This window comes from Sporolactobacillus laevolacticus DSM 442 (assembly GCF_000497245.1).
GTDB classification, from domain to species: Bacteria; Bacillota; Bacilli; order Bacillales; family Sporolactobacillaceae; genus Sporolactobacillus; species Sporolactobacillus laevolacticus.
On sequence record NZ_AWTC01000004.1, the window covers coordinates 173,014 to 283,787 of the forward strand.

Genomic DNA, 110,774 nt, shown 5'->3' on the forward strand with positions numbered 1-110,774 from the left:
TTTAGAGACAACCGCCGAGCGTACCCATAAACCACCAATTCAAAAAAGTGTGTCATATAATCTGACACAAAAAAGCGAAAAAAATTTCAGAAGATTATAATTTAAAATATCAACTGGTCATACCGGTATGTCCAATGATAGATAAACAGGTGAGGGGAAGCCAAGGATATGATGAATTTCAACCATCGCTATGATGATGGTAAACATGTGCCGGTTTATGGCAAAAGGGGGATGGTTGCCACCTCACAGCCGCTCGGCGCGCAAGCCGGCCTCGAGATTTTAAAAAAGGGCGGTAACGCAATTGACGCTGCGATCGCAACCGCAGCGTGTATGACCGTTCTTGAACCAACGTCGAACGGAATCGGCAGCGATGCATTCGCCATCATTTGGACCAAAGGCAAGTTGCACGGCTTGAATGCGAGCGGCAATGCACCCGAGCTGATGTCAGTTGAGGCCCTGCACAAACGCGGCAGGAGCAAGGTGCCTAAATACGGTTTGGAACCGGTGATGGTGCCAGGCGCCCCGGCAGCATGGGCGGAGTGCATCAGGCGTTTCGGAAAGCTTTCGCTAAAAGAGGTCATGCAGCCGGCGATCGACTATGCCCAATCCGGTTATCCGGTTTCCGAGGTTGTTGCAAAGAACTGGAAAACAGCCTTTGAGATGTACACAGCATTGAAGGGGCCGGAGTTTGAGAACTGGTTCAAGACCTTCGCTCCAGAAGGAAGGACGCCGCGGGCAGGTGAGCTTTGGAAATCCGAAGAAATGGCAGACAGCTTGCGGAAAATTGCCGACTCCAATGCCGAGGCCTTTTACCGGGGAGAACTGGCGGAGAAAATCGATCGCTTTTCACGGAAGTTTGATGGCTTTATTCGCAAGGAAGATCTGCAAAAATATCGCGCAGAATGGGTTGAACCGATATCGGTCAATTATCGCGGCTATGACGTTTGGGAGCTGCCGCCGAATGGTCAGGGATTAGTCACACTCATTGCTCTGAAAATTTTGAATCAATTGGAATTGCCTTATAAGGAATTGCCGGATACCTATCACAAGCTCATTGAATCATTGAAGCTCGCGTTTACTGATGGGAAAAAGTATATTACGGACCCGAGTTACATGCATGATGAAGTCACGCAGCTTTTGTCGGAGGCGCACAGCCTTGAACGCGCGCAGCTCATAGGCGAGAAGGCGATTCAACCGAAGGCCGGTTCCTTGCCGAAGGGCGGAACGGTTTATCTTGCCACTGCCGATGAAGAAGGGAATATGGTGTCCTACATTCAAAGCAATTTTAAAGGCTTCGGTTCGGGTATCGTCATTCCCGGAACAGGCATATCACTGCAGAATCGCGGATTTGATTTTTCACTGAACAAGGAGGATACCAACTGTCTCTATCCGGGCAAGAAGTCGTATCACACAATTATCCCAGGATTTGTGACAAAAAACGGACAGCCTGTCGGACCGTTCGGTGTGATGGGCGAATACATGCAGCCGCAGGGCCAGCTTCAGGTCATCACCAACTCGATTGACTTTCATATGAATCCACAAGCCGCGCTCGACGCGCCGAGATGGCAATGGATCAGTGATAAAAAAGTAATGGTCGAGCCGGATTTTCCAATCGATATTGCGCATGAGCTGGCCGGACGAGGGCACGAGATAACAATTGCTCTGGACATGAACTCCTTCGGACGAGGGCAGATCATCTGGCGCGATCAAGAAACAGGAGTACTGGTCGGAGGCACAGAATCACGGGCGGACGGCATTATTGCCGCATGGTAATCAACTTATAATTAGCGGAGGGATCGCAGATGAACCATACGAAGAAAAACTACATTCTGATTACTGTTTTATTTTCACTTGGATGGGCTTTTATGTACGCAGACCGCAACATTCTTTCACCAATTATGAGCGTGATCGGCGAAGATTGGAATCTCTCAAAGAGCGAACTTGGACTCATGTCCACGGTGTTTTTTACAACCTATGCACTGATGCAGATTCCGGCAGGATTTCTCGCTGACCGATTTGGACGGGTTAAAGTGCTGGTTGGCGGCTATTTGCTGTTCGCGGTGGGAACCTTTTTCAGCGGAATTGTTTCCGGACTTGGTCTGTTCCTCGTCGTTCGCGCAATCACTGGTTTTGGCGAAGGGACATACTATGGTCCTCAGTACGCGATCTCCTCAGCAACGCTGCCGAAGAAGTACCGAGGCTTCTCGTCTGCAATCATTAACAGCGGGATGGCACTTGGAATTTCCGCAGGCTTCATTGCGTCGAGCTACCTGACGTTTACGCTCCATAAAAGCTGGCAAACCTCATTCTTCGTCTTTGGTATATTGACAGCTGTTGTCGCAATTTTAATCGGCGTCTTCATAAAGGACGATGTAAAAAAGCCGATCCCGGCCAAGAAAGAGCCGGTGCAGAAAGCAAATCTGAAAATCTTGTTAAGCCGCAATCATATTTTTACCTACATTCTTATTTTCTGCTCACTGTACGGCTTTTTCGGGATGCTGACCTGGCTGCCGTATTACCTGCAGACCGTCCGCGGCGTCGACGGGTCGCAAACCGGGATCATCTCGTCCCTAGTGCCGTGGGCATCGATTCCAGGCGCGCTCTTATTCGGCTATCTTTCCGATCATATTAAAAATAAGAAACCGCTCGTCTTGTTCCTTGCCTTGCTCGGCGCTATCTGCCAAATCGTCATTCCGTACACGCAGAATTACTCGCTGATGATCACAGGACTTGTCATTTATGGAATGGTTGGGAAACTCGCATTGGATCCGATCCTTGTTTCGTACGTGGCTGAAAACACACCGACAGTGATGTACTCAAGAGCGTACTCCATCTTCAACTTTGCCGGTATGGTTTCGTCCATTTTCGCACCGTACATTACCGGGTACTTTGCCGATCTGACCGGCCATCTTGAAATTGGCTTTTATATTTCCGGTGCACTGCTCTTTATCGGCGGGCTGCTCTTCATGTTTACCAATAAAGAACCGAACGCCGTCGCTGCTCTGGAAACGGCAGATACCGACTTTGGCTCTATTGCTGTCCCGAATCACCGATAATTAATGCAGCTCTTAACTAAATGCTTTTGAAAAAGGGGCATTCTTGACCCCTTTTTTTCGTGAAAAACATCTGAAAGGTTGGATTTGATGCAAGCTCAAGAAAAAGAGAAACCGCGCTATGGCGACATTTTTGCAGCTTTTTTCCGCTCCGGCATCCTTAGCTTTGGCGGAGGACCATCGGGTATTCCCTTGATTGAGGCGGAGGTTGTCAAAAAATATCAATGGATGACGATTGAGGAGTTCGGTGACGTCGTGGCCATCGCCAACGCATTGCCTGGGCCGATTAATACGAAGCTGTCCGGTTATATTGGCTGGAAAGTCAAAGGATTGCCGGGTCTGCTGATCGCATTGGCAGCAACAGTTCTGCCCACCGTGGTTTTGCTGATCATTCTGCTCGGCTTCCTCGCAGCGTTTCAGAATCAGCGATGGGTACGTGGCATGACCCAGGCTGTGCTGCCGGTTGTTGGCGTAATGATGGCTCAGCTCACCTGGCGCTTCATGTCGAGTGCCAAAAAAGGGCTTGGCTGGACGATCAGCTTGATCCTGGTCGGACTCAGTTTTGTTTTAATGGAAATACTCAATGTCCAAGCGCCGATTCTGATCGCACTTGTCCTGATTGTTGCCCTGATCATACCCGTTAAAAAAAGAGTAAAGGAAGGTGAGGGATAATAATGCTTTTATTGCAGATGTTTCTCGCATTCTTTATTCCTGGGATCCTCGGCTACGGCGGTGGCCCGGCATCCATTCCGCTGATCGAAAATGAAGTCGTCGGTCACTACCATTGGATGAATGTCACCGAGTTCAGTAACGTACTCGCACTCGGCAACGCGCTGCCTGGCCCGATCGCAACAAAAATGGCCGGCTACATCGGCTACCAAGTCGGCGGTACAGCCGGAGCGTTTGTCGCTTTGTTCGCAACCATCGCGCCGTCGCTGATTCTACTGATCGTACTATTGCAGATTCTGTACCGCTTCAAGGACTCACCGAAAGTCAGACGATTGACATTGATGATCCGCCCAATCATCGTGGTCATGCTCGGCATGATGGCCTGGAACTTCTTTACCGCCTCAAACAAGGCATCCGGCTGGCTTCCGCTGATCCTGATCGGTGCTGCCAGCTTCGTGCTTATGCAGCGCCTGAAAATTCACCCGGCATTTGTCGTCGCCGGCGCACTAATCATCGGCGCCGCATTCATGGGATGAGACTGAATTCAGTCTCATCTCATTTTGCCGTTCCAGCAGATCTTCCGAATAGAAGCGTAACTTTGTACCAAGCTTTTTTGGCATGAGCATCAAAATCCCGTATAATTTAAGCAGACAGAGGAGACCAAGCATAGTCTCACTGAACGGATGGAGGCGGACATATGAGCTGGGATTACGTCATCAAGAATGGAACACTAGTCACATCGAATGAGAGCTTTAAAGCCAATATTTATATTAAAGACGGAAAAATTGCCGCGATCTCTGATCAACCGCTCGAAGGTGAAGCGAAAACAGAGACGGACGCCACCGGTCAGTATGTGCTGCCTGGACTGATCGACGTCCATGTGCATTCGCGTGATCCAGGCCCGACCTATAAGGAAGATTTCTTCACATCAACACAGGCGGCAGCGGCCGGCGGGATCACGACGATCTTCGACATGCCGAACACAACGCCGCCGACGCGCGACGCGGCCAGCTTTAAGGCGCAGGTCGCCAATCTGACACCAAAGGCGCATGTCGATTTCGGGATCTGGGGTATCGCCCTTGGACCAATGAACAACGCCAACTTGCCAGAGCTGCATGAGGCCGGCGTCATCGGCTTCAAGTATTTCTGGGGCTACGCGGTCAACAAGAACACGTTCCAGCTTACCTACAACTATAAACCGGGTATGACCGACGTTCTGCCGCCGCTGTCCGACGGCGAAGTGTACGAGATCTTCCAGAACGTGGCGAAAACCGGTAATGTGGTTGCGATCCACGGCGAGGATAGCAGCCTGATCCAGACACTTACTGAGCAGGTGAAAAAGTCAGGCCGGACCGATTACGATGCACTGGTGGAGAGCCGACCGAATCTTGCTGAGGAAGTGACCGTTCAGATGGGGGCCGCCTTCTCACGGGCATCCGGCGCGCGCCTGCATGTACTCCATGTGACGACTGCAGAAGCTGCTGATGCCATCCGACGCGCCAAGGCACAGGGTGCCCCGATCAGCGCGGAGACATGCCCGCATTACCTGTTCCTAAGCAACGAGGACTATCCAAAAGTTGGACCAGTAATGAAAATCTATCCGCTGGTCAAATACGAAAAGGATAAGAAAAAGCTCTGGGAAGCCATCAACGACGGTACAATCACGATCGTGTCTTCGGACCATGCACCGCACACACCTGAAGAGAAGGCGGGCAGCCTATGGGAGATTCCCGCCGGCATGCCGGGCATCGAAACGATGGCACCGCTCATGCTGAACGCCGTCAACGAAGGAAAGTTGACCCTGCAGAAACTAACCGCACTAATGGCTGAGAATCCGGCCAAGCGCTTCGGCATCTACCCGCAAAAAGGTTCGCTCGAAGTCGGTACCGACGCCGACATTACTATCGTCGACATGGACAAGGAAACGGTGATCAAAGCCGAGAATCTGCACAGCAAAAGCAAAGTCACCGCCTATGACGGTTGGGCCATCAAAGGCGTACCGGTCGAAACGATCGTCCGCGGCGAAACAGTTATGAAGAACGGCGAAATCGTGCACGCCCCACTGGGCAAGGTCGTAAAACCGAATAAATAAGGAAAAGGGCAAAAGCCGGAACAAGGGCTTTTGCTCTTTTTTTATCATCCGGCACGCTTTGAACCATTTGGATACAGCCAAAAACTCTCAATAAAAAGATGGTGATTTTCATGGAATGGAAAGAAATCAAAGATAGCAAGGATATTGAAAACATCTTATACTTATTTGGGGGATTTCATGATAGTTGCTTAAAAGAGTTATATATGTGGACTGAAAGTTATGTTGATGAAAATTTATCGATGCGTATGCCAACAGAACTGGATACCCATGCAAGAATCCTTTTCCAAAGACAGGTTCATAACCCTTCTGCTTCTCCTATAAAGGATGGACAAAAACACATAAACTGTCCCTCGAATGAAGAACACCTTACGAAAGTTATGTATAGTCAAACAATTGTCCCGAATTTACCTTATGTGAATGAAGTCTGATGTCAAACCATCCCACACAGGCAACTTATATCATTAATCTGCTAAGAGAAATGATTCACGCCCTTCTAACTTGTACCTTTAAAATACTTTCTGACAAAATTCGAGATTATGAACAATACAGGACAAGTGGCGCTGGCCGCTTATCGAGTGGCAAGAACTGCAAGCTCAGCCCATAGATTAAAGACAGACTACTTCAACCAAATGACAAAGACCACGCAAATGGGACAAAGTTCATCTTCGTACAAGAATGCAAGTCTGCAAGGAATTCTGCATAGAAAGAGAGAAGACATTCCTGCAAACAGACAGAAAAATAAGGAGACAAGAGACCATGAATCCATATACATTTTATTACGAATCCGAAGGCAAGCGGACGAACCCGGATGCATATAACAAACCATTGACGACGATTCAAGCAGAAGACATTCGATCGGCGGCAGAGAAGTTTGCCGAGAAATACACACTGAAACTGATTGACTGTGAATCATTGATGTATGGAAATTACCGCATCTACACCGAATCGAGGCGATCATTCTGGCGTAAAGAGGAACAAGTTTATTACGTCATGTCCGAGGAATGAATGTACACGCGTTTAATACTAAATCAAAGCAAAAATCGCTTAAAATAGTTAATAGATGACAAAAGAAGACATTTTAAACACTAAATAGTGAAACATAATTGTAATAGAAACGTAAATAGAGAGCAACAAAGTGTAACAAAAGCCTATACTATTCATTCCCGTGACTTTCTTCCCATAACTTCCTCTTTTCAATAAGAATAAATATGCTATAATGCTTATAGCTTGACGAACCTAAATTTGTCGAGAAATAGCACTTACTATTGTTTTAGAATAGTGTATAATGAGAGAATCTTGAATTCGCTCAATCCTTTCCATTAATCCGATTTTAATAAATATAGAATAGGATTTCCTCAATACCAGTCGAGACATCATCCCAGAACTTTTCACGACGAACTAGATATGAGTCTCCATTTCTCAGGGGGTTTTTTGATGAAAAAAGTCAGAAAAGCAGTTATTCCGGCTGCTGGGTTAGGCACACGATTCCTTCCTGCAACAAAAGCATTGCCAAAGGAAATGCTGCCAATTGTTAATAAGCCGACGATTCAATATATTGTTGAAGAAGCCGTTCAAGCCGGAATCGAAGATATTATCATCGTCACCGGCAAGGGCAAACGAGCGATCGAAGATCATTTCGATATTGCATACGAACTGGAACAGAATTTGATTCAAAAAAATAAAATGGATTTGCTTGAAAAGGTAAGAGAACCTTCTAAAATCGATATTCACTACATTAGGCAAAAATCTCCGAAGGGTTTGGGCCACGCTGTTTGGTGTGCCCGTAAATTCATCGGTGATGAGCCTTTTGCTGTCCTTTTAGGCGATGACATCGTCCAGGCAGAGACACCATGCATTGGTCAGCTCATTAATCAGTATGAAAAAACTGGCTGCTCTTGCATCGGTGTTAAAGAAGTGCCGGAAAATCAGACACACCGCTATGGGATCATTGATCCAAAAGCACAAGATGGCAGACTATTTAATGTCAGCAAGTTTGTTGAAAAGCCTAAAGATAATCCGCCTTCCAATCTTGCGATTATTGGCCGCTACGTGCTGACTCCGGAAATCTTTGACTTCCTGGATAAGAAGGAAATCGGTGCAGGTGGAGAAATTCAATTAACCGATGCCATTCAGAAGTTGAATGAGCTTCAAGGTGTATATGCCTATCAGTTTGAAGGCAAACGCTTTGACGTTGGTGAGACACTAGGCTTTGTTCTAACAAACATTGAAATGGCATTGCAGGATAAAGAAATACAAAAAGATGTACTTAAAGGAATTGAAAAAATCTTACGCGACAATAAATTACCACTTGAATGATGGAGGATAAGACGATGGCCATGCCGAAATCAGAAATCAACGCACGCTACATCGAAGAAACGCAGCGAACCGTTTTGACTCGCAAACTTGGAAATGACAGTACAACCTATTTGTTCTTAAAAAGGGTGCTGGATCTCTTTGGCGCAGTTGTTGGTCTTGTACTAAGCTCACCATTGTTCTTCGTCATTTCATTACTATATCTTTTTGGAGATAATAAGGGTCCTGTTTTTTTTAAACAAAAAAGAGTTGGGCAGGGCGGCAAGGAATTTTATATTTATAAATTCCGCTCTATGATTGTAAATGCCGAAGAATTATTAAAATCAAATAAAGTACTTTATAAGAAATATATAGATAATAATTATAAATTAGAGCCGGACGAAGATCCGAGAATAACAAAAATTGGACGTCTTTTACGAAAAACGAGTCTTGATGAATTACCTCAGTTCATCAATGTTTTAAAAGGTGAAATGAGTTTAGTTGGACCTCGGCCTGTTATTGCTGAGGAATTAATGGAATATGGTGAGAAAAAGGATCTGTTTTTATCAGCGAGACCTGGTCTTACTGGATATTGGGCAGCTAGTGGCCGTAGTGATATAGAATACCCGGAACGTTGTAATGTCGAGTTATATTATATTGAAAATAGATCTATAGCTCTTGATATAAAGATTATACTCCAAACGATTTATTCAGTTATAGCTCGAAAGGGCGCTTATTAATAAACAATGGATTTAACATTCGGGCACCAAACTTATTGGCGTATAAATTGCTTGTATAAAGCCGCCAATCAGAAGAGGTGTCCATCTTTATATTTTTGTGATTTTTAGGAAGACTACAATACAATGTGTTGTCAACATTTTAAAACACATCTAATTTGTGAGGTATGGGACGTGCAGACTTTTATAATCATTTTAAATTGGAATGGATGGAAAGATACAAGGGAATGTGTTAAAAGCATATTATTAAATGACAACGAAAACTATCAAATCATAATTGTGGATAATAAATCAACTGATGATTCTGTATCTCAATTGAAGCATTTTATTATGAACGAAATTGAAGGAGTTTCAATTGAAGAGTATATTGCAGACTCTGAGAGAAACTTTAAAAGAATTAATCATGAAAACTCTCCAAACAAAAAATCCATCGTGTTCATTCAGTCCTATAAAAACCTGGGCTACGCCGGAGGAAATAATCTCGGGTTACTGTTTGCGTCCAAAAGCAACATGAATTCGGCAAAGTTGATTTTGAATAATGATACCACGGTCAATAGTGATTTTATTAGCAATGTTGAACAAACGATCTCAAAAAACATTCAAATTTCACTATTAGGATTCCCCGCTCTTGATTATAACAACCATCAATCAGTGGAAGTATATTACGTTAAGGACAGACAATTATGGGGAGTTCAGAAGGTTACAGAATTAGATGGAAAAAAGGATCAACATTTAATAGAATGTGAAAGTTTAGGTGGGCATGCGATGTTAATCACCCCACTATCGCCAGAGCAGTTCTTACCTGAAGAGTTCTTTCTATATTGTGAAGAAAGTGAATTCTGCCAGCGGGTCAATAAAAAGGGAGGAAAAATATATTTAAGCCTTGAAACACCGGTCTTTCATAAACACTCTGGAACGGTGGGGTTAAATTCTCCTCTACAGGTTTACTATTATAACAGGAATATACTTTATTATATGAGAGCAAATAGACAATGGTATGTATTTTTGCTTTTCTACTTACTAAAATTAAGTAAGTCCTGTATTGTCATTCTTAAGTATTTGATAAAAGGTAATTATATACACGCAAAGGCCTTATTAAAGGCAAACATTGATTTTATTGCCGGTAAAAGAGGGAAACAGTGGGTAAATTAATCAAGGTATACTGTGAGGTAAAAAAATTCATTATGTTGGAGGGCTAAAATGCTAAAAATAAGAAAGATGCTAACCATAGCGAACTTGAAACAATTTAATGCTGTACTTCTTTTGGCTATGCTTCTGCTAACATTAATTACAGCATTGCTACCTCAAATACAGATTGCTCTTTTTAACAAGAACGTATTAATACCCAATATTTCGATAAAGGCTATGATTCTTCTCCTAATTGCTCTTTCCTTCTTATGGATTTGTGGGTCAAAAAACAGAGAGTACATAAAAGATAACAAATCTGTGTTTGGATTATTTATACTTTATTTTATATATATAGCATGTGTTAGCGTATTGTTTGTAAGGTTTGGTTTGTCGTCAGGATTCGTTGTATTTAGTATGAATTCATATTACTTTTTTTTACTTATTATTCCATTTGTGCTTTTGATGAATGTAAATGTTTCAAGTGTTAAAATCATGTGGATCTTTCTCGCGTTCGCTATTCCATTATCTATGATAGGGATTGTGCAACACTTGACGAATCAACCGCTCTTACCACTTGCATCTGCTGATGGACAATTTTCAATTAATTCGTGGCAATTCGGAAATCATGTGCGTGCTTTTTCATTATTTGATTCTGGTCTGGACTTCGGACATTACCTAAGTATATGTGCTGCCTTTGTAGTATCCATGATTACGATAAAGCGGAAAAAAATGATTACTATGAATAGCATCATGCTTATCTTATTTTCGATCACCATATACACAACATTGACAAGAAATATTTATATTGAATATCTGTTTTCAATTATCTGTGTTTTAATTGTTTATCTATTTATTAATAAGAAGTATTTGGCTGTGCTGCCAATAGTATTGTATCTGTTTGGGTTATTGATAAATAATATTGCACCATTGATGGCAAAAATTTATCATCAGCATAGCATTTTTAACTTGGAGACGTATATAACGAGGCAAAATGAATGGATTACAGTAAGAAATGTCTGGCTAGGTCAAGGTTATATAAAAGCTCTATTTGGAACCGGGTTCATTCAAAGTGACAAGTATGAATTGACGCGAAATTTGCTTATTGATAATTCAGTATTAGCTGTTGGTCTTCACACAGGAATTGTGGGTTTAATATTCTATCTCTTAATTATGTGGCTCTGCTGGATGTATTGCGTGAAGGTTACCACGTCTAAACAGAATGTGTTTAACATCGCCTTAACGGGATTTTTCTCGACATGGGCTTTAACGGGGATTTTTAATATTAACTTTTCTACTTATGCAGTTGTATTTATTCTGTTCTTGCTAGGAAATTCAGAGCGAATGAAATTTATAGATAAAAACCAATATATTTTATGGAAAAACGAGTGAAAACTTTGACTAGTAGCAGTACTCATGCCGATGGAGGTATAACAAATGCGAAAAAATATTACCATTGATACAAGAATGATCCATGCCTCAGGCATCGGCACTTACATAATTAATGTGGTCCCGAGACTTATTCAACAAATGAGTGATTGTGATTTCTATTTATTAGGCAATACAGATGACTTACATGATTTAGGAAGAGAAATTAATGTACATGTGATTGAATGTTCAGCAAATATCTACTCGGTCAAAGAGCAAATTGAATTGATTAAAAAGATTCCTAAAGAAACGGATTTATTTTGGGCTCCCCATTATAATATACCTGTAAGGTATAAAGGTAATCTGCTCGTTACCGTACATGATGTATTTCATCTAGCAATGAAACAATTTGTTAAGGGTATTTCAAAGAGAGTATATGCGAAATGCATGTTTGATATGGTAAAAAAACATGCAGATCAGGTGATCACTGTTTCAGAATTTACTAGGTCCGAACTAATTAAATATGTGGGATGCTCAGACAAAAAGATAAGTGTGGTTTATAATGGTGTCGATGCTTCTTGGTTTAACGAAGTGAGTCAAGAGAGAGTCATAAATCATCCTTATATCTTGTATGTGGGTAATGTAAAACCACATAAAAATCTCATTAATCTTATTAGGGCTTTTAATCAGGTGAAAGAAAAATTTCCTTATGATTTGGTCATCGTTGGGAAAAAAGATGGATTTATCACAAATGATGATGAACTTAATTCTTTCTTTGAGACGAGTGAGCGAATTCAATTTACGGGTTTTGTTGATGACGATGAGTTAAAAAAATTGGTGCATCAAGCAGAATTCTCGGTTTTTCCATCACTGTATGAAGGATTTGGATTGCCGCCACTCGAAGCAATGGCGAGTGGCACTGCGGTTGCAGTTTCGAATATCCCGGTTCTAAAAGAAATTTGCGGCGATGCTGTAGTGTACTTTGACCCTAAGGATCATCAGGATATTGCAGAGACGATCTGTAAGATGGAGAATAAAGAAATCAGAAATGAACTAATAGATAAGGGAAACCAAAAAGCAAAACAATTTACATGGGAACATTGTGCGGACAGTACTGAGAAAATAATTCGTAATATGTTAAGCAGTAATTAATGATAATTATTCACGAAAAAAGTTAAGATGGTAGGTTGTTAAAATGAAAATAGCAATTGTACATGAATGGTTTGTTTCACATGCAGGCTCAGAGAAAGTTGTTGAACAGATTTTAAAGATATTTCCAGAAGCCGATCTATTCAGTGTCGTAGACTTTCTACCTGCTGAAAAACGTGGTTTTATTTTAAATAAACAGGTGACAACAACTTTTATTCAAAAGCTTCCTTTTGCAAAGAAAAAGTATCGTAATTACTTACCACTGATGCCAGTAGCAATTGAGCAGCTAGATTTATCTGCCTACGATATAATCATTTCAAGTTCACATGCTGTGGCTAAAGGAATTATTACGGGTCCTGATCAGCTACATATTTCATATATACACTCACCTATAAGATATGCATGGGATCTGCAGCATCAATACCTACGTGAATCTGGGTTGTCAAAGGGACTAAAAAGCTGTTTAGTCAGATATATGTTGCACAAAATTCGCATGTGGGATTATCGAACGGCTAATGGTGTGGATTATTTTATTGCAAATTCTAAGTTCATTAGCAAAAGAATATGGAAAGTGTACCGTAGAGAGAGCGAAGTAATCTATCCACCGGTTGATGTAGACAGCTTTACATATCATGAAAACAAAAACGATTATTATGTTACGGCTTCTCGGATGGTTCCTTATAAGAAAATTGATTTGATTGTCGAAGCATTCTCAAAAATGCCAGATAAGAAATTAATCGTTATTGGGGATGGACCAGATTTCAAGAAGATTGAAAAGATAGCTGGCCCAAATGTAAAATTATTGGGTTATCAAAATTTTGAGATACTGAAGAAGTATATGCAAAGTGCAAAAGCATTTGTTTTTGCTGCTGAAGAAGATTTTGGAATTGTTCCGGTAGAAGCCCAAGCATGTGGCACCCCAGTAGTCGCGTTTGGCAAGGGTGGAGCCCTAGAAACTGTACGAGGATTGGATGAAAGTAATCCTACAGGTGTATTTTTTCAAGAACAAACTGTAGATTCAATAAAACATGCAATTCATCAACTAGAAGCGAATTATCAAAAGTTTAAACCGCAAAACTGTAGATCAAACTCGGAGAAATTTGCGACTGAAATGTTTATTAACCATTTCAGGGATTTTGTTAATGAAAAAAGATCTGAATCTTTAAGCAAGAACTGAAACGCAATAATTTAAGTAAATGGTCTGGAGTTTTTTTATGAAATTAGCGAATAAATCACACTCTTTTATTTACAACTTATTTTATGCTTTTGCTGCACAAGCTATCTCTTTATTTGTGAGTTTTTTGATGTCCCTAATTGTTCCGAAGCTTTTAGGGATAACGGAATTTGGCTACTGGCAGTTGTTTATATTTTATAGTGGTTATGTGGGCTTCTTTCATTTTGGTTTAAATGATGGCGTTTATTTAAAGTATGGGGGCAATTCATATAAAGACTTAGACAATAAGCTTCTAGGATCTCAATTTTGGGCATCCATGTTATTGCAAACAGTGATTGCTGTCGGAGTGATCATGTATGCGTTCATTTACACGAATAATGATGCTCGTATATTTGTTCTCATTTCTGCCGCTGTTTGTTTAATCCTTGTGAATGCTAGTGGATTTATTGGGTATATTTTCCAAGCGGTTAACTTAACTCGGATCTATTCACTTTCTGTGATCATTGATAAAGTTTTTTTTATAGCGGCTGTATTCATTCTGCTTTTCATAAGAGAAACGGATTTTAGACCTTTTGTTTTATTGTATCTTCTGAGCAAGTTTGCTTCATTAATTTACTGTATTTATAAAGGAAAAGAAATTATATTTGTACATATACAGAATTTAAAAACCACATTCGTTGAAATTAGTAAAAATATAGCCATCGGAATTAATTTAATGGCAGCTAATATTGCAAGTATGTTAATACTCGGAGCAGGACAATTATTTATTGATCAGCGCTGGGGAATAAATGCATTTGGAAAGATTTCATTTTCCCTTTCTCTAACGAATTTGTTTTTAGTTTTTCTTGCTCAATTCAGCATGGTGCTCTTTCCTGCTTTGCGACAATCCGGTTCCGACAATCTAAATCATCTTTATCAAAAAATACGAAGTAATTTTGCACTTATCTTTTTGGCAATCCCATTGTTTTATTTTCCAATGACATATGTTTTAATATTGTGGTTACCACAATATCTGGAAAGTTTACGTTACATGATCTTTCTGCTTCCACTTTGTATTTTTGAAGGGAAGATGCAGGTTTTGTGTAACACATACCTTAAAGTTTTGCGGAAAGAAAGGGTATTGCTAGGGGTAAATTTAATCGCAATGCTAATTAGCTTTGCGTTAATTTGGATAAGTGTTTATGTTATTCAGAGCATTGTTGCTGTAGTTGTATCAATGGTGTTTTCAGTGATTGTAAGAAGCATTATTGCAGAAAATTATCTCTCAAAACTCATGAATATTTCTACATTGAAATTTCTCGTTCAGGAAATTAGCCTTTCGTTAATATTTATGGTTGCAACTTGGTTCTTGCCATCATTTATGGCGTTTATCATTTATTTACTTGCCTATATTGTTTATCTATTCATTAATAAAAGTCTAATAAAAGAATTTGGCTCGACTTTATCAAGAAAAATCAGAATTCGAAAACAGCATTAATTTACGAGAGGGTGAACATTTTGAAAGGAATAATTTTGGCAGGTGGAAGCGGAACGCGTCTTTATCCGATTACCAGATCAATATCAAAACAACTGGTGCCAATTTATGATAAGCCAATGATTTACTATCCATTATCAGTCTTAATGCTGGCAGGGATTAAAGATATTTTGATTATATCAACGTCAAAGGACACGCCAAGATTTCAGGAACTGCTTGGTGATGGATCAGATTGGGGCATTCATTTAGAATACACGGTTCAACCAAGTCCTGATGGCTTAGCACAGGCTTTTATTTTAGGAGAAGATTTTATTGGCAATGATAGTGTTGCACTTATTTTAGGTGATAACATTTTTTATGGTCATGGATTCACTAAGATTCTTGAAAAAGCAGCCTCTCAAGAAACGGGTGCAACTGTGTTTGGCTATAATGTCAAAGATCCGGAACGATTTGGAGTCGTAGCTTTTGATGAAACTGGTAAAGTGACTTCAATTGAAGAAAAACCGAAGGTGCCCAAATCAACTTATGCCGTGACAGGCCTCTACTTCTATGACAACCAAGTTATCGATATTGCAAAAGATATTAAACCTTCTGCTCGCGGTGAACTCGAAATCACGTCAGTAAATGGGGCTTACTTAAAGAAGGGAACATTGAATGTTGAGTTGCTTGGCCGCGGCTTTGCATGGCTGGATACGGGAACGCATGAGTCATTGCTTGATGCTTCACTATTTATTCAAACCGTTGAAAAGAGACAGAGTCTTAAGGTTGCGTGTCTCGAAGAAATTGCCTTTCGAAAAAGATATATTGACGCAGAAAAATTGTATGAATTGGCGCAACCATTAAAGAAAAATGGCTATGGCCAATATTTGCTTGGACTACTAAAAGATTGATTATAAAAATATTGGTAGGTGTAAAAATTGGCAAAGATTAAAGTTACCGACACTTTTTTAAAAGGTGTCAAGATTATCGAACCAAAAGCTTTTGGCGATAACCGTGGCTATTTTATGGAGAGCTTCAATGCGGAGGAATTGGCAGAATATGGAATACATACAAAGTTTATTCAAGACAATCAATCGCTGTCGAGTGAACCGGGAATCATTCGCGGTCTGCATTATCAGTTGAATCCGAAGTGTCAAACAAAGCTACTTCGCGCATTGACGGGTGCCATCCTTGACGTGGTCGTAGATATTCGCAAGGGATCTCCAACATTTGGTCAATGGGGAGGATTTATACTCAGTGAATATAACAAACGTCAATTGCTGATTCCTAAGGGGTTTGCACATGGGTTCTGCACATTGACGCCGAATGTCAATATTTTCTACAAAGTGGATGAATATTATGCACCGGAGTATGATCGCGGTATTATGTGGAATGATCCAGCAATCGGCATTGATTGGCCGGTGAGCGATCCGATTCTCTCGGAGAAGGACAAGCATCATCCTTTACTAAATGATGCGGAAATCAATTTTGAAGTGGGGGTCGATGACTAATGAAACTGCTTGTTACTGGCGGTGCCGGATTTATCGGCAGTAATTTTGTTCATCATATGATTAAATTTCATCCTGAAGATACCGTTGTCAATTATGACTTATTGACTTATGCAGGTAACCTTGAAAATTTGAAGGATGTAGAGAATCATCCAAATTACCACTTTGTCCGTGGCAATATCTGTAATCGTGAACTTATCGAATATGTTATTGATCAATTTGACATTGATACGGTAGTGAACTTTGCGGCTGAGTCTCATGTTGACCGTAGTATTACGGAACCAGATATCTTTGTGAAGTCTAATGTACTTGGAACGCAAACGCTTCTTGATGTTGCAAAAAGCAAGAAAATTAATAAATACCTCCAAATTTCAACGGATGAAGTATATGGCACACTTGGTCCTGATGGTTATTTTACTGAAACAACACCTCTAGCACCAAATAGCCCATACTCTGCGAGCAAAGCCTCAGCTGACTTAATGGTGCGTGCTTATTATGAAACCTTTGGTATGAATGTAAATATTACACGTTGCTCGAACAACTACGGCCCATATCATTTTCCAGAAAAGTTGATCCCATTAGTTGTTACCAATGCTTTGGAAGGTAAGGAGTTGCCTGTCTACGGTGATGGCAAGAATATTCGTGACTGGCTTTATGTCGAAGATCACTGTGCTGCTATTGATCTTGTGCTCCATAAAGGCAAACCTGGAGAAATCTATAACGTTGGTGGCCACAATGAAAAGTGTAACATCGACATCGTTGAACTTATTGTTGATACATTGGGCAAATCACGTGACCTGATTAAACATGTATCAGACCGTCTTGGTCACGATCGTCGTTATGCGATCGATCCAACAAAAATAGAGACTGAACTCGGATGGAAACCGCAGTATAACTTCGATTCCGGTATTAAAGAAACGATTCAATGGTATCTTGATCATGAAGACTGGTGGCGTAAGATTAAGTCCGGCGAATACATGGACTACTACAAGAAACAATACGGAGCGAAGAGCTATGTCAAATAAGATCCTTGTTACCGGTGGTCATGGGCAACTAGGTACTGAATTAACGCTAATGCTCCAAGAAAAAGGATTTGAAACCTACGGGCTTGGTCATCAAGAATTGGACATTACTGATCTGGATCATGTTCGTAAAGTATTTCGTGAGATAAAGCCGGATGTTGTTTGTCACACAGCTGCTTACACAGCAGTAGATAAAGCTGAGTCCGATCGGGACGGTGCTTTTTTGATCAATGCCTATGGCACCCGTAATGTGGCGATTGCTGCTGAAGAAATTGATGCAAAGCTCGTCTATGTGAGTACAGATTATGTGTTCAATGGCGAGAAAGAGGGGGCTTACAGCGAGTTTGATACTCCGTCACCTCTTGGTGTTTATGGCCAATCGAAGTACGCAGGTGAGCAATTTATTCATGATTTCCATTCGAAGTTCTTTATTACGAGAACTTCCTGGGTGTTTGGTCAGTACGGTGGCAACTTTGTGAAAACGATGTTGAATTTAGCTGAAAACAATGACCAAATTAAGGTCGTTAATGATCAAAGAGGCTGCCCAACTTATACTGAGGACCTTGCAGAGAAGATCATAGAGATCTTTCAAACCAATAAATATGGGGTCTATCATCTTTCAAACTCAGGAAGCTGTACGTGGTATAAATTTGCGAAAGAGATCTTTAAACTTAGAGGAATTAACGTTAAGGTGGTTCCATGTACAACCGAAGAATTTCCACGGCCAGCGAAGCGCCCCAAGAATTCAGAGTTTGAACATATGGCGCTGAAATTAAATGCGTTTCAAGAGTTGAGAAATTGGCGGGAAGCATTAGAAAGTTTATTAAATAAAGTTTAAGTTTAGTACTCCAAATGTAAAGGACACTTAACCTAGGGTGGCGTTTATAAAAAAAATTCCATTTTTTATTTATTATGATATTGCTTTTTTCCTAATATTGATGATTATTCGCGGTTCAGCGAGTCTGCAAATTATGCATTGGATGGATGTCCATATTTATGGCTGACTCCATCTAGATATTATTCCAAAGATTACTATAAAGGTAGATTTTTCTATTATTAACAAAAGGTGAATATGGTGCTGCACATAAAGATTTCTTTCAAGGGAGCTATAGAGATTATTGAACAAATAATATATAGTTTTTAAGAATAACTACAATAAGTTTAACAATTGAAATTATACAAGAATAATTAATTTGAATTGCTTCAAAATGTGCATTTTACCTTGATAATAATATCATTATTAAATAAAGGATGATTATATTATTGAGACGATATGAGGAATTGGATGCTTTGAGAGGAATAGCCTCACTTGAGGTTGTACTTAGTCATTGCCTGCTCGTTTACCCAATCTTTTTAGCAATATTTTACCACGCTCCCTTGAAAGAAAATTGGCAAATAATATTGCTAGCAAAAACGCCTTTGCATTCTCTATTCGGAGGAAATGAGGCGGTGATTTTATTTTTTGTTCTGAGCGGGTTTGTGTTGTCGCTTCTGTACTTAAAAAAATCACCAAATTATATAGAGTACATTGTAAGAAGGATATGCAGAATCTATCTTCCATACATTTTTTCAATTGTACTTTCTCTTTTTCTTCTTGAGTCTTTCAATTGGACGGCAAAACCGAATTTAAGTGAATGGTTCAATCAGATGTGGCACTATGTTCCGAGTGTTAAACGTGCATTTTCTTATGTAATTATGCTCGGGATTGATACACAAAATGTTAACACGGTTACATGGAGTCTTGTTCATGAAATGCGAATATCATTTGTTTTTCCTCTTATTATGTTACTTGTAAAAAAATACAACTGGAAAAAGTCTCTTGTCATTGGTTTAGCAATTTCTTTATCTGGATGGCAAATAATTGATAAGTTTTCCAATTTAACTACTGGAAATTTGTTGTTTACTATGCAAAATATTGCATTAACATTTTATTATGTTTCATTTTTTATCATGGGAGCAATTCTTGCTAAATACAGAACATCTTTAGCGCTTATTTACTATAAAATGAATATATTTGTTAAGTGGCTAGTTGTCATTTTTGCGGTTATTTTCTATAACCTTGAATGGATGCTTCCGAAGATAGGGTATCTAAAATATTATTCTTCATTTCTTGTTGAATCCTTGGCTAAGTCTGTTATTGATTTTTCAATTACAGTAGCTGTATGTACTTTAATTATATTCGCGTTAAATTCAAAGCGTCTCAGAGCAATTCTTAAAATAAAGCCATTATTATTTCTTGGAAAGATATCATATAGTTTATATCTTATTCACCCAATAGTGTTGTTGCTGTTTGTTCATTTACTATATGGTCTGATACCTTTACCATTAATATTAATTTCGATACCAATAACAGCAATTAGTATAGCCACAATAATGCATCGTTTGATTGAAGTGCCATCCATACAACTAGGGAAACTTCTAAGCAGGAAAAAAATAAATTCCGTTGGTAATGAAATATAAGGAGTAATTTTTGTTCTCTTTAGATGAGTTAATGTTTATAATTTTATCAAATACAATAGCGTTATTAATTGAGAACACAATATATGGGGTAATACCCAAACTTACTTGACTATCATGAAAGTTTTGATTCAACGGAATTTACATTGACGGGTTTAACGAGTCGCGTTAACATGGAACCATGTCATTTGGAAATTTGTAGGAGTGTAAAATTTGAAGAAGATTGAAATAAGTATGATTGTCTGCTTATGTTTTATGATTGCTTTCGCATGGGATATCCCGTCGGCAAAGGGAAAGGTGAAAACGCCGGAAAGTGGTATCTTTTCGTTATAACGAAGGGATATAATCAAAAGGTAGATGGTTTCCCATCGGACAACACGTATTTGCTTGGCTATGTTTCGGATAATCAAACCGGTCCTTATAAACCTCTGAACCAAACCGGTTTGGTTCTTGTAGGTTTAACAGCCGAACGTACACGTATGCTTATTACGGTTTGCGGACAGCGTCAGATTCAAATGATCTCTTGATTACGAGCTATATGACTAATCGCAACATTTCATCAACAAATCATTCAACCTTTGCACCTAGTTTTTTACTCCAAGTTAATGGTGACCAAACTCAGGTAATTAAAAATAGTGTACTCGAACAGGGGCAATTGACTAAAGATAATCAACATCAATCATACTAAAAGTAATGAAAATCTAGGAGATGGGTTTATCCCTGCTTGATCCGAACCCCAAAAGTTGGACATTTTTATTAAGCTACTTGCTCGGTGGTTGAAAGCCGATACTCAATCGGACTTAGACCACCGAGTTTTTTTTGATCCGAGGCGTATTGTAATACTCAATCCAGTCTCGCATAACTGTTTCCAGATCTTTTCGTGTCTTGATAATGATGGTTCCTTACCGTTTCAGCTTTCATGATGTGAAAGAAGCTTTCCATTTGGGTATTATCCAAGCAGTTCGCTTTACGGGACATACTCTGACGGACATGATGTACTTTTAACTCTTTGCGCCAAGCAGAACTCTGATATTGAAATCCCTGATTCGTATGAATATACGTGAGATAGTGATGTTCCGGTATCTTTTCCAAAGCTTCATGAAGCGGTTTAAGCACAAATTCAATCGTCGGATGATCACTTATATTGAATGCCAAAATCTCATCAGAGTAAAGATCCATAACCGGTGAGAGATAGATCCGTTCATGAAGGTCTGATGGCCCCAGCGAAATTCGGATACATCCGTCACGATCTTCTGATAAGGGCGATCCGTCATGAACCTACGGTTCAGATTCTTAGCTAAGTAACCAACGATCCCCTTATTACGAAGGACAACAACACTTTCCGGTGCCTCATTGAGAATAAGTGCCAATGCAAAGACCAGAAATCGGTAAGCAGAGCAAGAGCCAGAGGCAGTCCGCTAGACAACCGAATAAGTTTATGAATGACCTCCTGTTCAATAGCTCCGTAAGATTCTACATAATCCACGGTTTCTTTATATGTGAATGCCGCTAGCGGAAGTTCGACAATCTTCTGTCCCAGTTCGGACAAGGTTTGCCACTCGCGAGGAAGCGGCAGTCTCGAAGCGAGAATTACAGCGACACCACTATCGGGAAGACGGGGCAAAAAATCATTAATAAATAATCGCTCAATTAGCTTCAGCTGTTCAAAATGATCAATGGTGAGAATGATACGATGATCGGCGTCTGCATGATACAACGGTTCGACTGGATTGGCATATTCCCTCGAATCCAAATAAGCAAAATGAAAAGTGGCCGAAAGATACTCAAAGAAACCTGTAGGTGTTTTTAAGCAAGCAGAACCATCCAGTGTAACGACACATGTATGATTATTCTGGGCAATTTGTGCCATTTCTGTGAGCAGAGCACTCTTTCCTATTCCGCGGAACCGCAAACGTAAAATAAGCGGAAAGGTGCATTTGGGTTATGGACCCATTTCTTAATGTTTTCCAATTCCTTCTTCCTACCGGCAAAGTGATGATAGTGATTCAACCGGCTACTTAATTCTTCACTTTTCACACAAATCCTCCTCCCACCAAAAAAAGTTCCTAAAAAAAGTATATAAAATTAAGAATAGATTGATAAGAATACGAGACTATATTGAGACAATATTGATAATGAAAGAATATTGTCACATGGTATTCTATTAGTGTGAATATTGTCATATCATTATATGCTTGATTTCTAGAGAGAAGAAAGGAGCGAGTAATGAATACGTATCAATTCTATATCGAATACGACGGTCGTAGGACCGTATCAAGTGCTTATGAAACACCAATTGAAACAGTAATCGCCGATACGATTGATCAGGCGGCAGGTAAATTTGCTGAAAAAAATAAATTGAAAAACGTGAAAGTTGATCATCTTGATGAGGGGGACTATCGCGTTTTTTTAGAAAAGAAGAATCTGCTTGGCAAAACTCGTGAACTTGTTTATTTCGTTCGTGAAGGCTAATAACATTAAATTTTACAATTATGTAAAAACCGCATAGTTGATTAAAAAGTGCTATAATAATTTTTGCTGTTTTTGATCCTGATGCCATGGTTCAATAGATACAGTTTTTACGAAATCGATGAACATGATAATTTCTCCCATTATAACATTAACAGAGACTTCTATACTATTTCTGAACCCTTTTTACAAAAAAATGGTTATTACAGACGTTACCACAACAATTTGCGACATGTTGCCTCGCGACGAGCACTATTTTCCACATTTGCTAATAAACTGTTACATTGGCAAATTAAATTCTATGGTATAATTTATTAGAATTTATCGGAAATTGTTGATTAAGCAACTAATCTACTTTGCGAGGGATATTATGGAAGAGACTATTAGCCTTAAAGAGATTTTTGCCACATTAAGGAAACATGTGCTACTAATTGTAACGATTACACTCTTAGGAGTGATGATAAGCGCCGGGGTTACGTTCTTTCTGATGACACCAAAATATGACGCTTCGACACAGATTCTTGTTAACCAGGCAAATGCGAATAGCAACAGCCTTTATCAGCAGGCAAACACAGTTCAGACGAATGTGCAGTTGGTCAATACGTACAGTGTCATCATCAATAACCCAGCCGTATTGAATCAAGTGATCAAGAAACTGAATCTGAACCTGACAACGGATGAATTGAAAAATATGCTGACCGTAAGTACAGCACAAAATTCCCAAGTATTCACCCTTACAGCAGAGACAGACAGTCCTGCTCAATCGGTAAGAATCGTTAATGGTGTGGCGGCAGCGTTCAAATCGCAAGTGCAAAAAGTGATGAATGTCGATAATGTCAGCATTCTATCGCCGGCAAATGTTGCTTCTAGCTTAGAGCCTGTAAAACCAAAGGCTACTATAAATTTAGCAATCGCATTTGTTGTTAGTTTAATGGTGTCTGTCGGTTTAGCATTCTTGCTCGAATATATGGACAACACAATCAAGACTGAAGAAGATATTGAAAAAATTCTCGATCTACCTGTACTTGGTTTTATATCTGAGATCAAAGATGGCCGTGAACCGAGTAACGGAAAGTCTAGGTCGACCGCACATACCGCCGGACGGCATCAATTGAGAGGAGCTGGCCACGTTGAGACGAAATAAGCAGAGCTTGTCCAAACAACGTCATTTAATTGCTTTCTATAAACCAAAATCGACAACTGCAGAACAGTTCCGAACGATCCGAAGCAACGTCGATTTCTCACAAGTCGATACGGATTTAAAAACGATTATGTTGACTTCATCTGGTCCTGGCGAAGGAAAGTCGACATCAACTGCTAATCTCGCTGTAGTAATGGCTCAACAAGGCAAAAAAGTGTTATTGATTGATGCGGATCTCCGGAAACCGACGATGCATTACACGTTCCGTCTCTCAAATACAGAAGGTTTGACGACAATGCTACGGAAGCTGACCACTTTTGATGAGTCGGTTAAGAAAACGGAAGTCGACAATTTGTTCGTTTTAACAAGCGGTCCGATCCCACCTAATCCGGCTGAACTTTTAAGCTCTGTCGGCATGGCAAGCTTCATTACCCATGCACTAACACTGTTTGACAATGTCATTATTGACACGCCGCCTATCCTTGCGGTTACTGATGCTCAGGTGTTGGCAAACCTCTGTGATGGAACCATCTTGGTTGTCCGAAGCGGTGTTGCTGAAAAAGAAGCAGCAGCCAAAGCGAAAGATTTGCTGATGAAAGCAAAGGCACGGATCCTCGGAGTTATTCTTAATGGCAAGCCGATCAGTAAGGGAAATGACTATTATTACTACAATTATTATGGTAATGACTAACACAAACGTAGTACATTCTAAGGATGGGAGGGTCTGTACCATTGATTGATATCCATTGCCATATATTGCCGGGAATAGACGATGGTGCACAAGATGAAAAGGTTTCGCTGGCAATGGCTGAACAAGCGGTTGCCCAAGGGATCACTCAGATTGTGGCGACGCCTCATCATAAGAATCGTCATTGGGATAATCCCGGAACCGAAATACGAGCACAAGTTCAAGCACTTAATCAATTATTCAAACAGAATCAGATTGGGCTGCAGGTTCTTCCTGGGCAAGAACCGAGAATTTTTGGGGAAATGGCCCAAGATGGTATGGATCAAGAACTGATGACCATTAATGATAACAAGAAATACATCCTCATTGAATTTCCTACGCATCATGTACCGAGATACGCTCAGCAACTGTTCTTTGATTTGCAAGTTAAAGGCTTGACTCCGGTAATTGTTCATCCGGAACGCAACGAGGAAATCGTCAATCATCCGAACATTCTCTACGGATTTATAACCGATGGTGCGCTGTCACAAGTCACAGCAGATAGTTTAATTGGAAAGAACGGCAGAACGACAAAGAAGCGAACGCTCCAGTTTATTGAACATAATCTTTCACAGTTTGTCGCCTCAGATGCACACAATGTCACCACACGCCCTTTCTACATGCAAGAAGCATTTCTTGAGTTGAAAAAACAATTTGGAAGAGACTTGGCTAATCAATTTAGAAAAAATGCGGAAATGTTAATTAACGGCGAACTCATTAACCGAGATGCGCCGGTTGAGATAAAAGAGAAAAAGTTCTTTGGAATCTTTTAATTCACTCAGGGGGATTTGAAATAAAAAAGTTCTATTACGTGTCATGGTACTTATTTATAATGGAACTCATAACAAAATAGTTAATATTTTTGAAAAAATTATTTTTAAGGTATTGGACAAAATTCTAAACAATATTACGAGTTTGATGGAGTGATAAATATGGCAATATCTAAATATCAAACTAACCCAGAATATTCATCGAAGATAGAACTGGTGAATTCAACTGATTCTAATAATTCTCCCACGTACTTCTTTATTAAAAGAACTATGGATTTAATTGGAGCAATAATTGGTCTAATACTAAGTTCTCCCATTTTTTTCATTATAGCGATATTCTATTTGTTTGGTAATCAAAGAGGCCCAATGTTTTTTAAACAAAAAAGAACGGGCCTTCATGGAAAAATGTTCTATATCTACAAGTTTCGATCAATGGTTGTTAATGCTGAAGAAAAGTTAAAAATGAATGAAAATTTATATCATAAATACATTGAAAATAATTATAAACTTGAACCTGGTGAAGATCCAAGAATAACAAAGATAGGTCATTTTTTAAGAAAAACTAGTTTAGATGAGTTGCCACAGCTGATCAATATTATTAAGGGTGAGATGAGTTTAATAGGACCAAGGCCTATTGTAAAAGAAGAATTAGATGAATATGGGGAAAAGAAAGATATATTTTTGTCAGTAAAACCTGGACTAACAGGATACTGGCAAGCAAGTGGGAGAAGCAATGTAGGGTATCCTGAACGAGTAAATATTGAATTATATTATGTTTATCACAAATCATTTATCTTTGATATTAAAATCTTTTTTATGACTATTAAATCGGTCATTTTAGGAAATGGAGCATTTTGATTTTACGTCGTCTAATTCATATATAAACAAACTACTTTAAATGAGTGATTACTGTGAAAATATCATTTGTTATTCCAGTTTATAATCCTGGACAATGCATAAAAAAATTAATCAGTTGCATTAAACGTTTTTCGTTAACCCATGATATCGAAATAATTGTGATTGATTCTTCATCTAATGATGGTTCAACTGATTTTTTGGTGAAAGATGATTCTATTAATTACCTAAAAATAAAGAAGATAGAATTTAACCACGGTGGAACTAGAAATATGGGACTTAATGTCTCATCAGGTGAATTTATTTTTTTTATTACGCAGGACATCGTTATTCCTGATGTGCAAAATTTGGGAAACTTATTAAAACCATTACTTAATAATTCAAAAGTGGGAGTTGCGTATGGTAGACAACTTCCCAAAAAGAATGCAGATTTTTTCGGTGTCTCTGCTAGAAAAATTAATTATCCTTCTGTTAGTAGAATTAAATCTATAAAAAGTGTTGATAAATTAGGAATTAAGACCATCTTTGTTTCAGATTCTTTTGCGGCATACAGAAGATCTGCTCTCATCGAAATTGGAGGATTTCCGACTGATATAATAATGAATGAAGATCAGTATGTGGGTGCAAAATTAATTAAAAATGAATGGCTAATTGCCTATGAAGCAGACGCTTGTGTTTATCATTCTCATAATTATACTCATAGTCAGGAATTTAAAAGGTATTTTGATATTGGTGTTTTCTTTGGCCATAATGATTGGATACTAAAAGATTTTTCTAAGGCTGAAAAAGAAGGCGCAAAATTTGTTTTAAATCAATTAAAATATCTAATAAGAAAAAAAAAGTTTAGAATTATCCCAAATTTGTTTGTGAGAAATTTCATGAAATATTTTGGATTGCTAGATGCAATAATAAATTAGCCACCCGGACATCCGGCGGTACCACTAGGTTTGTTCCTGCCGCCTAGGCGGCAGGAACAAAAAGCAACTCAGCTCACTAGTTTCTGTAATTCCCTTTTGAATGCTTCAGCAGGTGTCCGGTAGTTCAGAATCTTCCTTGGGAGATGGTCAATAGCTCGAATCATTTGGCAGATGAACGTCCGAGAATAATTTTCGATCGGCCGACCCTTCGGAATGAACCTACGGATCATCCAATTGTGACGTTCATTCGTCGGCCGTTCCCAGGCGGCCGTACGGATGTGTGTAGTAGACGTGCGTGGCCTGATCCTTCAGGCTGTTCGTCAAGCTTGAGAACTCGCTGCCATTGTCGGCCGTGATCGTCCGAAAGACGCGACCGAACAATGGACCAAATCGATCGATTAACCGCTTGATGGCATAGTCTACTGAATCCGGATCTTTGCCGTCAATCTTTTGGGAGATCGTGTCACGGGTCTTGCGTTCCACCAGTGTCAGGAGCACATCGTCTCCACCGGATTTTTTACCGACCACGGTATCGATCTCCCAGTGCCCAAACTGCTCTCGCTTCTGAACTTCCGCAGGCCGGTCGTCGATACTGTCCCCCAGATGCTTGATGTTGGGTCGATGCCCGGATTTTTTGGAACGGTAACGGAGTTTGTTGGGCAGATCCAGGTTCTTTGCTTTCAGGAATCCGCGATCGATATAGCGGTATAACGTCCGCGTGCATACCCTGACCTTGTTTTTCCACTTCGGATCCCGATTGGCGGCACCACAGACCGCATCAGGAGACCATTTGTCTGGGGACAGGATCTTATTCTTCTTATTCTCGGCATAGGCGATGAAATCTGCATCGTGTTCAACTGATCCGGACGTTTTATTGGAGAATTTTGAAAACGCTATAATAGGATTTCTGCTCGGTATTGAATCGGGGGAGGTCCTTTTCCTATCCAACTTCCACCGGATCAATGTACAAAAAATTGAGCAGGCATCTCTTCATAGGGATGGCTGCTCAATTAAATTGTTGAACCATTTGACCGAGATGTTTACGAAAATGTTTTGTATCGGAAATCTAAAAAATGAGGTGGTTTTGCATGGTTGTGCACCTGTGATTGACGTGGAAGTAGTAGGTTCCGGATCCTGCTCATCTCCTGATCCAGCGAGTTGAGCGTTTTGCGGTGGCATATGCTTATAATGATCGAACTTGCTTTAAGCTTCTTATTTCGCCTTCTTGGGTAATTGACCGCATTGAAAGTGTAGTAAGGATCGTCGCTTGTTCATCAACTTTTACATTCAGTCCGGTTATGGCTTCTGAATTTTTAACAACTTGCTTTTGAATGACATCAACTTTCTTCTCGATGCGGTCCAAGCGATTATCAATACCATCGAATCTTTGGTCAATTGCAGTAAATCTTTGATCAATTGCATCGAACCTTTGATCAATTGCAGTAAATCTTTGATCAATCGCATCGAACCTTTGATCAACTGCATCGAGCCTTTGGTTTACTTCTTTAAATCCTTGTCTCATTTCTGTGAGAATTAACTTGAGTTCTTCGGTCATCTTGTGCACTCCTCTCTTATCATGGATGGTCGTTGTCTAACATATATAATTATATATGGAAATGCAGAGATTCGTATATATTTTTTGTCGATTAACTTTTTTCGATTTTGGGCTAGAGCTTATGTAATCCCGCTCATGTCATCGATTATACATGATCCATTGATCATTGCATGATCACGTGAGCGGCTACTTGTAAAAAGGGTTAACCAAAGGCAAAATGGCTAACCGTTTCAAGATTTTCGGGATCCTTTTGTCATCAATTCTTCTTTTAAAGGGGCTAACTTTTTTCGTAAACTTTTTTTCCAGGAGCGAACGGTGTGTTCGGAGACTTGGGCGGCTTCGGCAATTTGTTTGGTGTCCCAATCGCCGAATAAGGTGAGATTGAGGTACTGCGTTTCGCGGGGGCTTAGGTACGGGAGGTGATCTTCGAGGAGGCGGAGCATTTGCACTCTTTGTGGTTCGGGGGATTCATCGGGGATGTCATATGCGTCGTCGGTGCTGCTGTACGCTTCACGACTAGCATTTTTGTAGTGCTTTCTGAGGTAATCGGAGAGTCTGCCGTTCATGGTTCTTGATGCGAAGGCGATAAAGACATTTTCCGGATTTTTCTCGGTATCGACTTTGGTGATGTCGAACTTCTCATTTGCTTCCCAGAATGCGTAACGCGCAATTTGCAGTAAATCGTCGCGATCGGAGGGGCTGTACAGATAGTTGCCATACATATGGCCGTTTTGGCTAACGATTTTTAAGATCTTCGGTTCGTACTTCTTCATCAGTCTGTCAAAGGCGTCGTGCTTAGGCTCGAACGGGGCGGCAAAATAGTCGGTAAACGGCATAATTGTGGAGCTCCTTTCGGGGATTCGTTTTTTGGTGAAGTTGAAGGTTGTGGAACGAGGATAAAGAATAGTGACGGAGAATGAAACAGTTAATCTAGTGAATAGCTCTTTGATTTATATATAGGAGGAACAGTAAAAAAGTGGTGAGAAAAATCAGAAATTATGTATGAAGTACTTTCCTTCAAATAAGATGAAACAGAAAATGAGCAGCCATCTCAAAAATAGGGACGGCTGCTCTTTAGTAATCTTGGATCAGTCGAACGAGATGTTCGGGAAAAGCTGGTAAGTCTTAACTGAGAAATTAGGAAACTGAGAAGTTCAATGGTGCAGATGGCCTTGCGATGTATGACTGACTTGTTGTAACGGAGATCCGGATATACTTTTTTCTCCCTGTCCGGTAGGGTACCACTTGACGATTTCGCGAAGAGCGAATTGGGGATCAGCAGCTCGGTGCGGCTGATTCGTGTTGCGAGGACTTTCATGGTCAAGCGGAGAAATGCTTGTGTCTTTCGTGGACGTTGGGCAAATCAATCATCGAGATTCGCCGAGGATTCATCGCGACTTTATCACGGCAATACTGTAATCCCTCCTTGAGTTCATCATACCTAATATTTACTAGAATAGAAATACAAATTTTGAATTATTTGTCATTTGTCACCTATCTGTTCACACAATCGACAATTTATTACTAATATCACGAGTCTAAAGTAACGAATTATGGATATATATGGGATTAAATTGAAAAAATAAGTGGTTTATGAGTTTGATATGTCTATTATGATAAAATATGTATTTATTGAAATAAAATTCAAAAATAGTTTTTGTTCATAAGATTAAATAACCCTCATCTGTTGAATAGATAAGGGCTATTTGAGTTTGTCACATTAATTTTGTAAGCGCTTTTATTTACTGTGATGAAGTCTAAGAGGCTATCTCCTATAATTAGATGTGTAAGAGAGGTGAGGTCGTTGGAGCTAGAGGAAAAAGAATTGATTAAATTGATCCTTATCCAGAAAAAACCGAGCTTATATGAAATTGAGAAGAATTTAGAAATGAGTCATGAACAAATAGTGCAACTGATTCATTCCATTAATCATCAGCTTATTTCTAATTCAGTTGAAGTCGTTGATGATGCATTGGTGGTCTCGGTCAAGTGCGCGGATGAATTGTATGGATTGCTAATAGGGACGCAGAATGCCGTTTCTTATGACGATATGAATTTCCGTAAAAGTTTGATTGAGATGGAACTCATGACGCAGAAAATGCATCATTCGCTGCAAACTCTATCTGAGCGCTTTTATGTTAGCAGAAATACCATTTATTTGGACATGAAGCATATTAAGAAAGATATAAAAGCGCAGCAATTGGAGCTTGGCTATTCAAGGAAGATGGGTTATCAAATTTTAGGTACGGAGTATCTGCTGCGAAATCATTTGGCTCAGCTCACGCGAAATTTGCTTAAATCTTTTTATGGGAAATCGTGTTTGAGTGTTCTCCATTTTGTTCATGAAGCTGATTACGCTAAGCTGAAAAAATGTTTGTCGCAGATTGAACAACTGACTCAAATTCAGTTGACAGATGAGCAAATGGAAGAACTTCCGTACATTCTGGCGGTTATTTTATGCCGTATTCGTTGTTATCCGCTATCGTGGTCGTTCAAAATTGAGAAATATGATATCCGTAATACGATCGAATTTCCAATTATTAAGGATTGTCTGAGCGATTTTACGTTCTTGAAGGATGTCGACATTCTGTACCTGTCGCTGCATATTCTTTCTTCAAATCGAATAGAGTCGGCTTTTGACTTTATAAATAGTGAGGAAATCCTGTCAGCAATTGATCAGTTTGTTGAGACCATTAAAAACAAATTGGCTTTACAATTTGTTAAGGAAACAGAATTTAAAGAGAAGCTTCTGCTTCATGTACAACCGGCGATTTTCAGAAATCTATTCGGTTTCCGGATTAATAATCCGCTGACTGATCGTTTCATAAAAGAGCATAGAGAAATCTATCTTTCTGTAACAGATGCAGTGGAGCCTTTTGAACAAATTGTCGGCCATCCGCTTTCGGACGAAGAAATTGTCTATCTGTCAATGATTGTTCTGGGGTGGATCTATCAGTCGGAAGAGAGCAGAACGTGTTCGATAAAAGCGGTGGTGCTTTGCCCAAACGGTACATCAGTTTCTAAACTCTTATTAGAAAATCTGAGAGGTATGTTCCCGGAGATTGAGTTTGCTGGTGCTTATTCATTCCGGCAATTTGAACAGATGGATTTAGATCTCGATTTCATTTTTACAACGAAACCGATAGAAAGCAAAGCACAAACGATTATCGTACCGCCATTTCTTGAACCGGAAAGCAGAAAACAGCTTCGGGAGTTGGTGGCCAAACTTTTGTATACGGATGCTTCTATTCAAGCAAAAAGTGCGGTAAGTACCATAAAGGACTTGTTGCCGAAAGATAAGCTTTATGCTGCCGAAGCCTTGCTCAAAGTCTTTTTTGAAGAAAATAAAGAAATCTCATCCACTGTCACTTTTAAACCGAAAAAACAAGAGCTAGATGATAGAAATATTGTGATTGTGGAGGATTCGGTTTCTTGGGGAGATTGTCTCGATGTTGTTTTTGCACCGATGATTGCCAGAAAGACGGCCGACATGGAATACCTTAGCCGTTGCAAAGATGTGTTTTACAGGAACTATCGGCAAATGCTTATTGGACCGAATATTTATCTGCCGCATACGGCTCCGTTCATTGAGTTAGCGCAGCCGGACGTTGAGATTGCTGTGTTCAAACAGCCGGTCATTGATCCGGATGGGCATCATCTGCGGATTATGGTTGGGCTGGTTCCTTCAAAGACAAACGAACATGTTCCTTTATTACTGATGTTGAACGATATCTTTTTGGATCATCCTTCTCTTGAAACTTTAATGAATGCTGAATCGGTGTCTCAAGTGCTGAAAGTCTTTGAAGGAGGTGAGGCTATTGAAAAATAGCTGTGACTCGCTTCAAAGGTTTGTCTGATCGTCTTCTATATGTCTGGTTCTTATGATCTGATCAATAGAAACAAAAAAAGGATTGGAGTGTTTGATCATGTTAGACTATTTGAAACAGGAAGTATGTGAGCTGTCAAAAAAGGCTCAGAGGAGCGGACTTTGTAAGCATAAATCAGGTAATTTTAGTGCGCGTGATAATGAAAGCGGTTTATTTGTTTTCACGCCGACAGGGGTTGATCGTGAACTGCTAACTCCTCGCGATATGGTCGTTGTTGACCAAGATGTTCATGTCATTGAGAACCTGTCCGGATTAAAACCGACTAGTGAGCTGCTGATGCACTTGAAAACCTATGAGGCACGACCAGATGTGAGTGCAATTGCTCACACACATTCAATGTACGCTACTTCTTTTGCCATTATCAATAAGACAATACCGGCAATTGTTTATGAATTGCAGGCGCTTGGCGCGAAACGCGGATATGTGCCTGTCGCTCCATATGGGCGTCCGGGAACTTATGAACTAGCGAATCATGTTGCCAATACACTTCACGATTCAGATGTTGCCTTGATGGAGAAGCATGGAACTATTGGCATTGGAAAAAACATTTATGATGCTTATCTAAAGGTTTCTTATTTAGAAGAATTAGCACAGATGTACTATAACGTACTCACACTTAATGGCAGCAAGGAACCTGATGCACTTCCGTCTTCGGAAATCGTTCAATGGGCATATCCAAAAGAGGTTATCTTTTCATGAGTGTTGGGGGTGATTCAAATGGCAAAAAATGATGTAACCTTTGATATGTTTTTCAAAAATGACTTGGTATTTCATGATGTAGATTGGGTGGATACAGCAGACTTTTTTCATAAGATTTCCGAAAATCTTGTACGTGGGGGATATGTTGCGCCAACCTTCTATGGAGCAATTACCGAGCGTGAGCTGAATTATCCAACCGGACTTCAAACGGCCTCAATTGGTGCAGCCATACCTCACGCTGACCCTGTTCACATTAAGGAGCCGTTCATCGCTGTCATTCGTCCGACACATTCTATTGCGTTTGCGCCGATGGGTGGGAGCCCGGATGATGAAAAAATCCAGGCAAAAATCATCTTCGTGCTTGGTGTTATGCGCAATGGTCTTCAAGTCAAAGTATTACAAAGGCTGATGGGGATGTTGTCCGATGAAGCGGTGATTCATCAACTGCTCCAGGCATCAAACGAAGATGAGATTCTTCGAATTATTAAAAACTCATTTACATCGGAACAAACCGTATAAAAATGAAGGGAAGAGAATGATCATGGCAAAAATAATTGTTGCATGTGGTTCAGGTGTGGCAACATCACAGACGGTGGCTTCTAAAATAAACCGGTTGCTGAAAGAGAAAAAAATCAATTCAACGGTCGATGCAGTGGATATTAAATCTCTGGATAACTTTATCAAGGATGCAGATGTCTATGTATCTATTGTGCGCACTAATAAAAAATTTACGATTCCGGTCATCAATGGAATTGCCTTTCTAACCGGTATGGGCCAGGACAAAGAGTTCGAGAAATTAGTGGATGCAATAAAGAAGGCAGATGCAAAAAAATGACAAAATGACACAATGAAGAGACAAATCGGATGATAAACGGAGGGGAAAGTCATGCAAATGCTTAAAGAAGTTGTCAATTATATTCTCAGCTTAGGTGCACCGGTTTTTGTACCGATCATCATGTTGATTGTCGGTCTGGTCGCCCGGATGAAATTCAAAGATGCTTTTTCGGCAGCATTGACTCTTGGGATTGCCTTTACAGGCATGACCTTGGTGATCAACTTCATGACAGGCGCGATTAGTCCGGCTGCACAAGCATTATCTCATCGAACCGGGATTACTTTAACGGCAGTGGACGGCGGCTGGCCGGGAATGGCTGCTATCTCTTGGGCTTGGCCGTATGCGTTTCTGATGTTCCCGTTGCAAGTTGGCATTAATATAGTAATGCTCATCTTTAATTGGACGAAGACGTTGAATGTTGACATGTGGAATGTTTGGGCAAAGATTTTTACAGCCGTTATGGTTTCTTATATCTCCGGAAACATGATTATGGGTTTTATCGCGGCAGCGATTCAAGTTGTCCTAGAATTGAAGGCAGGGGATATCTGGGGACCGCGCGTTCAGGAACTGACTGGTATTCCGGGTGTCACGGTACCGCACCACATCACATTGCTCGCAACGATTCTTCATCCTGTTGAAATTGTATTAAATAAAACACCTTTGCTGAATAAAAAAGTGGATTCGGATTTTCTGAAAGAAAAAATTGGTATTTTTGGTGAAAACGAAGTCATGGGTGCAATCATCGGCTTGCTGCTTGGTTTCTCTGCAGGCTACAGCATTTCCGGCTCGCTGACTTTAGCAGTTCAATCGGCCGCAGCGCTCGTTCTGTTCCCAATGATTTCTAAACTGTTTTCTCAAGCATTGTCGCCAATTTCTGAAGGTATTTCCGAATTTATGCGCAATAAATTTTCAGATAAGGAAGTGTTCATCGGGCTGGATTGGCCGATTCTTGCCGGACGTAGTGAACTATGGGTTGCCGTGATCATCACGATTCCGATTTTGTTGATTTCTGCAATTGTGCTTCCGGGTAACGCGGTTTTGCCATTTGCCGGCATTATCAATCTATCATTTGTTGTAGCGGCACTGCTTCTGACTAATGCGAACATTATTCACATGCTCATCATGGGTCTGCTAACTTCGCCGCTCTTTCTATATGCAGCAACATTTTTCGCACCTTATATTACACGCCTTGGAAAATCAGTCGGTACTGTTTCCATTCCGCATGGTATGATGCTGAGCTGGAGCACATTTGAATCACCGGATTTCCGCTTTCTGGCAGCGTTTGCCGCTAAGTTTAACATTTGGGCTATTCTTGCTCTAATTGCCTGGATGGGATTATTTTACTGGCTCTATAAGGATATCGACCGGCAAAATAAAAAAGTTACGATAACGAATGATCAGGAAGTTGATCTGTCATGATTCAGAAAACATTCTGGTATTTGATGCTTGGATTATCTGTCACACTTTTTGTTATGACGATCGTTTCAAATAATTTTTGGCTGCTATTCGGAAGTCTCGTGCTTGCCTTTGTCGTTCGAATCAAGGGAAATAAAGTATTATTCGGGGCGTATGATCAAAAACGAAAAGAAAAAATCGAGCGAATCAAAAAGCTTCGGGCAAAGAAAAGCGGAGCATAAGGGATGAAAAATTGACTGTTGTTATTCTTAAAAAACCCGGGATTTAAAATTCCCGGGTTCTATTCATTTTCCTTGAGAAATTGTAGTGACTGTTCCTAAGTTTAATGTTTTATAATGCTTCCTCACTTATTTGAATCATGTAATTAAACCCTGCATGAAACAATCACAAATAAAATATTCGAGAAGGTGGGTCTAAAGAATCTCTCCCAACTTCTCGAATTTATACACGCATACTATTGAACCGCCGTAGCAAAACTGTCCTGTTTCTAATATTTTACAATGTATCATCAATCATTCTTTTCCTGTTTTTAAAGTAAACAGGAGTCAGATGTGCATCACGTGCCATAGCGACACCAAGCTGAAATTTGTTGCCAATCGTATCCGGAGTATGGTTGTCTCCGCCGATTGTTACATATTTTCCTCCCAGTTCAGAATAACGCCGTACAATACCGGCTAGACCGTCATAGAAATCCTGTTTACCGATTAGCCGCAGATTGATCTCAAGACAAATATCATGATGGATCAGAGCGGTTAGAAAATTATCGATCAGTACTGGAAAATCTTCGTAGCGTAATACGTTATCGCTATATTCAAGATAACGGCACGGATAGTCGATATGGGCAAACGTGTCAATGTATGGATTTTTGTTAATCGTATGCTCGGCATAGATCAGATAGCGGGCAAAGAAATCTGGTTTTGATAAAAAGTTTTTGGATTGATCATTCAGGATATCGTAATCCTGAATATTATGTACAGAACCAATCACAAAATCAAACGGATGGTTTTCGACAATCTTCCGGTTACGCTCAATGTAGCTTGTCCGGTTATCAAGGCCGAGCTCGATTCCGAGAAGGAGCCGATCGTTTCGATACGTTACATAGTCGCGAAAATAATCGTCGAGAGGAAATGTGATTTCTGATCCGTCAACATCACGTTCATTCAGGTCATAATGGTCCGTAATAATCAGATTAAGGTGATTACTATTTCCCTGTTTGATTGCATCCTCAATCCTCATCTCAGCATCAAATGAGAATTTTGTATGGTTGTGCGTATCAAAGGGCATGCTATCGTCTCCCAAGTATTCTATTAATTTTGTAACCCAATTTTATAAAAAAATATGATTGAACTAGGTCTTACTTAAATGGTGCAAACACCACAATGTCAGTTATTGTGTGGTCTTATCTAGAACGATTAATCCTTTAATGGTAGAACGTCCGAATGGCGCAGATAAAGAGTTACTTCCTGCCCGAGTTCTGAGTGCGACTCAGGTTGATGCAGCATTTCATAAGTAATCGTTACGTCATGCACGTCGATAGCATATCGGATCGTATTGCCAATCATATTTTTCTCCTTCACTACTCCTTTTAAAGTGAGGCATTCTGAATTTCCAGCGGATTGTTTTATGAACGCTTCAGGACGGATCGCATAGACGTCTGCCTTTTCTATTTTGTCGTTATTATCGCTCTTCTCAAGAATATCAATGAGTTGCTGATGAGTCAGCACATTATAATTACCAATAAAGCCGGCAACGAATTTTGTTTTTGGTCGTAAATACAGATCTTCAGGAGTATCCGACTGCTCGAATTTACCGTTGTTCATCACATAAATATAATCCGATATAGCGATTGCTTCTTCCTGGTCATGTGTGACAAAAAGAACGGTCATCTTCAGTTTTTGCTGCAGCTCTCTAATCAGACCTCTTAATCTCCTGCGGATCTGAGCATCCAATGCGCTCAGGGGTTCATCAAGAAGTAAAATCTTGGGCTGATTGACAATTGCACGGGCTAATGCCACCCGCTGCTGCTGGCCTCCGGATAGTTCATTGGGATAGCGATTCTCTTTTCCGTTCAAGCTGACCAGATCTAGGTAATACAGCACTTTTTTCTTTATTTCATCTGGTTTAATCTTTTGTACCTTTAGTCCGAAGGCAATATTTTCATATACGGTCATATTCGGAAACAGGGCATAGGACTGAAAAACCATGCCGATGTTGCGCTTTTGCACACTTTCATAGGTAATGTCCTTGCCATCCACAATTATTTTCCCGCTGTCTGCCCTAAGTAGTCCACAAATGGAACGCAGCAGTGTTGATTTACCGCAACCGCTTGGACCTAATAGGCTGATAAATTTTCCTTCCTCTACATTAATGGATAAATGTTCGAGTACGTGGATGTTCTGATACGACTGTGTCAAATCTTGGATCTCTAAATAACTCATGGAGCAGCCACCTTTACAAGAATATGGTTCAGAAAAGTAGGATCGAAACCTTGTGACTTATTGTTTTTTTTCTAACTGAATTTCAAACACTTTTTCTTTTTCTGCCATTCGTAAACAAGATGATCAAGAAGCTCAGAATGGACAGAACGAACAGATAAGCAATGACAACCGCACTAGAAATGTGTCCGCTGACTTGCATTATTCGGAACAAATAAATCTGGATCGTTTCATAATTACCGCCTACGACGAGATTCGTTAATGTAAATTCACCGAATAAGATAGAAAAGGATAAGAGTGACGAAACGAGTATTCCTTTTTTTATATTAGGAATAATGATACTGAAAAATATTTTTAATTGATTCGCTCCGAGAAGCTCGGCTGCTTCGATCATAGAGGACATATTTACACTATGCAGGCTATTGCGAATGCCTTGATACATGTAGGGCATTACAACAATAAAGTACGCACCTCCAACAAGAATTAACTTTGGTACTTCGATACTCGAATAGGTTTGAAGCAAGCCGGAAGCGAGGATAATTCCCGGCATGGCATACGGCAGCAGCACAATACTCTGAAACAATTTTTCCAGACGTGGGAAATGCATACTGACAATGACGACCGTAGGGAGCATAACCAGAATCACGACAGCCATCGACACAATGATGAGTACCAGTGTTCGAATCAAAGCATTAATAAATGTCGGGTCTTCAAACATTTGTGCATACCATTTTAGTGTCAGTCCGGACGGGAGGATTGTCGTCGTCCATGACGTCGCCAGTGAATAAACGAGAGTCACAAATAAAGGAATAATGAGATAGAGTGCTAATAAGGTAACGATTAAATAAAAGGGCCACTTTTTACCTTCGCTCATCCGATATCCCTCCGTAACTTTTTCAGAACAAGCTGATTAATAAATAGCGCAATAATCATTGTCAAAGCAAGGACAAGGGCCATCGCACTTCCTAAATTTGGCATCGTATTGATATCTCCTGAAGTGAGCGCGCCAATCCGAGTCGACAATAGGTTGAAGCTGCCGCCGGTTAGTGCATATGCTGTTGCATAAGCGCCCATCGCGTTGGCAAACAGAATGGTCAGTGTGCCGAAGAAGCTAGGAATTAAATAAGGAATCACAATTTTCACCCAATACCTAAAGGAACTGGCACCAAGTAGATAGGCGGCTTCTCTCCATCGTTGATCAATCCCATTGAAGACTGGGTAGAAGAGCATGATCGCAAGTGGAAGCTGAAAATAGACATACACTAGAACGAGACCTACCCATGTATACAAATTGAATTGTACGTGTACATATTTGAGCATGAGCGTGATAAACCCACTGTTTCCAAGCAGGATAATAAAGGCAAAGGCTAGCGGTACGCCGGCAAAATTAGATGTCGCATTCAAAATCAGCAATAATCGGTTCTGAGTGTTCTGTGTCAGTTTTGTAATGGCATAAGTTACAAAAATTCCGAGTATCGAGCCGATGATGCTGGAAAAGAGCGATAAATTAATACTGTTTGTGATCGCAACTGAATAGAAGCGCTGCGAGAAAATTAGGTGAAAGTTATAAAAAGAAAATGTACCGGTACTGTCTTGAAAAAAACTGCTGATCACCATCATAATAAAGGGGATCAGCAGAACTGCTGCAAAGATGAGGATAAAAGGGACCAATACCATAAAGTTTTTTAGTCGCATGTATTTCATTCAATTCACTCCTGTTTTTAAACCCGGCAAGGCTAATTCCTGCATCTTCTCCGACTTTTCAATCTGCAATAAATGGCATGCGAGCGGTGCAATCATCAGTTGTGAAACAAAGCTGTCGCTATGTTCCTCCATTGCTACCTTATCTGAAAGTATGTAAAGAGGAACATGACGTTCCTCTTTTGATGTACCGCCGTGAAAACCTAGGGGATTCATGCCATGATCGGCGGTAACTATGACCTGATAGCCGGCTTCGATCCATTTTGGAATACAAAGAGAGAGAATGTTATCGATTTCAGCTACTTTATTGCAGTACTCAAACGAATCGGGTTTAAATTTATGACCGGCATCATCGACATTCATTGAATGGATATAGAGAAAATCCGGTGCGTACGTATTGAGCAAATAATTTGCGTCCATCAGCAAATGGGAATCCGGATAATCATCCTGCATATAAAAGATTCCATGCTGAATCGGATGATCCGGATGATGCTGAATCCGATCTTGAAAAATTCTAAATGGTGCGTGCTCGTACAATTCACTGACCCAGTAATAAGAGGCGGTTGCATTAACCAAATGATTCTTTGAAGTCAGATCAAACAGACTTTCTTCTTTTGATGCTTGTACGGAAAGATTCGACACAATCTGGCTTTCTGCAGGGACAACGCCTGTCAACAGAAGCTCATACATAGGTCTGGAGAGACTCGGGAGTTGTGAGTGAACCTGATAGAAGGCTGCTTTTTTCTGCTCAACGAGATGTTCCATGAATCCCATATGCAAACGGGCTTTGTCTAGCCTTAAACCGTCAATCATCATAAAAACCAGTTTATTTTGCATAAGCCATAACCTCTTGTTGCCACGATTGCGGGAGCGCTACTGCTGTTTTATCCCATTCTTTATAGTCGGTTATATGTGTTGTTGTTTTATATTCAGATGCAGGCAACAATTTACTTTGTACATCAGCGGGTAACTTCACATCAGAACGGATTGGACGAGCATAACCTTTTGCGAGATTAATCTGGCCTTTATCCGAAAGAATATAGTCACGAGCGAGCATTGCTGAATAAGGATGCGGGGCATTCTTGTTAATTACGGATACGTAGCAGCTTGATGCGGATGCTTCTTTTGGAATGGTTACGTCGAAACGATTGCGGTCAACCTGATCACGGTAACCTAATGCATTGAAATCCCAAAGGACGGCTACATCGACTTCGCCTTTTTCAAGAGAAGAGATATCAATTTTATTCGTTGACAATCTGCCTTCTTGTGCAAGCTTCTTAAAGTAAGTAAGTCCTGGTTTGATGTTACTGACGCTACCACCGTTAGCTAATGATGCTGCGAGAACGCCGAATTGTGACTCAGTCGCTTTTGTCGGATCAAAAACATCGACTTTATATTTACCGCTTAACAGATCAGCCCATGATTTCGGCGCGTTTTTAACATTTTTCTTATCCGTAAGGAAGGCAATCGTTCCGTAATATTCGCCAACATATTTTCCATCTTGGTCTTTAGCCCATGAAGGAATGCTGTTCCAATATTGCGTTTTATAAGGAAGAACAAGGTTTTCTTTCACTGCAACAGGTCCGAAGCTGACGCCGACGTCGCCAATATCCGCTGTTCCATGAGTGCCGTCCGATTTGAATTTAGCGATTTCTTCAGCGCTGGACATGTCCGTATCCGTATGGCTGATCCCGTAATTGGTCTTGATGTCCTTCCAAGTTCCCACCCAGTTAGCCCATGAATCCGGCATCCCGACGCTGACAACCTTGCCTTCTTTCTTTGCCTTTGCAACCAATTCTTTGTGACTCAAATTCTTGTCGATTGATTTGCTGGACGACTGACCGCATCCTGTTAGAGCAACAGCTAATGATAGGACTAACAATGTGATCATTCCCAAGAACTTAATGCGCTTCATGCCAAACCATCTCCTAAATAATTTAATTTTCGAAAAATAGGAAAAGAAAGGGGAACCAATAGTATGTAAATCATTCTTTATGAGATTCATAAAGAACAATTCTATTGTCTATCACAATTGTAAAGATTGATCGGTTGTTTTGTGTATTTATGATTAATTTTGTTGTATTATGTGTTTTCTTAACTAATATGTATAGATTATTACCATTTTTTTAAATAGTCAATAATGTGTGTCAAAAAACCTGACATACAAGTCGAAAACAACAGGATACTGTAGTGATTGGTTGTTTATTGTCGGAGAAACATTGATATGAAAAGGTTTTTTTGAAGAATTATTTACAGCGGAAGGGATCAATCAATCATAGCCAGTATGTGGAAATGATGCTGAGGTTTCTATTTGTGTTGAAATGTGTTGTTTGTTCGCTTCTTATTCAAGAATAATATGTTGTATTTTGTGGGTGAGTGCTGATTTTGTCTGTATTCTTTACAGTGGTGGAGAGTCAATGGAAGTGTAACAAACCAGAGAAAATGGTTCTACTGTCTGCTCCCGTTTACGGATCCTGGTGAAAGCAGACTTATTCCATTTTCATCTAATGCTTGCTTCATACCTGTAGGGCAGTCATCATTGGTTACAAATGTTGATATATGCTTCAAATCACAAATATGCGCAAACGTTGTTAACCCAATTTTACTGTTATCCGCTAGAACGATGGACTCCTCGGAACGCTGCATGAGCAGCCGAGACATGCTTGCCTCATTCAAATCATAGTCTGTAATGCCGTCGGTTGTAGAGATTCCTCCGACTGAAATAAACGCTTTATTTGCTTTGAGCTGCGAGAGTTCCATCTCAGCAAGCGGGCCATGTGTGGATTGCTGTTTAACGTCTACTTTTCCACCAATAAAGATCAGTTCACCATTAAAATGCTGCATCGCCTTCAACATGACCGGTGTCGAATGTGTGATCAGGGTAAGGTTCTTCCTATTGTCGATATAATCAAGAATGTTTAATGCGGTGGTTCCATTTCCGATCATAATCACATCTCCGTCCACAATCAGTGAAGCGGCAAGTTTGCCGATAATCTGCTTTTCTTTAGTATTCATCGATATTTTTTGATCAAATGCAGGTTCTACGGAGAGGGTGCGGTTTACTACCGCTCCGCCATAGACTTTCTTTAATTGTCCTTCTTGTTCGAGTCTGTCCAAATCACGGCGAATAGTTTCAGAAGAAACGTTTAACATCTTTGCAATATTTGGGACGTAAATCTTTCCGTCTTTTTCGAGCAGCTTTAAAATGCTTTCTTTTCGGTTTTCATAAGCGAGCGACATGATAAATCACTTCCTTCACTTGATTTTTTAACAGGCCGTTGTTATATTCAGTCTATAAATTGTTGTTTGTTGTTGTTTTTGTGCATATTTCAATTGAATTTTATAGTTTGTGCCTACTGATTGTCAATTGTTATTCCAAATAACTTAGATCGTATTTACTATTCTTCATATCTTCACATCATTTTTAGAAAATTTTAATTGTTGTTATGGTTTCTTTGAATACTCTCCGATTTTTATCGGGCAAAATCGCTTTGGAAAGTCAAAATGTACGTGCTAATTAGATGGAAACAGGTGAAAGTCCTGTACGGTCCCGCCACTGTAAGGGAGAAATCCTAAGTCAGGTCTTTCTAATTAGTTAAATACTCACGAGGTATGGGGGAGAGTTACTAATGAAAGTGAAATTTGCCGTGTTACTATTTTGCGTTGCCTTGTTGCTTCTTCCGGTGCAAGCTTTCGCATCGGAAGACGTAAGCAGTGATTTGGATACCCTTGCAAATCATATCAAATCTTCCGGACTCAATTCAGATTGGGAAGTTATTGCATTGTCAAAAGCAGGTAAATTGACGGATAGTGAAAGAGCTGCTTATCTAAATACGATTAATGATCGTTTGAATGCAAAGCAGCTATCAGGAACAGATCTTGACAAGACAGCAATGGTTGTTAAGGCTTTAGGTCAAGATCCTACGGATTATCAAAGTCATAATTTAATAAAAGCGATTTATTCGGATGCTTCGATTAAATCATTAATGGATTTTACATATGCACTTACTGCTCTAAGTACCGATGATTATACGATTCCTAGTGATGCTCTATGGACTCAGGATCAATTAATTGCTGCACTTGTTAAGCTACAGACAAGCTCAGGAGGATGGGGATGGGCAGGTGATCCAAATGGAGATCCTGATGTGGACACAACGGGAATGGTTTTAACAGCGCTGTCCCGTTATCAAGATAAAGCAAAGGATGCGATTGACAAAGCCATTAATTACTTAAAGAATTCCGAACAAGAGGACGGCGGCTTTGTGAATTATTCACCGAATTCTAACTCAACCGCACAAGCCATCATTGCACTCTCATCATTAGGGATTGATCCTACTGAAGGAGATTTTAATAAAAATGGTCATAACCCTGTAACTAGCCTGGACCAATATAAGTCAAACGGTGGCTATAAATGGGCGTCATTTAGTGAAAGCGATGATCCTTTTTCTAATGAGCAGGTGATTCAAGGTTTGGTCGCTTATTCTCAATTTAAAGAAGGTGAACAGTTATTCAACTTTAGAGTGAAAGAACCGGTCAGTGGTTCGAGTGCCCCCAAGGATGGATCAAGCACCGTAAGTTCTACTGAAGCAGTACCAGAAAGCAATGGTGGAGTTGTAAGCGGAACAAATCAAGCGCCGGACCCGATTTTGCCTTCTAATACGTTGAGCACTGAGCCTAGTAGACTAGCATCGAATACCAAAACAACGGATACTGTAGTAACGAAACCGAAGCGTTCCAGCGATGAAAAGAATACAGCTCAAGGAACGGCAACGAAAGAAACAAACAGCACTATTCATCATGCATCTCCATCTAAAGATGGATTTAAAAGCTCGGCACATCGTCCGAAATCTCAGCATCAGGTGAAATCAATTCCAAAGCATTCACCAGAACGTGTAACAACTGTAACGAAGACAACTCAGATTAATCCGCTGCATCTTTATTTAGGGTCCGCGCTCGTTCTGTTAGGTATAATCGGCCTTTATGTTCGGATTCGGTTAGGTGGTGTTCGCTATGAAGATCGCTAAATTGATTGTGCTGATTGTTTCCATCGGTTTTATTGTCTTTGGTCTTGCGTTCATTGCTGGCGGGGTTCAAGAAAAAACAGTGACCACCACCCATTTTAAGAATCAGGACAATGTGGTCAAGGCAGATAAAACGTCTTCTGAATCAAACAAAATAAAATCGGATTCTAAAAGTAAAGTCTCTGAGAAAAAAGCTCAGAAAAATAGTGATGGCGGTTCTTCAACTGTAAGTACAAGTTCTGGCTCGGATTCCAGTTCGAATCCCAGCTCGAATTCAAACACTGCAGAAGCTGATGCAAATTCAACCTCGGAGCAACAAGCAAGCACGAAATCGTCTGATTCAAGTACGAATCAATCAAGTGTTTCAAATGCTGCAGACAGCAGCAATCAAGAACTCATCTCTGTAGAGATAAAGGGTTATGACAATAAATATTTCTCGGGAAATATGTCGTATAAAGACGGAATGACTGCGTTCCTTGCATTAAAAGCGCTCGCGGACAGCAAAAATATAGCTCTTGATTATTCGGGCTACGGGCCAACTGTCTATGTTAAGAGTATCGCTGGACAAAGCGCGGGAGATAAATCGGCTCAAAGTGGATGGACGTATACGGTCAATGGCAAAACACCCAATGTATCTGCGGGAATCTGTAAACTTCACAGTGGCGATACATTGGTATGGACCTATCAGGAATAGGGTGAGCATCTTGTTAACTCGAAAAATAGCACTTATTTCATTATTAGCTGCTTTGAGTATTGTCGGCAGAATTTATATGTCCTCAATCCCCAATGTGCAACCGTCTACAGTGATCATTATTATTACTGGTTTGGTATTCGGAGCCAGGTTTGGCTTAACGTTGGCATTGCTAACAGCAATAGGCTCTGATTTTATGTTAGGGTTTGGTTTTTTTACAGTAATGCAGGTGATTGCTTGGGGTGTAATTGGGCTGCTTTCCGGATTTTTAGCCCGTTTTAGAACGAAAATTCCGATGCTGGTTATGGCTTGTTATGCTGGGGGATGCGGCTATTTATATGGATTTGTCGTCTCTTTGAATATGTTGATCGGAGGTGTGCCAAGTTTTATCACCTATTGGATCATGGGGCTACCTTTTGATACTTATCATGCGATTGGAAATCTAGCCTTCTACATCATTTTGTCACCAATCTTAATCAGGTTGTTAGAGGCTGAAAAGAAAAAGTTACAGATATGAAGGGGTGAATAAGGATAATCAATACGCGTACAGGAGATAAGGGGCAAACAAATATTATTGGTGGCCGACTAGATAAGGATAATTCTAGAGTAAATAAAAGAAGCCATTCAGTTGAGTTGAACTCGTGAATGGCTTCATTTTATTAATATAATCCGCCTGCTATCAGTATCAGTGCTGCACAGTCTCTCCTGTAACAACAGTTGCATCATCCTTCTTGCGAAGGCGTTGACTGATTTCAGCGTAAGAACCTAAATGCGGTCCTTCGAAACGATTCTTCGCATAAGCAAAGAAGTAGATTGTCAGGAGAACGAGTACAGAAATGAAGATTTTACCGGTGGCGTAATGCAGGGTGATGCTGCTTGTGATTGCCACATCACTTGGCGAAATGGTCATTAATACGATCAGGAAAATAATCCATGCACATGCAATGACACTGATCGGATTGCTCCATCCCTTCAGACTCCATGGACCATCGTCTTTTTCTGTCCAAGCACCTTTAAATTTGGCTCTTAATTTCAGGAATATCGGAATAAAGTACGAACCATACAGACCGATAACGCTCAATGACGTAATGACTGCATAGACGTTGTTGAAGATGGCGGATAGGAAAGCAATCAGAGCAACGAGCCAGATCGCGTAATTTGGTGTGTAGAATTTCTTGGAAACACGAGCCCAAATATGGGATAGCGGCAGCCCTTTGTCACGACTGAAGGCAAACACCATACGCGAGGACGAAGTGATCGAGGAAAGACCACAGAACCACATCGCAATGGTGATCATCCACAGCATCGCCTGGCCGAACCAGCCGCCGACGGCTTGCTGAATGGCAACGATAAAGGCGTTATTTCCAGCCTGGGCAACAGCTGCCGGATCTTTGATCGACATCGTAACAATTGCAAGAAGGATGAAACCGAAGATGCCGGAAATGGCGACAGAAAGATAAACGCCCCATGGCGCTCTGACCTTCGGATCGATTGTTTCTTCACTGGTATGTGCGGAAGCGTCATATCCGGTCAATGTCCATTGCGCCTGCAGTAGGCCAACGAGAAAGGCAAACCAGTAAGGCATGCTGCCGCTTGTCATTGTTGAGAAATTTGCATTGAAGAGATAGCCGACGTCGTGGTGCGGACCAAAAGCAGTGAGGACACCAATAATGATAAAGACACCGATGATATGATAGATCGCTGAAAATGAGTTCAGTTTGGAAACGACATTGATACCGATATGGTTCAGCGTCGCGTGCATCAATAGAATGACGGCGTAGGTAATCAGTATTTGCACATGTGTCGGATTGCCGAAGATCAAGGCAGAGGCGAAACCGGCACAGCCGAAGTCGATTCCGGCAACGATTGTGACTTGGCCGATGATATTGAGCCAACCGGTGAACCAGCCCCATCTCGGTCCCCCCAGAATCGATGCCCAGTGATAGATTGCTCCGGATGTTGGAATAGATGACGTGAGTTCAGCCATTGCCGCAGCAATGAATAAAACAAACAGTGTAACGAGCGGCCAGCCGACACCCATGATTGCCGGTCCGCCCTGATTAAATCCGTAGCCGTATAGCGTTACTGCGCCGGTTAGAATAGAAATGATTGAAAATGAGACGGCGAAGTTTGAAAAGCCGCCCATGTCTCGCAACAATTCCTGTTTATAGCCGAACGACTTAAGATCCTCAGATGAAACATTTTGAGCTCTGGCTCCCTGAACGGAACGGTTTGCCTTGAAAATAATGGCAAACATGACGACAAGTAGGATCAAGTTCACCAGAATACCGAATAGCAGCATACACAAGGAACTCCTTTGTTTTGGAATAATTGTTAATTACGGCTGCACTACCTATATCGTTATGATTTATAAAATAATACATAAAATTCCGAATTTAATAGACGGATTTTCGGAGCAACGGTTATTCTTTTTAGATGAAGCATTTCAATGACTGAGGAGCTAAAACATACACGTTCACTCGTTAACTATCATCTTTTTGTGTTACATCACCTTACATTCATAGGAAAAAATAAGTTTTTTTTGTTCTTTCGACGATTAAATGAGTTAAAATGAACACTAAAAGTAACGTTTTCTAACATGCATTAAATGATAGCATATCTTGGTATTTCTGCAACACATTAATTTGGCAAATGGAGAGGAATGAATCGAAGTTGGAAAGTGCCGTTTTAAGTGTGGGTATAGACATTGGAACGTCGACAACACAATTGGTTCTGACCAGGTTGACGATTCAAAACAAGGCTTCCTCGTTTTCAGTTCCGAGCATTGTCATCTCAAAGAAAGAAATCATCTATCAAAGTGGTATTATTTTTACCCCTTTATTGGATGGGTACACCATTGATTATTCGCGCATTGCGCAATTTGTCTCTCAGGAATACCTGAAAGCGGGAATTGATAGGCAAACGATACAGATGGGTGCGATTATCATAACAGGTGAAACGGCCCGTAAGGAAAATGCGGAGAGAGTCATCCAGACCCTAAGCCATGATGCCGGGGATTTTGTCGTTGCGACAGCAGGGCCTGACTTGGAAGGTATTCTGGCAGCAAAGGGTGCGGGAGCTGGTAAGTATTCTAAGGAAAAAAAAGTCCCGGTTATTAACCTTGATATTGGCGGGGGGACCACGAATCTGGCTGCGCTGGATGGTGATCAGGTTCTGGATACCGCCTGCTTCGATGTAGGCGGTCGGTTAATCAGAATTAATCCGACCAGCTTGGAAGTGAGCTATATTGCCCCGAAAATCAAGCATTTAATTCACCAGTTGAACCTCGGGCTTCTTGAGGGCAGCGTGCTGCAATCGGCAGAACAGCTGAATCCGATTATTGATGTGTTGGTACACGTGCTGGAGAACAGTGTCGGAATTGGTGAAAGGAATCCTTTTTTCGATCTCTTCATCACGAATCACGATTTTTCCAAACTGAATCCTTCACTGATCCGGTCGATCACTTTCTCGGGCGGTGTGGCGGACTGTATGGCGCAGGATGATCCCCAAAATCCGTTCGGCTACGGCGATATTGGGTTGCTATTAGGTCGCAAGCTTCGAGAATCGCTGATTTTTGAGCATAAAACGGTTGTTCATTCGCGTGAAACCATTCGAGCCACTGTTGTGGGGGCGGGATCCTATTCAGTTACTGTCAGTGGAAGTACCATTTCCTATACGCAGAATGTGCTCCCGATTCGAAACATTCCGGTTCTTCATCTTGCTGTCGAAAATGCGAAGTTGGATACTGACAGGCTTGCGGCCCGCATAAAAAATCAGCTGGAGATTTTTCGTATTCATGGAGTGCTTTCAAATGTGGCTATTTACATTACTGGATTAAACAGCCCATCGTTTGCGCAACTTCAATCTTGCGCGAGAGGAATCAGATTGGGTGCTGAAGAGTTAATCAAAAAAGGAGTTCCGCTGATTGTGGTGACAAATGAGGATGTCGCCAAGGCTCTCGGTCATAGCCTATTTACTTATCTGCCGCGAAAGTACCCGTATGTCTGTATCGACCGCATTAGAGCGGCAAGCGGTGATTATATCGATATCGGTGAGCCGGTTGCTCATACGGCGGTTCTGCCAGTCAGTGTTAAAACATTGCTATTTAATTAAATTAACGAGGTGGTTTAAATGATATTAAAGACCATGCTGACCGGACAGGTGTATGCATTTGATTCGGTGAAAGAGGTTCTAGCAAAGGCTAATGAAGAAAAATCAGGTGACCAGTTGGCCGGGGTCGCCGCAAAAAGTGCTCAAGAGCGTGTGGCTGCCAAAATTGTACTCGCTCAATTAACGCTCAACGACCTTTATAATAATCCTGCCGTGCCTTACGATGACGATGAAGTGACGCGCACGATAATTGATGGTGTGAACCAGAGGATTTATCAATCGATAAAAAATTGGACGGTTGAAGATTTGCGCGAATGGCTGCTATCCGATGCGGCGACAAACCTTGAGATTCAGCGGATTTCAAGAGGATTGACTTCTGAGATGGTGGCGGCTGTCTGTAAGCTGATGACCAATATGGACTTAATTTACGCGGCAAAAAAGATACATATTGAAAAAACTGCAAACACGACGATCGGTCGTTCGGGGACATTCTCATCACGTCTTCAGCCGAATCATCCGACCGATGATCTGAACGGGATTATGGCTTCGGTCATGGAAGGCCTCAGCATGGGTGCAGGCGATGCAGTGATCGGTCTGAATCCAGTTAATGATTCGGTAGACAGTGTGCGGGACATATTGAACAAATTTGAGGAGTTCCGAAGTAAATGGGCTATTCCGACTCAGACGTCTGTGCTCGCCCACATAACGACACAAATGGAGGCGGTAAGAAAAGGCGCGCCTGCCGGATTAATTTTTCAATCGATCGCGGGCTCTGAAAAAGCGAATACCGCTTTCGGAATTAATCGAAGTATGTTGGCCGAAGCCCGGCAGCTTGCAGCAGAACAGGGGCAGGCTTGGGGACCGAATGTGATGTATTTCGAAACCGGTCAGGGTTCTGAATTATCGTCTGAAGCAAATTTTGGCGCCGATCAGGTGACGATGGAAGCCCGGTGTTATGGGTTCGCACGAGTGTTCGATCCATTTCTTGTGAATACGGTGGTCGGCTTTATTGGCCCAGAATACTTGTATGACGCCAAACAAGTGATTCGTGCGGGGCTGGAGGATCATTTTATGGGTAAATTAACCGGGCTTTCCATGGGATGCGACGTTTGCTATACGAACCATATGAAAGCGGACCAAAATGATGCTGAAAATCTAACCGTACTCTTGGCTTCTGCGGGCTGCAACTATATCATGGGCGTTCCCCATGCAGATGACGTGATGCTGAACTATCAGTCAACGGGATTTCAGGAGACGGCAACGATTCGCGAATTATTTGGTCTTCATCCGATCAAAGAATTTGAGGATTGGATGGAAAAAATAGGGATATCAGAGAATGGACATTTATCAGAGCGTGCCGGTGATGCATCGATCTTTCTGGAACGGGTCTAAAATTTTTTCTCAAATGCTGAGGAGATGAATCATATGGAAAAAGAAAATGAGCAGATACTAAGTGATATTTCTCAAATCAATATGCGCGAACAACTTCTTGTTCCAAATCCGAATAACCGTGAAGGCTATATGAAAATAAAATCCTTCACGCCGGCGCGGCTCGGTCTCTGGCGCTGCGGACCAAGATATAAAACGCAGTCGATCCTGAGATTCAGAGCAGACCATGCAGCGGCTCAAGACTCTGTCTTTTCTTATGTCAATCCAGAGCTGATAAAAGTAATGCAATTTATTGCGATCCAAACGTTTTGCCAGTCAAAGGATGAGTACCTGACGCGTCCGGATTTAGGCCGCCGTTTTTCAAAAGAGAATGAGGAGAAAATTAAGCAGCAAATTACCGGTCATCCGAAAATTCAGCTTGTCGTCGGTGATGGTTTAAGTTCCGCAGCTATTGAAGCGAATATCAAGGAGATCATCCCTTCGATTAAGCAAGGATTAAATTACTATGGTCTAGACTGTGAAAAACATATCTTTGTCAAATATTGCCGGGTAGGCGTGATGGACCAGGTCGGTGAAATCACCGATGCTGATGTCGTGTGCATGTTGATCGGCGAGCGGCCGGGATTGGCGACTGCTCAGTCAATGAGCGCCTATATCGCTTATCGACCAACCATGGGGATGCCCGAGATGAGGCGGACAGTCGTGTCGAATATTCATGCGCAGGGAATACCCCCTGTCGAAGCAGGCGCATATATCAGCGAACTTCTTTACAAAATGCTGAACTATAAAAAGTCAGGCCTTGATTTAAAAGCGGTTGAAAATGGTAATTAAAAAGCAATTCGGTCGTTGTTTACGATATTCCGGTCGTCGTTCTGAATAATTCGGTCGTTATCGCGAATAATCCGGTCAATATTCGATATAATCCGGCCGTTGCAAAAGATAATTCGGTCATTACCTAATCTGCTCAGACGTAATTTGATGAAAGGGAAGGAGAAACGGAGTATGAAGCTATATACGAAGCGTGGAGATCAGGGGAGCACTCAATTGATTGGTGGCAGCAAGGTTTCAAAAGATGACAAGCAAGTTATAGCTTACGGGACTATGGACGAATTGAACGCCTGGCTGGGCTATACCATTACGTGTTGCAGCGATCGGGAAGCTCTCTTTATCAATGAATTGCAGGAAATCCAGCAATCTCTATTCGATGCAGGACATGACCTGGCAACGCCTTCTAATCATCCCGCCTACATTTTTAATGAAAAACACGTGGAATGGCTCGAGCAGAGGATTGACTTTTACAGCGCCCATTCTCCGGAAATCAGGCAATTTATTCTTCCAGGCGGCAGTCGCGTGGCTGCAGTCCTGCACGTTGCACGTACGATAACTCGAAGGCTGGAGCGGCAAATCGTCGCTCTACAAAAAGAAACATCAATAAATGGATCAGTTTTAAAATATGTCAATCGATTATCCGACTATTTCTTTGCTGCGGCAAGATATGCCAACGTATTAAACAATATCGATGATGTTTTCTATGATAATGGTAGAAAATAATATCATTAGATATTAACAGGGTGAAAAATGCTATTTGAACATGACCAACTATTTTATCTAGCGTAAAAAAATTAAAAAGATGACTAGAGGTTATGAACATCTTTCAATCTTAGTTAACGCATTTTGAATTGAATTTCAGTTTAACAAGATGTAGAACTTGTCTTCAAAGTGAAATATTTTTGATCCGGCAAACAATATCAAAATAACCATAAAAAATCTCTTTCTGTTGCTTAGAAAGGGATTTTAAGTGTTCATCCGCTTACTTTGATGTGAAAGCATATTCACGGTGCGGCCGTTTTATTGCTTTATTGTCATTGATGTTCGCTAAAGTATCAGGAAGTGAAGAGAAGCACTAGGCATGATATACGTGTTATAAACTTTTATTTTTTCGAGGAAGAGTGAGGATGATTATTTAATCACTGGCTGAACCTCTTCCATCATTACACCAGAAAAACATATTCAGTACTAAAGTTTCTATTGATTTAATGAGCGTTGAGTCATCTACCAAAAAAGATCCGACCGCAATTTATGGCCGGATTTTCTTTGCTTCGGGAACTTCCTTTTATTTTGCTGCCCTCTAAACAGCAGCGTAGATGCTGCAATAATTGATGTTTATTCCGTTCAATCAAAGCAATAGTTGATTTTCTGATATGAAGTCCGTTGTCAATTGTTCAGTTATTGTTCACATGCCATAAACCTAATTGTATTAGGCTAAGATTATCTGCAACACTTACATACTTGCCAGGTCCAATGTGCTGGTGATCATTAGAAGATTAAAGTGGACTATTTGACTAACAAATTTATGATAATAGGTAATTTTGGGGGATGCCAAAAGATTGATAAAATTAGAGAAAAATATAGAATAAAGAAAGGGAAAAAGTCGATTATTGAATGATTTTATGGAGAAGAGCGATAAGATGGTTTTTTTAAGTTTTTTTGTTGGTATATTTTCTCAATTTGTTTTTTTCTATCCGTTTATTATGTCTTTGTTCTGGATGGCAGGAGCACTTTTGTTTTTTATTTACCGGGAGCGACATGAATCAATTGATTTTGATCATATAGACTGGCCGATGGTGAGTTTTTTGGTTCCCTGCTATAACGAGGAATCCACAATAAGCGAAACGATACGTCATCTATCGGAAATGCCCTATCCAAAAAAGGAAATTATTGCTGTCAACGATGGCAGTACGGACCAGACAGAACATGTTTTGGAAAATCTGGCTGGTCAATACAAAGAACTGCGTGTAATTAATTGTAAAGAAAATTGTGGTAAAGCAAATAGTTTGCATCTCGCTTGTCATGCATCTAGTGCAGAATATTTAATTTGCATTGATGCTGATGCCATATTAGATCCGAATGCAGCTTATTATCTTGTTTATCATTTTATTCACAAAGGTGAGCGTGTTGGTGCCGTTACAGGGAACCCGCGTGTACGTAACCGGAGTTCATTGCTCAGCAAGCTACAGATTATTGAGTATGCATCAATTATTGGTTCAATAAAACGGACTCAGCGCATCATTGGCAAGGTGATGACTGTTTCTGGTGTCGTTGCTGCTTTCCGTAAAAAAGCACTTATTGATGTTGGTTTGTGGGATCGCGATATGATTACAGAGGATATTGCTGTTTCATGGAAACTTCAGCGTCATTTCTGGGATATTCGCTATGAACCTAGAGCACTCTGTTGGATGCTGGTTCCGGAAACAATTCGTGGGATATGGAAACAACGCGTACGTTGGGCTCAAGGAGGAGAGGAAGTTCTGTTGAGACACTGGAAAATTTTTCTCGATTGGAGACAAAGAAGAATTTGGCCAATTTATCTTGAACAAGCAGCAAGTGTCTTCTGGTCTTTTTCCTGGATTATACTAATGATCTGGAAGCAGATTACTGCTCATTCATGGGAGGAACATGTAATTTGGCTATCATTAACTTCATTTGTGTTGGTAGCAATGAGTTTTCTTCAATTGATTTCAGCCACTTTGATGGATTCGAAGCATGACAATGTCCGGCAATATCTTATTTGGTCATGCTGGTATCCGGTTTTTTATTGGATATTAAGCACATTTGTTGTAATTGCTGCGCTTCCAAAAGCTGTTCGATCACGAATTAAAGGAGGGTATGCGGTGTGGTCAAGTCCGGATCGAGGGATAGGCAGGAATCTCTAATTATTGAACACAATTCATCATTTTGGAAACGGTTGCTGAGTATCTTACTAACCGCAATAGTCTGGCTATACGGATTGATTGTTTTTTTGCTGTTTTTTACAGCTATTTTTCATCTCAAGTGGATAACTATTGATCGGATTAAATTGCTGCTTCATATTAATGATTCGTCTCTTCAGATGTTCTTTACTTTAGGTGTGATTTTGTGGTTTATATTCTTTATAACGCTTTGGATCTGGCGTTTCTATAATAAACGCCGGTTTGGGCCGTTAACCCGCAGAAAATATCCGTCCCCAGCTACAGATGAAGAAATATGTGCACTTGGACTGATTTCTGAAAAGGATTATAAACTTCTTAAGAATGGTCAAACTGTTAGTTTTGAATCCAATCCAATTTGTTCGCTTTATGGAGAAGATCGATAAAACTTCACAATTTCAAGCTGCATATGATTATTTTGCAGGTAAAAAAGTAGAAGCTCACATTGATTCTCCGCTTTCACTTGAAACAACTGCATCGCTCAATAAATAATTCCAATACCATAGAATCGAGTGTTTTGCTTGATTCTATGATTTTTACATTGAAGAAACGGGTGATGATTTATTATGAATAAAGTGACTGTTCTAGGGAGCATAAATGTTGATACAATTTTTCACGTTGAACATTTGCCATTGCAAGGAGAGACGATCTCTACCAGAATAAAAAGTTCAGCAGGCGGCGGTAAGGGAGCAAACCAAGCCATAGCAGCAGCACGGTCAGGAGCAAACACTGTATTTATTGGGAAAATCGGCAACGATGAATATGGCAAAGCCATGATTGATGTTTTACAAAAAGATGGTATCGATACTTCTCATGTTACGATTTCCAATCAATTGAGCACTGGTGAGGCTTGTATTTTATTGGATAATAATGGTCAAAATAGCATCATTGTCTATGCTGGAAGCAACCATGATATTACAGATGATGACATTGACAGAGCACAATTTGAAATAACATCGTCTGATTTCTTAGTTACACAATTTGAAACTTCAGAACGTGTAGCTGTGAAGGCGTTTCAGTATGCTAAAAAAAATAATGTCATAACCATCTTAAATCCTGCGCCTGCAAAGAGTCATATTAATCCATCGCTATTAAAGCTGACAGATCTCATAATCCCAAATGAAACGGAAAGTGAAATTATAACCGGCATAAAAATTACTGACGAGGAGTCAATGAAACGTTCAGCTGAAAAGCTGATCAACCAAGGTGTTAAAGCTGTGATTATCACACTTGGCGCCAGCGGATCATATTTTTATGGCCCGATTGAACAAGGTTTTATCAAGGCCGTTACAGTTCATACAATTGATACTACCGCTGCTGGTGATACATTTATAGGAGCACTTAGTTCACAGCTTAATAAAGATTTTTCCAATTTAACTGATTCAATTGTTTTTGCAAGCAAGGCCTCTTCATTGACTGTTCAAAAATTAGGGGCAATACCATCGATTCCCACATTAGCGGCAATACAAAGAATATAAATTGGGGACATCATGTGGCATTTGAGTAATGTCATGATTATTAATTTCCTGAGAGGAATGAGCAAGACAAATCAAGAAAGAAGCTGCAGTTGGTGCAGCATCATTCAAAGTTCATATCATAAAAGTGCCTCAGATTTTGAAAATAAATCCAGCTTTCAAAATCTGAGGCATATTTTTATACTTACCAAATACTTTTATAGATAATGGGTTTTCAGTTGCAAAGGGGGCTTGTTTATGAAATTCGAGGATTATCAGCCCTATTTGAGTCCGGCGCTCGCCAAGGCGACGAATCTGATTGTGGAAAGCGGTCAGGGGTGTTATTTGACTGACATCCATGGAGACCGATACTTGGATTTTGTTCAGGGGATTGCGGTCAATGCGCTAGGCCATTGTCATCCGAAGATTGTTGAGGCGATCAAAGATCAGTCGGGAAAGCTGATCACTGCCTCATTTAATGTGGTCAATTACCCGACCACGCTTAAACTTGCGAAACGGTTATCTGAAGTCACGCCGGGACAGCTGAATTCCGTCTTTTTTTCCAATGGCGGAGCTGAAGCGGTGGACGGTGCTTTGAAACTGGCCAAAGCTTATACAAAAAGACCTGCAATTATTGCCTTTCAAGGATCTTTCCACGGACGGACATTCGGTGCTTTGTCGGTGACCGGGTCGAACGCAAAATATCGAAAGTACTATGAACCCTTGGTGGGTTCTGTCTATTTTACGGCTTATCCATCAAAGGATATTTGTCCAAAGGGATTTAATGAAGAGCAGAGAACACGGTTTTGCCTGAACGAACTGGATCATTTGTTCCAATACCTCATTGCACCTGATCAGGTGGCGGCAATTATTATGGAGCCTGTTCAAGGGGAAGGGGGCTATGTCGTCCCGACGAAAGCCTTCGTTCAGGGGATTCGCGATCGGTGTGATCAGTACGGCATTTTGCTGATTATGGATGAAATTCAATCCGGGTACGGACGTACGGGCAAGATGTTTGCCTGTGAACATTTTGACGTAGTGCCGGATATTTTGACGGTTGGCAAAGCGATTGCCGGTGGTCTGCCGATGAGTGCGGTGGTTTCGAAGAAGGAGATTATGGCCGAATGGCATCCAGGGATGCATGGAACAACATTCGGAGGTCATCCCATTTGTGCCGCAGCAGCTTTGGCGGTGTTGGATGAATTCCAACAGTCGCACTTACTGGATCACGTAAATAAGACTGGTACTTATTTAAAGGATCAATTAGTGAGACTGCAAAAGAAATACTGCTGTATCTCCGATGTCCGCGGACTTGGATTAATGCTGGCGATCGAATTTTCACATCCTGATGGAACTCCGGCAGGCGATATTCTAGAAAAAGTCAGAGAAGGCTGTTTGAACAATAATTTACTGACCCTATCCTGCGGTGTGCACAATAACGGCATGCGGTTTGCTACACCGCTGAATGTGAAGAAGGAAGAGATTGATCAGGGCGTTGCAATTATTGACCGGGTATTGAGCCAAATCTGTGCAAAATAAGAAAGGACTGATGTTATGGCGAAAAAGAAAGTCCTTTATTATAACATCGACGATAACCTGGATTATGAACGCGGTTTGTTAACTCAGTGGGGAATAGAGGATCTGGAACTGGTTGAAATCAAAGATTATGACCGTGAGAAGCCTTTCGTTGTCCATGCCAGGGAGGTGGACGGTGTCGTCGTTGAATACCAGCAGCTCACACGGGAGATCATCGAACAATTGCCTAACTTAAAGATCATTTCGCTTCAGGCGATAGGGGTAGATAATGTCGATGTTGAAGCAGCGACCGATCACGGTGTGAGCGTCACCAACTGTCCTGAATTCTGCTCAGAAGAAGTGGCACTGCATACGATTGGGCTGATGATTGACTTGACGCGGAAGATCACCCTTCTCGATCGTTCTGTGCGACATGGAAAATGGGATCCATTATATGGTTATAAAACATATCGACTTACCGGAAAAACTGTCGGGCTCTATTTTTTCGGAAGTATTCCCAAGGCAATGATGCCGATGCTTCAAGCGCTCAATGTCAGAGTACTTGTTTACGCACCGACAAAAACGAAAGCCTTTTTAAAAGAATTTGGCGTCGAGAAAGTCGACACATTTGAGGAACTGCTGACGCAGTCTGATATCCTGTCGCTGCATTGTCCTCTTCTCGATTCAACTGCACACCTCATTTCTGAACGAGAATTGAAGATGATGAAAAAGGATGCCTTTCTGATTAACACCGCACGCGGCAAAGTCGTCGACGAAACGGCACTGGTCAAAGCATTAAAAGAAGGTGAAATCAAAGCTGCAGCAGTCGATGTCATTGAAGATGAAACAACTGAAACAAGCCCCTTGTTTGCCCTCGACAATACGATCATTACACCTCATTCCGCATTTGTCTCCGAAGACTCCTTTTACAATGCCAGAAAAATAGCACTGGAACAACTCGTCCAACGGTTAAGCAAAAATCAAAAACCGGAACATTTAGTGAATCCTAATGTCATGTAGTAACTTCCTTTTTGGAGATTCTCAGAGAAAAATCATTTTACCGCTTATGTTTATCAGTTTTCTGAATAGCTTTTAAACCAGTAAAGGAATTGGCCGATATAGTTTATAAGCAGTTGTTCCCTAATGGTATTTTTCTGTTTGAAATCTATTAAACGATATAAAATTATTTTGAACATTAAAGATCATAGCCTTTTAATAGATTATAATAAACCGTTATTTGTTTTAGAAAGATTGTTTGGGAGAAGGTTTCCGGAGTGGAGAAGATAAAGAGGTTTGGATTAATACTTGCTGCTGTTGCGATGACATTTTTAATTCCTGCAGGAGCGTTGGCTGATACTCAACCAGTTTCTACAGAAAATCAGGGGCTGATCAAACAGAGTACGGATCGGATTCTCGTCAGCAATGAATCGCTCAATGGCGATCAAGCTGAAAGCTCGGGCAGTTTCAGTTTGAATAATGATCAATACGCGTTAGGTAAAAAACTCAATAAAAGTTCCTATCAGCTAGATTATGTCAAACCGTTTGATCCAGAGAAAAATAGAGACAATCTATTAAAAAACAGAATGATGCAGCGTTCGGTTCGATTTGCGGAGAAAGCAGGCGATAGCCGAAACTTTTGGGTATCGAATCTTGAAACGGGCAATTACGATCAAATTAATGCAACGTTGGCGTACAGCGGAACACATGCAAATATTTGGGTGAACAATGATCGGATTTCTTCAGATGACGCAAAAAAACTTGGCGAACAGTTTGATTCATCTATTTATTCATCGGATGTTAATAATTTCGGGACTCCATCTGATGTGGATGGCAACGGAAAGATCAATATTGTTTGCTACGATATTCAAGATGGCTTCAACGGAAGCGGCGGTTACGTCGCCGGTTATTTTGATCCCAATGATCTGACGGATGGAACCGATTCGAACCATTCAGATATTTTATATATCGATACATATCCGGGCATGGGTACAGGATCAACCAAAGATGTAACTGAAGCGTATCCAACTCTGGCACATGAGTTTCAGCACCTGATCAATTTTAACAGGAATGTCCTTGTGGAAGGGCACAGCGCTATGGATACGTGGATAGACGAGGGGTTGGCCATGGCGGCTGAACAGGTTTATACCGGGGTACCTCTTGAGGATGAGATTGATTATTATAATACGGATTCGGCGATTAGTGATGGACAGTCGCTGCTCTATTGGGATTACGATGGAGATACTCTGGCGAATTACGCGCTTTCTTATTTGTTTATGGAATATCTGCGGATTCAGTGTGGACAGGGTAACCAGATCTTTAAAAATCTGATCGATGATTCGAATAGTAATTATGTAGCTGTTCAGGATCTTATTCATCAATATATTGATCCGAATCTTTCATTCAGCCAGTTTATGACTGACTTTCGGTTGGCACTCTATTACAATAATCTAACAGGTTTATACGGTTTCCACGGTGAATCAGGATTCACAAATATCGAGCAAAAAATTTATGCTGGATCATCTGTTAATCTACGGGGAGGAGGCGCAGCTGTCATGCCAGCGAGCTCTCCGGCGCTTCCGGATGACACGGGTTCGGATCTGAAGTACTATAACTTGAATGGGAATGACGGTCCATCCCAAATCGTTCGGCCAGCTTCACCTCATGTTAATCCGGTTGGCAATCAAGATACATCAGTGACTGGGACGGCTCAGGGGAGTGAAACGATAGCGGTGATGTCCGGTACACAAGTCATTGGCACGGGTGAAACTGATAGTAATGGCGCTTTTCATGTTGACATCCCGCTACAAATTGCTGGGTCAACCCTTAATGTATATGCGACCGATGTGTGGGGGACAAAAAGTGCGGCTGCAAGCGTAACCGTGGAGAATCGAACACCTCCCGCTGCTCCAAACCCTGCACCTGCACCTATTACCAATCCAGTTGTCAGCTCTTCGGCCCCCCTGGATGTACATCAAATTAAAGTGACCAATTATAGGAATAAATCGGATGAAATTTATATTAAGGATCTCTCTCCGGGCGACATCATCAATATATACAGCTCGAGAAGGCAGCTTCTGGTATCGGGGACATCAGGCGGAGAAACACTGACTCTGAATGTGAAACAACTGGGTACAAAATCCGGAAAAATCTATCTTACGGTAACCCGTCCTTCAATGGGACCAAGCAATGAAACGGCGGTTTCTTTCAGTGGCGAAATTTCAGAGACGTTAAGCAGAAGTCAGATACAAATTCGAAATTTCAGGCACAAAAGAGATACGATTACAGTAAGAAGAATAAAGAAAGGCGACTACATCCGTATTTATAACGCCAAGAAAAAAGTAATTGCGAAGAAACATGCCGGACATTCATCCATTACCCTTTGGTTCAGACAGCTTGGCAGACATGGCGGGCATATCTATGTAACTGTTACGCATGCTCATATGAGAGAAAGTACGAAAAGGTATGCTGGGTTCGGAAGAGAGAGGTGACTGGTTGATAAGGCAGTCAGTTTCTCGGAGTAGGCTGTGATTTGTATTTATAAAGAGACATTCAGTTAAACAAAAACGGTCAACTATGAAACTTATGCAGTTGATCGTTTTTTCTATGGACACTGATTTATGAATGGTGCTGCATAGTCACTAATCAGTCTTTTGTCTGTATAATCGCTTTTATTTGCATGCTTTCTTTTCACATGCGCCGATTTGGGAAAGATAATCTTCAAAATCTTTGATGATTCGCATGTCATTTAACTCTGTAGAAATGGTTGACGTTCTAATAGGGATCTCCATTTGACTTGAGTTCTCAAAGCTTTTCTGTTCATACGTTTTTCTGAGATATTTGGATATCGTCACAGCGCTAGTCATTCGGGCGTCAACTTAATCAATAATAAAAATTGCGAAAAAATATTGACAATATTGTGATTACGTATTAATTTAAATATATAGTTTTTTTGTGCAACATATGAAACCGGTTTTAGAAAATGAATATAAGGGTAAAAATATTTTTTTAGACAATGTGAAACCGGTTTTAGATCTCTTTTGGGAGTAGATGGTTTGAAAACAATCAGAGATGTGGCGAAAAGCGCGGGTGTTTCTCCGGCAACCGTTTCACGTGTGCTGAATAACAAAGGCTATGTGAGTGAAGAGAAAAAGGCCAGGATTGAAAAGGTTATTCAGGAGATGGGTTTTGAACCGAATCAGGTGGCAAGAGGCCTGGCAAAGAAGACTTCCAATACATTAGCACTGATTGTATCGGATATTACGAACCCGTTTTTCCCTGAGTTGGCAAAGGGAGCAGAGCATGTTGCCCATTTAAATGGTTACTCGCTTATGCTTGGAAATACGATGGGGGTCGATAGCGAAGACAATGATTATATCAAGATTTTAATGAACAAGTATATTGATGGAGTTATCATTGCGACGCACGATATTGATAGTGAGCTGTTGGAAAAGCATACAAAGATGCCAATGGTTATTCTTGAAATGGAAAATAAAATCGAGAATGCTTGCACGATTAAGGTCGATACTTTGCAAGGATCAATTACAGCCACTGAACATCTGATATCCATAGGTTGTAAAAAGATTGCGCATATTTATGGACCGCTATATGATCAGACGGCAAAAGAACGATTGCAAGGGTATCAAAATGTCATTCACGAACATCCCGAACGGGAAGAGGTCATCGTTCCTGGTGATTTCACCATTGATGGCGGCATTGCTGCAGTTAGTCAGTTATTGAAGGATCATCCGGATGTTGACGGACTATTTGTTGGTAATGATTTGATGGCAGTTGGCGTGATTAAAGAATTAAGTAGATTACATATACGCGTACCGGAAGATATTGCAGTTTGCGGGTTTGACGGTATCTATCTGACCAAAGTTGTGAGTCCAGAGATTACGACAATAGAGCAGCCGATTTACAAAATGGGTGAATTAGCCGCTGAAAAGTTGATTGATCGAATAAATAATCCATATATGAATAATGAATCAATCGAATTGAAAACGAAACTCGTAATTAGACAATCGTCAAAAAAAGATAATTAATCGACCCAATCAGCAAAGCGGATTGCGTAGGATCTTTATTATCTGAAAACACAGAATAGAGAGTTTTATCGGCGGTTATTAACAGAAATTTCGAAATAGAAAAGTTTTTTAAAGGATGGAGATCTAAATGAAAGTTTTATTTGTCGGCGAGTCTTGGGTTATCCACATGATTCATACCAAAGGTTTTGACAGCTTTACTTCGACGAAATATGAAGAAGGCGCAACGTATCTTCTTCAGTGTTTGAAAGAGGAAGGAATTGATATCACGTACATTCCTTCACATGAAGTTCAGATTCGTTTTCCGGCAACGCTTGAAGCACTTAATGAGTTTGATGCAATTGTGCTCAGCGATATTGGCAGCAATACATTCCTGCTTAGAAATGCGACTTTTTACGATATGAAGATTGAATCGAACCCATTGGAATTGATCAAAGCATTTGTAGCCAATGGCGGAGGGCTGTTAATGATCGGCGGCTACCTGTCATTTACCGGTATCGAGGCGAAAGCGAATTACAAACATACAGTACTTGCTGACGTTCTGCCTGTAGAGTTGTTAGAAACGGATGACCGGGTGGAGATGCCACAAGGTGTTCATCCAAAAACCATTAAGACAAGCCGGGTTACAGAAAGTCTTGGCGAATGGCCGTTGTTCTTAGGCTATAACAAGTTGATTGCGAAAAAGGATGCGGACGTATTAGCAACCATATCGGAAGACCCTTTCATCGTTACCGGAAAATATGGCGAGGGAAGCACGGCATGCTTCGCCAGTGACTGTGCGCCACATTGGGGTTCCAAAGAATTTGTCTCGTGGGAAAAGTATAAGTTGTTTTGGTCACGGATGATCCAATCTATTGGGAAGAAGAGCTGAACATGGTAGAAGTGACTGAGAGCAAAGCGCTCATTCAAGAAAATAAACAGGCGTTTATTAACTTTCTTTCTCAGATGATTCAAGCAGATACACAAGTAGCGGATCAGGGAATCGGAGGTGGCAATGAAAAGAACGGTCAAAAGATTGTTAAGCAGAAACTTCAGGAACTTAATTTTATGATTGATGAATTTGATGTTGACGATGAGAAGATAAAGAAATTTCCAGGTGCAAATCTCGGACACAAAAACGCAGGAAGACCTAATGTTGTCGGTCTATTAAAAGGAACAGGCGGGGGCAAGTCCCTGATATTAAATGGCCATATTGATACCATGCCGTATGGCAACAGAAACCAATGGAAGCATGATCCATTTTCAGGAACAGTCATTGACAATGAAATGTATGGCCTCGGCGCAACAGATATGAAAGGCTCTCTTGCTGCGATGATTCTGGCAGCTGAATTAGTTCAGAAACTTGGCATTAAACTCAAGGGCGATTTGCTCATTCAATCGGTTGTAGATGAAGAAGGCGGCGGCAATGGGACGATGGCTTGTGTGGAGCGAGGATATACCGCTGATGGTGCGATTGTAGGCGAACCGACACAGCTTCATTTGCAAACCGCTCATATGGGCTTCCTTTTTCATGAAATAAAAGTAACAGGCAAGAGCCTTCATTCCAGCCAGCTATGGGAAGGGGTTAATGCCATTGATAAATCATTGAAAATATACCATGCCCTGAAAGAATTGGAACGTGACTGGCTGATGACGCGGAGACATCCGCTTTTGCCAGGACCAACCATTAATCTTGGGATTATTGAAGGTGGTGTTGCCGGTTCGGTTGTTCCGAATTTGTGCACGATGAAGACCTGTTTGCATTATCATCCTGAACCAAATGAAACAAAAGAAGCGACGAGAAATCGCGTAGTCAATGAAGTGGATCATGCAATAATTTCGGCTGTGAAGAGTGATTCATGGCTGGCAGCAAACATTCCAGAGGTATCGATCTATCAAGAAGGTTTTGCTTTCGAAACACCTCTTGATCATCCGCTTGTTCAGGAAATGAAGAAGACCTTAGACACTGTCCTCGATGAGACGGTTGTCGAGGGGATGCCGGCAGGCTGCGATGCAAGAACGTTGGCGTCTTTTGGCAACACGCCAACGATTATATTAGGCTGTGGCAACCCGCAACATTGTCACTGTGTTGATGAATCTTTACCAGTCGATCAATTTCTTCAACTTATAGATATCTACACCCAATTTATTATTTCCTGGTGTGGAACGGACTGAATGATCAAATGCTTATTTACTTCCATTGACAAAATCCAATTCGGATTTTTCATTAAAACAACATGAGGGGGAAGAGGGAATGAAAGTTTTTGGTGGAAAAATGAAGGCCGTATTAATTTTGGTGCTTGGGGTTCTACTTGTCTTGGGAGGCTGTTCATCAAATGGCAAATCATCAGCTTCAGATGGAAAAAGCAAACAGCTGACAATCGGATTTGTAACCATTAACCAGGAAGCTTACTTCTTTACTGAATCAATTAGAGGTGCGCAGGAACAAGCAAAGAAAATGGGCGTTAAATTAGTGGTTCAAAATCCAAATAATGACCCGGTGAAACAGAACAATCAAATTGAAAACTTAGTCAATCAGAAAGTCGATGCAATCATCGTTGACTCGATTGACACAAAGGGTGTTATCCCGGCGATGAAAGAGGCAGCTAATGCTCATATCCCTGTCATTTCTATTGATGCGATTGTTAAGAGCGATGCGGTCAGCACACAAATCGGTGTCGATAATGCAGAAAGCAGTAAAGAACTAGGTCAATACGTGAATAAGTACATCAAAGATAATATGAAAAAACCGGCTAAATTAGGTGTTGTCGGCGCCCTTAACTCATTCATTCAAGTCATGCGCCAGAATGCGTTCCTAGATACGGTTAAGCAAACACCAAGTCTTAAAGTTGTGAACATTGTTGACGGGAAGAACGTTCAACAGACTGCAATGACTTCTGCCGAAAATCTGATGACTGGCCATCCGGAAATGAATATCGCTTTTGCATCTGGAGAACCAGCATTGATCGGATTGGCTTCCGCAGTTAAATCCCAGCACAAAGAAAAGAAACTAAGCGTCTTCGGATGGGATTTGTCAAAACAAGCGATTCAAGGAATTGACGAGGGCTGGGTAAAAGCAGTCATTCAACAGCATCCGGAAAAATTCGGTTCTGAAGGGGTAAAGGCTGCCGTTAAACTGGCGAAAAAACAGAAGGTTGCCAAGACCATCAATGCACCGGTTACGATTGTAACGAAGGATAATGTTGATCAATTTAAGCACCTCTTTAAATAATGGATGATCTGATCTGCATTGAATGACAATAGAACGGATGCTAGTCGATGATTAGCACCCGTTTATTTAATTAAACGAGGAGGATACAAATGGCTGCAACTCCAAGAATCGAAATGAAAGAGATAACGAAATCTTTTGGAAGAATTCAGTCACTCAGAGGTGTCAATCTCGAATTATACTCTGGCGAAGTGCTTGGTTTGGTTGGCGACAATGGGGCAGGAAAATCAACATTGATGAAAGTATTGAGTGGTGTGCATCTGCCGGACGGTGGATCAATGAAATTTGAAGGTCAGCCCATCAGATTACATAGTCCGAAAGAAGCGAAAAACTATCAAATTGAGACCATTTTTCAGGATCTGGCATTGTGCGACACCTTGGATGTTGCGAGCAACTTGTTTCTTGGTAGAGAGCCGCTCCGCCTTTTCAATCGACTCATTGATAAAAAGAAGATGCATCTGAGCGCACAGCAGGAACTTGATCGGCTCGGTGTGACGATTCCATCCACCTATGCAACGGTTGAAAATCTGTCAGGCGGTCAAAGACAATCGGTAGCCATTGCTCGGGCCGTCATTAACAATCCTAAAGTGCTGATCATGGATGAACCTACAGCTGCGCTAGGAGTCAAGGAAGTTCGGATGGTTCTTGAATTAATTAAAAAAGTAAAGCAAAGCGGAGTCAGTGTCATTCTGATTACGCACCGGTTACGCGATCTATTCGAAGTCTGCGACCGAATCACTGTTCTTTACGAAGGACGGATCATTGATAATCGGCCGATTACTGACTTTACAATGGAAACACTTGTTGAATCGATTACCGCAGAAAAGGAGGCAGTGCACTAATGATCGAAGCAAAGGGTAAGATGACTTCCGTAAGTAAGAAGCCTGCAACGACTATTAAGCAAAACAAAGCAGTCCCTCAATGGATCGCTAACAATAAGCAAATTATCGGCATTTTTGCCGTACTTGTCATCCTTTCTTTGTTCTTTTCTGTTTTTAGCAATTCGTTTGCGACAACAGGCAATATGCTTAACATGCTACAGCAATTAGCAGCTAATTTGATCGTCTGTGTTTTTATGACACTAGTAATCACAACGAGCGGAATTGATCTTTCAGTCGGTTCGATCCTTTCGCTTGCGAGTGCATTAATTGCTGTGCTCATCAAAGCGGGGCTAGGCAGTTTCGAAGCTTTTCTAATCGTCCTCATTGTTGGGGCTATTGTTGGATTAATTAACGGAGTCGTCATTTCCTATTTGTCGATTCCACCGTTCATTGTCACACTCGCATCAATGATCTATATTCAGGGCTTAGCATTGCTGATTACCGGCGGCTATTCCATTGGCATTGACGGAAGTGCATGGCTTAATGCCATTGGGCAGGGCCGTGTATTAAACATTCCGGTTTCAGCAATTATTGCCATTGTTGTTGTTGTTGTTGGATGGGGAGTTCTAACCCAAACACGATTCGGCACCTATGTGATTGGTATTGGATCCAATGAAGAATCCGTTCGCCGGTCTGGTGTAAACATTAAAAAAATCAAAATGCTGACGTACATGTTCAGTGGAATGGCAGCGTCCTTTGCGGGTATCGTTCTGGCAACACGATTGGGTTCTGGATCATCGAATGTGGGGACAGGATTTGAAATGGCAGTCATTGCGGCAGTCGTTCTTGGAGGCACATCCCTATTTGGTGGGATTGGTACAATGCTTGGCTCTGTATTCGGTGTTTTCCTAATTGGCGTAATTGACAATGGTCTGACCCTAATGAATGTTTCACCGTACATTATCCAGATCATTCAAGGTTCTGTATTGTTATTGGCGGTTATTGTCAATACTCACGTTTTCAGTGGGAAATCATTGAAACGAAGATAACGAACCTGCAAATATATAAATGAAGGTGACCCGTTTGGAAATCAATGAACTTTTACATGCCATCGATAAGGATAAGGCACTATCTTTCCTTCAATCGCTTGTCAGAATAAATAGTGTTAATCCGCCGGGAAATGAACGGTTAATGACGGAATATATTGCTGATACGTTTGGGGAAAGTGGTTTAACGGTAGAAAAATATCCACTGGATGCTGATCGGGAAAACGTATTTTTAACGTTAAAAGGTTCTGAATCATCTCCTGGTCAAATGCGGAAAAGTCTTGTACTCAGCGGACATCTGGACACGGTACCGATCGGTAATGGGCAATGGCAAGAAGATCCATGGGGCGCACATGTAAAGGATGGGAAGTTATACGGCCGTGGTTCATCAGATATGAAAAGCGGGGTCGCAGCAATGATTCTGGCTCTTGAGGCGATTGCGCAGTCTGGAATAAAACTCAAAGGCGATCTATCCTTTCTCGGGACAGCAGGAGAAGAAGTCGACGGACGCGGTGCACGATTGGCGATCCAAGAGGGTACAGTTGCTGAAACCACAGCATTAGTGATCGGCGAACCAACAAACAATCAGCTTTTTATTGCACATAAAGGGGTTCTTTGGCTGGAAATAACAATTAACGGAAAAACCGCACATGCGGGATGGCCGGATAAGGGAATTAACGCTATTTCTGCCATGCATCAGTTCGTCAATGAATTAGAAAAATTCCATCCGGTTCACGATAAAATATTAGGGAATTCCACGGTAAATCTAGGATTAATCGACGGAGGTATCGCGCCGAATATGGTCGCCGATTCCTGCAGGTTAACAATTGATTGCCGGACAGTTCCAGGTCTAGAAGCGGAGAGTATCTATCAACGGGCAGAAGAGATTTCAACTGCTCTATCAGAGAAAATGGATGTTTCATATGATCTTAAGGTGCTAAATGATATGCATTTTGTCAGTACACCGCAAGAAGATCCATTCATTCAATTATCTGCCGACGTCTTGAGGGAAACGCTTAAAGCGGAAGCGAGTTTCGGAGGCGCCAATTATTATTCAGATGGTTCTCTGTTTACTAAAGAAAATGCAGATTTACCTATCCTTATTTTTGGTCCCGGTCATCCTGATCAGGCTCATCAGCCAGATGAATGGGTCTCTATTGATCAATTTTATGATGCAATCCGCTATTATGCAGTGCTTGCGATTCGTTATCTTGGTGTTGACCAATGATCGGTTGACTGAAAATTGTTTTCAATTGTATACCATATAGGGGGGGGTCTCAAAAGTCGATTTTTCGACTATAAGACGCTCTCTTTTGTCATACAAAACCTTGATTTATCAGCCTTTTATATCATAGAATTGTTAGCGGATACCCTTTTGGGACAGCCACGTTTATTTATATCCCAAATTTAATGAGATTCTGTCTTTAGGAGATAAATAATTTTTTATTAAAGTGTGAAAATAAATTGACAATTTATCAAAATGTGTCTATTCTAGGACAAAAGGACACTATGATTCTTGCTCATTTAATTGGGTGCCTGTGAGCAGGAAGAGTGAATGGCACAACCGACCTTTTTACAGTTGACTAACTGTGAATAGGTCGGTTTTTTTATGGAATTAAAGAGTTCATCATCTGGTTACTGCCAAAAAGTCCAATAATTTACTGTTTTAATTATTAAAAATTCCTCAATATGATCATCACCTTTTTGCAGAAACTGCAAAGTTGGTTCCTTTACACTTGACGTATAAATCCGAAATTTATTTCCGTTGACTAAATTATTTTCTTGGAAGATTCATGACAGAGAACTCAAAATGTATGTTTCCTCAGATTTAGCTATGGTCACTCAAAAAAACAAAAGAGTAGCCTAATCTACTAATATTCGTAAAGAATAGGGGGAGTAAATCATGGAGAAATTGAAAGGTAATCATTCGCCCACTGCTACTGTACAAGTTATTGAAAACAAGAACAATGTTCAAGAACATCCAAAGAGCATAAGGAATAGGTTCTTATTCTTGGGAACATTTATCACTACAATTGTCTATATTATATGGAGGGTGTTTTTTACCATTCCTTTTGACTATGGTATTTTTGCTTTAGTTTGCGGAATCACTTTATTAGTTGTTGAAATGACCGGAATGCTGGAAGCTGCGGAACACTTTTACAGTATGTCTAATATCTTACATCCGAAAAAGCCGGTACCTCCTAAGGAATGGTATCCAGATGTGGATGTCTTCATAGCAACGTACAACGAACCGGTTGAATTATTACGAAAGACGGTTAACGGATGTAAGCGGATGGACTATGTCGATAAAAAGAAAGTGCATGTGTATATTTGTGATGATGGTAATCGACCGGAGATGCAAGCACTTGCGGATAAAATGGGCATTGGCTATCTCACAAGAGAAGAACACAAGCACGCAAAAGCCGGTAATTTAAATAATGCAATGGAGAAAACGTCTTCTCCTCTTATTGCTACATTTGATGCAGACATGATCCCTATGCATGATTTTCTGATGTCATCTGTTCCATATTTTTATGTAGAAGACAACACTGGAAAAAATTCAGGTCAGAAAGAAAAGATCGGATTTATTCAGACACCTCAAAGCTTTTATAATCCTGATCTGTTTCAGCATAACCTTTTTTCGGAAAATAGAATTCCTGATGAACAGGATTATTTTTATCGCGATGTGCAGATCTCAAGAAATAAAACCAATTCTGTTATCTACGGCGGTACAAACACAGTCATATCCCGCGAGGCGTTAAATGAAGTCGGAGGATTTTGTACCGGTGTCATTACGGAAGATTTCGCAACAGGTATGCTTATTCAAAGCAAAGGGTATCAATGCTACGCGATCCCCGATCCCCACGCAATCGGTCAAGCTCCTTATGATCTGAAAAGCCTGATCAAGCAGCGTGTTCGATGGGCTAGAGGGTGCATCCAAACCGGCAGAAAATTGAATTTTTTCTTCATGAAGGGCTTGTCATTAAAACAAAAGTTAAGCTATCTATCGTCTATTCTTTATTGGTACGGTCCGATCAAAAGATTTGTCTATATTATGTCGCCGATTTTATTTACTGTATTTAATGTTGTCGTTATTCGATGCACATTATTTGAAATACTTATTTTCTGGTTGCCTATGTACCTATTTCAAACAGCAACTTTGAGGTTTCTTTCGAAGGGTATTCGTAACACTCGCTGGACTAATGTCTATGAAACTATTTTATTCCCATCTCTGCTCGTACCTGTCATTCTGGAGAGTATTGGGATCAATAAAAAAGTGTTTTCAGTAACACGAAAGGATGGTGCCGGAGAAGATAGAATTTATGGCATCATTCATGCGATTCCTCACGTTATTCTTGTTACTTTAAGCTTGATTGGAATTGCTTCAGGGATCAAGTGGACTTTTTCATCCGGATCAATGACTTATACTGTTCTGTTATTCTGGCTCATTACTAATCTGTATACATTGCTTATGTCTACTTTCTTCATGCTGGGAAGACCTGTCGTGCGTAAGGCCGAAAGGTTTAAGGCAGCGATTGATTGTTCGCTTAGCTGGCAGGAAAAATGTATAAAATGCCAAACCTATGACATCTCAGAAAAAGGACTTTCAATCATTTTGGATTACCCGTACTACGTTCCTTATGATCAGCAACTTCAGATTAATCTTCATTCTGATTTGTATTCATGTACATTTGCAGGAACTATTGTAAATGTTATACAACAGGGAGATAGCAAATGGAAATATGCAATCACGATCAATCACATTGAGGATGAGAAAAAGAATGATCTTTACAGCCTTGTTTATGATCGAAAGCCTTCTTTGCCTTCAAAACTTGAGAAAAGCATCAGTATTTTTGATGATTTAACCATTAATGTTATTAACAGATTAAATCAATCTATCGATTATAACCGAAAGCTGGCAAGGGTGCATGTCAACAAAAAATTAAATACCAAAGAAGCTGGGGTGATCACGCTCCTGAATTTTAATTATGAATATGCCTTAATAAAAACGAAGCTAAGGCTTAGCACTGCAGAAAAACTAACAATCGATGTATCCGATGATATTATGATGTACTGCACAATGGAAAAAGATATGACTGAGGTAATAAAACCTAATAAAAAGGCCAAAAATAGCCATTTTCTATACCTGTACCGTATTAATAATAAAAATGATCTCATCTATAATGAACCGTTCAAAGGCTTTCTGAAAGATTGGATTGAACAGGCTGCTGCAGATCGATATGAAGAGCAGCGTTTCAAGAGGGCTAGGGCAAAAAGAATCGAATTTGACGATGAATTTTATGTCAGACATTATTTATAATTATCGCGGATTTTGAGGTGTTGTTTCGATGAGGAAAAAGAAAATAATAATCTTTCTATTAATCATCTTTATCTTTTCATTCTGGGAGAATAAAGTATCTGCTTTTAATCTGGAAACCGTTAACTTTTCTCCAAATCCTTTAAAGATTTATTCAGATGGCGTAAAAGTAGACCTTCAATCACGGAACTCTGTAACATATGATGCATTGTTAGATACGTCTAAAAAGGAAAAGGGGGTATATACTACTTCTTTCTATGAAGACCGTTTGAGAAATCTAAATAATTACGGTGCGATGGTTTTTGATATTTCTAATCCGAACAAGACGGAAATGAGATTCAATTTCTCGTTCAATACCGGACGTATTTTGGTTCTTAAAAACGGCAGTTTTGTAGCCTTGATGAGTTCAAGCACAAGCAACTGGGAAACCTTTCGGGTCAAGAACGGAACCGTATCAATTCCACCAGCCTTTCATGGGAAAATATATATTCCCTTTGCTAGTCTGTTCAAGAGTGATAAATCGGTGGATTTGTCAAGTATTAAATCATGGGGAATCAGTTTTACACTGGATAAAAATCAAAAACAAAGAGTGAAATTTGGCGATTTCTCCTTTGTCACCAGATCTTTAGCGGACAAAGAAAACAGGGTACTGGATCTGACCATCACGGGTGAAGAGAGTGTTCAAATTCCTGTTGCTGGCGAGTCTATCGCCTATTACCAGATCCGAAAGACTGAAAACACAGAAAATAAACCAACTTTAGGACTGTTAGGTAAACCTAAAGGTGTTACATTGGACAAAAACGGGACATTGACTTTAACTACTCTTGCAAAGCCGCAAACGATCCGTTTAGTCTCTATTTCACCTGACGGCTCGAAGACTGTTAAATCCGTTCGTTTAATAAAATCGTGGATCATCGGCAAAAAAGCTGATGATGGAATTTCAATACAAATTCCTATTCCTGACAAAGCTCCAAAAATAGTTAATATATCCAGTTTTCTTTATAGTGATGCAGCAACGCGGCTGATTCGATATATTCTAATCGTAATTGGTTTACTATTAGTCCTAACTTATTTCTGGTGCAGAAAAAAATCTAAAAATAAGTTTATCAATTTAAATTTATAATCGGAACATTACACGATTGATGGAGGATAACAGTCTATGCTTTTTTCAAGTATACTATTTATTTTTTATTTTCTTCCTGCCGTTTTATTGCTGTATTTCGCCTGCAGATTCTCGACAAGGCTCCAAAATGTCGTTTTATTATTTGCCAGTCTTATTTTTTATGCCTGGGGCGAGCCTAGATTTGTCATTATAATGATTTCATCAATCCTATTCAACTATGTATGTGGCCTGCTTATAAACGCAACCTTAAAGAATAAGACATGGTCGAAAATCGCATTGATTTTCACAATTGTTGGGAATATCGGCAACCTTTTTGTATTCAAATATTTGGATTTTGTCATCAAGAACATCAATTATGGGGCGCACGCACATATACCGCTACCGGATATTGTACTGCCATTGGGGATATCATTCTTCACGTTCCATTCATTATCTTATATCATTGATGTCTACAGAGGAACTGTTAAAGTTCAAAAAAATCTGATCTACCTGGCGTTGTATATCGCTATCTTTCCGGCGCTTATTGCAGGGCCTATCGTACGCTACAACACGATTGCGAATCAGTTATTGGAACGAACAGAAACATGGAGAAAGTTTTCCATTGGCTGCTGTCGTTTCGTGACGGGACTTGGCAAGAAGGTGTTAATTGCGAACAACATGGCGATTGTTGCCGATCGCATTTTTGCGATGAGTGCGGATTCATCGATCCCGTTGCTATTAGCCTGGCTCGGCGCTATTGCCTATACATTCCAGATTTTCTTCGATTTTTCAGCTTATTCCGACATGGCGATTGGACTGGGATTAATGTTCGGGTATGAATTCGAGGAAAACTTCAATTATCCTTACCTATCAAAATCAATCTCAGAATTCTGGAGAAGATGGCACATTTCGCTCGGGACGTGGTTTAGGGACTATGTTTATTTTCCGCTCGGGGGTTCTCGTGTCGGCAGTACCGATAGATTAGTTTGGAACTTATTTATCGTATGGATGCTAACAGGTATTTGGCACGGGGCGGAATGGACATTTGTCGTTTGGGGGTTCATTAATTTTGTATGTATCACGTCTGAAAAGCTTTTCCAATTTGAACAGATACAAAATATTAACTTCATTAAACATGTTTATGCGCTTTTCGTTATTGTGATCGGATGGGTCATTTTCCGAGCGAACAATCTGCAGGCAGCCGGTAAATATATTGGATCCATGTTTGGAAGCGGAGGATTCTGGAGTGATACGGCTTTTATGTTTGTTAAAGAATTTGCGGTATTTTTCATCATTGCCTTAATTCTTTGTGCACCCGTTGCAAGACGTGTGAACCGTATTGTCGTGGATAATGATTATCCGGCACTCAGCATTGCGGTGACGATCCTTTATCCTGTTGTGATCTTGAGTTTATTTGTCCTTTCTGTGACTTACTTAGTCAAGGGAAGCTATAATCCGTTCATTTATTTTCAATTTTAAGGGGAAACTTAAATGAAAAAATTTTTTATCATAAGATTAATCACAGCTATCCTCTTCATTTGCGTTCTTTTCACGTATTCAATCATGAATTTCATGAATGCTTTGGATCCGATAAAAGCAGCGTTATCTAAAGTGAAACCCGCTCCATCTAAACAGTTCGTTGACTCAGTCAATTCGGCAATTGACGAGAATGTATATGGAAAATATAGCATGGTCGAGGGATATGGATACCTGCAAAAACTCTTGGGAAAGAATGAAGAGGCGAATTTTGAAGTCGTTAAGGATAATTCTGGGAGTCTGCACTATACTTACTTTACATCCAAACCAAATCCTGTAGGTGATTTGGCGGATCGGGTTGAAAGGTTGAAGGAGGGAATAAAAGACAAGAAAGCTAGACTGGTTGTCCTTATGCCACCTGATAAAAACGTCCGAGGCTATACCAAATTTCCTAAGGGTATCCCGTACTCCTACGCAAATGAGACTGCAGATAATTTCTTAAAAGCTGTTCGGGAAAAGCAAATTGACACACTCGATTTTCGAACGCATTTATTAAACAGCGGAATTCCTGCAAAAGACCTGTTCTTTAAAACGGATCATCACTGGAAAATACAAACCGCTTTTTGGGCGTTCAGTGAGCTGGTCTCATATTTAAATAGGAATGATCAAATGAACTTGGATCCCGATCATTATTATACAAATATTAAGAATTATAATCAGATTACTTACAAGCATTCATACCTTGGTTCCCTGGGAGCCAAAACAGGTACTCTTTATGCGGGAATTGATGATTTTACATTAATCTATCCTAAATTTAAAACCGATTATACGTTTCACTCACAAAATAGTCTGTTCAAAATCAACACAAGTGGGAGATTTGAAGATGCGTTAATGAATGGACATCCATTTCATGTCTCTGGAAATAATGCTTTATTTTCTTTGGAATCGGATAAATATTTCACTTATCTGTATGGTAATCAGGCTCTTGTTCACATTGTTAATAAACAAAATCCGAAAGGACCGAAAGTTCTTTTCATTAAAGATTCGATGTCTGTGCCCCTGGCCGCTTTCTTTTCAACGGTCTGCTCCGATGTTTATTTAGTTGATCCGAGATACTATCATGGTGATATGAGTAAACTAATAAACAGTTATAAACATTTGGATGATATTTTTGTATCCATCTATCCAGAAGATCTTAATAAGGAGTTCTTCCCTTATTAAAATAAAACCGAAACAACAAACAAGCACACTAACGTACCTAGGGAGACTTTAATATGAAAGGTAAGAAAAAACTTATTTTGTTTAGTCTCATGTTAATGTTGATCATTCTGTTTTCATCGCTAGTTCCTTATTTTCATTATAAATATTCGGAGAAAAAACAAATGGTTCAATTTCGTTCTATGAATATAGGGAATGCATTAGATGCTCCGCGATATACACCGTGGGATGTTCAAATGAAGTCTGGGTACTTTAAAGCAATTAAAAAAGCAGGTTTTAACTCAGTCCGATTGCCGGTCCGATTCTCGGATTATGCAAAAGATAATCCGAATTATGAACTTGATCCGTCTTTTATGAAAAGATTAGACGGCTATCTCCATGTTGCTCTGAAGCAGCATTTATATGTGATCTTGGACTTTCATCACTTCGAGGAAATCATGCAGAATCCTGAACAGTATCATACGTGTTTTCTGAGCGTTTGGAAACAATTGTCCGAACGATATAAGAATTACTCATCACATTTGATGTTTGAAGTACTAAACGAACCGAGAGATAATCTGAATGGAAATCTATGGAATCAGTACTTGGCAGAAGCGATCCATATCATCAGAAAAACGAATCCAACACGAAAAGTCATTGTGGGACCCGACAACTATTACTCCTTATACCGTTTGGATGCACTCCGGATACCGAAAGACAGGAATCTGATCGTCTCTTTTCATTACTATGAACCTAATAAATTTACCTTCCAGGCTAATCCTTATCTAGGGTTTTCTCAGTACCATGATATTGAATGGAAGGGTACAAAGCAGGAAGTTAATTATATACATGACCGGTTTGCTAGAGTTAAAAAATGGGCGGATCAACATGATGTTCAGGTTTATCTAGGAGAGTTTGGTGCCAACAAACAAGCACCTTATGAATCAAGGCTTCACTGGACTGAAGAAGTTCGTCAGCAAGCTGAAGAATTTGGATTCAGCTGGGGGTACTGGGAACTCGCGTCATCCTTCGGGGTATATGATGCTCATACGGGAAAGTGGGACAAGAATATGCTTAAAACCTTGCTCCCTGATAAATATAAATAAGATCAGATACCAATTATACCCCGTTTGAAAATTAAGAATTTGCTATCTCTCATATCAAAGGGAAAACATAGATAGAGCAGCTCTTTCTTCCTATTTTAGTTGAATCATTATTTTTACTTGCGTCATCTTAATCTTTTGAGGACGAACATATTAATAGAATACTATTTGTGGAATAGGGCTATTTAGTGGATGTTCTGGGGAACGATTAATATAATGAATAATTATTAGTGTTTCTTTGATGAGGGAGGTTCCCTATGAAGGAAGTTAAACTGGCGCTTTCCAATATCTTATTGACCTTTTCCATTTTGTTCGTTCTTTATTTGACGATGATTCCGCATGGACGTATAAGGACTGGAATGGATAGTGGTTCCGCTCATTACTTTAACTATAATTTGAATCCTATTCATTTGTTTGAAGACCTCCAACATGCTTCTTTATTTTATTTAATCGTTGATATCATCGGAAACATTATACTCTTTGTCCCGTTCGGCATTTTTCTGACGATGCGGTTTCCAGAGCTTAAAGTAGCACATGTTGGCTTTGTGGGCGCTTTTTTCTCTTCAACTATTGAGTGCATCCAACTTTTCCTGCCCAATAGAATGACCGATATTGATGATGTTATTCTTAACACCACCGGAGCGATTGTTGGCTATTTGCTTTTTCGTTTTGTTGAAAGTGCCAGACAAGAAAATCTAGAAATGACTAGACGATAATTGTATGTGAATAGTGAAAACATCAGATTGCACACAGTGCGATGCTGGTGTTTTTTTTGTTTTTTCCCTGATTGGAGCATTAACTAAACGTCGAAATTAATCATACAATACCTGAATTAATAAAAAAGATAAGATTAGTAGGAATTAATTATTGACATCGAGGGTTCTGCATATTATCATTAAACTCATCAACTTAATAGGTTATATTTCTTATCCAGAGTGGCGGAGGGACTGGCCCAAAGAAACCCGACAACCAGCATGTAGTTCATGTATGGTGTTAATTCCAGGAGCACAATTTGTGTTCAAAAGATAAGAAGGACGGACAACAAGCCCTTTTTATCTCATTGGCTTGTTTTTTTGTTTCCGGTATGTGTGAGAGGGGGCGTTGGTCTTGATGAAAGCTAATGAGTGCGTGATGCAACATTGCTTGATCTAGTTCATTTAGAGAAAAGTAAAAAAAGACCATAATGTGTTTTATTCATCGTTCATAATAGGGGGAAGTTAAATTGAGAAAGTTAATTATTACATTTTTCGTCGTAATCATGATTGCGGCTTTAACAGCATGTGGTTCGAATAATGCAGCACCAAGTAAAAAAAGTAAAGATGGGGGTTCAATTACTTTAGCAGTACCCGCAGACCCATTGGTTTTAAATCCAAATTATGCCAGCGACCGTGTCACATTAACCATTCAGCAAGCTTTGTTTGCTCCACTGTTTTACATCAATGGCAGAAACGTTACACCTGCGCTAGCAGAGAAACTTAGTGTGTCAAAGGATCAAAAAACTTACGAACTCACGTTAAAGAAAAATTTAAAGTGGCATGACGGAAAAGCATTGACGGCTAAGGATGTTGTCTTCACTCTGAACTCCATCCTCGACAAAAAACAAAACAGCGACCTTCGGGGAAACTTTGTTTTTAACAACAAACCTGTAAAAGCTGTTGCTCTGGACAACCAAACGGTTAAATTCACGCTTCCGGAAGTTGCTCCTTCTTTCCAACTGAATTTGGAACAACTTTATCCTATTCCACAGCATGTGTTTGCTAATGAGAGTAACCTTCAGAAAAGTACAAAGAACAATCATCCGATAGGATCCGGACCTTATCAGTTCGTCACTTATAAATCCGGTCAGTATGTTGAATTGAAGAAATTCAATGACTTTTTTGGGGGCAAGCCGCATCTTGATAAAGTCATCTTCCGGGTTGCAAAAGATCAAAACGCGGCTAATCTAGGTCTTCAAAATGGAAGCATCCAGCTCAAAGCCATTCAACCGGCAGATGTTGCTAACGTGACTGGCAAAGGCAACGTTGATGTTGTCTCCTACCCTGAATACCGCCTGAATTATGCGACATTTAATGAAAATGTGCCGGCTTTTAAAAATAAGACGTTCCGTCAGGCGATTTCTTATGCGCTAAATAGGGATGACATTATTAAGTCCGCCTATGGCTCAAATAAATATGCTGTTCCGGCGTCTTCAATCTTTACTGCTGATGTAAAGTTCCAGAATAAGAATGTTCAAACCTATCCTTATGATCTGGCTAAAGCGAAACAACTTCTCGATCAGAGTAAAGTAGACAAAAAGCAACCGCTGACCATTTTATATTTGAATAACAATAAGGCTCAAGAAAGTATCGCACTCTATTTCCAGCAGCAATTTAAGAAGATTGGTTTGAATTTGCAGCTGAAACCAACGGATCCAGCCGCTTGGGGTAACTATGCATTAAATAGAAAAAGCACAGCTTATGGCATCTTACTTAACGGTTATATTATGGGACCTGAAGCAGATACCTATAAAGTTCTTTTCCAATCAACGTCACCTTATAACTATGCTAATTATCACAACGCTAAGCTTGATAAAGTTTGGGATGCTGCATCTGTTGAGACCGATCAGGCTAAACGATCCGCTGACTATGATCAGATTCAGAACAAAATTGCTGATGATGCGGTGCTCTATCCGATTTCTTATGATGATGCTCTCTTTGCACTAAGCAAGAAATATGGCGGCATCAAAGAAGCTAAGCCACAGCCTGTCACTATTTTAAGAGACTTGTCCAAGCTTTATTTGAAATAATATATTTTATAGTTTGTACTATAGGAGTTAGGGACTTGGTGGCGACACCAAGTCTGCTTTTTTGGAGGGAATTAAGATTGAGTAGAATGATATTGAGACGTATGCTTCAAATAGTTCCGTTGCTGTTTGTGATTTCCGTGATCTCCTTTGCACTCGTCAAATTATCACCGGGTGACCCTGTGAAGATGTTCGTTACACCTAATATGCATCCCGAAGATGTTGAACGGATTCGGAGAAGTCTTGGACTCAATCTGCCCATTTATGAACAATATTTCAGATGGCTGGGTCAGATTGTACATGGGAATCTGGGCTATTCACTGCAAAATAGTCAACCGGTTCTTGGACAAATCCTTCAGAGACTGCCTGCAACGATCGGTTTAATGGGCACAGCTTTAGCAGCAACTCTGATCATTGCGATTCCGCTCGGTTTGGTCGCAGCGAAGTATGAAAACACCTGGATTGATCGTCTGTTAAATATGATTTCGTATATCAGCATCTCAATTCCTGTTTTCTGGTTCGGAATTCTCTTGATTGAATTTTTTTCTGTAAAACTTAACTGGCTCCCATCCTTGGGCATGCAGACAATTGGAGAGAACAGTTTCGTTGACTTGGCGCAGCATGCCATTCTGCCTGTGACCACGTTAACTTTTCAAGGATGCGGGGCGTATTATCGATATGTTCGGTCAAATACCCTTTCTGAGATCAGGAAAAGCTATGTGGAATTCGGTCATGCTAAGGGACTATCCATCTGGAAACTCTTATGGAGTCACATTTTGAAAAATGTGATGTTGCCGGTCATTACTTTGCTTGGGATGTCACTACCTACGCTGATATCCGGCGCTTATATTACAGAAAGCGTCTTTTCATGGCCGGGATTGGGTTTACTCAGTGTGGATGCCATATTCAGTCTGGATTATCCCATTATTATGGCGATGACACTGTTTTCGGGATTAATGCTTATTCTCGGAAATTTGTTTGCGGACATGACTTATCAATTTGTTGATCCAAGAATTCGAAAGTAAGGTGAATCACAGATGCATGATGTACGTTATGAACTTTTGAATCCAGCTACTCTTGGGTCTAAACAAGTAACCTATACAGAACGCCGTGAAACGGTTCTTTATCGGCTGTTTCATGATCGTCGAGCGGTAACAGCAGGTTCAGTACTCGTTTTGCTGACAATTATTTGCCTTCTTGCCTTCCTATCACCTTACGATCCTAATCAATTATCGATCATGGATAAGCTCCACGCTCCTTCGTGGGCACACTGGTTTGGAACAGATGACCATGGCCGTGACTATTTTACTCGTATTCTGTATGGAGGTCAGGTGTCTCTTGCAGTTGGTTTACTCTCGATGCTGATCGCTGTTTCTTTGGGAACGATTGTTGGTACGGTCTCCGGTTATTTAGGTGGAGTGATTGACGGTTTATTTATGAGATTTCTGGATGTTTTCATGTCACTTCCGTCATTTTTCATTCTAATGATCCTCAATGCCTACCTGAAACCAAGTGTGCAGAACATGATTATCATTATTGGTTTGTTGTCGTGGATGGATGTCGCTAGAATTGTACGATCCCAGACAATGAGCATTAAGGAACAGGAATTTATGCTTTATGCACGGTCAATTGGTGTGAGGATGTGGCGGACGATTTTTAAGCATCTGATTCCCGGTGTGATGCCATCGATTGTTGTGGCGGCTTCACTTAATGTTGCCAATGCTATTTTAACAGAATCTGCTTTGAGCTTTTTGGGACTCGGGGTTCAGCCTCCTGCATCATCATGGGGAAGTATGCTGAATAACGCGCAAGGCTATCTTGGAACTGCGTCATACCTTGCCATATTCCCAGGTGTGCTCATTCTAATCGTTATCCTGTCTTTTAATGTCATTGGTGATGCACTTAGAGATGCCTTAGAACCTACTGAATAAAGTGATAGATGAACATGTATCGTTGAGGTGGCTGATTTGACTCATTCTAAAATACTTGAAATAGAAGATTTAACCGTTTCTTTTCATACCCGTGTCGGTGATATCCAAGCTGTCCGCGGAGTTGATCTTGAATTATATAAGGGGGAAACCTTGGCGATTGTCGGTGAATCGGGTTCCGGGAAGTCCGTGACTGCCAAAGCAATCATGCGTCTGCTTTCCAAGAAACAGTCGAGTATTAAACAAGGTTCCATTCTTTTTGACGGAATCGATTTATCTCATGCCTCTGAAGGACAGATGATGAATATCCGCGGGAAAGACATTGCCATGATTTTTCAGGATCCTATGACATCCCTCAATCCGACATTGACTATTGAAAGGCAGATTATTGAAACGCTGCGAATGCATCAAAAGTTAACGAAGCATGAGGCACAAAAAAAAGCTGTGGAATTGCTTGAAATGGTCGGTATTCCTCAGCCGGAGATCAGAAACAAGCAATATCCGCATCAATTTTCAGGGGGGATGCGCCAGCGTGTCGTGATTGCGATCGCAATAGCTTGTAACCCTAAGATTCTGATTGCCGATGAGCCTACAACAGCTTTAGATGTGACCATTCAAGCGAAAATTCTTGAGTTATTGAAAGATCTCCAGAAAAAGATGGATACATCCATTATTTTTATCACGCATGACTTAGGCGTTGTCGCAAACATGGCAAATCGTGTGGCAGTGATGTATGCCGGAAAAATCGTTGAAATAGGGACTGTTGATGAAATTTTTTATAACCCAAAGCATCCCTATACATGGGGATTGATCTGTTCTATGCCAACCTTAGATCTTAAAGATAAAGAGCTGTATACGATTCCGGGATCGCCGCCGGATTTGATTCATCCGCCAAAGGGAGACGCGTTTGCGCCTCGCAATCCTTATGCCCTAAGCATAGATACCTTGGAACAGCCCCCGATGTTCCGAATTTCCGATACTCATTATGCCGCAACTTGGCTTCTGGATCCCAAGGCTCCTAAAGTGTCACCTCCTGACGAGATTCTGCGCCGCCAACAGATTTTTGAGCGATTGGAAGCGGGGGAGGTAGTACAATGAGCGAAGACAAAAGAAAGTTATTGGAAGTGCTACATTTAAAGAAATATTTTAATCAGGGAAGCCGCCAGGAAGTCCGGGCCGTTGATGATGTTTCTTTCGATATCTATGAAGGGGAAACTTTTGGGCTCGTAGGCGAGTCAGGGTGCGGAAAGTCGACAACGGGTCGTACGATTATTCAGCTGTATGAGGCAACAGGCGGAGAAGTATTATTTAATGGACAAAATATATTTAAGATAAAGAAATCTGCTGGTCGCAATAAGCTTCGTCAGGAGATTCAAATGATTTTTCAGGATCCTTTTGCATCCCTTGATCCGCATCTTACGGTGAAAGATATTATTGCTGAAGGAATGGATGTTCATCATCTCTCTGGAACGTCTAAAGAGCGAGAGAATAGGGTTTATGAATTACTTGAGGAAGTAGGATTGAACCGGGAACATGCTGGACGTTATCCCCATGAATTCTCAGGTGGTCAGCGGCAACGGATTGGGATTGCTCGGGCGCTTGCCGTCGATCCGAAGCTGATTATTGCCGATGAACCGATTTCCGCACTGGATGTCTCGATTCAAGCACAGGTCGTTAATTTGTTGAAGAAAATACAGCGACAACAGGGGCTGACCTATCTGTTTATTGCGCATGATTTATCCATGGTTAAATATATCAGTGACAGAATTGGTGTCATGCATCAAGGGATGATCGTGGAATTGGCAGATTCAGAGGAATTATACAGAACGCCTTTGCATCCCTATACCGAGTCACTCCTGTCGGCCATTCCCCAGCCAGATCCGATTTCAGAGCGGAAACGCCAACGGCTTGAGTATCAATCGAAAAAGGGCAATGGCCAAATGAAAAAACTACGCGAAATTGCGCCTCGGCACTTTGTCTACTGCGCCGAGCATGAGGTGACGGAGTACCAACAAAAATACAAGACAATCCAGAATGAAAAAGAGGAATCACGTGATGAAATTAATTGAGCGTTCAGGGCATGTTGAACTGGTTCACAAAAATGGAAATTGGATTTTATTAAGAGATCTTGGTTTTTCACCGGTTCAGACCGTTGTCGCTGCGACGGCAGCGTGCAGCGCCTATGTTTATGAAGGGATTCTTAAAAAACAAAACATCCGGTTCAGATTAATCAGTATTGATACGGAGTATGAAATTAACGAAAATTTAGAAACCCATCCTATATCGTTGATCCATGTGCACTTTGTCTTAAATGTCGATGAAGCGGATCAGGAAAAAGCAATTAAGGACTTGAGGCTGATCGCGAAGAACTGCCCTGTCGCCCAATCACTGAATCCATCGATCGAAATCAGCGAAACAGTTTCATTTTCAGATGGAGAGGTTGGTTCTGACTGAGGAAGAATTAATTAAAACTTGAGCATAAAAGAGCGTGGAAACATGCTCTTTTATTTTTTAGGCTAACAATACTAGAAAAAGATTAATTGATTAACCGATTTTGCACAAATTAAGAAGTACAATATTGGATAAGGGAGGCAGTTGAATGGATAAGCATGAATCTCTAAAATTAATCGAAAAACTATCAAACGCAAATGGTGTTTCGGGATTCGAAGATGAAGTCGTTAAACTCTTTTCGGATGCTGTACAAGATCTTGGAAAAGTTACAGAAGATCATATGCGCAATGTGTATGTGGAGCGGTACGGGAATCGTGGAAACAGACCCGTTGTTCAATTAGACGCGCACAGTGATGAAGTCGGGTTCATGGTTCAGGCCATTAAACCAAATGGAACGCTAAGGTTTGTGACCGTCGGAGGATGGGCCGCTGTAAACATACCTGCGCATAAGGTCCGCGTACGTAATCGGGACGGCGTGTATATTCCGGCCGTTATTTCCAGTACGCCGCCTCACTTCATGACAGCAGAGCAGCGTAACCGTGTGCCGCAGATTGCTGAAATGTCTATTGATGTTGGCGCGACGTCGGCGGAAGAAGTTGTTCAGGATTTCAAGATTGACGTTGGTGCACCGGTTGTTCCGGATGTAACGTTTGACTATCTGGAAGAAAAGGAAGTGCTGCTCGGCAAGGCTTTTGATAACCGAATCGGCACTGCAGCCATGATAGACATCTTGCGTGAATTAGATGGTCAAGATCTCGATGTGGATATCGTTGCTTCGCTATCCGCTCAAGAAGAAGTCGGCGATCGAGGGGCACAAGTGACGGTTCGAAAAATTCAACCGGATCTATCGATTGTGCTTGAAGGACCGCCGGCTGATGACACATTTATGCCGGACTACATGATCCAAACCGGTATGCGCAGAGGGCCGATGCTACGCGATCTCGACACGTCGATCATCGTCAATCCCAGATTTCAAAAGTATTGTTTGGATACTGCCAAACAACACAACATCAAGGCCCAGCGAGCCGTGCGAACAGGCGGCGGTAATGACGGCGCCGTGATCAATCTCTACCAGGGCGCGCCAACTGTGGTCGTTGGTGTTCCCGTACGCTATGCCCATACTCATTATTGTTATGTTGCGTTTGAAGATTACATGTCAACAGTGAGACTGGTGACCGAAATTTTGAAGTCGCTGGATGCTGAGGCTATCGGTAAGTTTTAACATGAAATGATTTGAGAGAAAATTGTATGATAGAGAAGAACTTCGTGTCGATCATCCCCAGTGATCGGCATTTTTCTAGAAATACTTATGTGGAAGCATCGCAATGACAATCGGGCAGTTCAATTGATTCATACGTAATGATATAATGAACGCAGAGTTCGATTCGTTGATGGGGTGAGTACGATTAACTACCAATACCAGTCGCTGAAGGAAATTGTCTATCAATATATCGCGGACCGCATTCAAAATGGGTTATTGGCTCCGAGTGAAAAGATCAATGAGGCTGAAATTTGTAAAACGCTTGGGATCAGCAGGACACCGGCGCGTGAAGCTTTATTTCAATTAACATCAGATAATTTGCTTGAATATATGCCTCGCAAGGGGTTTATCGTTAAAGAAATTGATACGAAGAAGAAGACCGATGTCTTTGAGATCATCGGAACATTGGAATCATTAGCCGCGTCATTAGCTTTGGCGTATATGACAGAACAGGATATTTTGGAAATGGAAACTATTGTTGCGACGATTGAAGACGCGATTCGGGCAAAAGATTTTTCTGCATATCAAAAAGGGCAAAGTACCTTTCATGATTATTACATTAATAAATGCAATAACAGTACGCTTGTCAAGTTGTTACACGACTTGAAATATAGTTTTATTCGACAGACGTATTTATGCGAAGACAAAGAACGGCTGTTTCGAATTTTATCCGATTCAAACGATGACCATAAGCGGATTATAGAAGCCTTTAGAACTAAAGATGCGGACAAATTGAGAAAGTATACAAAGAGTCACTGGGATACGATTTATTTAGACATGATTTGAAAATCTGACAGTACGCATATGAAGCGGATTCTTGTGTCACTGGCTCTGTCGGTTGAGCAATTTTTAACCAATTTATGTGAGAAGAATATCACCTTCCTACTCAGGGGATGGCAGTCCTTTTGGTGAAAAAGGGCTGTTTTTCGTTGCAAGGTAAGATAGTATATGTGAATGAATTCAGGATTCATATAAGCGGCGTAATGCTTTGAAAAAGTTAGGGTTCAAACACGGAAGTGCGAGACTCCTGCGGGAATGGTATTGTTGATGCGAGCAACTGAAGTGTCATTGAAGCACAAGTTTGGTGATTAAAGCCGCATAAAGAGTGACGGCCAAAGACAAGGCTTAGCCTGGTTTTTCTCAAAAGAAAGTGGTTAAGATACGCAATTCAACAGGTCAGATCGTTACAAAAGAGCAGAGTAAAGCCGCTCATAAGTAAGGTCACAGTTTGACCATAAAAATGTATACAATATACAAAGACAAAAGAGGAACCTATGAAACCATTTGGAAAATATCTTGCTTTGTTTGCGCTCGCGTTCGGTTCTGCATCTTCTTATGCTCTGCCTTACATCAAATATATTTTTTATGATGCGCTGCTAAAGGGATTACAGATTAACAATGAACAATTGGGCTTGCTTTTTACTTTTTACGCGGGTGTTCATCTGTGCTTGTATCTTCCCGGTGGCTGGATGGCCGACCGATTTAGCATTCGAAAAATCTTAGTTTTTTCCTTTTTTGGTACTGCAGCACTTTGTGTCTGGCTTGCTGCTTCGATGAATTACAGATCCGCCATTTTTGTTTGGGCGATGTTAGGCTTTTCCACAGGTTTCGCTTATTGGGCAGCGACCGTAAAGGGAGTCAAGCGGTTAGGGAGTAACAAGGGACAGGGGAAAATGTTTGGGTTCTTTGAATCGTTCACAGGACTTTCAATGGCGATGATTTTGTTTCTTGCACTCTACATTTTTTCTTTGTTTCATTCAGCAGTTTCAAGTTTAAGAGCAGTGATCCTCTTTTATGCTTTGATGAATCTGGTTGCTGCACTCATCGTTTCATTTTTCTATAAAGAGTCTGATGTTTATGAGCAGGAAAGGAAGGAGGAACAAACCCAGGTTCGCTTTGTTTCTGTTTTAAGAAAGCCTCAAATCTGGTTGGCTTCTCTGATCATTTTCTCAGGTTATGGCCTTTTCTCAGGAGAAACGTTTTTCACGCCTTACTTAACGCGTGTCTTTGGCGTCACGGTGGGGCTATCAGCGATCCTGTCCATTATTCGTACGTATGTGCTACGGTTTATGGGCACACCGGTTGGGGGCCTGCTTTCCGAAAAAACAGGTTCTTCACTTAAAGTATTGCTCTTCAGCTTTTCGGTTACCGGTATTCTGCTCATGGCTTTTTTTGCTGTTTCACCAGGCACGCAATTTATCGTTGTGCTGCTGTTGATGTTTACGGCATCAATCACCACCTACATGGCGTTTGGCATTATGTGGGCTACGGTTGAAGAGATTCGTGTGCCGGGAAGTATGCTGGGCATGGTCATTGGTGTGACCTCACTGATCGGTTATATGCCGGATTTATTCGTGCATACCTTATTTGGCAGGTGGCTTGATCTCTACGGAAATGATGGATATCGGTACATTTTTTCATTTCTCATCCTATTATGCTTCATCGGTACTTTAAGCAGCACGCTTTTCATTATATCGCTCAAAAAAAACCGCACTGCACGAAAAATGCAGGCGGAGCAGGTGAGTCATACCTTCTGATTGGATGCTTTCTCATGGGGAAGGCCATTAACAATTTTAAAAACTTTATCGTATTCGCCTTTTAAATAATAGACGAGATTTTCAGCAGCGATCCGTTGGCATTCGTAGAGCGCAGTATCCGAATAAAAGGCGGAATGAGGGGTAATCACCACATTTTCCCGCCCGATAAGCGGATTCCGTGTCGTTTCTTCGTCCGTTTCGTTTTCGAGAACATCCAGTCCGGCTCCGGAGACCAGTCTTTCGTCCAAAGCTTGCGCTAAATCGTTTTCCACGATTAAGCCGCCTCTGGATACGTTAATGATGATCGGCTTCTGTATCATCTTAGTAAAAGTACTGTGGTTCAGCATGCCCTGATTCTTAGGTGTCAGGCTCGTCGTTAAGGCGATGATTTTTGATCGTTCCAATAACTCATCGAATGAGACGAGTGTCACGCCGTACTTGCGTGCAGTTTCTTGAGAGCAGGACGGGCTGTATGCGATCATTTTCAGTCCAAATCCGGCCGCTCGTTTTGCCACGGCACGGCCGATTTTCCCCATTCCGATCAGGCCCAACACCGAGCCTTCTAGTCGGAACATGCCCGAAATCGAGTTGTAATCAAATCGGTGCTTCGATTCGATCTGTTTCTGGTAATGTTTTAGATTTCTAGCGACTGCAAGCATGAGGGCCATTGCGTGATCAGCCACCTCTTGCGTGCAGTATTCCTCAACAGCTGTAATGGCAATTCCTCTCTGGGCAGCAGCTTCAGTATCCACAAAATTGTATCCGGTCGACTCAATGGAAATGACTTTTAACTTGTGCATGCTATTCATTGCTTCATCAGGAAGCTTTAGATAAGAGGTTAGGATCGCATCTGCATCTTGGAGCATTTTCTGACGTGCATCCGTATCGCCTTGATCTTCATAGATACATAGCTCAGTCTGCGCACCTAATTCTTTTTTTATGATTGCGATTTCTAGCTCAAGATCACGGTTAAGGAATTTTTTGGGGTCACAAATGACAATTTTCAATACGAACAGTCCCGTCGCATTCAGTTTTGGGTAAGTTAAAAGGAATCATTTTAAGAAATCGGTCACGTCCCAGGCACAAAGGTAAAAGGGAGGTGACCGTTCGAATTCATTATTTGTTGTGATTATACACTGATTTCAGGAGCATTTGCCGATGCGTTGGCTTCAAGTACTGCTTTTAGTTCGCTCAGGAAGATGTCGTTTTCCTCTGTGTTGCCTACGGTTACCCTAATATGACGGTCATACCCCCAGCCGCCGCAAGGCCTGACAATAACACCTCGACGCATGAGCTGTTCTGCAGTCTCAGCTGCCGGATAAGGCGTACTGAAAAACACAAAGTTTGCGTAAGAAGGGGAGACCGCACACCCCATTTCTGTTAATTGTTCACTGATGCGTTCTCGGTCAGCCACAATTCGATCACCATAGGTCTTAGCCGTTGCTAGGTCATGCTCAATGATGGAAACTGCTCCGGCCAAACCAATTCGGTTTGCGTTAAATGGTTCGCTCACGGTATCGTAACACGTAATCAGCTCAGGATCTGCAACCAGATAGCCGATTCTGCCACCAGCTAGGCCGTAGTATTTAGAGAACGTCCGCACACAGATCACGTTTTTATGCTGCTTAATGAAGTCGATACCGTTCGGAAGCAGCTCATTGGGTGCAAACTCTGCATAGGCTTCATCAAGTACGATCCATGTGGATTCAGGAAGGGCGTTTACGAGTTCTTTAAATTTTTCCTTGTCAAACAAGCTTCCTGTCGGATTGTTCGGATTACATAGCCAAATCAGTTTGCATTTCGGAGTAAGCGCCGCTTTAAAATCATCCAGATTCATTGAGAAGCCTGAATCAAGGGGGATTTCCTTCACAACAGCACCCATCATTTTAGAAATCTCTCGATATAACCGGTAAGACTCCTTAGGAATAATGACTTTGTCGCCTGCTTCGAGAAATGTTCTCGCGAGCGTTTCCAATACGCCGCCTGCGCCATGTCCAAGACCAATATAGCTACCATCAAGCCCATACTTCTCACCAAGCAGATTTTTGAGTTTGATGAAATTTTTTTCAGGATAAATATTGAGCCGATTGATCTCGGAAGCCATAGCCAGTTTAGTGTGTTCAAATGGTCCGTAAGCATTTTCGTTTGAGCCCAGCTTAACGACAGAGTTCAAGCCGTAGGCTTCTTTAACTTCATCCATACTCTTTCCAGGCACATAACGTTCGCAAAGATACGCTTCTTTCCTAACGCCATTTATCATCAGAAACAGCTCCTTTTCCTTGGAAAAAATCACTTCAGTTTTCGCTATATAAACAGTGGATTCAATCATTATGCAAAAAGTGCCGCTTGCTTTAACGAAAGAACAATTTGTATACAATATACAATATATATGAAAATGATCCTTTTTTACAAGTGAATTTTTATCTATTCATTAGCAGAGTGTTCCTTTTTCGGCGAATAAGCGACAGAATAAGCTCTTCAGTCTTCTAAACTTGTGCAATCATAAAGATCTTTTTTCGTAGAAATTGATGCAATCTATCTATGTACACGCTTCCCCAAAAGTGCTAGTTTTATAGAGTACATAGTTTGTCGAACAATGTAACAAAAGGTTGGATCCATGGAGGTCTCAACATCTACAAGGGAGAGTGAAAAGTGAAACAACGTGCACGTCGATTCATTTCCGGTTTTCTGTTTTTGACTCTTGTTATTCTATCACTCAGCTTCTCAGTCGGTGATACCACTCATGCAAGTTCTTCGTATAGTTCCTATGTTACTTCTTATACATTGAAAGTTCGCAGTAAGGCAAGCACGCATTATCGTACATTACGCACCTTGGCAATGGGTAATAAGGTTACAGTTACAAGCAAGGTTGGCAAATATTCGCGTATCAAGTATGGCAGTACAACGGGGTATGTTCAGACTCAGTACCTGAGCAGGAGCAAGTATAAATCCTTCAGCGCTTATGTGACTTCCTATACGTTGAAAGTACGCAGTCAGGCGAGTGTGCATTATTCAACCAAACGTACGCTTGCCATGGGAAATAAGGTTACCGTACTCGGTAAAGGTAATAAATATGCGCTTGTCAGCTATGGCGGGACAACGGGCTATGTCCAGAATATTTATCTGAATACACGACCGTTTCAAGCCTATAATGCCTATGTGACATCGAACACATTAAAGATCCGCAGCAATGCCAGTGTTCATTACACCACCAAATTGGTGATGATGATCAATAATCGAGTGACGGTTACCGGCAAAGGCAATAAATACGCCCAAGTGAAGTTTGGCAACATTTCGGGTTATGTGCTGGCAGCCTACTTGACCACGACGCAACCTGTTTCCTATGGCAATCAACCGACCGATCCACCGAGAACCAATGGCTCTCAGTTTGGTCTTGATATTTCACACTATCAAAATGACGCAGGCAACGGTCAGATTGATTTCAATGCCATCAAACAGGATGGAAACAGCTTCATCATCGCAAAAGCATCGGAAGGCGGCGGCACAGACGGTACATTTGTAGACAATGCTGTTGCAGCAAATCAGGCCGGACTCACCGTTGATGCTTATCATTTTTTCCATGCGACTGATATTCCGGGCGCTCAGAACGAAGCCAATGTTTTCTCAAATCAGATTCATGCTGCCAATGCAAAAGGCGTTCAGGTCCACTATCTATTCATTGATGTGGAAACAACGAATGGTGTTGACAAGGATACGCTGACTAACAATGTGCTCGCATTTATCAATCAGATGCGGGCGAACGGTTTCAATCAGCTTGGTATCTATTCGAATCTAGCATTCTTTAATGGTTCAGTTGATCTACCGAAGATCACAGCAGCACAACCGGCACAACCGAAATTCTTGGTCTGGCTGGCTAGATATCGCGGTCAAGAAACCAACCAGGGACCAGGCGCTAACTTCAACGTCGACATCTGGCAATATACAAGCAGCGGTACATCAAGCGGCGTTGTTGGTGCGGTAGATAAGAATATCTGGTACTACACGATTAATGGATTGTAAAATAAAGAATCGCTAAAGATAGTTGATCGAATCCCCTATGAGTGTACAGGTAAAAATCTGTTGCTCATGGGGGATTTTGTATATAACACTGATTGTGGTTTGTACACGGCGCAGCAGGATTTATGCGCGAAAAGCAGGAAATATGCGCGCGCCGGAGTAAGATATGCACAGGATGGTAAGAGGTTTATGCACGCGAAGTCCAAATGCAGATTTTCAAACGGCAAACGAGACAATACACGCGGGAGCAAGTATTTTCGTGCATCTATTTAATGGAATGAAAGCCTTGCACCACCGAGATTCTTGAACAGCAGGCGCGTGCCTGTTGAACAAGCAAACGTTTGCTGAATTAATTTGGACGGTCATCATGTCTGCTCCGACATGGTGAACTTTACGCAAAAAATCAATAAAAGCCATGTTGTGCTGGATGCTGAACTGAACATTATTGACGTCGCTGTTGATGGAGAGCTAAAACATCCTGTATCCGTACAGAAATAAACGCTCACACTACGAATATATGAAAGAAAAACACTGGGTTATGTTTAGGCAAAGTAGAAAAATAGATATGGTAAAAAGGCGAGGAAAGCAAACTCCTCGCTTTTTTTGCTTAATTTAAGGATGGGTAAAATTTATACAATCCCTTTTATTTAATGGGTATCCCCGGATTAAAAACAGAAGCAGTTCTTTGGCACCGCGCTGGTTCCACTTTCCCTCAATTGGTTCGCCTTCTCAAACAATCTCGTCGCCTGCGGAGTCTCGCATCACGCGTTCTTCAGCCCCTACATTACATGAGTGAAACCAATATTAATTTTAAACATAGCCTTTTATTAAGTAATTTGGAATTCCTGTTCAGTCAAATGAATACTGTTAATAAAAACGTTGATTGGTTTGCAGTCTGTCTGTTTTTCGAAGTAGGTGACCTTGAACGACATACGGAGGAACTTCAATGAAAAAGACATTGGGATTAAAAGAAATCTATCTTATTTTGCGGAAGCGGTTATGGCTCATCGCTGCGATCACTCTGACTGCCGGAGTCATCGGAGCGATCGCAACACATTTTTTCATGACGCCGATGTACGATGCGACTACTCGTATTCTTGTGAATCAGGGCAATGGTAAAACGCTGTACGATTCGAACGCGGTTCAGACCAATGTGCAGCTGGTGAACACCTACAGTGAGCTCATCGATGATCCGTCAATTTTGAATAAGGTGATTCGGAACTTGCACCTGAATTTGTCCGCGGGGGATTTGCAAGGCATGTTAACCGTCGAAACGAACCAAGAATCGCAGATTTTCTCAATCACAGCAGAAACCGATCGAGCGGATTTGTCGGTACGCATTGTGAATCATGTTGCAAATGTGTTCAAAGCGCAGGTGCGAAGCATGTTGAAAGTCGATAATGTCAGCCTACTTTCGCCCGCGACCGTTTCTGCGAGTGCTGGACAGGTTTCGCCGAGTTTGAGTAAAAATGTGACGATCGCAGTGATGCTTGGTTTGTTGTTCTCAGTTGGTCTTGCGTTTCTGCTTGAGTATTTGGATAACACGATTAAGACAGAAGAAGACATCGAACAGAAAATAGGCCTGCCTGTTGTCGGCATCATCGAGCATTTTGAATATCATGACAAGAAGAAAAGAAAGGTCGATGGAAAGTCTGAAACAACAACACATTCGGAAAAGTTAAAAAAAGGGAGGCGGGATTCTTGAGGCGACTTAGAAAAGGTAGGGTGGAGAGACGTCATCTTGTGACGTATTTAAAAAATAACTTTTTGCTTTCCGAACAATACCGAACATTGCGTACTAATATTTCCTTTGCCAAGGCGGGTGGAGGTCTGAAATCGTTGGTGGTGACTTCTGCAGAAGCGGGTGAGGGAAAATCAACGACTGCATCGAACTTGGCCGTAGTCATGGCGCAGCAGGGAAAGCGGGTGCTGCTGATTGATGCCGATACACGCAAACCGTCACAACATGAATTCTTTGGTATGGATAATCGGGAAGGGCTGACCAATGTACTGACGGGGCAAGCGAACTTCATGGATGTTCTTCGACCGACGAGTATAGATCAGCTGTTTCTTTTGACCAGTGGACCTGTCCCTCCTAATCCTGCCGATTTGCTGAGTGCTGCGGAAATGGAGACAGTGATTGAGCAGGCAGAGGAACATTTTGACCAGGTGATTATTGATTCTCCCCCGATTTTGGCTGTGTCCGATGCCCGGCTGCTGGCAAATCTATGCGACGGAATTTTACTTGTCGTACGAAGTGGTTCAACCGAAATGGATAAAGTCAGAAAAGTAGCCGATGTGTTTTCGGAAGTTAAAGGCAAACTTCTTGGTGTCGTTTTAAACGATAAGAAAGTGAGCAGAAAAGAGCGGTATTACTACGCCTATAACGGTTATTGATGGAACAACAAGCTTGCTTGCCGTCCTAACCGTGCTCCCCGTAAATCAGAATGATCACTATCTTTTGTCTACAGGAGGCCGGCATTATGGCTTTATCAAAGCCGCCAACAGATAAAACGTTCACCTCTGCAGTGAAGGTCAGAGGGAAGGTCCAACAACTTTATGTGAATGTAAAGCGTGATGGACTTTATTTATTCATTAAAAGAATGATGGACATATGCGGCGCACTGGCAGGGCTAATTATCTTGTCCCCGCTTTTTATTTTGATTCCGATCCTAATTAAGCTGAGTGATCCTGAAGGACCTGTATTTTTCAAACAAATTAGGATCGGAGAGAATGGAAAAACCTTCATGATCTATAAATTTCGATCTATGGTGCATAAGGCTGAAGATCTTCTGGATCGTCTTCTTGATAAAAATGAGACCAGCGGCCCTATATTCAAGATGAAAAATGATCCTAGAGTTACTCGGGTTGGACGTTTTCTAAGGAAAACGAGCTTGGATGAGTTTCCTCAACTCGTGAATGTTTTAAAAGGAGAAATGAGTTTAGTCGGGCCCCGTCCACCGCTTCCAAGAGAAGTGGAAAAATACACCGACTATGACCGGCAAAGATTACTCATCAAACCCGGATGTACGGGTCTTTGGCAAGTCGAGGGAAGAAGCAGCGTCGGATTTGAGACGATGGTGAAATTAGACATCGAGTACATCAATAAGAGAGGAATTCTTCTCGATATCAAAATTATTTTAAAAACTATTCTTGTTTTAATCCATTCTAAAGACGCCTATTAACAGATGAGCCTTGTCAGGTAGATGTTGTTGCTCCGATCTTATAAAGCCCCGGTTGGGAAAATACAAATAAAGCTCTTTGAGGGTGAGGGCGGATGGCAATGAAAATTTTACATGTTTGCGAGTATGTAAGAGGCGGGATCACAACCTACCTTAACGAGATCCTAAAATACCAGGCAACAACGGAGCAAGTAAGCAGTGTCCATGTGTTAATGAGTGAGTACAACTCCGACAAACTACTCATAAATGGTGTTCAATTTGACTATTATCACTATAAAAGAAAATTATCGAAATTTATTCCAGCTATTATTCAAATTAACCGAGTGATTAAAAAAATTCATCCGGACGTCATACACATCCATAGCTCTTTTGCCGGTTTATTTGTGCGGGTGTGTTTCTTTTTTAAAAGAAAACGTCCCAAAATCGTGTATTGTGCGCATGGCTGGTCCTTCTTAATGGAAATCTCTCACGTTAAAAAGAAAATGTACGGAATTTTAGAACGGGTACTGGCAAGGAAAACGGACCGAATTATTAATATTTCGGATCACGAGTTTATCGGCTCACTAAAATACAAGCTTCCTAAAGAAAAATCATTGGTCATTCCGAACGGCATCGAAGACCGTCTCTATAAAAATAAAGACGTTGCGTTAGCACTTGATCCGTCTAAGCTTAATTTACTTTTCGTCGGGCGATTTGACCGGCAGAAGGGCATCGACATTCTCTTAGATTTCTTTAAGAATGATCCGTTGAAGCATGTTCGGTTGTATACGATCGGGGGAAATGTACTAGATCCCGTTCTCAAGAAGATTCCAGACACGATTATTTCTCTGGGTTGGATTGATCATAACGTGATCGATAGCTATTATGAAAAATTCGATGCGGTCATTATTCCTTCCAGATGGGAAGGGTTCGGACTGGTTGCCATTGAGGCGATGAAAAATAGAAAAGCGGTAATTGCCAGTAACCGGGGGGATCTTCCTGACTTGGTGAAAGACGGAGTCAACGGTTATTTGTTTGACTTGAACCATTTAGAGGAATTAACGCGGATCCTGACAACGGTGAGTAAACAAGAACTGGAAGTCATGGGTGAACGAGGATTCGCAATCTTTCAAGAAAAATATACAGGCGAAAAATTAAACCAGAGGTTAATGGACGTTTATCAGCAGTTAGTTGAAGGCCATGGTCAGCCGACTGTCCATCGAACAGGTGCACAGTATGAGGCAAAGTAATGTGAAAAATAGAAGGAACAGATATCTATGAGGGACAGAAAACGCGGAGGAAAGCTATGTTGAATTATATTTTTGAATTCATGACTTTTGCATTTCCAAAAGCAGGGGCACAAATCGGTGTTCCGTTTACAATCGCTATTTTTTTATTCTTATTTGCCCTGTTAAAGTGCCAATATCAGGTGATTCCCGGATTCATGCAAGTGAAAGGGTTAGCCTTCTCCTATACGCTGTTTGTTTCGGTCGTTTTGGTTTCATTACTATTCAATTTGGGCAATTTTCCAGTTTTCCAATTGGCAACAGTCATGATGGTGATCGCTTCGCCGCTCGCAATAGGAATTGGAAGATCACTTAATCCGCAAACAGCGCTTAAAATTCTTGCGATCTCCTTGGTCATTGTTGGTGTCTATGCACTGATCCAGAGAATTGTCGGCATTGTCACTACTTCTATTCCGGGTGTGACGTATACCTTCGGACAGGACCTGGCCGCAAAGCCGATTGGCTATGGCATGGCTGCTTCAGGAGAGGCACAGAAAATGCCTTCAACCTATCAAAATGGGAATGGGGCCGGTTTGTTTTATGCAATGGGTATTCCCATTCTTCTCGCATGGAGTCCTTCTTCTGCAAAACAAAAGGTCTTAAAAATAGTCGCTATTCTTTTTGGGTGTGTCGGGCTTCTTCTGTCCGGGTCCAGATCAATTATGATTCCATTTGTTCTCTTCCTCATTGTTCTTCTGGTGCTCGTTAAAAATAAATTAAACTATCGAAATCAAATTCTGTTTTTTTCAAGTTTAATGTTTATCGCTACTCTTGGAATCGTGTATTTACTGCAGTCAGATAATCAGTTTCTCCAACAGCTTTATACCCGGTATATTAATCAGACGCTGTCGGATCCGACAGGTGCGGGCCGAACATCCCAATTTGTGGCTGCATTTACACAAATAAATGGTTTGGATGAGCTAGGATTCCTCAGATTTCTATGCGTTGGATTGCCATGGGATCAAGTTGGTGTGCTGGAAGGATTCGTGTCAATACTCTTCAATTATGGACTTTTCGGTTTCATAGGATTTCTTTTCGTATTAGCTGCCGCTATTTACGGTATCTATGAACGTAATAAACTGGCATCCATTGGTTTTATCTGCGTCTTCATTGCTTTTATCGTCGACGGTTCATTTAACTTTCCGCCAACACTGATGAACTTTTTCTTTTTAACGGGATTGCTCACGCAGCCCGGGCTTCAAGAAACAAGTCATAACAGCAAAACTGTGCCTTCAAATGGGGGTACCCCCTTTTCTTTACAAGAAAAGAAAGTATAAATTTTTTGACTTAGTCACTAGGATGATCTGCGTTACTTCGCCTTGATTTAGGTTCAAACACGAAAGTGCGAGACGCCTGCGGAGCGATCCTGTTGATCGCAGGCCAGGAGAGACCCCGCAGATGCTAGGTTGATCGAGGAGGCTCCCAGACTGCCCGCGGCAAGCGAGCAGCTGAAGTGTCATTCAATCAGAAGATTGATGATTCAAAGTCGCATATAGAGTGACAGGAAAGGATTAGGCGTAGCCTGGTTTTTCTCAAGGAGGATGAACTGATGGAAGTCGCAATCGTCACGTCCGGATATCAGCCTGTTCCTGCGGCAATGGGGGGTGGGGTAGAGGCATTGATTGATCACCTGATTTTGAAAAATGAATACTATGGAACGATGAACTTAACGATATTCAGCACTTATCATGAAAAATCGGTCAAGATGGCCAGTAAGATTCAGAAAACGAAATTTATCTTTATAAAACCACCGGCAATCGTCAGAATTTGTGATCGCGTGCTCTATTTTATTGCCAAAAGGATTCTGAAAAAAGAAAAAAGCATGTCTTATCGGTATATCATTCAACGGCTCCATTACATTGCCAAGGTCAGCAAATACTTGCAGAAAAACACTTACGATAAAGTAATCCTTGAAAATCATTCCACACTGTTTATGACATTAAAAAAGCATCATAATGCTCAAAAATACGCCGGAAGCTATTATTATCACCTCCATAATGAGGTGACTAATGATTATGGTTGCAGACAGATTATGCTTGGCTGCAGGAAAGTGCTTGGCGTAAGTCGGTATATCAATCAGACATTATCAGGATTTCTCGGTAGTTTCCCTGCAGATAAATTTGATGTCCTTCGGAACTGCGTGGATACGTTTCACTTTGGCAGTGTGAAAAGCAAACAGGATGCGATGGCTCTGCGCAAGAACTACGGGATCGCCGCTGATGAACGCGTCGTTCTTTTTACTGGCAGGCTGAACAAAGAAAAAGGCATTAAAGAGCTCTTGCTTGCCTTTAAAAAAGTTCATTTGCTGAGAACGAAGCTGGTCATTGTAGGCGGTTATTTTTACGCCAGCGATATGGTCAGTGATTATGAAAAAGAACTGCAAAAAATTGCTGAGCCTATGAAAGACACCATTGTTTTTACAGGATTTATTGATTATCCAGAAATGCCGGCTGTGTATGGGATGGCAGATGTTGCAGTTATTCCGTCCATGTGGGAAGACCCGGCTCCGCTTACTGTGATTGAATCCATGGCTTCCGGTCTGCCTCTGATCACCACTGTTTCGGGCGGGATCCCGGAATATGCCAGTGTTGAAGGCGCTATTCTTTTACCCCGGGATGATCAGATCGTAGAACGGCTTGCGGATTCATTAAACCAAGTTCTGTTCAATGACTCGCTGCGTCATAAAATGGCGGCAGCTAGCCGTAAGACTGCTGAGCAGATGAATATGGACCGGTATTACACAGATTTCATTGCGAAAATTTCAGATTAACATTGGGGGATGTTGAATGAAAGTTGCAATCGTGACAGCGGGCACATTACCCGTACCGGCAGTAAAGGGCGGGGCAGTCGAAACCCTGGTGGAGAATCTGGCAAAGGAAAACGAAAAATACCGCCGGATTGAACTCGTAATTATCAGCGTCTTTGATCATGAAGCGGAGACACAGGCCCATAACTACCCCCACACACGTTTTATCTTTCTTCGTCCCGGTTTGTTTATTGAAGCTCTTGATAAGTGCACTTATTTTATTGCGAATAAATTACTGAAAAAAGGCCGGGCTGCCTCTTACCGGAATATTTTCCGACGCTTCTATATGTTACGTAGATCAGCACGGATCCTGGCTAAAGAGACGTTTGATCGGGTGGTCTTAGAGAATAGTGCGACATTGTTCCAGACATTAAAAAGGAAAAAGAACTATAAAAAATATGAGGGACACTATTACTATCACATTCATAATGTTGTAACGGGAAGTTACGGTTGCGCACGCATCATCAACGGATGCAAGACTCTGGCAGTCAGTAACTATATCAATCAGACACTGCCGGATTTTATGCAAACGATACCGAGGCAAAATCGTCGCGTGGTCTATAACGGAATTGATACAAAGCGATTTAACTGTACCATTAGCAAAAAAGACCGTGATCAACTGCGCAATAAATTTGGACTTGAATCAAAAGACATCGTCCTCATTTTTGTAGGTAGGTTGACTCCGGAAAAGGGGATTAAAGAGCTGTTAAAGGCGTTTCGAAAAATCGATACGCCAAACGTAAAACTGTTGATTGTGGGTAGCCTTTTTTTTGATAGCGATCTTTGGAGCCCATTTGAAGAACAGATCAAACAAATGAGCGAAGCCATGAAAAACAGGGTACTATTCACAGGATTTATACCTTATAAAGAGATGCCCTTCATTTATTCAATTGCCGATATTGCCGTATTGCCTTCAATTTGGGATGAACCGGCCGGATTGACCATGATCGAAGCCATGGCGTCTGGACTGCCGCTGATCACAACTTTATCGGGGGGAATTCCTGAATATGTAAAAGGAGATGGCGCAGTTCTCTTACCCCGGAATGAGCATATCATTAATAACATGGCCGGAGCTCTGAGAGAACTGGTCATGAATCACGACTTGCGGCTCATGATGGCGAAGGGAAGTCAGTTAATCTCACAAAGGATGAATCTTGACCATTATTATTTGAATTTTATTAAAGAGATATCTGACTAAAAAGGCTGGACCATTAAGACAGGTTCATGTCGTTATCATTGAAGGAGGCAGTCATTGTTATGGAGCCGCTCATTAGCGTGATTGTTGCGGTATATAAGGCTGAACAATATCTTGATCAATGTATAGAAAGTATTATCAATCAAACGTATCGTGACCTGGAGATTATTTTGGTGGATGATGGTTCTCCAGATCGCAGCTCGGAGATCTGTGACTCTTGGGCAGAACAAGATCCTCGCATTCATGTGATCCATAAAGAGAATGGCGGACCTTCTTCAGCGCTAAACGCTGCCTTGGATATAGCAAAAGGTGACTATATTGCTTTTGTTGATTGTGATGATTGGATACAGCGTGACACCTATGAACTTCTCATGAATAATCTTAGAAAAGAAAAGGCGGATCTGTCCATCTGCAGTGAATTTCTGGTTTTTGGAAAAAGCATACGGCGTGAAAAAAAGGAAAATGTCTATTTGGTGATGAACAGTGAGCAGGCTTTTCAAATAATAAACAGTATCGGCTATTTTGGAGTTGGTGTATGGGACAAACTCTATGCGAAGCATTTGTTTGATCATTTACGATTCCCCGTAGGACGTATCGGTGAAGATTATATCGTCACATATACCGTACTGGATCGTGCGAACACGATTGTCTACGACTCTACACCAAAATACTATTACCGGCAGCGTTCTGGAAGTATTACACATAGTAAGGACATTGATCTTTGCTCCATACAATCCGCAGAAAAAATGTTAGAGCTTGTAAGGGAAAAATATCCGGCCATTAAAATCTATGCCATCGCGGGTTATGTCTTCGCTTTGATGGGCATTTACGATTTGATTCTTCGCACTGGTACCCGTGATCCAAAATGGAAGTCATATCAACAAAAGACCAAGAAGATTGTTCGCAAGTATTATTCAGAACTTATCGCTACTATTGAAATATCCTTTTCACGGCGCTTGCAATTGCTCTTTGTCGGATGGTTTTCATTCATTTATGCTCCGATATTCAAGATTTTTTATAGGTGGAAACATCGAGGAGTCCGTTGATATTTTTCATAAGGCTTTGTTCATTTCTACTGTTGATTATGATCCATATTTAATAGATACGAAATTTGCGAGCCTCCTGCGGGACGGTACCTGCTGATTGCGAATCAGGTGAATCCCCGCAGCGATATACCCGAGCGAGGAGGCTTGCGGATCACCCCGTGGAATGAGCAGATGGAGGTGGCTATTGAAATGAAAAGAGTGCTGGTTTATGGGCTTGGAACATCAGTCGGTGGCATGGAAGAGTACATCATGAATTTATTTCGTACTATTGATCGATCTAAATATGTATTTGACATTATTCCCCATGGAGGGAAATTCTTTTACGCCGAACAAGAAGTCAATCAACTTGGAGGAAAAGTTTATAAGATTACTGGGCAGAAGCAAAGCTTATACGGATCTATGAAAGAATTAAATAAGCTCTTAAAGAATTTGCGAAGCAGTCACGAGATCATCTACTTTAACTCATGTGGATTTTATAACATTTTACCCTTTGTATTGGCCAAAAAATACCACTATACAATCATAACACATGGACATAATTCGCGAGACGCTGAAAGAAGTGTCTTAGTGGAAGTTTTGCACTGTATCAATCGCATTTATGTCCGGTGGATTTCCAAATACCGTTTTGCGTGTTCCAAGGCGGCTGGAGAATGGATTTTTGGAAAACATTATTTTCATCAAAAAAAAGTAAAAATCATTAATAATGCTATTGATTGTGAGAAATTCCGATTTAGAGAACGAATTCGTCAAGCTGTTCGAAAGCAATTAAACGTAGAAAATGATCTGGTGATCGGACATGTTGGGCGATTCGTTTATCAAAAGAACCACGACTTCCTTATTGATCTATTTCATGCGATTCATCAGCGAAATGAGAAGAGCAAGTTGCTGCTCATTGGCGAGGGAGAATTGAGATCAAAAATTGAGGAGAAAGTTAAAGATCTAGGTTTAGACGATGGCGTACTCTTTTTAGGAAATCGAAAAGATATTCCTGAGTTGATGTGGGCGATGGATCTTTTTGTTCTTCCTTCCCGATTCGAAGGGCTTCCCGTTGTGGCTGTCGAAGCACAGGCAGCGGGTTTGCCACTTATCCTTTCTGATACGATCAGCGAAGAAACAAGGATTACAAAACTAGTGACCTTTTGTTCATTAAAAAACCCACTATCTTATTGGGAAGAAGCTGTTCTATCAGGAATTTCAAAACATAGGGATATGGAAAAGGAAATAAAGTCGAGTGGATTTGATATTAAGGATCAAGCAAATAAATTTGTCGTTGTATTAGACCGTTTGATTCAGTAATCATTTAATTGTTTCAAAGATTGTCGAGAGGCCCCAAGATAATTATCTGTTTTGACAAATGATCATTTAAGGGTGGACTAATATGAGTATCAAAAAAAATTATTTATATAATCTTCTCTATCAAATTTTAGTGATGATCTTGCCTCTCATAACGGTCCCATATGTTTCACGTGTTTTGCTGCCTCAAGGTGTCGGAACCTATGCTTATACAGCGTCCATTATTTCCTATTTTTCTTTTATCGGCTTACTCGGTATTGACACCTATGGCAATAAGTTAATTGCTATGACAAGGGATAATAAAAGAAAGATGAGTGAGAACTTCTTCAGTCTTTATCTTCTGCAATTGGTGCTTACGCTTACTTCACTTATTGGTTATCTGATTTTGGCTATTTTCTTCATTCAGCAAGATCAGTCTATTGCCCTGATTCAGACGATTAGTTTATTAGGAACAGTCATTGACTGCTCCTGGTTTTTCTTTGGCATTGAGATGTTTAAAAAAATTGTCACCCGGAATATCGTCATTAAACTCCTTTCTTTATTGGCTATTTTTATTTTCGTGAAAAATCCAACTGACTTATCTATCTATACGTATATTATGTGTCTGTCGGTCTTTTTAAGTTCCCTGGTCATGTGGTTTTATCTTAAAGGCCAGATTATGTTCGTCAGAATTTCATTTAAACAAATCATAAGTCATTTGAAACCAGCAATTGTTTATTTTATTCCGGGAATCGCCCTTCAGATTTACTTTGTGTTGAACAAGACGATGATCGGAATCGTGTCAACGAACAGTGAAGTCGGAATCTTTGATTATGCAGATAAGATTCGGATGATGGCATTATCCGTTGTCACTTCACTCGGTACGGTTATGCTCCCTAGAATGGCGCATACGTTTGCCATCGGTCAGATTGAAAAAGCAAAGGATTATTTGCTTAAATCGCTGGATTTCTCAACATTATTAGCCATTCCGCTTATGTTCGGGGTGGCAGGAATTGCTGAGGAGTTCATTCCATGGTATATGGGTAATAGTTTTTTGAAGTGCATTATTGTGCTTACAATCCTTGCACCAACTATTGTCTTAATGGCCTGGAGCGGTGTATTCGGTACTCAGTATATGTTACCGCTAGGCAAGATGAAAGAATATACGACCTCTGTCTATGCAGGAGCAATTGTCAATTTTGTTGTTAACCTTATACTTATTAAGCCATTTGGATCGATTGGTGCAAGTGTAGGGACGATTGCTGCGGAGTTAGCTGTCACGTTTGTGCAGCTTTATCTAATTAGAGACATCGTTCCGTTCAAAAGTATTATTCCAAAAACATTCGATTACCTCATTGCAGGATTTATTATGTTTATTATTCTCCGAGTTGTGGGGAGAGGTATGGGGCCATCTATATTAACGACAGGTGTCCAAATACTCATTGGCAGCATCGTTTATTTTTCAATCGTATTCGTTGTAGAATATTTGAAACGTGATGGAATGATTTATCATGAAGTTGGGAAGACGTTACAAAAATTGAGAAACAGGTAATTATTACAGGATAAAATGGCTTTGTTCTGAACGATCTTTCTTTTTTAACGCGCATGTCCTGCAAGCAACGTTGGACCGCTAACGCAAGGTCATTTCTGATTGTCGTAACAAAGGCTTCGCCTATGGCGAAGCCTTTGTTGTATATCATGCGCTTACTGCAAGAGACCCTACCTAATCAGCGATCAATAATCAGCCCTTATTTTATCGAGCTCATTGATTATTTTTGAGGAATCATCATTGAATTTTCTTGTGAAAAGGTAGATGGATACGCGATGATTTGCATAAATAAGATCGTTCTTGAATAGCGGCATATGTATTTTCTGAATGAGAGAAGGATAGGGAGGTCCTCCTAATTCCCAATCTACATATGTCAGTGTGTTTCTAACGGTCCGTACAAAAGGGGAGTTCATAATAATCGTTTGAAAAAACATTTCATCCGGTACGAACGTATGCTGAAAAAACGTGATATATTCATCATTTGAAGAAAGAAATTTTAATAGATAATCGACGAATGCATCATTAAATGACCACCATTGACTACCGGCAAATGGTTTATAATCTTGATATTTTTGAGGATAAGGTCTTCTAATCCTAGAGCCTCTAATTAATTTGTTTACGAGTTTAATTGGGAATGATTTCAAATTTGTGGTTCGATCACATTCGATGCGATAACAAAATAATCGATCAAATGGGTGATCCATCGTAGGCATCAGATGAGCATCTATATAATTAATATTTCTATTCTTTTCGAAAAGATCTTCTATATATGCATTACTCTTTATCGGATAGTCAACGCCGCTTAATAATACAAAACGATCAAAATCATCAAAATGGAAGGCGTATTTTAACAACTCAATCGTTGCTTCCACCATACTGAACCCGCCCCATTTTATAGAATACTGCTTCGGAAGCACTTGTACGTGATAAAATTCATCAAATGATACTGGGGGAGCCTTCTGATCAACATGTATAAAAAAGAATGCATTATCCATTTGAATGGATCTTATTAATCGCTTTAAGTGTTCAAAATTGTTGTGGGCAATAATTAAATAGGCAATCTTCATATTTAAACACTCTGCTTTCATTTAATAATGAATTGCGGCTGTGTTAAACGTGTCGATCCTGTTCTATTTCAAACCACAAACTATTTCCAGGCATTTACTTTCTCAATAACATCATTTATTTCTTTATCTTTCATCCCATACCACATTGGAAGGCTTATAATCTCATCTGCTATTTGTTCTGCAATGGGCAGTTGCCCTTTTTTTATATTTAAGTCCTTATAGGCGTCTTGCAAGTGCATAGCAATTGGATAGTGAATCGTTGTTTCTATTCCATTCTTCTCTAAGTAGCTCTGAAAGTCATTTCTTTTTTTCGCTCTAACAGCAAATATATGCCATACCGGTTCTGAAAAATCACTTATAAATGGTTTTATTATTTTTTCATTATCCATTTGGTTGATATATCTTTCTGCAATCGTTCTCCTATGATGGTTCCACCGGTCCAAATGCTTAAGCTTTATTCTTAGGAAAGATGCTTGGATTTCATCGAGTCTTGAATTCACGCCTTTATAAATATGATGATATTTCCTGTCTGAACCATAGTTGGACAGTGCTTTTATTTTGACAGCAAGTGCCTGATCATTGGTAACAACAGCACCTGCATCTCCAAGAGCGCCGAGATTTTTTCCGGGATAAAAGCTGAATCCGGCTGCATCACCAAGATTACCGGTTCTCGTGCCTTTATAGTTTGCGCCATGTCCTTGAGCGGAGTCTTCGATGACCTTTAAACCATATTTCTTTGCAATCCGATTGATTTTAGTCATTTCAGCAGGCTGCCCATATAAATGTACGGCAATGATGGCTTTTGTTTTATCATTGATTTTTTTTTCTACTAGATCCGGATTTATATTATATGTTTTGATGTCAGGTTCAACGAATACAGGTTTTGCTCCGACATAGGAAACAGCAAGAGCTGTGGCGATATACGTGTTCGAAGGGACGATGACTTCATCGCCAGACTGAATATCATATCCTCTTAATATAAGATATAACGCGTCAAGACCATTCCCACAGCCAATACAGTATTTCGCCCCGCAGTAGTTTGCAAATTCTGTCTCAAATTGTTCAACTTCTGTGCCATTGATATACCAGTTTTTATGATAAATTTCATTAAATTTATCTAGAATTTCACTTTCAATTTCATGATGCATCGGTTCGAAATTATTGAAAGGTATTTTCATAGACTGTACATCTCCTAGAACTGGTATTTATGAATGAAAAGATTTTTAATGTAAGCTTTTACCCTGGCTATAATCTTAATCACGACCGCATCAATATACTGAATGCTAAGAAGGAAAAGCTGACTCTTTTTCTCTGTCCTTCGACGATAGTCATACACTTTTTCTCTGTATAAACGTTTACCGATTTTTTCTGGATAGGGGAGGATCTCTTTTTTTAAAACTAAATTAGCGTCTTCTTCAAAAGCAGGGTTAATGGCTTTACCCGTGCTTATTCCACCGAGCCTGTATTTTATAATCGTTGCATCAATGAAATAAATCCGTTCCCCTAATCGAACCAATTTTAAAAATTGAGGATAATCATTTAAAAATGTGTAACTTTCATCTAAATAGCCATATTTTTCAAATAATGTTCTGCTATAGGAGGTGCATGCGCCGGCAATGAAATTTCTTCTGCACAATTCCTCGAAAAGTTTATCCATATTATTGAATAATTTTAATTTGTTTTTTTCAGGTGACCTGCGCAAAAATTTCATTAAGCTTTGGTCGTATTCATTCATATAGCCGGTAATTATATTTGCACCTGTCTTTAGGAATTCCTTGACTAATAAGCTGATTACATTTTCATCATAAAAACAATCATCACAATCTAACGGTACGATATAATCACCTCTACTTATTTTTATTGAATTATTGAAGTTTTTTACGATGCCTAGATTTTTATTGTTTTGAATCACCTTGTAATCTACTATATTTTTACGCATGTTATCTTTTAAGTACTTTTCAAAAGAGGATTTATTAAAATCTTTAGAGCAATCATCACTAATTATGATCTCTATATTAGGATAATTTTGACTTAACACAGAATTGATGGATTGTTCTAAATAATTGAAATTATTATAGGTTAAGATAATTACTGATACCAATGGATGATCCATATGCAGCAACCCTCTTTTAATGGAATATAGTCAACACTTTCTGTTTGGCATTTCATGAAAACCGTGTCCCACCTTAAAAAATCTGTTCGAAAAGGAGGACAAAAAGGACCAAGAAGGTCAAGAAAACGCAGCTTTGAGCCCCGGAGCGTATGCGAATAATACGTGAGGAGCGGAAAAGCAAGTTGACACAGAGATTCGCCGGTAATTTTTCCCGGACTTTTTCGAACCCTCCTTGAAGCAAAGTCGCGCGAAAAGCGTTTCAATCAATGGCTGTGCCATATTGCTTCTTGAAGTAATCCCTGTATTCCCCGGACCTTATTTTTTGCCACCATTTTTTATGAGTAAGATACCACTGGATGGTTTCATTAATCCCTGTTTCAAAGGTATACTTTGGCTGCCATCCAAGTTCGGTTTTTATCTTTGATGCGTCGATAGCGTAGCGCCGATCATGTCCAAGGCGATCTGAAACATGTTTGATTAAGCTATGCGGTTTGTTCAGCTTATCGAGAATCAGCTCGACAAGATCGATATTACGCTTTTCATTATGACCGCCAACATTATAGACCTCACCAGGTTTCCCTTGATGGAGTACAAGATCAATCGCTGCACAATGATCTTCAACATAGAGCCAGTCACGAATATTCTTGCCGTCACCGTAGACAGGCAGTTCTCGATCTTCCAGTGCATTGGTTATGATTAATGGAATCAATTTTTCAGGGAAATGGTAGGGCCCATAGTTATTGGAGCAGCGTGTGATATTAATATTCATACCATAAGTTTCAAAATAGGCTCGAACAACCATGTCTGCTGAAGCTTTACTCGCAGCATAAGGACTGTTGGGTGCTAATGGTGTTTTCTCTGTAAAGTAACCATTCGACCCTAAGGAGCCATACACTTCATCCGTAGAAATTTGCAGGTATTTCTTCACATGCTTATTTTTTGCTGCATCAAGCAAGGTTTGTGTTCCGAGTACATTTGTTTTGATAAATACATCGGGTTGGGTGATACTACGATCAACATGGGATTCTGCAGCAAAATTAACAATCGTATCAATAGCATACTGATCGATGACATAGTCAATCAGTTCATAGTTGCAGATATTTCCATGAACAAAATGGTAATTTTGATGTGCTCTAATATCTTCAAGATTTTCTAAATTGCCTGCATAGGTAAGTAAATCAAAATTAACGATTGTATAAGTTGGGTGAGCCTTTATCATATGATGAATAAAGTTGCTTCCTATAAAACCGGCTCCTCCAGATACTAGCAGTTTCATCAATCCTCAACCTCCATATGAGAACTATGTAGCCTGTTCCTTCAACAAATTCAGTAGATATTGCCCATATCCATTTTTACTTAAAGGCTGAGCTAATTGGTATAATTTGTTTTCATCAATATAGCCCATACGATAAGCAATTTCTTCAAGACATGCAATTTGCAATCCCTGTCGATTCTCTACTGTTTGAATAAAAAGGGAAGCACTTAACAAAGATTCATGAGTCCCTGTATCGAGCCAAGCAAATCCACGTCCAAGTAATTCAACATTTAACTCGCCTTGATTTAGATACACTTCGTTAACAGACGTAATTTCTAACTCTCCTCGAGCAGAAGGTTTTAAATCATTTACAATGTCTACCACCTGGTTATCATAAAAATAAAGACCAGTTACAGCATATGTTGATTTAGGATGCTTTGGCTTTTCTTGGATTGATGTTACATGCCCCGTTTTATCAAATTCTACAATGCCAAATCGTTCAGGATCCTTAACATTATAGGCAAATACAGTTGCTCCCTTTTTTTGAGATGCAGCTTTACGAAGAATATTTGTGAAATCATCTCCGTAAAAAATATTGTCACCGAGTATAAGGGCTACGTGTTCGTTGCCAATAAATTCTTTACCTAATATAAAAGCCTGAGCCAATCCGTCAGGGCTTGGTTGTATCTTATAGTTCAGCTGCACGCCGAGATCTGACCCATCACCAAGTAATTCTCTAAAGCGAGGTATATCTTCAGGAGTAGAAATGATGAGTATATCCTTGATGCCGGCCAATAATAAAACGGATAATGGATAGTAAATCATCGGTTTGTCATAGATAGGTAGTAATTGTTTGGATATTGAGCGCGTGATCGGATATAAACGTGTACCGCTTCCACCTGCCAATACAATACCCTTCAAAAAATCACATCCCATTTCTAACAAAAGATTTTTTGTTTATCTGGGTAATTCGGGTTTATTTCTGCGCACATAACTATTAGATGGTGTTCGAAAAGTCCTGGAAAAGGTAAGAAGGATCTTCCGCTAAGGAGAGGATCTTTCGTTAGTATAAAAAAGGATCTTCCGTTAATAAAAAGGATCTTCAACTAAATACGCTCACGTCCTGTGAGCAACGTTGAAGCCACCACATCCTGCGGAAGTACGTTCTGTGAGCAACGTTGAAGCCACCGCATCCTGTGAAAGTTAAATTTTTGAATCATCAGCTGGATTGGCTTGAAATATTTTTTTTGCCTCATTTAAGTAGAGATTGTAGTCTCTTATATAGTCTTCTTCAGAATAATGTTCTGAGGCAACAACTAATAATACACTTCCTTTTGAGAAATCAAACATTTCACGCCATACAAGGGGACCTATATACAAACCTACTGACGGGTCGTTTAAGTTTATTATTTCTTCTTCGTTTGGATTCTTAATCCTTATTTTTAATGAACCATGTAAGCATATAAGTGCCTGTTGTAATTTTCTATGCGAATGAAACCCTCTTGCAGATTTCTGTGCAACCCCTGTAATGTAATAAATTCGTTTTATTTTAAAGGGGACATCAATTTTTTCTTCAATTGGCGTTAGATGGCCATCTTTACGCACAATATCCTTAAATTTCAATAGCGCACAATTATACATCATTGCCCTCCCTTCCCTAGTTTCAGATGCCTCTAGAATTTGCCAACTTTTATTCTAAAGATCAGGACAGTACATCATAATTTATGTCACACGAAAACGGAAAATGCCTCAATAGTTCTTAATGATGAGCAAACAAGAGCTTTGAAATTGTGCGTATCATTTGTGAATGACACCAGTGAAGGGAAACATGAATGCTTATTTTTTAGATGCGTATTCTATTTCATTTCCAAGGACGATGTGTGTTCTCTCAGAAAATGTCAATGAATTTCAAAATTTAGTGAGTCATTCAATTGGGATATTAAAAAAATGAAAATGATTTTATAGACGCGTGGTACAAAAGTCCAGGTGGTTCTTGTCGAAAGTTGTCAATGAATCTTTGCCATGCGGGATTTTTCGGGGTTTTTCAGGAGGAAAGTCCGTATTCGGGAGTCTACTGAATCTTATATAATACGAGCAAGAAAGAAACCACTCATAAAAATTTCATCTTAAACACCTCAGAAGAAAATCATATCCTTTTTCATCTCATTTACCTAAGTCTTAGTTGAAAAATGATGCAAAACTTAAATGCATAAAATCGAGAAGGTGATTCATTTGATGAATCAGTTTGAATTATACAGTGCGGATCATGGACGAATTGATGTAGCGGAAGAGGATTCTGTCCGAAA

101 protein-coding genes, 2 pseudogenes and 3 riboswitches are annotated in these 110,774 nt (G+C 40.6%); of the genes and pseudogenes, 80 read left to right on the forward strand and 23 right to left on the reverse strand.

Going from position 1 to position 110,774, the window contains the following annotated elements:
* The first annotated feature begins 171 nt into the window (after positions 1–171).
* The 20 genes from P343_RS24765 to P343_RS37875 all read left to right on the forward strand — a co-directional run bounded on the left by P343_RS24765 (position 172) and on the right by P343_RS37875 (position 20,626).
* Positions 172–1,773 (forward strand): gamma-glutamyltransferase family protein, encoded by a 1,602-nt coding sequence (locus P343_RS24765; protein WP_031263709.1) that lies wholly within the window; start codon positions 172–174, stop codon positions 1,771–1,773.
* 29 nt (positions 1,774–1,802) lie between these two features.
* Positions 1,803–3,056 carry an MFS transporter gene (locus P343_RS24770; RefSeq protein ID WP_023509462.1) on the forward strand — a complete coding sequence of 418 codons (1,254 nt, stop codon included), beginning with the start codon at positions 1,803–1,805 and terminating at the stop codon, positions 3,054–3,056.
* Positions 3,057–3,143: 87 nt separating this feature from the next.
* Entirely contained in the window at positions 3,144–3,725 is a 582-nt protein-coding gene (locus P343_RS24775; protein WP_023509463.1) for a chromate transporter, read from the forward strand.
* Between the two features lie 2 nt (positions 3,726–3,727).
* Entirely contained in the window at positions 3,728–4,258 is a 531-nt protein-coding gene (locus P343_RS24780) for a chromate transporter (protein WP_023509464.1), read from the forward strand.
* A gap of 161 nt (positions 4,259–4,419) precedes the next feature.
* Positions 4,420–5,814, forward strand: coding sequence for an allantoinase AllB (gene allB / locus P343_RS24785; RefSeq protein WP_023509465.1), 1,395 nt, complete (start codon positions 4,420–4,422; stop codon positions 5,812–5,814).
* 110 nt (positions 5,815–5,924) lie between these two features.
* A complete protein-coding gene (locus tag P343_RS24790; RefSeq protein WP_023509466.1) occupies positions 5,925–6,242 on the forward strand; it encodes a hypothetical protein in 318 nt (105 codons plus the stop codon).
* A gap of 328 nt (positions 6,243–6,570) precedes the next feature.
* The gene (locus tag P343_RS24795; protein ID WP_023509467.1) at positions 6,571–6,819 is read left to right on the forward strand and encodes a hypothetical protein; all 249 of its coding nucleotides are present in this window, start codon (positions 6,571–6,573) and stop codon (positions 6,817–6,819) included.
* A 429-nt stretch (positions 6,820–7,248) separates the two neighbouring features.
* Entirely contained in the window at positions 7,249–8,130 is an 882-nt protein-coding gene (galU, locus tag P343_RS24800; RefSeq protein WP_023509468.1) for a UTP--glucose-1-phosphate uridylyltransferase GalU, read from the forward strand.
* A gap of 20 nt (positions 8,131–8,150) precedes the next feature.
* The gene (locus tag P343_RS24805) at positions 8,151–8,846 is read left to right on the forward strand and encodes a sugar transferase (RefSeq protein WP_031263713.1); all 696 of its coding nucleotides are present in this window, start codon (positions 8,151–8,153) and stop codon (positions 8,844–8,846) included.
* A 171-nt stretch (positions 8,847–9,017) separates the two neighbouring features.
* Positions 9,018–9,995, forward strand: a complete 978-nt coding sequence (locus tag P343_RS24810; RefSeq protein ID WP_201767662.1) for a glycosyltransferase family 2 protein — start codon at positions 9,018–9,020, stop codon at positions 9,993–9,995.
* A gap of 48 nt (positions 9,996–10,043) precedes the next feature.
* Positions 10,044–11,360 (forward strand): hypothetical protein, encoded by a 1,317-nt coding sequence (locus tag P343_RS24815; RefSeq protein ID WP_023509471.1) that lies wholly within the window; start codon positions 10,044–10,046, stop codon positions 11,358–11,360.
* Between the two features lie 45 nt (positions 11,361–11,405).
* Positions 11,406–12,488, forward strand: coding sequence for a glycosyltransferase family 4 protein (locus P343_RS24820; RefSeq protein ID WP_023509472.1), 1,083 nt, complete (start codon positions 11,406–11,408; stop codon positions 12,486–12,488).
* A 43-nt stretch (positions 12,489–12,531) separates the two neighbouring features.
* A complete protein-coding gene (locus P343_RS24825) occupies positions 12,532–13,662 on the forward strand; it encodes a glycosyltransferase family 4 protein (protein ID WP_023509473.1) in 1,131 nt (376 codons plus the stop codon).
* Between the two features lie 37 nt (positions 13,663–13,699).
* Positions 13,700–15,136, forward strand: coding sequence for an oligosaccharide flippase family protein (locus tag P343_RS24830; protein WP_023509474.1), 1,437 nt, complete (start codon positions 13,700–13,702; stop codon positions 15,134–15,136).
* Positions 15,137–15,156: 20 nt separating this feature from the next.
* A complete protein-coding gene (gene rfbA, locus P343_RS24835) occupies positions 15,157–16,023 on the forward strand; it encodes a glucose-1-phosphate thymidylyltransferase RfbA (RefSeq protein WP_023509475.1) in 867 nt (288 codons plus the stop codon).
* A 36-nt stretch (positions 16,024–16,059) separates the two neighbouring features.
* Positions 16,060–16,623: a dTDP-4-dehydrorhamnose 3,5-epimerase gene (rfbC, locus tag P343_RS24840; RefSeq protein WP_031263717.1), complete on the forward strand. Its 564-nt coding sequence runs from the start codon at positions 16,060–16,062 to the stop codon at positions 16,621–16,623.
* Complete coding sequence (rfbB, locus tag P343_RS24845) at positions 16,623–17,645, forward strand: dTDP-glucose 4,6-dehydratase (protein WP_023509477.1); 1,023 nt, start codon at positions 16,623–16,625, stop codon at positions 17,643–17,645. Before rfbC ends, rfbB (P343_RS24845) begins: the two co-directional genes overlap by 1 nt.
* Positions 17,635–18,480, forward strand: a complete 846-nt coding sequence (gene rfbD / locus P343_RS24850) for a dTDP-4-dehydrorhamnose reductase (protein WP_023509478.1) — start codon at positions 17,635–17,637, stop codon at positions 18,478–18,480. The genes rfbB (P343_RS24845) and rfbD overlap by 11 nt, the downstream gene beginning before the upstream one ends.
* A gap of 425 nt (positions 18,481–18,905) precedes the next feature.
* Positions 18,906–20,102, forward strand: coding sequence for an acyltransferase family protein (locus P343_RS24855; RefSeq protein ID WP_023509479.1), 1,197 nt, complete (start codon positions 18,906–18,908; stop codon positions 20,100–20,102).
* A gap of 266 nt (positions 20,103–20,368) precedes the next feature.
* Positions 20,369–20,626, forward strand: a complete 258-nt coding sequence (locus P343_RS37875) for a glycoside hydrolase family 68 protein (protein WP_168371019.1) — start codon at positions 20,369–20,371, stop codon at positions 20,624–20,626.
* 273 nt (positions 20,627–20,899) lie between these two features.
* On the opposite strand, the gene P343_RS37770 is transcribed toward P343_RS37875, so the two are convergent.
* The 4 genes from P343_RS37770 to P343_RS37100 all read right to left on the reverse strand — a co-directional run bounded on the left by P343_RS37770 (position 20,900) and on the right by P343_RS37100 (position 22,136).
* Positions 20,900–20,959 (reverse strand): hypothetical protein, encoded by a 60-nt coding sequence (locus P343_RS37770; protein ID WP_422784807.1) that lies wholly within the window; start codon positions 20,957–20,959, stop codon positions 20,900–20,902.
* Positions 20,943–21,335: a DDE-type integrase/transposase/recombinase gene (locus tag P343_RS36335; protein WP_317134700.1), complete on the reverse strand. Its 393-nt coding sequence runs from the start codon at positions 21,333–21,335 to the stop codon at positions 20,943–20,945. Before P343_RS36335 ends, P343_RS37770 begins: the two co-directional genes overlap by 17 nt.
* A 61-nt stretch (positions 21,336–21,396) precedes the next feature.
* Positions 21,397–21,969: a hypothetical protein gene (locus P343_RS24870; RefSeq protein WP_023509481.1), complete on the reverse strand. Its 573-nt coding sequence runs from the start codon at positions 21,967–21,969 to the stop codon at positions 21,397–21,399.
* Positions 21,970–21,992: 23 nt separating this feature from the next.
* Positions 21,993–22,136, reverse strand: coding sequence for a hypothetical protein (locus P343_RS37100; RefSeq protein ID WP_023509482.1), 144 nt, complete (start codon positions 22,134–22,136; stop codon positions 21,993–21,995).
* Between the two features lie 189 nt (positions 22,137–22,325).
* On the opposite strand from P343_RS37100, the gene P343_RS24875 reads away from it, so the two are divergent.
* The 6 genes from P343_RS24875 to P343_RS24900 all read left to right on the forward strand — a co-directional run bounded on the left by P343_RS24875 (position 22,326) and on the right by P343_RS24900 (position 26,978).
* Positions 22,326–22,571, forward strand: coding sequence for a hypothetical protein (locus P343_RS24875; RefSeq protein WP_023509483.1), 246 nt, complete (start codon positions 22,326–22,328; stop codon positions 22,569–22,571).
* Positions 22,572–22,938: 367 nt separating this feature from the next.
* Positions 22,939–23,712, forward strand: a complete 774-nt coding sequence (locus tag P343_RS24880) for a YveK family protein (RefSeq protein ID WP_023509484.1) — start codon at positions 22,939–22,941, stop codon at positions 23,710–23,712.
* Positions 23,699–24,400 carry a CpsD/CapB family tyrosine-protein kinase gene (locus P343_RS24885; protein ID WP_023509485.1) on the forward strand — a complete coding sequence of 234 codons (702 nt, stop codon included), beginning with the start codon at positions 23,699–23,701 and terminating at the stop codon, positions 24,398–24,400. Before P343_RS24880 ends, P343_RS24885 begins: the two co-directional genes overlap by 14 nt.
* Before the next feature lie 41 nt (positions 24,401–24,441).
* Positions 24,442–25,209 carry a tyrosine-protein phosphatase gene (locus P343_RS24890; protein WP_023509486.1) on the forward strand — a complete coding sequence of 256 codons (768 nt, stop codon included), beginning with the start codon at positions 24,442–24,444 and terminating at the stop codon, positions 25,207–25,209.
* A 159-nt stretch (positions 25,210–25,368) separates the two neighbouring features.
* Positions 25,369–26,064, forward strand: a complete 696-nt coding sequence (locus tag P343_RS24895; protein WP_023509488.1) for a sugar transferase — start codon at positions 25,369–25,371, stop codon at positions 26,062–26,064.
* Positions 26,065–26,117: 53 nt separating this feature from the next.
* Positions 26,118–26,978, forward strand: a complete 861-nt coding sequence (locus tag P343_RS24900; RefSeq protein ID WP_023509489.1) for a glycosyltransferase family 2 protein — start codon at positions 26,118–26,120, stop codon at positions 26,976–26,978.
* Between the two features lie 68 nt (positions 26,979–27,046).
* Here the strand turns inward: P343_RS24900 and P343_RS24905 are convergent.
* The 3 genes and pseudogenes from P343_RS24905 to P343_RS24915 all read right to left on the reverse strand — a co-directional run.
* Positions 27,047–27,824 (reverse strand): annotated as a pseudogene (locus tag P343_RS24905) (IS30 family transposase); the annotation flags it as partial.
* A 337-nt stretch (positions 27,825–28,161) separates the two neighbouring features.
* Positions 28,162–28,533, reverse strand: coding sequence for a hypothetical protein (locus tag P343_RS24910; RefSeq protein WP_031263720.1), 372 nt, complete (start codon positions 28,531–28,533; stop codon positions 28,162–28,164).
* A gap of 230 nt (positions 28,534–28,763) precedes the next feature.
* Complete coding sequence (locus P343_RS24915; protein ID WP_023509491.1) at positions 28,764–29,369, reverse strand: sigma-70 family RNA polymerase sigma factor; 606 nt, start codon at positions 29,367–29,369, stop codon at positions 28,764–28,766.
* Positions 29,370–30,337: 968 nt separating this feature from the next.
* Here P343_RS24915 and P343_RS24920 point away from each other — a divergent pair.
* From P343_RS24920 to P343_RS0118635, 6 genes are all read left to right on the forward strand, one after another.
* Complete coding sequence (locus tag P343_RS24920; RefSeq protein ID WP_023509492.1) at positions 30,338–32,362, forward strand: BglG family transcription antiterminator; 2,025 nt, start codon at positions 30,338–30,340, stop codon at positions 32,360–32,362.
* Between the two features lie 97 nt (positions 32,363–32,459).
* On the forward strand, positions 32,460–33,119 hold the full coding sequence (locus P343_RS24925; protein WP_023509493.1) for a class II aldolase/adducin family protein: 660 nt from the start codon (positions 32,460–32,462) through the stop codon (positions 33,117–33,119).
* Positions 33,120–33,137: 18 nt separating this feature from the next.
* The gene (locus P343_RS24930; protein WP_023509494.1) at positions 33,138–33,638 is read left to right on the forward strand and encodes a PTS sugar transporter subunit IIA; all 501 of its coding nucleotides are present in this window, start codon (positions 33,138–33,140) and stop codon (positions 33,636–33,638) included.
* 22 nt (positions 33,639–33,660) lie between these two features.
* A complete protein-coding gene (locus P343_RS24935) occupies positions 33,661–33,954 on the forward strand; it encodes a PTS sugar transporter subunit IIB (protein WP_031263723.1) in 294 nt (97 codons plus the stop codon).
* A 51-nt stretch (positions 33,955–34,005) separates the two neighbouring features.
* The gene (locus P343_RS24940; RefSeq protein WP_023509496.1) at positions 34,006–35,373 is read left to right on the forward strand and encodes a PTS galactitol transporter subunit IIC; all 1,368 of its coding nucleotides are present in this window, start codon (positions 34,006–34,008) and stop codon (positions 35,371–35,373) included.
* Positions 35,370–35,591 (forward strand): hypothetical protein, encoded by a 222-nt coding sequence (locus P343_RS0118635; RefSeq protein ID WP_031263724.1) that lies wholly within the window; start codon positions 35,370–35,372, stop codon positions 35,589–35,591. The genes P343_RS24940 and P343_RS0118635 overlap by 4 nt, the downstream gene beginning before the upstream one ends.
* A gap of 274 nt (positions 35,592–35,865) precedes the next feature.
* Here P343_RS0118635 and P343_RS24945 read toward each other — a convergent pair whose 3' ends face one another.
* The 7 genes from P343_RS24945 to P343_RS24975 all read right to left on the reverse strand — a co-directional run bounded on the left by P343_RS24945 (position 35,866) and on the right by P343_RS24975 (position 42,746).
* The gene (locus P343_RS24945) at positions 35,866–36,654 is read right to left on the reverse strand and encodes a PHP domain-containing protein (protein ID WP_023509497.1); all 789 of its coding nucleotides are present in this window, start codon (positions 36,652–36,654) and stop codon (positions 35,866–35,868) included.
* 128 nt (positions 36,655–36,782) lie between these two features.
* On the reverse strand, positions 36,783–37,808 hold the full coding sequence (locus tag P343_RS24950; protein ID WP_023509498.1) for an ABC transporter ATP-binding protein: 1,026 nt from the start codon (positions 37,806–37,808) through the stop codon (positions 36,783–36,785).
* 82 nt (positions 37,809–37,890) lie between these two features.
* The gene (locus P343_RS24955; RefSeq protein ID WP_023509499.1) at positions 37,891–38,679 is read right to left on the reverse strand and encodes an ABC transporter permease; all 789 of its coding nucleotides are present in this window, start codon (positions 38,677–38,679) and stop codon (positions 37,891–37,893) included.
* Positions 38,676–39,509: an ABC transporter permease gene (locus P343_RS24960; RefSeq protein WP_023509500.1), complete on the reverse strand. Its 834-nt coding sequence runs from the start codon at positions 39,507–39,509 to the stop codon at positions 38,676–38,678. Before P343_RS24960 ends, P343_RS24955 begins: the two co-directional genes overlap by 4 nt.
* Positions 39,510–40,343 (reverse strand): alkaline phosphatase family protein, encoded by an 834-nt coding sequence (locus P343_RS24965; RefSeq protein ID WP_023509501.1) that lies wholly within the window; start codon positions 40,341–40,343, stop codon positions 39,510–39,512.
* Positions 40,333–41,421: an ABC transporter substrate-binding protein gene (locus P343_RS24970; RefSeq protein ID WP_023509502.1), complete on the reverse strand. Its 1,089-nt coding sequence runs from the start codon at positions 41,419–41,421 to the stop codon at positions 40,333–40,335. The genes P343_RS24965 and P343_RS24970 overlap by 11 nt, the downstream gene beginning before the upstream one ends.
* A gap of 533 nt (positions 41,422–41,954) precedes the next feature.
* A complete protein-coding gene (locus P343_RS24975; protein ID WP_023509503.1) occupies positions 41,955–42,746 on the reverse strand; it encodes a DeoR/GlpR family DNA-binding transcription regulator in 792 nt (263 codons plus the stop codon).
* Positions 42,747–43,002: 256 nt separating this feature from the next.
* Positions 43,003–43,131: riboswitch (adenosylcobalamin (AdoCbl) riboswitch) on the forward strand.
* A 4-nt stretch (positions 43,132–43,135) separates the two neighbouring features.
* Here P343_RS24975 and P343_RS24980 point away from each other — a divergent pair.
* The 4 genes and pseudogenes from P343_RS24980 to P343_RS37605 form a co-directional block, all read left to right on the forward strand.
* Complete coding sequence (locus P343_RS24980; protein WP_023509504.1) at positions 43,136–44,530, forward strand: prenyltransferase/squalene oxidase repeat-containing protein; 1,395 nt, start codon at positions 43,136–43,138, stop codon at positions 44,528–44,530.
* A complete protein-coding gene (locus P343_RS36340) occupies positions 44,517–45,221 on the forward strand; it encodes a DUF4430 domain-containing protein (protein WP_023509505.1) in 705 nt (234 codons plus the stop codon). The genes P343_RS24980 and P343_RS36340 overlap by 14 nt, the downstream gene beginning before the upstream one ends.
* A gap of 1 nt (position 45,222) precedes the next feature.
* Positions 45,223–45,735: an ECF transporter S component gene (locus tag P343_RS24985; protein ID WP_236620331.1), complete on the forward strand. Its 513-nt coding sequence runs from the start codon at positions 45,223–45,225 to the stop codon at positions 45,733–45,735.
* Positions 45,736–45,749: 14 nt separating this feature from the next.
* A pseudogene (locus P343_RS37605) lies at positions 45,750–45,860 on the forward strand (ATP:cob(I)alamin adenosyltransferase); the annotation flags it as partial.
* Positions 45,861–45,903: 43 nt separating this feature from the next.
* On the opposite strand, the gene P343_RS24990 reads toward P343_RS37605, so the two are convergent.
* On the reverse strand, positions 45,904–47,520 hold the full coding sequence (locus tag P343_RS24990) for an amino acid permease (protein WP_023509507.1): 1,617 nt from the start codon (positions 47,518–47,520) through the stop codon (positions 45,904–45,906).
* Positions 47,521–47,891: 371 nt separating this feature from the next.
* Between P343_RS24990 and P343_RS24995 the strand changes: the two genes are divergently transcribed.
* The 32 genes from P343_RS24995 to P343_RS25150 all read left to right on the forward strand — a co-directional run bounded on the left by P343_RS24995 (position 47,892) and on the right by P343_RS25150 (position 87,701).
* Positions 47,892–49,331: an ethanolamine ammonia-lyase reactivating factor EutA gene (locus P343_RS24995; RefSeq protein ID WP_023509508.1), complete on the forward strand. Its 1,440-nt coding sequence runs from the start codon at positions 47,892–47,894 to the stop codon at positions 49,329–49,331.
* 18 nt (positions 49,332–49,349) lie between these two features.
* Entirely contained in the window at positions 49,350–50,720 is a 1,371-nt protein-coding gene (locus P343_RS25000) for an ethanolamine ammonia-lyase subunit EutB (RefSeq protein ID WP_023509509.1), read from the forward strand.
* 33 nt (positions 50,721–50,753) lie between these two features.
* Positions 50,754–51,548: an ethanolamine ammonia-lyase subunit EutC gene (eutC, locus tag P343_RS25005; protein ID WP_023509510.1), complete on the forward strand. Its 795-nt coding sequence runs from the start codon at positions 50,754–50,756 to the stop codon at positions 51,546–51,548.
* A 171-nt stretch (positions 51,549–51,719) separates the two neighbouring features.
* Positions 51,720–52,268 (forward strand): cob(I)yrinic acid a,c-diamide adenosyltransferase, encoded by a 549-nt coding sequence (locus P343_RS25010; protein ID WP_023509511.1) that lies wholly within the window; start codon positions 51,720–51,722, stop codon positions 52,266–52,268.
* A gap of 917 nt (positions 52,269–53,185) precedes the next feature.
* Positions 53,186–54,430, forward strand: a complete 1,245-nt coding sequence (gene pgaC, locus P343_RS25015; RefSeq protein ID WP_031263734.1) for a poly-beta-1,6-N-acetyl-D-glucosamine synthase — start codon at positions 53,186–53,188, stop codon at positions 54,428–54,430.
* On the forward strand, positions 54,391–54,849 hold the full coding sequence (gene pgaD, locus P343_RS25020) for a poly-beta-1,6-N-acetyl-D-glucosamine biosynthesis protein PgaD (RefSeq protein WP_023509514.1): 459 nt from the start codon (positions 54,391–54,393) through the stop codon (positions 54,847–54,849). The genes pgaC and pgaD overlap by 40 nt, the downstream gene beginning before the upstream one ends.
* A gap of 180 nt (positions 54,850–55,029) precedes the next feature.
* Positions 55,030–55,941 (forward strand): ribokinase, encoded by a 912-nt coding sequence (rbsK, locus tag P343_RS25025; protein WP_023509515.1) that lies wholly within the window; start codon positions 55,030–55,032, stop codon positions 55,939–55,941.
* 234 nt (positions 55,942–56,175) lie between these two features.
* Positions 56,176–57,456: an aspartate aminotransferase family protein gene (locus P343_RS25030; protein ID WP_023509516.1), complete on the forward strand. Its 1,281-nt coding sequence runs from the start codon at positions 56,176–56,178 to the stop codon at positions 57,454–57,456.
* A 15-nt stretch (positions 57,457–57,471) separates the two neighbouring features.
* Positions 57,472–58,452, forward strand: a complete 981-nt coding sequence (locus P343_RS25035; RefSeq protein ID WP_023509517.1) for a C-terminal binding protein — start codon at positions 57,472–57,474, stop codon at positions 58,450–58,452.
* A 254-nt stretch (positions 58,453–58,706) separates the two neighbouring features.
* Complete coding sequence (locus tag P343_RS36345) at positions 58,707–60,920, forward strand: Ig-like domain-containing protein (protein WP_023509518.1); 2,214 nt, start codon at positions 58,707–58,709, stop codon at positions 60,918–60,920.
* Between the two features lie 564 nt (positions 60,921–61,484).
* Positions 61,485–62,474 carry a LacI family DNA-binding transcriptional regulator gene (locus P343_RS25050; RefSeq protein WP_023509520.1) on the forward strand — a complete coding sequence of 330 codons (990 nt, stop codon included), beginning with the start codon at positions 61,485–61,487 and terminating at the stop codon, positions 62,472–62,474.
* 127 nt (positions 62,475–62,601) lie between these two features.
* Entirely contained in the window at positions 62,602–63,342 is a 741-nt protein-coding gene (locus P343_RS0118650; protein WP_031263737.1) for a glutamine amidotransferase, read from the forward strand.
* A 2-nt stretch (positions 63,343–63,344) separates the two neighbouring features.
* The gene (locus P343_RS25055) at positions 63,345–64,625 is read left to right on the forward strand and encodes an ArgE/DapE family deacylase (protein WP_023509521.1); all 1,281 of its coding nucleotides are present in this window, start codon (positions 63,345–63,347) and stop codon (positions 64,623–64,625) included.
* Between the two features lie 79 nt (positions 64,626–64,704).
* Positions 64,705–65,682: an ABC transporter substrate-binding protein gene (locus P343_RS25060; protein ID WP_023509522.1), complete on the forward strand. Its 978-nt coding sequence runs from the start codon at positions 64,705–64,707 to the stop codon at positions 65,680–65,682.
* Positions 65,683–65,771: 89 nt separating this feature from the next.
* Positions 65,772–66,521, forward strand: a complete 750-nt coding sequence (locus P343_RS25065; RefSeq protein WP_023509523.1) for an ATP-binding cassette domain-containing protein — start codon at positions 65,772–65,774, stop codon at positions 66,519–66,521.
* Positions 66,521–67,549, forward strand: coding sequence for an ABC transporter permease (locus P343_RS25070; RefSeq protein ID WP_023509524.1), 1,029 nt, complete (start codon positions 66,521–66,523; stop codon positions 67,547–67,549). Before P343_RS25065 ends, P343_RS25070 begins: the two co-directional genes overlap by 1 nt.
* 34 nt (positions 67,550–67,583) lie before the next feature.
* Positions 67,584–68,774 (forward strand): M20 family metallopeptidase, encoded by a 1,191-nt coding sequence (locus tag P343_RS25075; protein ID WP_023509525.1) that lies wholly within the window; start codon positions 67,584–67,586, stop codon positions 68,772–68,774.
* A 265-nt stretch (positions 68,775–69,039) separates the two neighbouring features.
* Positions 69,040–69,125: riboswitch (cyclic di-GMP riboswitch) on the forward strand.
* 324 nt (positions 69,126–69,449) lie between these two features.
* Positions 69,450–71,867, forward strand: a complete 2,418-nt coding sequence (locus P343_RS25080) for a glycosyltransferase family 2 protein (RefSeq protein ID WP_023509526.1) — start codon at positions 69,450–69,452, stop codon at positions 71,865–71,867.
* A 28-nt stretch (positions 71,868–71,895) separates the two neighbouring features.
* Positions 71,896–72,987 carry a hypothetical protein gene (locus tag P343_RS25085; RefSeq protein WP_023509527.1) on the forward strand — a complete coding sequence of 364 codons (1,092 nt, stop codon included), beginning with the start codon at positions 71,896–71,898 and terminating at the stop codon, positions 72,985–72,987.
* 36 nt (positions 72,988–73,023) lie between these two features.
* Positions 73,024–74,445 (forward strand): MBOAT family O-acyltransferase, encoded by a 1,422-nt coding sequence (locus tag P343_RS25090; RefSeq protein ID WP_023509528.1) that lies wholly within the window; start codon positions 73,024–73,026, stop codon positions 74,443–74,445.
* 12 nt (positions 74,446–74,457) lie between these two features.
* Positions 74,458–75,663 (forward strand): alginate O-acetyltransferase AlgX-related protein, encoded by a 1,206-nt coding sequence (locus tag P343_RS25095; RefSeq protein ID WP_023509529.1) that lies wholly within the window; start codon positions 74,458–74,460, stop codon positions 75,661–75,663.
* Positions 75,664–75,716: 53 nt separating this feature from the next.
* Positions 75,717–76,745, forward strand: a complete 1,029-nt coding sequence (locus P343_RS25100) for a glycoside hydrolase family 5 protein (RefSeq protein WP_023509530.1) — start codon at positions 75,717–75,719, stop codon at positions 76,743–76,745.
* 254 nt (positions 76,746–76,999) lie between these two features.
* Positions 77,000–77,458, forward strand: coding sequence for a VanZ family protein (locus tag P343_RS36350; protein WP_023509531.1), 459 nt, complete (start codon positions 77,000–77,002; stop codon positions 77,456–77,458).
* Positions 77,459–77,665: 207 nt separating this feature from the next.
* Positions 77,666–77,774: riboswitch (SAM riboswitch) on the forward strand.
* Between the two features lie 190 nt (positions 77,775–77,964).
* Positions 77,965–79,527: an ABC transporter substrate-binding protein gene (locus P343_RS25110; protein ID WP_023509532.1), complete on the forward strand. Its 1,563-nt coding sequence runs from the start codon at positions 77,965–77,967 to the stop codon at positions 79,525–79,527.
* 77 nt (positions 79,528–79,604) lie between these two features.
* Positions 79,605–80,549 (forward strand): ABC transporter permease, encoded by a 945-nt coding sequence (locus P343_RS25115; protein ID WP_023509533.1) that lies wholly within the window; start codon positions 79,605–79,607, stop codon positions 80,547–80,549.
* 12 nt (positions 80,550–80,561) lie between these two features.
* Positions 80,562–81,455 carry an ABC transporter permease gene (locus tag P343_RS25120; protein WP_023509534.1) on the forward strand — a complete coding sequence of 298 codons (894 nt, stop codon included), beginning with the start codon at positions 80,562–80,564 and terminating at the stop codon, positions 81,453–81,455.
* Positions 81,456–81,491: 36 nt separating this feature from the next.
* Positions 81,492–82,550 (forward strand): ABC transporter ATP-binding protein, encoded by a 1,059-nt coding sequence (locus tag P343_RS25125; protein WP_023509535.1) that lies wholly within the window; start codon positions 81,492–81,494, stop codon positions 82,548–82,550.
* Positions 82,547–83,521, forward strand: a complete 975-nt coding sequence (locus P343_RS25130) for an ABC transporter ATP-binding protein (RefSeq protein ID WP_023509536.1) — start codon at positions 82,547–82,549, stop codon at positions 83,519–83,521. The genes P343_RS25125 and P343_RS25130 overlap by 4 nt, the downstream gene beginning before the upstream one ends.
* Positions 83,508–83,906, forward strand: coding sequence for an OsmC family protein (locus tag P343_RS25135; protein WP_023509537.1), 399 nt, complete (start codon positions 83,508–83,510; stop codon positions 83,904–83,906). Before P343_RS25130 ends, P343_RS25135 begins: the two co-directional genes overlap by 14 nt.
* 145 nt (positions 83,907–84,051) lie before the next feature.
* Positions 84,052–85,125, forward strand: a complete 1,074-nt coding sequence (locus P343_RS25140) for a M42 family metallopeptidase (RefSeq protein ID WP_023509538.1) — start codon at positions 84,052–84,054, stop codon at positions 85,123–85,125.
* 174 nt (positions 85,126–85,299) lie between these two features.
* Positions 85,300–85,950 (forward strand): GntR family transcriptional regulator, encoded by a 651-nt coding sequence (locus tag P343_RS25145; protein WP_023509539.1) that lies wholly within the window; start codon positions 85,300–85,302, stop codon positions 85,948–85,950.
* A gap of 488 nt (positions 85,951–86,438) precedes the next feature.
* Positions 86,439–87,701, forward strand: coding sequence for an MFS transporter (locus P343_RS25150; RefSeq protein ID WP_023509540.1), 1,263 nt, complete (start codon positions 86,439–86,441; stop codon positions 87,699–87,701).
* Here P343_RS25150 and P343_RS25155 read toward each other — a convergent pair.
* Together P343_RS25155 and hisC are read right to left on the reverse strand one after the other, a co-directional pair.
* On the reverse strand, positions 87,689–88,708 hold the full coding sequence (locus P343_RS25155) for a C-terminal binding protein (RefSeq protein ID WP_023509541.1): 1,020 nt from the start codon (positions 88,706–88,708) through the stop codon (positions 87,689–87,691). The two genes, P343_RS25150 and P343_RS25155, sit on opposite strands and share 13 nt — an antisense overlap.
* 122 nt (positions 88,709–88,830) lie before the next feature.
* Positions 88,831–89,961: a histidinol-phosphate transaminase gene (gene hisC / locus P343_RS25160; RefSeq protein ID WP_031263752.1), complete on the reverse strand. Its 1,131-nt coding sequence runs from the start codon at positions 89,959–89,961 to the stop codon at positions 88,831–88,833.
* A gap of 392 nt (positions 89,962–90,353) precedes the next feature.
* Here hisC and P343_RS25165 point away from each other — a divergent pair, with 392 nt between their 5' ends.
* The 12 genes from P343_RS25165 to P343_RS25220 all read left to right on the forward strand — a co-directional run bounded on the left by P343_RS25165 (position 90,354) and on the right by P343_RS25220 (position 104,036).
* Positions 90,354–91,721: a GH25 family lysozyme gene (locus P343_RS25165; protein WP_023509543.1), complete on the forward strand. Its 1,368-nt coding sequence runs from the start codon at positions 90,354–90,356 to the stop codon at positions 91,719–91,721.
* A gap of 351 nt (positions 91,722–92,072) precedes the next feature.
* Positions 92,073–92,216, forward strand: a complete 144-nt coding sequence (locus P343_RS37105; protein ID WP_168371020.1) for a hypothetical protein — start codon at positions 92,073–92,075, stop codon at positions 92,214–92,216.
* A gap of 448 nt (positions 92,217–92,664) precedes the next feature.
* Positions 92,665–93,423, forward strand: a complete 759-nt coding sequence (locus P343_RS25175) for a YveK family protein (protein ID WP_023509546.1) — start codon at positions 92,665–92,667, stop codon at positions 93,421–93,423.
* Positions 93,420–94,115 (forward strand): CpsD/CapB family tyrosine-protein kinase, encoded by a 696-nt coding sequence (locus P343_RS25180; RefSeq protein WP_023509547.1) that lies wholly within the window; start codon positions 93,420–93,422, stop codon positions 94,113–94,115. Before P343_RS25175 ends, P343_RS25180 begins: the two co-directional genes overlap by 4 nt.
* A gap of 86 nt (positions 94,116–94,201) precedes the next feature.
* Positions 94,202–94,903 carry a sugar transferase gene (locus P343_RS25185; protein ID WP_023509548.1) on the forward strand — a complete coding sequence of 234 codons (702 nt, stop codon included), beginning with the start codon at positions 94,202–94,204 and terminating at the stop codon, positions 94,901–94,903.
* Between the two features lie 92 nt (positions 94,904–94,995).
* Positions 94,996–96,129, forward strand: coding sequence for a glycosyltransferase (locus P343_RS25190; RefSeq protein WP_023509549.1), 1,134 nt, complete (start codon positions 94,996–94,998; stop codon positions 96,127–96,129).
* Between the two features lie 56 nt (positions 96,130–96,185).
* Positions 96,186–97,442 carry an O-antigen ligase family protein gene (locus P343_RS25195; RefSeq protein WP_023509550.1) on the forward strand — a complete coding sequence of 419 codons (1,257 nt, stop codon included), beginning with the start codon at positions 96,186–96,188 and terminating at the stop codon, positions 97,440–97,442.
* Positions 97,443–97,714: 272 nt separating this feature from the next.
* Entirely contained in the window at positions 97,715–98,935 is a 1,221-nt protein-coding gene (locus tag P343_RS25200) for a glycosyltransferase family 4 protein (RefSeq protein WP_023509551.1), read from the forward strand.
* Positions 98,936–98,951: 16 nt separating this feature from the next.
* The gene (locus tag P343_RS25205; protein ID WP_023509552.1) at positions 98,952–100,169 is read left to right on the forward strand and encodes a glycosyltransferase family 4 protein; all 1,218 of its coding nucleotides are present in this window, start codon (positions 98,952–98,954) and stop codon (positions 100,167–100,169) included.
* 59 nt (positions 100,170–100,228) lie between these two features.
* On the forward strand, positions 100,229–101,212 hold the full coding sequence (locus P343_RS25210; RefSeq protein ID WP_023509553.1) for a glycosyltransferase family 2 protein: 984 nt from the start codon (positions 100,229–100,231) through the stop codon (positions 101,210–101,212).
* A gap of 189 nt (positions 101,213–101,401) precedes the next feature.
* Positions 101,402–102,508, forward strand: a complete 1,107-nt coding sequence (locus P343_RS25215; RefSeq protein WP_031263756.1) for a glycosyltransferase family 1 protein — start codon at positions 101,402–101,404, stop codon at positions 102,506–102,508.
* 82 nt (positions 102,509–102,590) lie between these two features.
* Positions 102,591–104,036, forward strand: a complete 1,446-nt coding sequence (locus P343_RS25220) for a flippase (RefSeq protein WP_023509555.1) — start codon at positions 102,591–102,593, stop codon at positions 104,034–104,036.
* A 182-nt stretch (positions 104,037–104,218) separates the two neighbouring features.
* On the opposite strand, the gene P343_RS25225 is transcribed toward P343_RS25220, so the two are convergent.
* The 6 genes from P343_RS25225 to P343_RS25250 form a co-directional block, all read right to left on the reverse strand.
* Positions 104,219–105,100, reverse strand: a complete 882-nt coding sequence (locus tag P343_RS25225) for a beta-1,6-N-acetylglucosaminyltransferase (protein ID WP_023509556.1) — start codon at positions 105,098–105,100, stop codon at positions 104,219–104,221.
* 80 nt (positions 105,101–105,180) lie between these two features.
* Positions 105,181–106,278: a DegT/DnrJ/EryC1/StrS family aminotransferase gene (locus P343_RS25230; RefSeq protein WP_023509557.1), complete on the reverse strand. Its 1,098-nt coding sequence runs from the start codon at positions 106,276–106,278 to the stop codon at positions 105,181–105,183.
* A 14-nt stretch (positions 106,279–106,292) separates the two neighbouring features.
* On the reverse strand, positions 106,293–107,213 hold the full coding sequence (locus P343_RS25235) for a glycosyltransferase (RefSeq protein ID WP_023509558.1): 921 nt from the start codon (positions 107,211–107,213) through the stop codon (positions 106,293–106,295).
* 259 nt (positions 107,214–107,472) lie between these two features.
* The gene (gene rfbB / locus P343_RS25240; protein WP_023509559.1) at positions 107,473–108,489 is read right to left on the reverse strand and encodes a dTDP-glucose 4,6-dehydratase; all 1,017 of its coding nucleotides are present in this window, start codon (positions 108,487–108,489) and stop codon (positions 107,473–107,475) included.
* 24 nt (positions 108,490–108,513) lie between these two features.
* The gene (rfbA, locus tag P343_RS25245) at positions 108,514–109,389 is read right to left on the reverse strand and encodes a glucose-1-phosphate thymidylyltransferase RfbA (protein ID WP_023509560.1); all 876 of its coding nucleotides are present in this window, start codon (positions 109,387–109,389) and stop codon (positions 108,514–108,516) included.
* Between the two features lie 282 nt (positions 109,390–109,671).
* Positions 109,672–110,112 (reverse strand): sugar 3,4-ketoisomerase, encoded by a 441-nt coding sequence (locus P343_RS25250; protein WP_236620332.1) that lies wholly within the window; start codon positions 110,110–110,112, stop codon positions 109,672–109,674.
* Positions 110,113–110,774: the final 662 nt, after the last annotated feature.

Excerpts from the sequence above, each read along its gene's own strand:
- P343_RS24765 (WP_031263709.1), top strand. The coding sequence starts at position 172 with ATGAATTTCAACCATCGCTATGATGATGGTAAACATGTGCCGGTTTAT.
- P343_RS24770 (WP_023509462.1), top strand. The coding sequence starts at position 1,803 with ATGAACCATACGAAGAAAAACTACATTCTGATTACTGTTTTATTTTCA.
- P343_RS24775 (WP_023509463.1), top strand. The coding sequence starts at position 3,144 with ATGCAAGCTCAAGAAAAAGAGAAACCGCGCTATGGCGACATTTTTGCA.
- P343_RS24780 (WP_023509464.1), top strand. The coding sequence starts at position 3,728 with ATGCTTTTATTGCAGATGTTTCTCGCATTCTTTATTCCTGGGATCCTC.
- allB (WP_023509465.1), top strand. The coding sequence starts at position 4,420 with ATGAGCTGGGATTACGTCATCAAGAATGGAACACTAGTCACATCGAAT.
- P343_RS24790 (WP_023509466.1), top strand. The coding sequence starts at position 5,925 with ATGGAATGGAAAGAAATCAAAGATAGCAAGGATATTGAAAACATCTTA.
- P343_RS24795 (WP_023509467.1), top strand. The coding sequence starts at position 6,571 with ATGAATCCATATACATTTTATTACGAATCCGAAGGCAAGCGGACGAAC.
- galU (WP_023509468.1), top strand. The coding sequence starts at position 7,249 with ATGAAAAAAGTCAGAAAAGCAGTTATTCCGGCTGCTGGGTTAGGCACA.
- P343_RS24805 (WP_031263713.1), top strand. The coding sequence starts at position 8,151 with ATGCCGAAATCAGAAATCAACGCACGCTACATCGAAGAAACGCAGCGA.
- P343_RS24815 (WP_023509471.1), top strand. The coding sequence starts at position 10,044 with ATGCTAAAAATAAGAAAGATGCTAACCATAGCGAACTTGAAACAATTT.
- P343_RS24820 (WP_023509472.1), top strand. The coding sequence starts at position 11,406 with ATGCGAAAAAATATTACCATTGATACAAGAATGATCCATGCCTCAGGC.
- P343_RS24825 (WP_023509473.1), top strand. The coding sequence starts at position 12,532 with ATGAAAATAGCAATTGTACATGAATGGTTTGTTTCACATGCAGGCTCA.
- P343_RS24830 (WP_023509474.1), top strand. The coding sequence starts at position 13,700 with ATGAAATTAGCGAATAAATCACACTCTTTTATTTACAACTTATTTTAT.
- rfbB (WP_023509477.1), top strand. The coding sequence starts at position 16,623 with ATGAAACTGCTTGTTACTGGCGGTGCCGGATTTATCGGCAGTAATTTT.
- rfbD (WP_023509478.1), top strand. The coding sequence starts at position 17,635 with ATGTCAAATAAGATCCTTGTTACCGGTGGTCATGGGCAACTAGGTACT.
- P343_RS37875 (WP_168371019.1), top strand. The coding sequence starts at position 20,369 with ATGGGATATCCCGTCGGCAAAGGGAAAGGTGAAAACGCCGGAAAGTGG.
- P343_RS24870 (WP_023509481.1), bottom strand. The coding sequence starts at position 21,969 with ATGGCACAAATTGCCCAGAATAATCATACATGTGTCGTTACACTGGAT.
- P343_RS24875 (WP_023509483.1), top strand. The coding sequence starts at position 22,326 with ATGAATACGTATCAATTCTATATCGAATACGACGGTCGTAGGACCGTA.
- P343_RS24880 (WP_023509484.1), top strand. The coding sequence starts at position 22,939 with ATGGAAGAGACTATTAGCCTTAAAGAGATTTTTGCCACATTAAGGAAA.
- P343_RS24895 (WP_023509488.1), top strand. The coding sequence starts at position 25,369 with ATGGCAATATCTAAATATCAAACTAACCCAGAATATTCATCGAAGATA.
- P343_RS24910 (WP_031263720.1), bottom strand. The coding sequence starts at position 28,533 with ATGACCGAAGAACTCAAGTTAATTCTCACAGAAATGAGACAAGGATTT.
- P343_RS24915 (WP_023509491.1), bottom strand. The coding sequence starts at position 29,369 with ATGCCGTTTACCGACTATTTTGCCGCCCCGTTCGAGCCTAAGCACGAC.
- P343_RS24925 (WP_023509493.1), top strand. The coding sequence starts at position 32,460 with ATGTTAGACTATTTGAAACAGGAAGTATGTGAGCTGTCAAAAAAGGCT.
- P343_RS24930 (WP_023509494.1), top strand. The coding sequence starts at position 33,138 with ATGGCAAAAAATGATGTAACCTTTGATATGTTTTTCAAAAATGACTTG.
- P343_RS24935 (WP_031263723.1), top strand. The coding sequence starts at position 33,661 with ATGGCAAAAATAATTGTTGCATGTGGTTCAGGTGTGGCAACATCACAG.
- P343_RS24940 (WP_023509496.1), top strand. The coding sequence starts at position 34,006 with ATGCAAATGCTTAAAGAAGTTGTCAATTATATTCTCAGCTTAGGTGCA.
- P343_RS0118635 (WP_031263724.1), top strand. The coding sequence starts at position 35,370 with ATGATTCAGAAAACATTCTGGTATTTGATGCTTGGATTATCTGTCACA.
- P343_RS24945 (WP_023509497.1), bottom strand. The coding sequence starts at position 36,654 with ATGCCCTTTGATACGCACAACCATACAAAATTCTCATTTGATGCTGAG.
- P343_RS24950 (WP_023509498.1), bottom strand. The coding sequence starts at position 37,808 with ATGAGTTATTTAGAGATCCAAGATTTGACACAGTCGTATCAGAACATC.
- P343_RS24955 (WP_023509499.1), bottom strand. The coding sequence starts at position 38,679 with ATGAGCGAAGGTAAAAAGTGGCCCTTTTATTTAATCGTTACCTTATTA.
- P343_RS24960 (WP_023509500.1), bottom strand. The coding sequence starts at position 39,509 with ATGAAATACATGCGACTAAAAAACTTTATGGTATTGGTCCCTTTTATC.
- P343_RS24965 (WP_023509501.1), bottom strand. The coding sequence starts at position 40,343 with ATGCAAAATAAACTGGTTTTTATGATGATTGACGGTTTAAGGCTAGAC.
- P343_RS24970 (WP_023509502.1), bottom strand. The coding sequence starts at position 41,421 with ATGAAGCGCATTAAGTTCTTGGGAATGATCACATTGTTAGTCCTATCA.
- P343_RS24975 (WP_023509503.1), bottom strand. The coding sequence starts at position 42,746 with ATGTCGCTCGCTTATGAAAACCGAAAAGAAAGCATTTTAAAGCTGCTC.
- P343_RS24980 (WP_023509504.1), top strand. The coding sequence starts at position 43,136 with ATGAAAGTGAAATTTGCCGTGTTACTATTTTGCGTTGCCTTGTTGCTT.
- P343_RS36340 (WP_023509505.1), top strand. The coding sequence starts at position 44,517 with ATGAAGATCGCTAAATTGATTGTGCTGATTGTTTCCATCGGTTTTATT.
- P343_RS24990 (WP_023509507.1), bottom strand. The coding sequence starts at position 47,520 with ATGCTGCTATTCGGTATTCTGGTGAACTTGATCCTACTTGTCGTCATG.
- P343_RS25000 (WP_023509509.1), top strand. The coding sequence starts at position 49,350 with ATGATATTAAAGACCATGCTGACCGGACAGGTGTATGCATTTGATTCG.
- eutC (WP_023509510.1), top strand. The coding sequence starts at position 50,754 with ATGGAAAAAGAAAATGAGCAGATACTAAGTGATATTTCTCAAATCAAT.
- P343_RS25010 (WP_023509511.1), top strand. The coding sequence starts at position 51,720 with ATGAAGCTATATACGAAGCGTGGAGATCAGGGGAGCACTCAATTGATT.
- pgaC (WP_031263734.1), top strand. The coding sequence starts at position 53,186 with ATGGTTTTTTTAAGTTTTTTTGTTGGTATATTTTCTCAATTTGTTTTT.
- rbsK (WP_023509515.1), top strand. The coding sequence starts at position 55,030 with ATGAATAAAGTGACTGTTCTAGGGAGCATAAATGTTGATACAATTTTT.
- P343_RS25030 (WP_023509516.1), top strand. The coding sequence starts at position 56,176 with ATGAAATTCGAGGATTATCAGCCCTATTTGAGTCCGGCGCTCGCCAAG.
- P343_RS25035 (WP_023509517.1), top strand. The coding sequence starts at position 57,472 with ATGGCGAAAAAGAAAGTCCTTTATTATAACATCGACGATAACCTGGAT.
- P343_RS0118650 (WP_031263737.1), top strand. The coding sequence starts at position 62,602 with ATGAAAGTTTTATTTGTCGGCGAGTCTTGGGTTATCCACATGATTCAT.
- P343_RS25055 (WP_023509521.1), top strand. The coding sequence starts at position 63,345 with ATGGTAGAAGTGACTGAGAGCAAAGCGCTCATTCAAGAAAATAAACAG.
- P343_RS25060 (WP_023509522.1), top strand. The coding sequence starts at position 64,705 with ATGAAAGTTTTTGGTGGAAAAATGAAGGCCGTATTAATTTTGGTGCTT.
- P343_RS25065 (WP_023509523.1), top strand. The coding sequence starts at position 65,772 with ATGGCTGCAACTCCAAGAATCGAAATGAAAGAGATAACGAAATCTTTT.
- P343_RS25070 (WP_023509524.1), top strand. The coding sequence starts at position 66,521 with ATGATCGAAGCAAAGGGTAAGATGACTTCCGTAAGTAAGAAGCCTGCA.
- P343_RS25080 (WP_023509526.1), top strand. The coding sequence starts at position 69,450 with ATGGAGAAATTGAAAGGTAATCATTCGCCCACTGCTACTGTACAAGTT.
- P343_RS25085 (WP_023509527.1), top strand. The coding sequence starts at position 71,896 with ATGAGGAAAAAGAAAATAATAATCTTTCTATTAATCATCTTTATCTTT.
- P343_RS25090 (WP_023509528.1), top strand. The coding sequence starts at position 73,024 with ATGCTTTTTTCAAGTATACTATTTATTTTTTATTTTCTTCCTGCCGTT.
- P343_RS25095 (WP_023509529.1), top strand. The coding sequence starts at position 74,458 with ATGAAAAAATTTTTTATCATAAGATTAATCACAGCTATCCTCTTCATT.
- P343_RS25100 (WP_023509530.1), top strand. The coding sequence starts at position 75,717 with ATGAAAGGTAAGAAAAAACTTATTTTGTTTAGTCTCATGTTAATGTTG.
- P343_RS36350 (WP_023509531.1), top strand. The coding sequence starts at position 77,000 with ATGAAGGAAGTTAAACTGGCGCTTTCCAATATCTTATTGACCTTTTCC.
- P343_RS25120 (WP_023509534.1), top strand. The coding sequence starts at position 80,562 with ATGCATGATGTACGTTATGAACTTTTGAATCCAGCTACTCTTGGGTCT.
- P343_RS25130 (WP_023509536.1), top strand. The coding sequence starts at position 82,547 with ATGAGCGAAGACAAAAGAAAGTTATTGGAAGTGCTACATTTAAAGAAA.
- P343_RS25135 (WP_023509537.1), top strand. The coding sequence starts at position 83,508 with ATGAAATTAATTGAGCGTTCAGGGCATGTTGAACTGGTTCACAAAAAT.
- P343_RS25140 (WP_023509538.1), top strand. The coding sequence starts at position 84,052 with ATGGATAAGCATGAATCTCTAAAATTAATCGAAAAACTATCAAACGCA.
- P343_RS25150 (WP_023509540.1), top strand. The coding sequence starts at position 86,439 with ATGAAACCATTTGGAAAATATCTTGCTTTGTTTGCGCTCGCGTTCGGT.
- hisC (WP_031263752.1), bottom strand. The coding sequence starts at position 89,961 with ATGATAAATGGCGTTAGGAAAGAAGCGTATCTTTGCGAACGTTATGTG.
- P343_RS25175 (WP_023509546.1), top strand. The coding sequence starts at position 92,665 with ATGAAAAAGACATTGGGATTAAAAGAAATCTATCTTATTTTGCGGAAG.
- P343_RS25185 (WP_023509548.1), top strand. The coding sequence starts at position 94,202 with ATGGCTTTATCAAAGCCGCCAACAGATAAAACGTTCACCTCTGCAGTG.
- P343_RS25190 (WP_023509549.1), top strand. The coding sequence starts at position 94,996 with ATGGCAATGAAAATTTTACATGTTTGCGAGTATGTAAGAGGCGGGATC.
- P343_RS25195 (WP_023509550.1), top strand. The coding sequence starts at position 96,186 with ATGTTGAATTATATTTTTGAATTCATGACTTTTGCATTTCCAAAAGCA.
- P343_RS25200 (WP_023509551.1), top strand. The coding sequence starts at position 97,715 with ATGGAAGTCGCAATCGTCACGTCCGGATATCAGCCTGTTCCTGCGGCA.
- P343_RS25205 (WP_023509552.1), top strand. The coding sequence starts at position 98,952 with ATGAAAGTTGCAATCGTGACAGCGGGCACATTACCCGTACCGGCAGTA.
- P343_RS25210 (WP_023509553.1), top strand. The coding sequence starts at position 100,229 with ATGGAGCCGCTCATTAGCGTGATTGTTGCGGTATATAAGGCTGAACAA.
- P343_RS25215 (WP_031263756.1), top strand. The coding sequence starts at position 101,402 with ATGAAAAGAGTGCTGGTTTATGGGCTTGGAACATCAGTCGGTGGCATG.
- P343_RS25220 (WP_023509555.1), top strand. The coding sequence starts at position 102,591 with ATGAGTATCAAAAAAAATTATTTATATAATCTTCTCTATCAAATTTTA.
- P343_RS25225 (WP_023509556.1), bottom strand. The coding sequence starts at position 105,100 with ATGAAGATTGCCTATTTAATTATTGCCCACAACAATTTTGAACACTTA.
- P343_RS25230 (WP_023509557.1), bottom strand. The coding sequence starts at position 106,278 with ATGAAAATACCTTTCAATAATTTCGAACCGATGCATCATGAAATTGAA.
- P343_RS25235 (WP_023509558.1), bottom strand. The coding sequence starts at position 107,213 with ATGGATCATCCATTGGTATCAGTAATTATCTTAACCTATAATAATTTC.
- rfbB (WP_023509559.1), bottom strand. The coding sequence starts at position 108,489 with ATGAAACTGCTAGTATCTGGAGGAGCCGGTTTTATAGGAAGCAACTTT.
- P343_RS25250 (WP_236620332.1), bottom strand. The coding sequence starts at position 110,112 with ATGATGTATAATTGTGCGCTATTGAAATTTAAGGATATTGTGCGTAAA.